Raw genomic sequence first — 80,902 nt, 5'->3', positions numbered from 1 at the left:
GAAGTCCACGGTCACGGTGTCGTCTTCGTCACTCGCTGCGAAGGTCGCTACGATGGCACCCGCTTCGGTGGTTTCTTCCACCAAGGCATCGCCTAGGGTGATCGCCAACTCAGTGGCATCGTCTACAGAAGAAAGGGAAATAGTAGCAAACTGCTCTTCAGAGTCCGCTGTGCCGTCAGAAGCGGTCACGCCCAAGGTGATGTCCGTGTCGGTCAGCGCATCGTTGCCCAGTGCTAACGCACCGGCCGCGGTTAAGGTCACCACACCGGTGTCTTCGTCAATGGTGAAGTAGCCAGCGTCGTTGCCGCTGGTGATGCTGTAGGTCACAGTATCGCCATCTAGGTCAGAAGCGGTGAAGGTCGCTACGGTGTCACCTTCGCTTGCTAGGTTCTCGGTTAACGTCGAACCCGTTGCTGTATCAATGGTTGGAGCGTCGTTGACGCCATCTAGGGTGATGGTCACGGTCGCTTCATCCGAGGTTGCTGTGCCGTCAGAAGCGGTCACGCCCAGGGTGATGTCCGTGTCGGTCAGCGCATCGTTGCCCAGTGCTAACGCACCGGCTGCGGTTAAGGTCACCACACCAGTGTCTTCGTCGATGGAGAAGTAGCCAGCATCGTTGCCGCTGGTGATGCTGTAGGTCACAGTATCGCCATCTAGGTCAGAAGCGGTGAAGGTCGCCACTGTGTCGCCTTCGCTTGCTAGGTTCTCGGTTAAGGTCGAACCTACTGCTGCGTTTATTACAGGCACATCGTTTGTACCATTGATGGTAATAGTAACTGAGTGTGTATCACCACCATCAGAAGTCACTGTAATAGTATCTGTAAGTGTTGCCCCAACACCTAATCCTTGAATAGTAGGCGTGTCTATTAGATTATAAGTCCACTCACCATTTTCATTAATAGAAAATGTACCGAATGTACTCGAAACATCACTTTGCTCTACAAAGCTTGCTTCTCCTGCGTCAGCGTCGCTTATGGTTAATGTACCCGTAGCAACCGATTGCAAGTCTTCTGCTACACTACCTACATCTGCACCAGCAATGATAGCTCCAACACTAATGCCTATAACATTAAAAGTCAGTACCGCAGTAGCTGATGCTCCTTGCTCGTCTGTCACTGTCAAAGTGGTGCTTAAATTTAGCAATTCACCTGTTTTTAGGTAAGCATAATCCGCAGCGTCGAAGGTATAGCTACCATCATCATGAATCGTTAGACCTGCAATCTCTTCACTTAATGTGTATGTTAATGACTCCCCATCAGGAACATCCACATCTTCTGCGTCTATTTGACCATTAAAGACTGCGGATTCAAGAATAAATTGAGACAGCCCTTCTACTGTTGGCAAATCATTCGTACCAGTCACAGTAAATGTTAGTTGAGCAACGTCTTGGTTCCCCATCGTATCTTCAACAAGGACATCTTGAATCTCTGCTTCAGATAAGTAGTCATAACTGGCGGTATCAAGAGAGTAATTACCAGACTCATCAATACTGAAGCCCGCTGGCGCTGTACCGACAACTGAAAACGTCAAATTACCCTGATCAACAAGGTCTGTATCAGTAACATTAATTGTGCCGGATGCGATTTCATTTTCTATTAAGCTATCAACGGCATCTTCAGCCTCTGGAGCCACGTTAATTTCAAAGGAGTGATTTTCTGTTGCAACACCTTTATCACCGGCTTCATTATATGCAATCGCATTGGCTTCAATAGTCAAGTCACCATCAGAAACCAACACTTCTCTTGGCACATCAATAGTAAACTCGCCATCACTGGTGGTATTAACGCTAAACGTTTGTCCATTAATGTTAAGACTAACAACTGCAAGTGAAAAATCATCTCCCTCTAAACGCCCTGTCACAGCGTAGGTAGCATCATCTTCACTCGCATTTAAAATATTGTCTTCAGTAATATCATCTAAAGATAAAGTAACATTAAGATTACTTTCACCGTCATTATCAAAAATACGTAACGATCCTTGCATATCGCCAAGTACGGCATCACCCGTCACATTTGACAAGGTAACAAACGCCATTTCCATATTTTCGACTTCAATATCATCGACAATTGGAATCTGTACGACAGCGGATGTTTGCCCCGCAGGAATAGTTATTGTTCCTGTGGCATTTTCGTAGTCTTCTCCAGCTGTTGCTCCCACACCAAGCACATCATAATCAATTGTTACATCTGTACTTGAAGGCTCACTCAGTGACACAGTAAACTCAGCGTACTCTTGACCTTCTATAGCATAAACATAATCAATGGATACAACGGGTACAGTGACATCGGCCGTGTCGTTATCTTCAATTTCAATGCTTATCTGCTCATCGTAGAAGTTATCACCTGTAATTACAGCTTCTAAAAATTCCGTACCCTCAACTGCTACGTCATCAAATAGTGGAATACGAACATCAATTGAGCTCGCGTCGGCTGGCAATTCAATACCAAAAGTCGGCCATGCGACATCCCCAATAAACTCAACAGAATTAAGTGTGGCCGACAACCAGGTTTCCCCACCATCCGTTGAGTATTCAAATGGCATGCTAAAGTCATCAGCGTACTCGGCTATTTGCTTACCTAATGCATCACTTAATGTTTCACTGGTAAATGTGATATTGAGAGATTGAGCTTCATCAAAGGTTAGGGAGCTAGACAATGTAAACTGAGCGTAGTCGTCACCTTCATTAACTGCTTCAGAGATGTTTGTTGAGAGGTGTGACTTATTTAGATCCAGAGCGGCCGATGAGCTTTGTGTATATTCGGCCGTCCAGTCATTCACCGTAAAGTCGAAGTTAAGTCCTTCAAGATCATAAGGCGTAAGTCCTTCTAGCTTGTCTTCAGCGATATTAATTGTATAGGTGCCATCACCATTATCCACTAACTCGCCAAGGCCCTGAAAAGCTTCGCCTAAACTAACATTAGAGACCGCTAAATTTTCTGAAAATACTTGATTTACCGTTACACCATTTGCTAGGTCGGATGCACTAAAGGTCAACTGCCCGGTTTCTTTTACATCAAGATAATTATAAGTAACTGTACCCTCATTAAACTCAATAACATCTTGCTCACGAGCATCAAATTCCTCAGGCACTCGATCACCTGCGAATGTTTCAATATTTTCAGCAACGTGCTCCATTGCTATGGTTTCAAAGACGTTATCTCCATCACCATTCACTGCCTCAGAATCACGAGTAAATTCAATGCCTAGAGTCGCTAGCAAATCAGATAAATCTTCTTTATCCATTTGCTCAATATTTAAATTCACATCCGCTAAAGCATCGCGAGTTTCTTGAGAGATACTAATAACATTACTAACTTCATCATAATTCACTAGATCATTAGTTTGTAAGACACCATCATCTTCACTGGTGCCAGTATCACTGTCTGCTAACCCTTCTTGGATGGCTTGCAAAAAAATAGCCATATTCTCAACGTAGTTATCATTAACATCTTTTAAACCAGTGTCAGCGATATCTTGCAGGAAGAGGAATTGGCCGTCGATATCCTCAGAGGTGACGGATCCAACAACCACACCACCTACTGAGAAAGTGACCGTATCTCCATCGCGATAATTGAATGAACCATCATCACCATCAGACCCTGTTATGCCAGACAAACCACTAGTCGTCGTGTATGACAAACCGTTAACTAGCCCGTCAACAAAGTAGCTTGTAAAAACGATAGAAGGGGCATCACCGCTAGTACCGATAGAACCTGAATCAGAACTATCCGTATCGCTTGAGCGATTATTTGACTCACCAGTAAAGGAGAAACTGACTCGGGCAGTATAAAGGCCGCCAGAATCATTATCGGTATCGTAACCAAAGGTCGGTAGGCTCAGCCCTGATGTACCGCCCTCTGTATCAAAACCAAAGCTGGTCGTAACCCCTGTATTGTTACGAGCAACATCCACTCCAACACTGTTGCCATCGTCAAATTCCCCAGCCTCTTCACCTGCCGCTGGCGCTTCTTGAATTTGAGTCGGGTCTTCACCTGCTAAAATGGCATCTTGGAGCGCTTCAGCTTCTGCTACAGAGTCTTCTTGGAGTTGATCAAGACCTTCTGTGTCATATACCTCGCCAGTAATCTCTACAACAGAGTCTTCACCAAATGGCACTTCTTCAATACTGCCATCAAAGAAGATAATTACACCGGTTGCGCCATTTGCATTGATCGTATCACCGTAATAAACCACCCCGCCGTCTTCGACAAATCGGACCGTGCCATCGGCTGATGTGACTTCTACTTGGGCGCCCTCTTCATTAATTTGTACGTAACCAATGGGCTTCTGAGTTGCTTCTACTGATGTTTGATTGTCGCTCATAACGCTCTCCAAGAGATTAAACTGCGAATAAATTTTTTCGATTACACTCAATATATATGGGGTTAGTCAAAGCCGCTATTGTACCTTGGTACAATAAGAACACTTAATAACAAGTATTTAACAAATCCACCCTTTACTTTACCCACCGTTACATATGGTTTTTCATAATCTTCTTATTGGGCTAATGCTTTCCTATGGAATCGTTATTTTTAACGTCATAATTACATGATATAATTTGACAACAAATCTCAATCACCATACGACTGCCTTTCTTCGGTGCAATGTCGGACAAGGCATCTTGGCTTAACGCCAAAAAACAGTAAGTTTGAGCCCTTACCTAGGCCTCAAAATTTTCTCTATTTCAGAAGGTTATGAATGATCGATTCGATAAAAAGAGACTGGTTCTCAAATATTAAAGGGGACTCCTTAGCGGGTACCGTTGTTGCGCTAGCTTTGATTCCAGAAGCCATTGCATTCTCCATTATTGCCGGTGTTGACCCTAAAATTGGGCTATATGCCTCTTTCTGTATCGCTGTAGTGATTTCATTTGTAGGCGGCCGCCCAGGAATGATTTCAGCCGCCACAGGTGCCATGGCCTTATTAATGGTTACCTTAGTAAAAGAGCATGGGTTGCAATACTTATTAGCTGCCACTTTACTTACAGGTGTGATTCAAATTATTGCGGGATATATTAAGCTTGGAGCATTAATGCGCTTTGTTTCCAGATCGGTAGTCACTGGCTTTGTAAATGCCTTAGCGATACTCATTTTCATGGCTCAACTCCCTGAGTTAACTAATGTGACTTGGCATGTCTACGCGATGACCGCTGTAGGCCTAGGTATTATTTACCTTTTCCCTTATGTACCCGTTATTGGTAAGGCTATACCTTCTCCTCTTGTTTGTATTGTATTGCTGACTATTTTTTCCATGAGCTACGGACTCGACATTCGCACCGTGGGCGATATGGGCGAATTGCCAGATACCTTGCCCGTTTTCTTGTGGCCAGATGTGCCAATGAACTTAGAAACCTTGATGATCATTTTGCCTTACGCCATTGGTCTTGCCATGGTGGGGTTACTTGAATCTATGATGACCGCTACTATTGTCGACGAATTCACTGACACATCCAGTGACAAGAACCGTGAATGTAAGGGCCAAGGTATTGCAAACATCGCATCCGGATTATTAGGAGGCATGGCGGGCTGTGCCATGATCGGCCAATCCGTCATAAACGTTAAATCCGGCGGTCGTGGGCGTCTATCTACTTTCATTGCAGGCTTCTTATTGCTAATCATGGTGGTATTCCTAGACGACCTTATCGGACAAATCCCCATGGCCGCCCTAGTCGCGGTTATGATCATGGTATCAATTGGCACCTTCTCTTGGGAATCCGTTATCAACCTGAAAAAACACCCTTTATCAACTAACATTGTTATGTTGGCGACCGTTACTATTGTTGTCTTTACTCATAACTTAGCCTTAGGTGTTTTTGTGGGAGTACTATTGGCATCACTCTTTTTCGCCAACAAAATTGGCCGCTTTATGGTCGTAAAAAGTGATAAAAACCAAACCGATAACCACAGGCACTACAAAGTTGTTGGCCAGGTGTTTTTTGCATCCTCAGATCAATTTTCGGCCTCTTTCGACTTTAAAGAAGCGGTAGAAAAGGTCACTATTGATTTATCTGCTGCGCATTTTTGGGATATCACTTCTGTCTCAGCACTGGATAAAGTCGTCATTAAATTCCGCCGTGAAGGCGCCGACGTTGACGTAGTTGGCATGAATGAAGCCAGCGCCACAGTAGTTGATCGATTTGGCGTTCATAACAAACCAGAGGAAGTGGAAAAGCTTATGAGCGGCCACTAAGCCTCAAAGGAGTATAACAATGAAAAAAGTGATGGCATGCATTGATGGTTCAGCGTTATCAGAGTATATAACTCACGCCTCGACCTGGGCGTCAAAAAGGCTGCAAGCCCCCTTAACCTTGTTACACTCCTTAGAAAAAACACCGCCTAGAAGTCAGGAGGATTTATCTGGCTCTATTGGCTTTGGCTGTCGTGAACACTTGCTGTCAGAACTTATAGAGCTAGATGAAAAACGCGCAAAATTAGCACTTGAACATGGCAAATTAATTCTTGAAAACGCAGAAGCATTTGCCAAGCAAGATGGGGCGCAAGCAATAGAAAAGCTTCAGCGTCATGGAGATTTAGTGGAAACCCTAATCGATTACGAGGAAGAAACTCGCTTGATCGTCTTAGGCAGGCTCGGTAGCCATCACCCCATGAGCGCTCATACCATTGGTTCTCATATCGAGCGCGCTGCACGTGGCCTACATCGTCCTATTTTAATTACCACAGGTAAGTTCACTCCACCAAGCAACTTCATGATTGCTTACGACGGGCGAGAAGCCGCTAACAACGCCATTCGAAAGATTGCGCAAAGCCCTTTATTAACAGGTTTAAAATGCCACTTAGTAATGGCTGCAGAAAATACCCCCGAACGACAACAGCAATTACAAACCGCTCAGCAATTACTGGAAAACGAAGGGTTTCAAGTTGTTTCGTCCATTCAACCTGGGGCTATTTACTCTGCTTTAACCCACTACCGAGACCAAAACAACATTGAGTTAATGGCAATGGGAGCTTACGCTCACTCGAAAGTAAGGCAGTTCTTTGTTGGCAGCAACACAAATAAAATGATCATTGAAAGCACCATTCCACTACTCATATTACGATGATTCAAATAGCCAAGGTGCAATCACCTTGGCTTAACTTTCGTACCTAGCTTTAGCCTTGGTCACTTTTTCAAGATATTTTTGAGATTCAGCACGGGGATGATCGTACCTTAATTTTTGATACACGGTCGGTGCAGGTGTTTCAATCAGAATATTCATGGCTTTTGTTCGATCAGAGCTGAACGTTTTAAGCACATTACCAGTACCACCGTTATAGGCAGAAATCATAGAATACTCTTGGCTTACCTTGTTAGTCACCTTCACAAGGTAACGTGTTTGCAACAAGTACAAATACGCACTACCAATATCGATATTCTGTTCAGGGGTGAAAAGCACTTCTTTGCTAGGCTCACCCGATTTCTTTTTCACCAAGTTGTATACATCTCGCCCAGCCGTTGCAGGCACCACTTGCATTAAACCATAGGCATTAGCTGGGCTCACAGCATAGGGGTTAAACGAGCTTTCTGTTTCGATAATTCCGTAAATTAATGCAGGAGAAAGGCCATATTTATTAGCCGCTGCCAGCACATAATCGCTATACTTTTCCTGGCGTAAGTGCTGATGCTGTTCAACAAGAGGAAACTCAACAGAGTATACGGTTTGTCCATTTTGCTGTGAGGTCTGTACTTTATTCTGGCTCAAATAACTGGCGTAACGTTGCGCTCGCCATTGATACCTAACCACAACACCATCATGATCTAATACTTGAGGATACAAGAAAGGTTCTCCCTGAGTATTTGGCGCTGAGCTTGAGAAAATATCTGTTTTACTCGGGTCTGCTGTTGTTAATAAGGTGGTTTCAACAGCCTCTCTTAAACTAGCCAAGGGATCTGTTTGAGCAATCGTTTCTACTCGCACCACACCTCGGTCAAAATCCACCAAAGTACGCGCCTGATAGTTATTAGTATACTTCACATACTTTTTCTTATCGGGTAATTCTGAGTTTTCCTTCCCCCACTTTTCATTCACCTTCTCATTAAGCTGTGCATATAAAGCTTTAATTGCTTTTATATCTGCGCGTATGAGGTCACGGCTCACCTTCGCTTGTTTCGCGATAGCTTTGATATCTTCAGCGTCATCCGCCTCTTTGATCTGCTCCGTTAATTTCTGCACGGAAGAAACAGAGTCAAAGTTCAATAAAGACTGACACCCCATGAGTAAACCAGCACAAACCAATACAACAGATCGTTGAAACACCTTTAAGGTAAGCTCGGACATTTCATTCCTTACAACAGCACGAGAAATAGTTAAAGTATGTGTAAAGTGTACCCCGATTCTACCCTGCTGTCAGTTTGCAACCACCACAATTAAGGCCTTCAATTAAGACAGTCTTGTTAAATATATATGAAAATTAACATATATGGATTTACATATATAAAATGACTCTTTATCATTTTTCCTATCTAACAAACACTCACTCCAAACAGAGGCAAAAACATGACGATCAAAGTTGGTATTAATGGGTTCGGTAGAATGGGAAGACTGTCTTTTCGCGCAGCCTTCAATTGGCAAGACATCGAGTTCGTACAAATAAATGATGTTGCTGGTAACGCCGAAACTCTTGCTCACTTGGTCAACTTCGACTCAGTCCATGGCCGCTGGGAGCACAACGCAACTAGCCAAGACAACAACATTCTTATTAATGGCAAGACCATCAGATGCAGTCAAAATAAAGCCATTGCCGACACAGACTGGTCTCAGTGCGATGTTGTGATTGAAGCAACCGGAAAAATGAAATCCAAAGAACTCTTGCAAGCCTACCTTGATCAAGGAGTTAAACGTGTCGTCGTAACGGCACCAGTCAAAGAAGAAGGCGTGTTGAATATTGTCATGGGGGTTAACGACCACCTTTACGAGCCAGCCGAGCACCCTATTGTCACAGCAGCCTCCTGCACAACAAACTCCCTAGCACCTATCGTGAAAGTGCTGCATGAAAATATTGGCATTAAACATGGCTCTATCACCACCATTCATGACATTACAAATACACAAACCATTCTTGATGCTCCACACAAGGATCTACGACGCGCAAGAGCCTGCGGGAGCAGCTTAATACCCACGACTACAGGCTCAGCTACTGCCATTACTCATATTTTCCCTGAGCTAAAAGGGAAACTAAATGGACATGCCGTAAGGGTACCACTTGCTAATGCTTCATTAACAGATTGTGTTTTTGAGCTAGATCGACCGGTAAGCCAAGACGAAATAAATACCCTGATGCGCCAAGCCAGCCTTAACGAGCTTAAAGACATTCTTGGCTACGAAGAACGTCCACTGGTCTCTATTGATTACAAAACAGACCCACGTTCTTGCATTGTAGATGCCCCTAGCACCATGGTTATCAATCAAACTCAACTTAAAATGTACGTTTGGTACGATAACGAATGGGGCTACGCGAATCGCACTGCTGAACTTGCTCGTAAAGTTGGTCTACTCGACCTATAGAATCAAAACATTTTAATCATAAGCGGTAACCGAATCATGCTATCTCAGCTTTCCCATAGTGTTCGACAATATTTGATTGTCACTGGAAACTACTGGTGTTTCACTCTCACCGATGGTGCATTACGCATGCTCGTTGTCCTGTATTTCTATGGGTTAGGTTACGGTGCTCTGGATATTGCCCTGTTATTCATTTTTTATGAATTTTTTGGCGTGATAACCAACTTATTTGGTGGTTGGCTAGGAGCCAAGTGGGGGTTAAATCGCACCATGAACATGGGCCTAGGGCTACAAATTGTCGCTCTAGGTATGTTACTGGTTCCAGAGAATTATTTGTCTGTCATTTGGGTGATGGCCGCACAAGCACTGTCAGGAATCGCCAAAGATTTAAACAAAATGAGTGCCAAAAGTGCCATTAAAGTATTGGTTCCTAAAGATCAGAGCTCTAAGCTCTACCGTTGGGTCGCTCTACTGACTGGCTCTAAAAATGCTTTAAAAGGGCTAGGTTTTTTTGCCGGTGGATTATTACTCACTTTGGTAGGCTTCCAAAAAGCCATTCTAATAATGGCCATTGCACTGTTATTTGTTTGGGTTTACAGCCTATGGCAACTTGGCGAGGATATGGGTAAGTCGAAAAACAACCCCAAATTCACGGAAATATTTTCTAAAAGCCGCGAAATCAATATTCTTTCTGGGGCTCGAATGTTTTTGTTCGGAGCTCGAGACGTCTGGTTTGTCGTCGCACTACCGGTTTACCTAAGTAGCCAATTCAATTGGGATCATTGGCGTGTAGGCAGCTTTTTAGCCTGCTGGGTCATTGCTTACGGTTTTGTACAAAGCATCGCACCCTATATTACGGGTAAAAATAAACAACAAATTCCATCTGCAACTCAAATAAGCTTCTGGGCGTTATTATTAACAGCACTGCCAGCCTTTATTGCCATTGGCCTGACTTACAGTGATCATGGGTTATTTATTTTGCTTACTGGGCTAATCTTGTTCGGTGCTGTATTTGCCATCAACTCTTCGTTGCACAGTTACTTGATCGTCGAGTTTGCCAGTAAAGATGGCGTCTCTATGGACGTTGGCTTTTATTATACAGCCAATGCAATGGGGCGCTTAATTGGCACACTTCTTTCGGGCTGGGTCTATCAAGAATATGGGCTCATTCACTGTCTCTGGATTTCTTTCGCCTTCCTACTAACAACCAGTTTGATTTCAATGGCGCTCCCCAAGTCAAAAACAGTCAACAGTTAATCCAGTTAAATTAGTTTTTCGGCCAGAGGGGCCTTCAGCCCCTCTTCACTCTTTAAACTTGTTAGATAAGTGTTATTCCAGTAATCTGACGGTATTTAGTATTGGGTTCTCATGAGGTCGTGCATGCGTCAGCACATTGAATTGATTTCTTATCAAAATACCGCTCCGTGCCACCAGCATGATCACACTCAAATCGTCATTCCGTTAACTGGCCAATTAGAATTAGAAGTGGACGGCAAACAGTCTTTGGTGACACCTGGCAAGGCTTGCCTGATCTCGCGGCACTATGAGCACGCTTACTTTGCTCAACAAGACAACCAGTGCTTAGTGCTAAACAACCTTCCTTACTGGGATGCTAACCTAATCAGCGAACACGCTTTCGTGTCTGTTTCGTCTGCTGCTGAACACTTTTTCCAATTTTTAGGGCAATTATCCCCCCAGCAGAAAACGCTTGAGCCCCATGCTCTTGCCATGCTTGAGCACCTACTCCCTCTACCGAAAGAGAAGCTGACCCTATCAGATCGTCGCTTACAAAAAGCCAAACAACTATTAGATCAAAACATCCAACGTAATTGGCAGATGATTGAACTCGCAGTAAGCGTACATTTAAGCCAAAGTCAACTCACACTTTTGTTTAAGCGCCATCTTGGCCTTACTCCTAAACAATATTTGATCCGTTTAAGGCTTAATAAAGCCAAACAGTTACTTAGTCAGAGCCACATTACCCTAGACAACATTGCTCATCAGGTGGGCATTGCTGATGCCAGCTCATTGATAAAACTCTTTAAACAACATTACGGCCGTACCCCAAGCCAATTCAGAGTCTAATCAAGGCTTTACATGGTCGTTCTCGATCGCGCTTTCCCAGCTTTGGATCAGCCTTTTTTGCTTAGCACTATCACGACCTACCAATAACTGCTGGTCGAGCTCAATGGAACGAGTTGGCCCTAAAGCTTGAGCAAAGTATGGTGAATCCAATTCTCTTAAATCACTTTTAATTGGATACATTAAGCCCATACTCACCATCATTTGTTGAGCAATATCAGACAGCAAAAAGTCGATCAGTAAACCCGCGTCTTGGGCATTAGGAGCGTATTTAGGAATGAGAGCGACTCGCTTTAGCATCAAGGTGTAATCTGTTGGCAAAACCATAACCAAATTATCATCGATGCGAGCCCGCTGGGACACATAAGAAGCCAACAAATTATAGCCAACCATCAGCTTACCGTCAGCGACATCATCCATCATGTCCCGTGAACAACAATAAGTTTGCACATCATGACTACCAAAAGCTTCCAATAGTCGCCCCCAAGTAGCATCAGCTTGGCGCGCATCCTGGCTTACCAACAAATATCCGACACCACTGGTACGAATATCATAGGTGCCAATTTTACTGGTAAAGAGCTCTTCATTTTGACGAATAGTCGTTAACAAAGATTGCCTATCGGACGGTGGTTCCCCGGGGTAAAGACGTTTATTAACCACCATAACAATAGGATCGTAAGAAAAAGCAAACACTTGATTGCGCCATTTTTCGGTGGCTGGAAGACTGTCAGTTCGCTCCGAACGATAGGTTTGCGCTAAGCCATCATTGACCAACTTTAACTGCAAATCCATGGCACTACTCATTACTAAACTGGCAGTGGGGTTTTCATGCTCTATAATAGTCTGACGATACAAGTCGGATGAGTTAAGGTCTCGATAAACAAGGCGAATTTCAGGATGTAGTGCAACAAAAGCTTGTAAAATAGGTGAGAAAGACTCCAAATCCACAGGAGAATGAACAACTAATGTTCGAGGTGCTTCTGGATGACCGAAATATACGGGATTAGCATACAAAGCGTTGCAACAACCAAGAACCAATACGAGTAACCATCTAAGCATCTGAACGCCCTCCTACATATTTTTTAATATCGATTTGAATACTGGTTCCCTTAGGAACTGTGTCTAAAATAACAACACTAGCGGCATGGTAATCGACAATATCTTTGACTAAGGAAAGCCCCACACCACTCCCTGCAATGTCATAACGTCCTCGATAAAACCGCTCGAACACTCTACTCTTATCTACGTCAGAAATACCTTCGCCAAAATCAATCACTGATAAGCGATAGAATCCTGGACCTTCTATTAATCGAATAATTACTTCTGCACTACTACCCTGCTCTACCTTGGTATAGCGAACGGCATTTTCAATTAAGTTTTGTAGCATTTGTGATAAAGCAAAACCCTCTCCTAAAATAAGCGCCTCTTTCAAAGAGGTTTCAAGGGACAAGCGCACGCCTTTGTCTAGAGCGACTAAAGCTTGGTCACGACAAGAGCCAGACACAACCTCCACAAGATCGACTACTGCCAATTTTTGAGTTTGAATTCTATGGGAAACCACAGCTTGATTAAGAAGCAGTGTGACAGTGCGGCTTAGGGTATCGCATTGCTCAACTATGTTTTCTAAGGCCTGATGCTGACTATGAGGAGTCGTTTGATCGCGAGCATTTTCAGCTAATGCTTTCAGGCTGGCTAGTGGTGTTCTTAACTGATGAGCCGCATCCGTCGTATAGTTCTCTAACTGCTGTAGGTTCGTTTGCAGGCGCGCCATAAAGTGATTAATAGCCACTTTTAAGTGATGAGTTTCTTTTGGTGTGTCTATCGCGATTGGGGTTAAATCGCCCAATGACCGTTCTTCAAGATCCCGTTCTATACGATGCAACGGCCTCAGTACCAAGTGACTACCAATGATAATCATAGAAATCGCCACCAGTGCAATTAATACAATAACCTGAACAGCACGTTGAGTCACAGAAGAGGCCATTGCCTCCCGAGACAAACGGGTCTGGCCTAAAATAATTCTAACCGTTTGTTCCGTTTCCGATTCGGTCAGCCTTTTTTCTAACCAAGCAAAACGTACTTTCTCTCCTGAATACAGTTGATCATAAAAAATAACCTCCCCTTCCTGAGCTGGCTTAGGGGGTAGGCTTGGCAAATCGTCATAGCCTGTAATCATGCCTTTTTCAAGGGTTTCTACCTTATAAAAGATACGGTCTTCATTGGCTTGCGCCAAAGTCGCAAAAGCAGACCAAGGAATATCAATGCTTACTTCGTCATGTACCCAGATAATATTTTCATCCAGCTGCAAAATAGCACTGCGCAGTAATCGGTCAAAAGACAGGTCTGCAAGCTTTTGACTGTAATTAAAGACTAAATTTACCGCCAAACCGGCAATGATACCAATGACCACAACCCCTGCCAAAATCAGCCTAAAGCGCAAAGAGGGGGCGCGCTTTAGCGCACGACTTTCTTCAAACAAGGTTTCTGGCGAAATCCCAGTTTGAGATGAATCAGCAGCATCAGTTGCTTTTCTGTATTTGGGCCACATACCCAATCCCTCGTAACGTATTGATATGCAGATCGCTGTCGGTCAGTTTCTTTCTTAGTCTACCCACATATAACTCAATCGCATTCGGACTGGGGTTATCGTCAAAATTAAATAAGTGCTCTGTTATCTCATCTTTACTCAACACTCGCCCAAGGTGCCCTAAAAAAATCTCCAACAAACGAAACTCCCTATTGGTAATTGCCCTAAGGTCTTTATTTACAAAGACCTGGCGACTGTCTCGATCCACTAAAATATTACCATGCTCTGTAATATTGGTGGCATAGCCATGCTGGCGACGTAATAATGCCTTGCAACGCGCCTCCAGTTCACCAAAATCAAAAGGCTTAGTCAGGTAGTCATCAGCCCCTTCATCTAATAACCGAATTCGATCCTCAATTTGATCACGAGCAGTTAAAATTAACACAGGCGTTACATCTTCACGTTGTCGCAGCTTTTGCAGCAATTGCAAACCTGATAAGCCTGGTAAGTTAAGGTCTAAAAGTATTAAATCCACTTCTTGGTATTTTAATAGTTCATCCGCTTTTTTACCGTCACTAATCAGATCTACCCCATGCCCAAGACTCGATAGACGTTCACGAATTGCCTCACCCAGCACCTGAGTATCTTCAACCACTAATATACGCATATCTTCACCATAGATTACTCGTCTTACTAAAGCACGAAGGTTCGAGAGCGACTAACCCTCGAACCTTGATTCACTTATACAACTTAATAAAGTGGATTAATCTGCTTTTTTCGATTGGCGCATTTTCCTTCTCACCAATGGCCCAATAATCATAGGCAACACTAGCCCTGAGATGGCCACTACCCACAACCCAATACTAAGACCACTACTAAACAAGATACTCCAATCGCCTTCAGAAAGCACCAAAGCATGACGCAAGCTTTTCTCCATTTCAGGCCCCAATAGCATGCCCAAAATAATAGGAACAAGTGGTATTTCTACTTTACGGAAGATATAACCCATCACCCCAAAGCCCACCATAAAATACAAATCAAGCGCACTATGACTAACAGAGTAAATACCAACGGAAGCTACTAGTGTCACGATGGGCATAAGGTATTTTGGCGGAATACTCAGCAACTTAACAAAAATACCAACCATTGGGATGTTCAATAACAACAGCACCAAGTTACCAATAAACATGGCTGCAATGACACCCCAAACAAGGTCTGCATTTTGTTGGAACAACATAGGGCCAGGTGTGATATTCAAAGAAATCAACATAGCCAATAAAACGGCTGTTGTTCCACTACCAGGCACACCAAGTGTTAGCATAGGAACAAGTGCACCAGAAGCCGCACCATTGTTACCAGCTTCAGGGGCCGCAACACCACGGGAATCCCCTTTACCAAACTCACCTTTATCTGAAACGCGCTTTTCTAGCGTGTAACTGATAAAGCTGCCCAGTGACGCCCCTGCGCCAGGTAAGACACCCGAGATAAAACCAAGAACCGAGCCTCTCAAGGAAGCGGGCAATACTCTTATAATATCTTTAGGGCTAAGCTTTAGTTTGTTAATGGCAACCTGTTTAAGCCCATCACCTGCGTGTTTTTCTAGGAAAAATAGCAACTCACTAATCGCAAACAAACCCACAATTGCAATAATGAAGTCAATTCCTTCAAACAGCTCCAAGCTATTAAAGGTGTAACGCTGCACCCCTGATAATAAATCGATGCCAACGGTCGCAATCATTAACCCAATAGCGGCAGCCATGAGAGTTTTAAACTGATTTTTACCAGTAATCCCACCTAAGGTGGCAAACGCTAGTGTAAAGAGCGCAAAGTATTCTGCCGGACCAAATTTTAATGCAAAGCGAGCCAGAATAGGTGCCAAGATAACTAAGCCGATAGTTGCAATAAAGCTACCTATAAAAGACGCAATGGCGGAGATAGCAAGAGCTTCAGCGGCCTTACCTTTTACCGCCATAGGATAGCCATCAAGGCACGTCATCATCGCAGGCTCATCACCTGGAATGTTCAGCAAGATAGACGAAATTCGCCCTCCATACATGGCACCTGCATACACCGACGTCAATAGAATTAAAGAAGAAGTTGGTGATAACCCAAAGCTGAAAGCAAGAGGAATTAATATAGCAACACCATTAGAAGGCCCTAAGCCAGGCAATGCACCAATCAGCGTTCCTAGAATCGCCCCTAATACGGCGAACATGATGCTTTCAGGTGTCAAGGCAACAGCAAAGCCTTGTAGCAATAAACTTAACGTGTCCATATTAAAACTCCAACAAGCCAAGTGGTAGAGACAACTCCAACACAGTGTTAAACAAAAAGAAGATAAACACTGAGCTGGCAACACCGGTAATGAGGCTCTTAGTGACTGTCACCCCCATTCTCCAACATAAAAAGCTCACCACTAACGTCGCAGAAATAAGAAAACCTAATGGCTCGATCGCCCAAGCAAACACCATAATAGATAAGGACACTACAGCAAGCTCAATTAGCATAGATACTGGCGCCCATGGTGTGTCCGGATCAGGTCGAACAATCATATACACTGAGCTAACACCCAGCACAATTGATAAAATTATTGGAAATGTATTGGGGCCAACAGTCTCATGACCACCAAACGGAATTGGGAATTGCGTTGCTTCATAGCCATACGCCACGGCTAATAGAAGCATAAGCATACCAAACACACGATCATTTACGCGCATCGTACTGCTCCAATTGAGTTAAATTGAAATATCGGAATGTAGGAGGAGCGAACGCCCCTCCTAATAATCAGCCAAATGTTATTTAATTAAGCCAATTTCTTGTGACAAGATTCGGATGTCTAAGGTTTGCTGGTCTACGAACTCTGTAAGGTCAGCACCCGACTTATGGAATGGCATTAAACCATTCTTCGCCATGATGTCTTTCCACTCTTGCGTTTCGTACAAACCATCCATAGTGTTGACCCACCAGTCATAAGAGGCTGGGTCAGCATTACCTGGCACATAGAAACCACGCCAGTTTGGCGCGACTGCATCAATGCCTTGTTCCATAGCCGTTGGGATAGTATCGTACGGTGCTGGTAAGCGCTGCTCAGCTAATACAGCAAGTACACGAACATCGCCTGAATCCATAAAGCCCGTTACTTCTGATACGTCTCCAGTGAAAGCATCAACATGACCGCCCACTACCTGGACCAATGCATCGCCACCGCCATTAAAAGCAAGGTAACGAATTTGAGGTAATTGAGTTACTTGAGAGTTTTTCGCAGCGATAAGCACTTTAAGGTGATCCCAACCACCAGAACCACTACCACCAGCAAATTTAACAGAAGTAGGATCATCACGAAGAGCCGCCATTAAATCATTTAACGTTGCGTATTTAGAGTCTTTGCTAACCGCAATAACACCGTAATCGGCTCCCAATGTGCCGACCCACTTAACTTGACTTGCATTCATTCCTGGGAATTGGCCTTGAGCAAGGCGAGTCGTTGTAGCAGTACTAGCTGCAACAATGAGATTAGCGTCTTTTTCACGTTTACTAACCGTGTGAGCGAAGGCAACACCACCACCTGCACCCGGCATATTAACCGTCTTAACATTACCTTTAATATAATCTAAATCAACTAGCACCTTACCCACACTACGACAAGTAAAGTCCCAACCACCGCCAGGGTTAGCCGGGGCGATACACTCAGCACTTCGTGCAGGTTCAAATGCATGAGCTTGTCCAGCTAAGGCTAGAACTGCTGCGCCAGATACTAGAGCGGATTTCAAAGATAAAGATTTAAGCATTATGATCTCCTGATTATTATTTTTGTTTTTCATTCTCAAAGCACTTAACCGTTAGTATTGTGATTTGATGCTTACGACCATATCAACCCAAACTGTCATCATCCTGTCAATCGCCTGTCACAAACAAAATAATTGTAAGCGAATGTTCATTCATAGCGATTTTTGACATATCATTCCGCGCTTTTACACCACTTGCGCACATTCAAATAGCGTAATATGAGCCGATTCAGATAATTAAAAAAAGGACCTGTTAATGAACCGTTCATCTGCAACAGCCATAGGCTCTATAGCAATTTTTCTTTGGAGTGTACTAGCATTGTTTACTACCAGAGCAGGCTTGGTGCCCCCCCTTCTTTTGTTATGTTTAACGTTTTCGGTAGCAAGTGTGCTGTTCTTTATAGTCTACTGGCTTAAAGGAGAGCTTAGAGCGTCTTGGGAGCAAACTCCACTGTTCTCCATGCTTTTTTGCGGGGGAGCTTTTTTCCTTTATCACTTTTTTTATTTTTACGCCTTTCAACATGCGCCCGCTGTTGAAGCCGGTTTAATCGCCTACCTATGGCCCTTACTCATCGTCTTATTAGCAGGCTTGACGACGGGTGAAAAATTGCAATGGCCTCACTTAATCGGTGCCGTGGTTGCCTTTATTGGCACAGGCATCATGCTAAGTGATAAAACGAATGGAAATGCGCAACTAGATGGCACGCTCTATGATTGGACTGGGTACGGCGCCGCTTTTGCCTGCGCCATTATTTGGTCAAGCTACTCTGTTCTCAATCGTCGCTTTCAGGCCGTTCCATCAAGCGCCGTGCTTTGGTATTGCTTGATTACTGCTCTATTGGCAGGAGCTACGCATCTTTTATTAGAAGAAACGTATCTAGACGTTTCAATGTGTAGCTGGTTCGCTATTTTAGGATTGGGTCTAGGCCCTGTTGGCATTGCCTTTTTCTGCTGGGACTGGGGGGTGAAACGAGGCAATCTATCTTTGCTTGGCGTGCTGTCTTATACCGCGCCCGCCCTTTCTACGGCATGGCTTGCACTATTCACTGAGGCTAGTTTAACCGGAGGGCAATTATTGGCTTGCGTATTTATCACTTGCGGAGCGTTATTTGCCAGCTTAATGCCCACAAAGAAAACTCCGCATATAACAAATAATAAAGTCGAAATCTAAGCCACTTTATTTTGGCGGCTTGGAGCAGCTTGCAAGTAAGCTTCCATTGCCGCCATTCCATTTGGCTGATCCACTTTCACTCCTAAGTCGCGCATAGTACTGCCCAGGGCATGCAAGGTTCTAAACAGGTTATGCTCTCGACATTGCTCTCCCATTTGGCCTATCCTGACAATAGGCTGGCCAAATGATCCAGCAATTTCTACTCGATAGATCTCTGAAATATGCCGACAAATCTGCTTCGAACTCAAACCATCAGGAATATCAATGCCAACCACAGAATTAAGTCTTGCAGAGGGTGGAATAAACAAGGATAACCCCATTGCCTCAACCCCTGTCTGCAAGGCTTTAGAACAACGTAGATGACGAGCAAACCTCACTTCCAGAGTTTCATCACATACTAGTTTCAAAGCCTCGTGCAACGCCATGATGCCAGAAACAGGGGCGGTATAATGATAGCCATCGTTATGCCAAAAATTTTCAGCTAAACGGACATCAAAACACCACTGAGCCGTTGGTACTGAACGGTCTTTAATTGCTTGCCAAGCCTGATCCGAAAAAACCAATAAAGAAACACCAGGAATCGATGAAAGCCCTTTTTGGCCACCAGTGATAACCACATCTACTTGCCAGTCATCCATCTTTAACGGCATGGTGCTTAAGGTACACACGGCATCCACGACCACAATACAGCCGTAAGACTTGGCTATTTTAGTAATTTCTTCTAAAGAGTGATTAAAGACCGTGTTAGACGTTTCACCTTGCACGAGAGTAACCACTTTTGGTCGGTTATCTTCGATAGCGCGCTTCACCCGTTCAGGGTCTGCAGCTTCATGAGTAGCCACATGTAATTGAGCCACTTCAGCCCCAACGCGCTCTGCCATTTGAGCCATGCGGTGACTAAAAAAGCCATTATTAATACAGAGAATTTTCTCGCCGGGCTGTAATAAATTCGCTACCGCCATTTCCATTGCTGCTGAGGCCGGGCCTGCCACACCTAAAACCCACTCAGAACGTGTTTGAAAAACGTATCGCGCCATTGTTTTCACTTGATCAATAACTTGCGCCATGGCGCCACCTAAATGATTGATCACCACCGAGTTCGCTTTCGCAACACGCTCAGGAATTGGAACAGGCCCTGCTCCCATCATTAATAAAGGTTCTTGAGGTAAAATTTCGTCCAATGTTTTAACGACTGGGCAAGGAATGTTTTGGGGGGTAGAGGTATCCATTTTGCTAACCTTGTACAACTGAATAAAGCTTCTACTTATTTAGATAAGCAGAATAAAATATCGAAAATTCATTTTTAATAAAATATTATCCTGCATTGTTGCAATATCTATTAACAAAATAAAGTCAATATAAAGTAAACAGTGGATTCATCTGGAATTCGAACAAATCACCTTTTTGTTCTACTGGTCAGTGTTTTCACAGTAGTATTATTTACTCTATGCAAAACAAGGCAGTATGCGATAATCACGAGTCATACAATTGTAAGGTAATTAAGATGATCACATGTGGTGTAGACATCAAGAGTAACGAAGCCATTTTATGCTTACTCGATAAACAAGATGGGCTGTTTCAAATTATCGACTGCAGACAGGTCCGTCACACCCTTGGCAAAGAAAGTAGCAGCCAACAACTACTGCGCTTTCAGTCGACACTCAAAAAGCTATTTGAAGATTATCAAGTTGAGCAAGTCGTTATTCGAGAGCGCCCAACCAAAGGAAAGTTCGCTGGCAGTGCTATTGGGTTCAAAATTGAAGCGGCAATCCAATTAATTGACCAGCAAGAAGTTCATTTACTGAGTAGCAAGCAGGCAAAGGAGAACATTAAAGACTCTCCCTTACCCATTAGCTTTAAAGAGTCAGGACTCAAAGCGTTTCAGGAAAACGCCTTCATGACAGCTTATGCAGCCTTGGTAAACGAGTAAAGAGTAAATCATCAGCAGGCAGGGTGCCTCACAGTGGCACCCTAATCGCTTACCAACACTGTGCATCACTACACTATTGCACCAAATAGGGGCGCTCTAGAGTTTCTTTTTCCCTAATATCACCATCAATACCCCTCCTAAGACCCCAACACTTGCAATAATTAAGTGCATGGTGACACTTTCACCTGCAAATACCTGCCCACCGACTGTAGCAATGACAGGTACTAAAAGCTGTAACACAGCGGAACTTGAGGTACTTATGCTAGGCAAAACCGCATACCAAAGGGCGTAACCAAGCCCTGACATGATAGCCCCAGACAATACTGCCCAGAGCACTCCTAAAGCGCTGATTTGAAGGCTAGAGAATGTCACCACTAGCAGCAGTAATAGGAATGGCATTGTCCTTATAAAATGCGCTGCCGTCATCATGAGAGGGTCCTGCACGCCTTTACCAAACCAGGTATAAGCACCCCAAGCTATCCCGGCCATCATCATCAAAAACACAGCGAGTAGAGAGCCCTTTCCTTCCATGCTTGGAGACACCAAATATACAAAACTCGCAAAGGCGATAATCAGCCCTAACCATTCTATCGAACTCAGCTTTTGACCAACATACACCGCTAGAACAATTAAGGTCAGTTGCACCGCTCCAAACAAAACTAAAGCGCCAAGCCCAGTTGCTAGCGAAACGTAGGCATAAGAAAAACCTAGCGCATAGACAAACAATGCCACCGCACCTTTCCAACTGCCTTTGTGCCAAATCAGGCTCAAAACCTGTCGCTTCTGATTACTTAATTGAAAAAGCACTAACAAAACTAGAGTGAGCGCCCCACTAAACAGACGTATTGATGTAAAACTAACAGGGTCAATCAAACCTTCCGCTAAGGCCAATCGACAAAGCACTGAATTTGCTGCAAATGCGATTAACGCAAAAGCAACCATAACCATTAAGCGGGGGCCTTGAACCGGCATAAAAATGTGTTCCAAACAACAAAAGAAGCGGACACTTTCACTTACTGGCACCAGATTTGCAAGTTAATCATTTATCATTAGGCAATCATTTTTGGTAACTTATGAGCAAATTGCTAGTCTTCACAGATCTCGATGGCACATTACTTGATCATCACACTTATAGCTTTGAACCGGCTATCAAAGCCCTAGAGGCGTTAAAGAAGCATCAATTCCCCTGTATTCTAAATACCAGCAAAACGTACGCCGAGCTTCAGGCCCTTCGCGTATCTCTTAACCACCAAGACCCTTTTATTGTGGAAAATGGCTCTGCAGTATACATACCCAAATCCCTTGGACTGCCCCCATTAGAACCACTTATCGAACAGGGCGATTATTGGGTAAAAAGCTTTGGTCCAAATCGTGATGACCTGATCACCTTAAAAGACAGACTACAAGACACTTATCAATTTCTCGCTTTTAGCGATATGACTCCTGCAAAGTTAATCCAACTGACAGGCCTAGATTCAAATTCGGCAGAACTTGCACTACAGCGTGAATTCACTGAGCCTCTTTATTGGCAAGACACCGATGAAGCCCTTACTCAATTGAAAGCTGACGCCAAAGAACTGGGCATTCATGTACAAAAAGGCGGGCGCTTTGCCCACCTCATGGGGGCCCAGTGTGATAAAGCCAACGCCATGCTTTGGCTGTCTGAATGGTATTCATCACACAACAAAACATTGGTCACTACCATGGCATTGGGTGACGGAGAGAACGACATTGGTATGTTAGAAATATCTGATCTACCTGTGATCATCCGTTCTCCTTCCCATCCACCACCTAAAATCCCTAATCGACACGATGCACAAGTCAGTCAGCAGGAAGGCCCTGCTGGCTGGTGTGACGCGGTATTCGAAGTACTGACACGTTTAAAGACCAACAACATAGATTCGTAAAATTAAGATAATAAAGGACTCAAATTATGGGTGATTTTCATCAGAACGGCATTATTACTACTTTCCACAATCTGGCTCAACGCCCCTTAGAGGACATGGAAAAAGAGCTTTGCGCCTTCGCTAAAACGCGGCCAATGTCATTGATTCTGCCCTGCCTGTATTCTGAGCTAGAAACCGATGCCATGCCCAACATCATTAAGCATTTACAACAGGTTCCTTACTTATCTGAAATCATCATAGGATTAGACAGAGCCACTGAAGAACAATATCGTCACGCCTTGGAGTTTTTTAGCGTTTTACCACAAAAGCACCGAGTGCTTTGGAATGACGGTCCACGCTTGAGAGAAATAGACGGCGTACTTAAAGGAGAGCACTTATCCCCTACCAACCCAGGCAAAGGCCGTAATGTTTGGTTCTGCATGGGCTACAATTTAGCAGCAGGTGAAGCCGAGTCTATTGCCATGCATGACTGTGACATTGTCACCTATGATAGAGAACTACTTGCACGGTTAATTTACCCTGTCGCCAACCCCAACTTTAACTATGAATTTGCCAAAGGCTATTACGCACGTACTGCCAATGGCAAAATGAACGGTCGCGTGAGTCGACTGCTGGTCACGCCATTATTAAAGTCCTTGAAGAAAGTGTTTGGTAACTTGGATTTCTTGGACTACCTAGACAGCTATCACTACCCACTTGCTGGTGAGTTTTCCTTCCGTCGCGATGTGATGACAGACATTCGCATTCCAAGCGATTGGGGGCTGGAAATTGGCGTACTGAGTGAAATGCACCGAAACTACTCTACTAACCGACTTTGCCAAGTAGACATTGCCGATGTTTATGACCACAAGCACCAAGATTTGTCGGCCGATAATGACGACGGTGGTCTCTCTAAAATGTCTATCGATATCACTAAAGCTATTTTTAGAAAATTGGCCACTAATGGAATTATTTTTAACCAAGAAACCTTTAGAACCATCAAAGCGACCTATTACCGTGTGGCTTTAGATTTTATCGAAGTGTATCGCAACGATGCGGAAATAAACGGTTTAAAACTGGATGTCCATTCAGAAGAGCAAGCGGTGGAGTTATTTGCTGGCAACATTATGAAGGCAGGTAATCAATACCTTGAAAAGCCAATGGAAGCGCCTTTTATACCAAGCTGGAACCGTGTCCAAAGTGCCTTCCCTGGTGTGATGGAACAGCTCGCTAAAGCGGTCGAACAAGACATGGCGGAATATGGACCGAAATAACTAACAATCATCATACGGTTACTCATTAAGCCGGCTCCCCGGCTTAACTTCATTCATTTAACACACTAGGCAGGCCTATATGGAAAATACAGAACAGTCACAACTCACTCAACGCTTAATTGGCCATTTGCAAACCCTATATCCCAAGTTAGACGCAACGGCCCTTGCGAAATCCTGCCTAGAGACCTTTAACCTTAGCCCTGCCACCGAGTCTCCTCGCCCCCACAGAAATATCTGGGACCAGTCTGACATCATGCTAATCACCTATGCAGACACCTTGCGATCTGGAGAAGAAGCACCACTAGAAACCTTAACCAAGTTTGTTAAAAACAAACTGGCTGAAAGCATTTCTGCCGTTCACCTACTGCCCTTCTTTCCTTACAGCTCAGACGATGGTTTCAGTGTTATGGACTACACTACGGTCAACCCGTCTTGTGGCAACTGGGACCATGTCACCGAGCTCACCAAGGAAGTCAAAGTCATGGGAGACTTGGTCATTAATCATTGTTCAAGCCGCAGTATGTGGTTTGAAAATTACAAAGCAGGCGTGGAACCAGGGGCGAGCTATTTCTACGAAGGTGACCCGAATAGTGACTTATCTGCGGTGGTGAGACCAAGAACATCCCCTTTACTACGAGAAGTACAAACTAAAAATGGCGAGAAGCACGTATGGTGTACCTTTAGCCACGATCAGGTAGATTTAAACTTTGAAAACCCACAAGTGTTATTAGAGTTTTTGAAAATTATTCGACTCTATTTAGAAAAAGGCATTCGCTGGTTTCGATTAGATGCCGTGGCCTTTTTGTGGAAAATTCCAGGCACAAACTGCATCAACCTACCGCAAACTCACGAAATGATTCGTTTACTCAGACTCATGATAGAACATTATGCACCTGAGTCAGTCATCATCACCGAAACCAATATTCCTAACCAGGAAAACCTCACCTATTTTGGTAACGCCAATGAAGCACACTTAATTTATAACTTTTCCCTTCCCCCTTTGCTAATTAACAGCCTAATTACGGGTAACTGCCAACATTTAAAACAATGGCTAATGAGCATGCCACCAGCTCAGCAAGGGACAACCTATCTTAATTTTATTGCTTCTCATGATGGAGTCGGTTTGCGCCCTACCGAAGGGCTATTAACCGATTGGGAGCTACAAACCCTCATTAGCACAATGCAAAGGTTTGGCGGTAAACTAAGCTCGCGCACCACTCCTCAAGGGGAGGCAAAACCTTATGAGATCAATATCAGCTTATGGAATGCCCTAGCGGGCACGGTTCAGGCCGGCCCTGACCAGTGGCAACTGGCTCGCTTTTTATGTGCTGCCGGAGTAATGATGGCTCTTGAAGGGGTACCCGCTTTCTATATTCATAGCTTATTTGGCACGGAAAACGATTTAGAACGCGTTGATAATACCGGTCAATTTCGCTCTATTAACCGACACATTTGGGACATGGAAGACCTAGACCATGTTCTCAATACACCAACTCACCATAAGCAGGTGTTTGAAAACGTCACTCGCCTCACCAAGATACGCAGAGCGCAACCAGCATTTCATCCAAATGCTACGCAATATATATTGCACATGGGAGACGGCTTATTTTCTTTCTGGCGTCAGAGCCTTGATCGCCGCCAAAGCCTGTTTGCGGTGTACAACATAACGGATCAACCCGTGAGCTTTAACTTGTCAGAACTTAATTTAATCGCTACGGACAACTGGGTAGACCTGATCACTGAGCAGGTATACGACGACCATTTAGCAAAAGTGACCTTGTTGCCGTATCAATTTATTTGGTTATCAAACAAGCGCGGAAGACTTAAACAAACTCATGCCTAATTGGACGCCACTCGGCTGAGTTAATACCCCAGCCGAGTGGCTTCTTAGTGACTAACCCTAGTGACTAACGGACTTAGAAAACACGTTAATGACCGCCACCCCCAATATAATAAAAAACAATCCAATTATGGCAGGCCAATCCAGCTTTTCATTGTGGTAAACAAAGGCAATGACCGAAATAAACACCACTCCCAAACCAGACCAAATTGCATAGGTAATGCCTGTTGGTAGCGTTTTCATCACGATGCTTAACAGATAGAATGACACCCCATACCCTACAACTAAAATAGTCACTGGCACTATTTTGGTGAAGGAATCAGAGGACTTTAATGCCGTTGTCGCAATCACCTCAGCCAACACAGCCAAACACAACAGCACGTACGTCATAGTTCACTCCTTAACTTTTTATTTGCCATCAAGGTGTTTCAATGTCTTCCGCTAGGAAACCGCCAGTTTGATGAGCCCATAAGGTAGCGTAAATCCCGCCCTGCTGAACCAGCTCGTCATGGCTACCTTGCTCTACAATACGACCTTGGTCTAGCACTACCAGACGATCCATAGCAGCAATGGTCGACAAGCGGTGCGCAATTGCGATCACCGTTTTGCCTTCCATAAGCTTGTAAAGGCTTTCTTGAATTGCCGCCTCTACTTCTGAATCGAGGGCCGAGGTCGCTTCATCTAATATCAATAAAGGCGCGTCTTTAAGCAAAACTCGTGCGATCGCTATTCGCTGGCGCTGACCGCCAGACAGCTTAATTCCACGCTCACCTACCATAGCGTCGTAGCCAGTGTTTCCATAAGGATCAGTGAGGGTCAAAATAAAGTCATGGGCTTCTGCTTGCTTGGTCGCTGCGATCATTTCTTCTTCTGTGGCCTCTGGTCGACCATAGAGCAAGTTCTCTCTAACGGTTCGATGCAATAAAGAAGTGTCTTGGGTCACCATACCAATATTGGCTCGCAAGGAGTTTTGCGTCACCTGGTTAATTGCTTGACCGTCTACCAAAATTTTACCCGCTTCAACATCATGAAAACGCATTAACAAGTTCACAATGGTAGACTTACCGGCTCCTGAACGCCCTACCAAGCCAACCTTCTCACCGGCCTTCACAGCCAAACTTAATGCTTCAATGATTTTTTGATCTTCTTTTCCGTAGTGGAAATACACATCTTGATATTCAATCGCACCCTGCTTTACTTCAAGCTGCTGAGCGTTTTCTTTATCTTCAATCGCCACCGGCTTAGATAAGGTGTGCATGCCATCTGCCACCATGCCAATGTTTTCAAATAAAGAACTGACTTCCCACATAATCCATTGGGACATGCCATTAAGTCGTAGAGCCAAACTGACGGCAATGGCAATGGCACCGATGCTGATAACACTATCAGCCCATAACCAAATAGACAGGGCCGCAATCACAAAGGTCACCAGGTAATTACAAGACTGAACGCCTACATTTAGCCAAGTCACCAAGCGCATTTGTTTATAAACCGTTTTCAAAAAGCCCGCCATACCCTCTTGGGCATAATCTGCTTCCCTTTGGTTGTGAGAAAACAGTTTAACAGTAGAAATATTGCTGTAGCTGTCTACGACTCGTCCGGTCATTAAAGAGCGAGCATCGGCTTGTTCGGTCGAAATGCGCTTTAGCTTAGGCACGAAGTAAATTTGCAACATTACATAACAAACTAACCAACCTAATAGCGGCAGCATGAGTCGATAGTCTGCGTTTGCAATTAACACCAACATAGAAACAAAATAGACTCCGATGTACACCAACACATCCAGCAGTTTCATGACTGTTTCACGAACAGCCAGCGACGTTTGCATGACTTTCGTGGCCACTCTTCCGGCAAATTCATCTTGGAAGAACGTCATACTTTGACGCAGCAAGGTATGATGCGCCCACCAGCGAATGCGCATGGGAAAGTTCCCCAGTAAGGTCTGGTGAAGCACGGCAGAGTGCAAAAAGGACAACACTGGCAACACCACTAATAACATAACCGACATCCAAATTAAGCGGCTACTTTCTTCTGCGAAAAAGGTGTTTGGGTCTTTATTTACTAGCCAGTCAACCAACTGCCCCATAAAGCTAAACAAGGTCACTTCTAGTATGGCGATACTGGCGGTCAGTAAAGACATCATAAGAAGAGGCAACTCTACGCCTCGAGTGTAATGTCGGCAGAATGCGAACAAGGAGTTAGGGATGGGGCGAGTGTCTAATGGTGGAAAAGCGCTAACCCATTTTTCAAAAAGCTTTAACATAAACATCCTTATGAAGCAGATAAGCCAGCCCTAGTTACTGACTAATATTTAAGGCGAGATTGAAACACGCGGTGCTCATAAACACCAGCTTAGGGAGAAAACTCAGAGTGCTAGAGAAAACAATGTCATAGTGTTTCCCTCATTCAACGCATATTTCTCAACAGAATAAGATTATAATGTGACCAGATTATTTTCTAAATAATATTCATTCAGTTTAAGGACGAAGGTAAATTCATTAAATGAAACTGACGCTTCCCGTAATTCTTGTTCTCGGTATGCTGGCCGGCATGACGCCTTTCGCTATTGACGCTTACCTTCCTAGCATACCCACTATTGCCCGCCAATTAGACACAGACATTAGCTTAATTCAAATGACGTTGAGCATGTATTTGGTCGTTTTCGCTCTGTTGCAAATTGTCTTTGGCCCCATTTCTGATGCGATCGGTCGCCGAAAAGTCATCTCAGGCGGGCTCATCTTATTTGTTATAGGCAGCCTTGTCTGTGCTGTGTCTCAGAATTACGAAATGCTGCTCGTAGGCCGAGCCATACAAGCGATTGGCGGTGCTGGTGTTGCCGTTTGCGTACCGGCATTAGTGAAAGACGGTTTATCAGCAGATCAGTTTGTCAAGGCTATGTCTATGGTCATGCTGGTCATGGCTCTGGCACCTTTAGCCGCACCGATTATTGGCGGTGCCATTTTAACCTTGTTGGACTGGCACTACATTTTTGTCTTTTTGGCGTTAATCGCCTGCCTTGGGCTCATTCTGTTTCGCATAACCATTCCTGAAACACTCAGCCAAGAAAAGCGAATGCCGTTGTCTTTTAAAAGCGCCATTAAAAACTATGGCATTTTATTAAAGACCCCCACGGTCGTTGGTTTTATTGGTGCAGGATCGTTTCACTTTGCTGGCATGATGAGCTTTATTACCGGTTCATCGTTTGTTTACATCGAACTGTATGGGATCGAAGCGTCCCAGTTTGGCTTCGTGTTTGGACTAAATGTGATTTGCATTATGATTGCATCGACTATTAACAGTCGCTTTGTTGAAAGAGTCGGTTCTCCCACCTTAACTAAGTGGGCGGTGCATGCCATGTTTATTGCCGCTTTGGCGATGCTTGCACTGAGCTTTATCGACCAACCTCCTCTTACTTTTATTATTATGTGCGGCATGGCCTTTATGGGCTCTATTGGTATTTTAGGCAGTGGTTTTATGGCCGGGGCCATGAAACATGCGGGCAACAATAATGGTAGCGTTACCGCCCTTGCTGGCGCATCTCGCTTTTCCTTTGGTGCCCTAAGCGGTGTTATTATCAGTATTCTACATAACGGCACTTTCGTCCCCATGGTCGCCACCATGGCCATATGTGGTATTTTATCCTTTACTTGCTATAAATTAGTGACTCACTATAGCGCGACTCAACTTAATCACACACAGGAATAAGCATGTCTGATACACAAACTCTCCTTCAACACGTCCGTACATCACCTGAAGAAATTCAGTTTCAAGACGTTATGAACACCATAGATGCAGACTATACTTTTACCCCAACCGCTTTTAAAAATGGCGAGCAGGAGAACGCAAATAACGAGAATAATGGTTCTTGCAAGATCTTGGCCTTTGCGAAACTCAACCAACTAGATGAAGCAAGTACCCTACACCTCTTTGGCGATTTCTACCGAGTTGACGTTTTACAGTATCCTGACGGTGCAGACCATCAGAATATTCGTCAGTTTATGCAACATGGCTGGCAAGGGGTTTCTTTTCCTACTATGCCGCTACTCAAAAAGTAATAATCCTTTCGGACAATAATGCAGGCTGTTTAGCCTGCATTCGCTAATGAGGTAATTATGGAACTTGTGGCCTTCGATTTAGACGGTACTCTACTTAACAGCCAACAGCGTTTATCTGACTACACCATAGAAACCCTCCAAAAAATGGATGCGGCAGGGATCTTTTATACTATAGCGACCGGCCGTACTCATCAGGCCGCTATGCCTTGTATTGCGAACCACGCCTTTAAGAATACACAAATTTTTAAAAATGGCGTTGAGTGGTGGTCCCCTAACACTCAGAGCTACCAATACCACAGTCTTTTAAAGCCAGAACAACTCACTCAGGTGCTTGGCTACTTTGAAGAACAAAAGGTAACGCCTTTCATTTTTTGCATTGAAAACGACGGTCAGCAAGGAGTGTATCACCCAAAAGTTCAAGGACATCTTTGTGATCATATAGCCAATGAACTGGGTAACCATGACAAGATGGACCTTCGCCCAATAGAAGAAATGCCCAAAACCGCTCGCATTACGAATATTAGCGCCATGGGATTGCCAACGTCTGTTGAACGTATTGTCGCTTACAGTGAACAACATTTACACCTTAGCGCCTATTCTGGTGGTGGTATTTATAACCCTGATGCCTACTGGCTAGACATACATCACAGCGATGCTTGCAAAGGTTCAGCGTTAATTAAATTAAAACAAGAGGTTGGCGCCGACCAATTAGTGGTGTTTGGAGACGGTGATAACGATCTTTCTATGTTTGCATTAGCTGATCAAAGTTATGCTATGGGCAACGCCCTCGATAGAGTGAAAGAGAAAGCCCATGAAGTCATCGGGCACCATGACGACAATGCTGTCGCTAAACTGTTACGAGACAGATATAACTTGTGACTGTTTTGTAAAATTTCGTCCTATTTGCTCATTCTGCAACACATTGGGCTTTACGAAGACAAGGGAATACGTCATTCTTAATGGCACAACAATAATCAGCAGGAGAAACGCCATGTTTGAATTTATGCTTTTTGCTAGTACGTGCGCAGTAATGGCTTTCTTATTAGCCAATATTCATAAGCAGCTCACTCAACCTAAAACAAAGCTACAGCCTATTAGAATCAAACAAGAGAAGAAGCACCCTCTGAGCAAACGTAAGCACCAACAATAATGTTTGGGTGCAGCCAAATTAGCTCACGCAGACTAATTTGGCTCTAATCCAGCGCAATACCAAATTCTTTCAATTTATTAGCGATGGCACTGTGGCTCATACCAACCGCTTTCGCCAACTTTCTCGTACTGGGATATTTTGGGTATAAGCGCTTCAGAAGATCCGCCTCCCACTGTTTAATGGTTTTATCTAAAGAGCCATCAACCAAGGTCATTGCTTGGTTTCCATCGCTGGAGTACAGGGGAATATCATCCGCCTCCCAAGGTATATGAGATAAACTCATTAATAATTGCCGACAGTAGTTTTCTAACTCAATCATGTTGCCAGGCCAAGTATGAAGCGTTAATTTTGCCCATGCGCCTTTGGTCAACTTTGGCAAGGGCTTTTGATACCTTGCCGCTAAGTCCTTAAAACATTGTTGTGCTAAAGCAGGAATGTCTTCTCTTCTATTTTTTAAAGGGGGAACGTCTAAATACAAATTTGCCAAAGCGAAGTAGCAGTTTGAATCCAAATTAGGGTGAGCTAACAACGCTTGTTGGTTCAAACCAGATACACTCACTAAACGCAGACTTGTAGGTGTTCCTGCACCATGGCGACTTCGCTCTTTGAGAAGTTTAGTGAGCAGTTTTTGTACCTGTTTAGACAGTTTTTCAACATTTTCAATAACATACCACCCGGAGAAATCAACAAGAGCTAATATGTCTTCTTCACTAATTTCTTCTGCTGCTTTAATTACACATTCACTTTCATGATGCCACTCTAGCTTCGCTTGCAGATACATGGCTTGAACAAGGTCCTTTTTACCACTCCCCAGCTCCCCGGTTATCAACAAAGGCTGTTGCATATGAATAAATGATTGAGCTTGTTGCAACAGCCTTTGCATAGCAGCACTTTTACACACGCCATTTGAAAAATAACTTTTTAATCGGGTTTCTTTTTGAAACTCTTGCTTAAAGTTTTCTGTCTGGCGCGCCAGACGCGCTTGAGATTTCAAGTGAATCACCGCACCAGCAAGCACCTTAATTTTTTCATCAGAGGCAACCCAAATAGGCTTCATTTCTAGCAAGTAAATCTGGCTAGATATCTTCACCTGCTTGCTGATACCTTGCTGCAATTGATTCCAAGTACTTTTCGTAAAATTAATGCCTTTGATAAACTCTTGTAGCGGGTGCCCAATTAGTTCGTATAAGGGTGTATTTAAATCTTCTGATGCTCGCTTTGTCGCCAGGGTGATGACTCCCTTGGTATCTAGGGCAATAACCCCCTCAGGCAAGGCCTCTAAAACCGTAGCCAGGGTATTCGCTTCTTGTTCTGATGGTGTAAAAGAAACGGTTTTAACATCTTCTACGTCTTTTAAGCGCCGCAGGTCTGCTAAGAGTTTTTGTAGGCGCTGAAAGTTAACATCTGAAAAGCCACAATACACACAGCGACGACTTGAGGATACCTCAATTAAGCGTAAATCAATTTGGTGAGGGATAAACAAATCCAGCACTTCGCGTATCATGCCAATTCTGTCTTCACACTGAATTTCTAAACGCATAAGGACTCTCTCTATTTGCTTAAAGGTAATTCGCTAAGGAGTACCAAGTAATAATTGCTGCCTTTGAGGGGAATAGCTTTCGTATAAAGGCAGAATAGCAGCCCCTAGTACCCCAGTCGACAAACCACTTTGTGCCACCAATAGGGCTGGACATGTGAGAATATCGTGATTAGCAAGTTGCTTTATTAGCTCCTGCTGTAATTGTTCTGCTAAAGGCGTTGGCAAGCGCCCCCCAAGAATCACAGCACCTGGATCATATAGCGCCAACACGGAGAACATAGCTGGCAAAAGCTCTGTGACGATTTCGCTGACCCACTGAGTCGTCAATTTTGAAGCAAACTCGGCCTCCATTTGCTCGTCATAAGATGAGTTGGCTGCTGCCAAGAACCTTTCATAAGAAGACAAAGACAAGGCTTCTAACACCCACTTTCCATGGCGGCCAGTTGCGGTGGGCAATAAGCCAAACCGGCCAGCCTTACCATGGGCTCCTAAATAACACTCACCATCACTGATAAAGCAGCCGCCACCAGCTGTACTCACATACAAATAAAAGAAGTGCTCGTGAACATTGCCTTGAGTTGGAAATAAGACTTCACGTATGCCGGCGGCAACAGCGTCATTTGCTCGGTAACAAGGTATGCAAAAATCACCCTCCAACCATGCTTCAAAGCTATCTGATTGCCAATAACCTAGCTCTTTTTCTAGCTTTGCAAGCTGATTTCTCTGGGAAGAATCCAATACCAAACTTTCTAGCCAATTTGCCATGTTATCAGGACGAGTGAGACCTATCCCCTTGAGTTTATGCCACTCATTTCCAAGGGCACCTTTCACCTTTTCAATTAACTCGCGAGCAATGGTTTTAGCGACCGACTCCGTAGGAAACGATACTTTTTCTTCCAGTAATAAAATCGTATGGCCACAGAAATCCAGTAACGCCGCGCTAATTTGATTACGGTCAATATTAATACCAAGGCTATAAGCTCCCTGAGCATTCAAGCTTAGTTTGATAGACGGCTGCCCTCTTCCGCCAGTGATTTTGCCTGTGACTTGCAGTAGCTCTCGCTCTAATAAGGAGGCAGTAATCACAGAGATCGTTTGTGCACTCAGGCCAGTGCGCTTAGCAATTTGAGCACGAGATATGTCCGGATAGCGCCTTACCAAGTGAAGAATAGTCCGTTCATTGTATAAGCGGCTTTGTTCTGAAGTACTGCCAGATGCTTTCATAAAAATAAACCTTAATGGGAAAAAGCAGTCTAACGATTATAATTAATAAATCTAGTTGATTTAATTATTCCGCAGCCTATATTATAGATAAAACACTCTTTTTTAAGGTAACCAGATGCAACAGCCGAACGACTTCCAGTCTCCTTCTTTTTTGAGCCAACACATTCAGAGCACCATGGCCTTTTACCACCCAATATGCCTTGACCCTGCAGGCGGCTACTTTCAATTTTTTAAAGACAATGGCGATATTTACGATCCTGATACCCGCCACCTAGTGAGTAGCACCCGTTTTGTGTTTAATTACGCCAAGGCCTATATCGCCGAAGGAAAAGAGGAATACTTAGCCGCAACAAAACACGGCCTTGACTATTTACGCACTCGCCATAAAAGTGACAAGGGTGGCTATGTTTGGCTTCTGAGTAAAGATGAAAACCTCGACGAGACTAACCATTGCTACGGCCTCGCGTTTGTATTGTTAGCCTACTCTATTGCCTACCAAGCAGGGGTAACAGAGGCCAAGCCTTGGATTTACGAAACCTTTGAGCTGATGGAAGAACATTTTTGGGACGCAGACTACCAGCTTTATAAAGACGAAATATCAGCAGATTGGACGAAGACTTCCCCTTACCGCGGGCAAAATGCCAACATGCATTCTTGTGAAGCTTTGATCGCTGCTTTCGATGCCACTCAAGATGAACAATTTTTAACACGTGCAACCTTACTCGCTACTAACATCTGTCAGCGTCAGGCAGACCTTTCAGATGGGCAAATTTGGGAGCACTACACAAGCGATTGGCAAATTGACTGGGAATACAACAAAGAGGACCCTAAAAACCTCTTTCGCCCTTGGGGCTTCCAACCAGGCCACCAAACTGAGTGGGCGAAATTACTACTCTTGATTGATCAACGCAAACCGCAAAGCTGGCTACTCGACAAAGCCAAGTTTTTGTTTGATATAGCCTGGCAATATGCTTGGGACGAGGAAAACAAAGGGTTGTGTTACGGCTACGACCCTCAAGGGCAAGTGTGTGATGGGGAAAAGTATTTTTGGGTTCAAGCGGAGTCATTCGCTGCTGCTGCTATGTTAGCACTGCGAACTGGCGAGGAAAGTTATTGGCAAGCCTATGAGGCACTATGGCAATACAGTTGGCAGCATATGATAGATCATCAACATGGTGCTTGGTATCGTATTCTCACCCAAGACAACCAAGCCATCGACGATTGCAAAAGCCCAGCAGGTAAAACAGATTACCACACCATGGGAGCCTGTTATGAGGTGATTGAGCAATTAGCAAAATACCCGAATTAGAAGGAAAATAAGTAGGGGTAAGGTTTCGTGAATGGCTATTTATCCATTCGAACCATTGCCCTTACATTTTTCAAGGATACTCTTCATTTATAAAATACAGTATGATGTAACCTTATCTTCGACCCTCGGCTCACGACTCTATGCAACTAGACAAAATTGATCTCAATTTACTTCGCTATTTAGACTCGCTCTTGCGGGAGCAAAATGTTACCCATGCGGCAAACCAATTAGGTATTACGCAACCTGCAATGAGCAATGGCTTAAGACGTTTACGAGATTTATTTCATGACCCTTTACTAGTTCGCACCAGTGACGGCATGATGCCAACCGCTCTTGCCATTCAGTTACAACCAAGGGTAGAGACTATCTTGCAATCCGTGGATGAAGTTCTACACCTAGGCCAAAGTTTCGAGGCAGAATCTAGCTCCCGTGTGTTTCGTATTATGGCCAGTGACTATGCGGAAGCAACACTCATTCCTCCTGTAATGAAAAAACTACAAAAGGAAGCGCCAAACGTCATCCTAGATGTTATGAACCCCAGTGATGTTAGCTTCCACGATGTAGAGAAAGGCAAAGTCGATCTGGTTATTAATCGGTTTGACACCTTACCCCAATCTTTCCACCAGAAATCGGTGTGGGTAGATACGTTTTCTTGTTTGGTGCCTGCTGACTCCCCTCTGGCACAAGAGTTAACCCTAGAAGATTACCTAGCGGCATCCCATGTATGGGTCAGCAAAACAGGTTTCGGTGTTGGGGTGGGTATTCAGCCAGAAGAAGTTCAAAAGTTAGGATGGGTTGATGGCACACTCGCCGATTTGGGCCATAAACGCAATATTCGCCTGTTCACCCGAAACTATAATGTTGCCATGCGAGCCACTGAGCAACTTGGATTAATTGCAACTTTGCCTTCGTTGGCCACACGTCTTATGGAAGGCAACGATAAAGTCGCCGTAGTCCCAACACCCTTTGATGTCCCCCCCATAGAACTAAAAATGCTTTGGAGCCCTCTGTTACAACACGACCCAGGCCACATTTGGTTAAGGTCGAGCATTGCTGGGTGCTCAAAAGCCATTGCTGAAACGACAATCTAATAGCCCTTCGTCTGTTTCAGACGACTCAGCGCAAACTTAAAAACCCGCAAGTTTTTGTTGCGCTTCCTGATTATTAGAAACGGTTACTTCAAGATCATTAATCTGGCCGTTTTCCAGACTGTAACACCAACCATGCACCTGTAACTCTTGGCCTTTTTTCCACGCATGCTGAACAATACTACTTTGGCAAACATGTAATACCTGTTCAGCAACATTCAATTCGCACATTCGGTCAAAACGTTGCTGGTCATCTTCAATGGCATCAACTTCCGCTTTATGCAAACGATGCACATCCTTAATATGCCGCAACCAATTGTCTATCATGCCATTATCTTCAGTCCCCATGGCGGCCTTAATGCCACCACAGCCGTAATGACCTACTACCATAATGTGTTTTACTTTTAATACATCAACCGCATATTGAATGACAGACAAGCAATTTAGGTCTGTATGAACGACCACATTCGCAATGTTTCTGTGTACAAAAACCTCACCAGGTAGCAAGTCTACAATTTGATTAGCAGGCACACGGCTGTCAGCACAGCCAATCCAAAGGTATTCTGGGTACTGCTGCTCTGAAAGTTTAGAAAAGAAGTCAGGGTCTTCAGCATGTACTTTTTCAGCCCATTCCCTGTTTTTTTCGAACAAGTTACTTAGACTATTCGACATAATACGTTCCTTAAATTCCTTAAGAATTCTTCTGATACCAGCGCAATTTCACGTCTGCGGTCAAACTGATGGCGTTAAGTTTACTCAGAGCTTGCCGCCCTTCATAAGATGACTTATGCATGTGAGGAGTCATGCTTAATAACTGTCGGATTTGCTGTTGTGAACTAAGGTCAAACTGAAAACGAACACTTTGCTCTGTCAGTAAATTAAAGTTTGCAATGCCATCAGCATAAGTTGTCTTATACTGGTTTATTTTGGGGTAGAGAATCTCTCGTAATTCAATTAAATGATCGGCTCCCGACTCAACCAGCAAAAGATAACCTTGTTCAGATAACACACGAGAAAACTCTTCGAACATAGGAAAACCGAATAGACATAATACCGCATCCACTCTTGCCTTTGGCATGGGCAATGCGGCATTACTGGCCACCAACCAAGTCACACCTTTATCTCGCTTACTTGCCGCCATAACAGCCCATTTAGAAATGTCGATCCCCAACCTTTCACTGTCGATCTGTTGGGCTAGGAGAGCTCGGCCTAGTTGTTCTAGGTAATACCCTTCCCCACAACCTGCGTCCAAAATTCGTAGGTTATCGCCCGCTTTAAGGTCACTTGGTAAAGAGCGATGGATTGCCTGAGCAATGGCTTCATAATGTCCTAAAGACAAAAATGCTTGCCTAGAAGCGACCATCTCTTTGCTGTCCCCTGGGTCTTTCGAACGTTTATTTTGCACTGGTAGCAAATTAACATAGCCGGTTTTTGCCAAGTCGTAGCTGTGACCATGCTCACAAATCAAACAGCGCTCGCGCTGTACTAAAGGTGCACCATCAATTGGGCAGAGTAAATTCTCAAATAAAGACACGTTCATCCTAAAAAGTAGGTCATAAGTGGGTTTCTGTATTTGGCTCTTATGGTAAACAAGCTAAGAAAAACCGCAAAGCAAAATATGTTCACGATAAATCGAAACGGACTACCAATCGTCCGGCACTATAAAGCAGTTAAAGGCTGTTGAACTCGCCCCCTCTTTCCACAAGCAAACATTTACGGGCCGATCATCTTGTAAAAATTGTTTTTCCAACCCTTGCTCAAGCTGCTCTAAAGGCATGCCCATTGGGCTACTAGGCAGTGCCAGCCAGTGTGGTTTATTTAGGATTGTTGCTTGCTTAAAACACGGCTTTAAGGAATTAAGATGGCCCTTTTTCAGCCAACCATAGTAACCAAACTCATTCAGATTTGGCCCACACGATTGATGAGCAACATGTTCCACCACACTCCCCATAGCCTTAAATAAACGACCAAAAATCAACAGTTTTGGCTCCACTGTCTGTTCAGGGTAACGGGAGTGAAACCATTCCTGACCGGGCTCAGTCTGTAATATCGCCAGTTGATGTTGTCTTGCATGCCGTTCTTTTTTATACAGGCTGTCTCGTTTATTAGGGCCAATCCAGTGATGAGGACTTAAGTCTGGCCGCTCAAGATAAAACTTAATTGCGATTTCTAATTGCAACATCTGGCCTGAAGGTGTGGCCACTAGCATGTCTAATTCACCAAGGGTTCGGCCCTTTTCACTGATTTGCACATGCTCATGCAGTATTTTCAACACAGACAAATGCTCAATGGCATAAGAAAACAGTGATTCAAAATAACTGCCTAAAAAATGCGATTTATTGTTTCGCATGTAAGCGATTAAACCAGCAGGATCCTGTTTTAGTCGCGCTAGCCTTGCTTCAACATCCTGATGCCAATAAAGAGATAGATCCAAATCTGACACAATCATTGGGCAGGAAATAAGCCAGGCTAAGTCCTCATAAACTTTTTCTGAAGTAAAGGCCATCATTGAGATTGCAGGCTTAAAAACTGATCAATAAGATCAAGCTTAGTAATAATCGTTTGTCGTTCTGGACCCGCTAAACTTTTAAAAGCTTCTTGCGCCATTGGAGAAATGTGACAGCGGCTTGGCAAGGCCAGCTGTTGCTCAATGAGCACAGAGAGTTTGGCAATCAGCACATACCGTAACCACTGAGCAAAGCTCATAGTGTTGATACAAAATGGCTCCTGGCTCGCCATAGCCTGGGGGCTGGGTTGTTCACATTGCCAAACACCAGCTTGATAAAGACTAGCTTGTAACTCAAGCAATAAATCAGCCAGTTGATGATGGGGCGAATCTTTGTGTTTCACCTGATTTCTCCTTCGGAAAACGTTACTATATAGGCATCTTGGCACCTCACAATGCAAGGTGTAATCAACAACAAATTGAGCCAACTAAGCCCATGAGCAAAATTGAATCCTTGTCTGACTTATTTGAGATGGTCGGCTGCGACATCACCTATTACGATTTAGGCAGACATATTACTAAAATTACCCCTCAACAAGCCATCCAGTTTGATCGTAAACAACAAGCATACCCCTACCCTTTTCGCCAGCATGCTTGGTTAGCTTGTTTATTAAGCACTCCTCAAGACAATACTGAAGAAGTCATTTGGTTTATTAAATTGCCCTTAGATGAACAAGGCTGTTTAAACCTAGGAACACGCGATCACTTTATTAAAACGATCGTGGATAAAATTTTACACAAAGGCAAAGAAGCTGGATTATCTGAAGCCCTAGAGGATAGCCCCTATGCTTTCAAGCCTGACCAAGGTCGTATGGCTTGCTTGCACGCCATTTTAGGAAAGCAATTAAACAGGCCCACGTCTGATTACTTCGAGCAAGTTAATCAGTACATAAAGAACCTTCCTTACGATGTAAACGACGAAACTTGGCAACAACTGGGCGTTCAAGGTATTGCCGAACTTGCCGTACGAGCGAACCAAGAGCCTTATTTGAGTTTAACGCTGAAAGCTATAGAAGATGCAGCGCCTGAGGTTATCATTCACTTATGCAACGCTTTGGAACACGAACTCTTACCACCACAGTTACACAACTTGATCATTGCTAAGTTACAACAGGAAAACGCGCCTCTTGTTAAAGCCAGTTACCTAAGAGCCCTATCTAAACAGCCGCTAGATAACGATTTACTGCTTCCTCTGTTTGGACTACTCGGAAGCTTAGTCTCCTGCTCGGACGATGAGATTCATTTAATTGCCGCCCTTGCTGGTAAGTGCCCTCAATGGCTTGCTAAGAACCCTCAGCTATTACGTATCGTTATGGAAAAACTGGCCCATAGAAACGACGGCTACATTGCATTCAAGCAAATTACCGCAGAATTGAGCCAGCACCCAGAGACCCATCAACCTTTGTGGGAGCTGCTGAGAAGCCCTCACATAAGCTCGTCATTAGCGCAGGCGGTCAATCATATTTTCACCCAAACGCCGAGCCAGCTACAATAACTGGCAAAGGGAACAAAAAACGACTTAAATTGTCCTATAAGATAGGGGCTACTCGGCTCATGTGTCGCCCCCTTAAACCGACGAATTGACAGTGTGAGGCAAAAATGAAAACCCAATTAACGCTCTTTGTTTGTATGCTATTTTCTGCGCTCAGTTACGCAGAACCTTTAAGAGTTGAAGTCGATGAACTTTCCCAGGACCTTTCTGCTTATAAAATCATTGACGTTCGTGACCCTGCCAGTTATCAAGAAGGGCATATTAAAGGCGCCGTCAACTTTCCTGCCACCCTCACATTTGATGATCAAACCACCAGTGGTCGTATCACCCCCCCAAATGAAATGCAGCCTTTGATTCAGCAAAGTGGCATTGATATTAATGACGCCATTGCCATTTATGACGACGGCAGTTTTTTTGATGCTGCGCGATTATTTTGGTCATTGGAGGTGTATGGTTTTCGCAAGGTTAAGCTGCTGAACTCGAGCTATTCTGAGTGGCAAAGTTTAGGGCTGCCTATTTCTACCAAGCCAACCATTCCCACCCCTAGCAACTATGTAGCTGCGATTGATAACTCTCGATTAGCAACAAAGTTTGCCACACAAATCGCATCCAGAAGCTCTTCGCAAACAGTGATTGATGCACGTACTGAAGCCGCTTATCAGGGACTAACATCAACAGCCCAGCGTTTTGGACACATTCCGCAAGCCCAGCATATTCCTGCGACTCATAATATTTCATCGAAAAACGATGTCTATAAGTTAAAAAACCTTGCCGAACTGGAAGAAACCTATCAAGGTATAAGCAAGCAGCAAAAAGTTATTATTTATTGTGCGATCGGACGAGTATCGTCCACTAACTATTTTGCTCTGCGTGAGCTAGGTTATGATGTTGCCAATTACGATGCTTCATGGCGAGAGTGGGGCAACGACTTTAACCTACCAATTAACAACCCTTCGGAGCAGTAAGTACAAATTATGTGGAATAAGTTGAGTATTAAATTACAGCTCATTGTCTCTGTTTCTTTCATTATATTTGCCGTGGAAGCCAGCACACTTTATTTAATACTCAACTTACAAAAGAAAGAGACCCAAGAAATGGCCGTTAATGAAGCGAACAGTATAAGCGCTTCATTAAATAATGATTTCCTTAAGTATTTATTTTCACCCAGCGCAGACGCTCTGGCCGATATCAGTTATCGCCTTTCTGCTTTCCAAACCATAGCTGGGGCCATTGTTATCGATGAAAACAACCAGCAAATTTATCAGTTCAAAGATGTCAGCCAAATTCAGTTAGAGAAAAACAGCATCTTGTCTGAAAAAACCATGTTTACCGATACAAACCTGCTCACCCTGTCGGACATAGAGGCAGAAGGCTATCGTTTTGGAAGCGTACTGCTCAAAGTAGATTTAGAAAAGTTTCAAATTAAACAAAAAGAAATCACCTTTACTATTTTAGCGATTTTTCCTTTTGCCTTACTTTTTGGCCTAGCGTTAAGCTTATTATTAAGTAAAAGCTACACCAACCCTTTCTTACGCCTATTATCAGCCATGCGTGAAAGCGACCCCACCAACAACCAAGTCGTTCACTTAGAGACCCAAGCGCAGAATGAAATAAAGGAGCTTTTTAAGGGGTTTAATGCTCAAATGGCGCAAATATCTGACTCTACAAAAGAACTTAAATATCAAGCCAATCACGATCAGCTAACCAAGCTTTACAACCGTTTTTATATAGAAACGGCCATTCAAGCGGCTCTCAATGACGAAGACTGCTGCGGCTATAACTTATATTATTTAGACCTTGATCAATTTAAACTGATTAATGACTCAGCCGGTTATCAAGCTGGTGACCAATTATTAACCATGATAGCGAATCATTACCAAGCCATGCTTCCAGAGCAGGCTATTTTCGCTCGTGTGGATGGCAACGGTTTTATGGTACTGATTAAGGATTGCGGTGCTGAGTTTGGTACTGAGTTTTTAACGGCAAGTTTAGAGCGCCTCTCAGACTTTCGCTTTTGCCATAAAAATGAGACTTACAGTGTTTCGGCTTCTATTTCTTATGTCTATTTCAAACCATTTGAATACACCTTAAAAGAAATACTTAAGGTCAGCTCGGCAGCTCTATACACAGCAAAATCCAAAGGTCGCAATAAATCGCATATTTACGACCCCTCCGACGATAAAATCAAACGCGTCGCTATTGAGGCTGAAACGGCCAAACTCATTAAAGAAGCCTTAGGCTCAGGCCCTGCCCGATTTGAGTTATACGCCCAAGACATCATTGCTCTGCAAACCCCCAGTGATATGCTGTCCTATGAAATATTGATTCGTATGTGGGATAAAGATAACAACTTTATTTCTCCTGGTGACTTTCTCCCAGCCGCTGAACGCTATCAGCTTATGGCGGACATCGACGCCCATGTGCTATGGACCTATTTAGAAACAGTAACCGCCAACCCAGAGCACATTCAAAAGCTCCACTCTGCTCATATTAACCTAGCTGGCTCCAGCCTAAACAACCCAGACTTTCAAGCTAAAGTGAAAGAAGCCATCGCACACTTTAACTTTCCATGGCACAAACTCGAACTAGAAATTACCGAGAGCTCGGCCATTGGCAGTTTTAACAGTGCCAATCAGTTTATTGCATGGCTAAAAGACAGGCAGATAGGCCTAGCACTGGACGATTTCGGTACTGGTATGGCCTCCTTTGAATATTTAAAAAGCATGCCTTTCGATGTGGTAAAAATTGATGGCAGCTTTGTAAAAGACATGCACAAAGACCCCACTGACAAAGCGGTCATCAAATACATTCAAGAAATTGCCGATTTAAAAGGCCAAGAAACAGTCGCTGAGTATGTAGAAACACAACAAGACGTGGATGCGTTAACCGCATTAGGGGTCACATATGGACAAGGTTTCTTCCTTGGAAAGCCTCGTCCATTAACAAGTTGGATGGAATAAAGCAGGTTATTGCAAATTTACTTTGCTCGGTTTGCGCATACTTCTACGATGCATCATAAACTCTTCGGTCAGTAAATAATCCCCTTGAGGGGTATGCTCTAACGCTCCTCTATTAACTAAAGCCTCCAACGTTTTAATTAAGACTTTTTGCTTATGCTCCCCTTTAACAAAATAAAATTGCTCATCAATTTGCACTAATCTAAAACCAGATTCTAAAAAGCCGACACAGAGATTTTGAGTTGGCGTTAACTTGAGTTTCATTCCTCCCTCCTAAGCCTTCTCGTGGTTCGTGCTTATAACTATAGTCAAGATTTCCCAGAACAAAAATGTTAGCAGGCAAATAACACCAAAGAGTATCAGATAGCAAAAAAAGGGCTGAAAATTCAGCCCTTTTTCTTTAATTAGTCAGCAAAAACAACCGTTTTATTGCCATGCACTAACACCCTGTCTTCAAGGTGATATCGCAGCCCTCTAGCAAGCACTAGCTTTTCAATGTCTTTACCTAATCGCACCATGTCTTCAGCAGAGTGGCTATGACGAACACGAATCACATCTTGCTCGATAATAGGCCCTGCATCCAAATCGGCTGTCACATAATGACAAGTCGCACCAATTAACTTAACCCCACGAACAGCCGCCTGATGATAAGGCTTCGCACCGATGAAGGAAGGCAAGAAGCTATGGTGAATGTTAATAACTCGATGACGATATTTCTCGCACAGATACTCAGGGAAAATCTGCATATAGCGCGCTAGTACTATGGTATCCGCTTGGGAATCATCGATACATTGCTCAATTTGCTGGAAGGCCGGCATCTTATTTTCTTTGGGAACATTAATGCAGTGGTAAGGAATTTTATACCACTCAACCATAGAGCGAAGCTCTTCATGGTTAGCAATAACCCCAACAATCTCACAATTTAATTCACCAGTGTGCCAACGGTGCAAAATGTCGTTTAAACAATGGGACTCTTTGGTCGCCATTAGCATCACTTTAGGGCGATTTTCACTGTCTTTAACATACCAACGCATGTCAAACTCTTGCGCAATTACCGCAAACTCTTTGCGAAAGGTCTCCACATCTACCGTAAGGCTTTCTGCATCAATATCGTGACGCATGAAAAACCACTTTTGTTCAATATCAGTATGGTGGCTGGCTTCAATAATTGAGCCTTGGCGCTCATTCAAAAACTGACTCACTGCCGCAACAATGCCCACTCGGTCTGGGCAACTAATCACAAGACGAAATGTTTTCTTCATAACAAAAAATTAAAAACCTTTTAAAATCAATATACTAAAAACAGAATCAATGAAATTCTCGGATATTTCGAGAAATTATACTGAATCCGTTTCAGCACTCCCAGCTTTATGTTTGATGACATAGCACTGATGAATCTTGCTGTTTCGTTCAAAGTCAGGGTCTAATGTCTTAGCCGTAATGTTTTCCACTTCAAACTCAGCCTGCAAAGACTCATCTAACACAAAGCGGCGATAATTATTTGAGAATATCAGCTGGCCATTTTGCGAAAGTCTGGCCATTGCTAAACGCACTAAATCACCATGATCTCTTTGAATATCGAGTACGTCGGCCATCTTCTTCGAATTAGAAAAAGTAGGTGGATCCATAAAGATCAAGTCAAACTCGTCCTCATTGTGACGTAACCACTCAAAACAATCAGCGCGCTCAACTTTATGATCTCGCTCAGAGAACTCATTTAACTCAATATTACGACGAGCCCAGTCTGTATAGGTGTTTGACATGTCCACGCTCAGTGTTGTTATAGCGCCACCTTGACCCGCATGCACGGAAGCAGAGGCGGTATAACAGAACAAGTTCAAGAAACGGGTTCCATTAGCACTGTCCTGAATCAACTTCCGCACAGGTCTGTGATCTAGAAATAAGCCAGTGTCTAGATAATCTTTCAGGTTTACAATAAAGTCACAACCATGCTCTTCCACAATCACCTCGTGGCGCTGCTGGTCGAGTTTTTCATATTGAGCTTTACCCGTTTGCCTCTGTCTATGCTTTACAACGACTCGTGACTCTGCAATATCTAAAGCCTTAGGAATGGCGGCAACTACATCAAACAAGCGCTGCTTGGCTTTTTCAGGGTCAACACTTTTTGGCGCTTGATACTCCTGCACATGAGCCCAGTCTTGGTAAATATCGATCGCCACTGCATATTCAGGCATATCCGCATCGTAGAGGCGGTAACATTGCACTTTGCTTTTTTGCACCCATTTACGCAGCTTTTTAGCATTTTTTTGCAGTCTATTAGCGAACATCTGTGCACCAGGACTCAGTACAGACTGAGCTACGACATCTTTTTTAATGTTCTTTTCTTGCAAGACAAAGCGATAAGCTCGACATTCTAAGCCACCGTTAATGACTCGCGTGCTTTTCTCTGGTCGAGCTGGAATCTGACGTGCTAACTGCTCATTGCTCGTCAGCATCATAAACACCCAATCCGGAGCAGTATTAATCACCCATTCACCCAATTGACGATACAAGGCAATCAAAGCCATTTCATCCCCCAATCGCTCCCCGTATGGGGGGTTGGTCATCACCAAGCCTGAACGTGACGAATCCACTTGGAATGAATGGTCTTGGAAGGGAGTCATGTCGACCTTTATAACTCCCACTAAACCTGAACGCTTGATGTTTTCACGAGCCGCTGCAATGGATTTTTGTTCCCTGTCTGTGCCCTGGACACTCAAGCCTATTTGTTCTGGGTCACGTCGGCGGTTACGAGCAAAGTCTTTTAATTGCTGCCACATGCGGTGATCGTGCTGCTTCCAACCTTTAAAGCCCCAATACTGGCGCTGCAAACCTGGTGCTATATCAAGGGCAATCATGGCTCCTTCTACTAAAAAGGTACCTGAACCACACATAGGGTCAATGAGCTGAGTCATTGAGGCATCTTTATGCCAACCTGCACGTAATAAAAGCCCTGCCGCTAGGTTTTCTTTGAGAGGCGCCATAGAACCTTGCTGACGATAACCACGGCGGTGCAAGCTATCGCCAGATAGATCAATACTGACAGTCACTTGATCCCGTTTAATTCTTAAGGCAACTCGCACATCGGGCTGATTTTTTTCGACACTCGGGCGTTCCCCAGCTTTAGCAAGAAAATAGTCGGCTATCGCATCTTTGGCACGCACGGCGCCAAACTGAGTATTTCGAATGTGATGGTTTGTGCCATGGCAATCAATAGCAATACTGGATGTTGGAGACATATGATCTTGCCATTCTATCCCTTTCACCCCCATGTAAAGATCATTGGCGCTCTCCATTTTAAAATGGGCAATGGGTAGCATCACTCTGGTTGCGACCCGAGACCACAAACACGCCTTATAAATTCCGGCAAGGTCAGTGGTCAATTTCACCTGAGCTTCCCCAAGACGAGTTTGCATTAAGCCTTCATCGTGTAACTCTTTTTCGAGTACATTTTCCAAGCCAATTGGACAGGTCAGCTCTAATGCATACTGACTGTTAGTTTGTGATTCGTTGGTCACCGGATCTGTTGTCATTTTTTAATTACTTTCTTTCATCATGACTTTGCTTTTTAGAGCAAAGAGTTTTTAGACAATTTTTAACTTCTGCACTATTAGTTAAGGTTCGATTAAATAAAAGCACTATGAGGAAACGCAATATGAAGAAACAAAAAAGAAACCTTCACCATCGCGCTTACATTCGTGGTTATCGCGCTGGTATGGACGGGCGCTCAAAAGCACTGTCTTCTAGCTACCAAGAACACGCTCGCACAGAATGGCTAGCTGGCTGGCGCGAAGGTCGTGAAGACATGTGGAACGGCCTTTCACCTGTTGCCGCTACCCACAAAACCATTAACCTAAGTTAACCCTTTGTTTTTTCAATTATGTAGTTTACTCATCCCTTAACAACTAAAGAGGCGGGATTCCCCGCCTCTTGTATTTTAGTAAGGTTCTACCTCTTTATGGCTTGGTAGACCTATCACAAAGTTAATTTACTTTTTTTGCTCACGGTAATAGCCATCTGTCGTGGACACCGCCTCTTTTACCAATTCTGGCCCTTTATAAATAAAGCCTGAATACAGCTGAACTAATCTTGCTCCTGCTTGCAGTTTTTCAACGGCATCGGCACCGCTACTGATGCCTCCAACGCCAATGATTGGCAAGGTATCTTTTAGATGCTCAGCAAGCACCTTAACCACATGCGTAGACGCTTCTTTAACGGGTACTCCACTCAAGCCGCCGGCTTCTTGTCCATACTTATGACCAGCAACCGCATCTCGAGACAAGGTGGTGTTGGTTGCAATAATGCCATCAACACCTTGCTGTACAAGTGTATCGGCCACCATTTTTATTTCGTCGTCACTCATATCGGGGGCAATTTTGACGGCTAACGGCACTCGCTTGCCATTCTCTTGCTGGTATTGATCTCGGGCTTGGCATAGAGGCGCAATCAGTTCAGCTAAGCTTTCACCAAATTGTAGGCTTCTTAAACCAGGCGTATTAGGTGAACTAATGTTAGCCGTTACGTAGTCTGCAAATGGCATCACTTGTTGTAAGCAGGTAAGGTAATCTTGACTCGCATCTTCCACACTGGTGGTTAAATTTTTGCCAATATTCACGCCTAATATACCAGGATATCGATGCTGTTTGATTCTCGATACCATATGCTCAACACCTTTATTATTAAACCCCATACGGTTAATAATGGCTTCGTGCTCTGGCAATCTAAACAAACGAGGTTTAGGGTTACCTGACTGACCTTTCGGTGTCACAGTACCCACTTCTACAAAGCCAAAACCCAGCGCGCCTAATGCTTCAAAAGCATCCGCATTCTTATCTAATCCCGCCGCTAAACCAACGGCATTTGGAAACTTTAGCCCCATCACATCAACCGGTTGAGTCACTGGCAAATTATTCAATAATTTGGTCACACCTAGACGGCTACTTGCTGCCAATAAATCCATAGAAAGATCGTGAGATACTTCTGGATCTAACTTAAAGAGTAATGAACGAGCAAGGTTATACATGTGCTAAACTCCTAGTAATTAGAATGTTGAGTCGGACTTAAATCCTGAAGTTGACGAACGTTTACCAACTTATGCTGATCATCAAATTCCACTTCAAAAACACCATAGATTCCTTGATGATTTAGAAATCGCTGAAAAGCCGATAGTGGCAACTGTACTTTACGTCCATCTAAACTATGCGCCACCAAATTTCTTGCCGCCCCAGTATAAAGAGCTTCATATTGGTAAGCTGGCAAGGCGATATTGAGTGATATTTTTGCCATTTAAAACTCCACCCTTACACTTCGTTTACAAGCTTAACTCTGGGCGTAAAGATTTGAATTCGATAATATGATCTCTATTATATTGTGTTGTCACCTTTATTGATAGAAGTATAAGGAAGCTCTGTGTAATGGAACAGGTCATAAACCGACTTAAAGACCATTTGAACCACGCCATTATCGGCCAGTCAGATTTAACCCATGAAATTCTTGTTGCCCTCATTGCCAATGGGCACGTTCTATTAGAAGGGCCTCCAGGCATAGCTAAAACAACCGCAGCGAAAGCACTTGCTCAGGCAATCAGTGGACGCTTTCAACGTATTCAATTTACACCAGATTTACTACCCAGTGATGTCACAGGGAGCGATATTTTTCAGCAAGAGACAGGGCGTTTCCAGTTTGTTGCAGGCCCGATTATGAATGACATCATTCTCGCGGATGAAATAAATCGTGCACCTGCTAAAGTACAATCAGCCTTGCTTGAAGCCATGGGGGAAAAACAAGTTACGGTAGGCAACTCCAGTTACCCATTACCTGATTTATTTTTCGTTATTGCCACCCAAAACCCCATTGAGCAAGAAGGGACCTATCCGTTACCCGAAGCTCAGCTTGATCGCTTCATGCTAAAAATATGTTTGTCTTACCCGGATGCAAAGAGCGAACTTGAAGTTCTGCGCCTTGTGCGCCAACAAGACCTGCACAATGATAGCCAATCTACCGTGCAGCCACTTTGTCAAACACAGGACATTTTAGCCTTACAAAAAGCAGCGCTTTCTCTCTACATGTCTGAATCTGTGGAAGAATACATTGTGCAAATTGTCATGGCGACACGCCACCCAGAACATTACTTAAAAGAGCAAGCTGGTAGCCAATTAATTGAGTATGGAGCAGGCCCTCGTGCCACCTTAGCTCTTGATCGTTGCGCACGCGCTAACGCTTTACTGAAAGGCCGTGACTTTGTCACTCCTGATGATGTTCGGCAAGTCGCATTACCAGTTCTTCGACACCGCATATTGCCAAGCTTTGAAGCTCAAGCATCGGGTTTATCGGTAGATGATTTGCTGAACCGTCTAATTAGCCATATACCTAGCTTATAACACCATGAGTGACTTATTATCGCCACCTTCTCCTGAGCTTGATGAGCAGCATTTGGCAAGCCTAGCTTATTACGCTAAACACCTGGGAAAAGCACCACTCGCGCGCAGATTTACCCAAAAAATAGGGGAACATATTACGCGTCAAAAAGGGCATGGTATGGAGATGCTCGAGTTACGTCAGTATCAATTACATGATGATCCGCGCCATATTGATTGGCGAGTCAGTGCCCGTACAGGGGAGTTACATACGCGCTTATACAGTCAAGAGCACGACCAGCAGAAATGCCTCTTGGTAGACCTTTCCGACTCGGCTTATTTTGGTACCCGACACACTTTTATTGCGACCCGACTCATTCAAGTTGCCGCTCTAATTGCTTGGCGTTGCCAACAGAAGAAGCAAGGCCTGTCTTACCAGCTGCAATTTGGCCAACACAGTAAGCAAGGTTCTGGCAAAACGCCAATGGCGAAACTGCTTATGGAACTGGGTTTGGCCACCTTAATTAAGAACAGAGAAGACTCTAGTCAATCTCAGTGTGTCTGGCGCCTCCCCTTCCACCAGCAACAGATACGTAACCAAGATATTTTCATTTTGACAGACAAACAATCTTGGACACCAGAAGACGACCTTAAACTACAACAACTTGCACAGCATAATCGGGTTTACTGGCTGCAGGTACTCGACACGAACATGTTTAATCTACCCTCTGGGCAATATCAGCTAGCGGATCATAATGGCATTTCCTCATTAAGCATCAACTACCAGAGTCAGACCTTGGCTCGGCAAGCTTACCAACAAGAAAACACCCATATGACACAGCATTTGGCCAAACTTGGGGTTTGCCATCAGGCCTTCGACCTAAGCCAGGCACCTGAAAATATCGCCCGCTCATTGTTGGCAATGGGAGCCTTGCACTAATGTCTAGTACCCAAATGAATCATGCTTCTTCGACTGTGGACCTACCTAACAAAGCTTACTTACTGCCAGACAGCATTGCCATGTGGCCACCAGCATGGTGGACTTGGCCCAGCCTTGCTGTTGCCCTTGCTTTGTTGTTCCTTTGTGTGCTTTTTGGATATCGACACTATCGCAAAAATGCATACCGCCGTGAGGCTATACGCGCCCTTTTAGAACAGGCGAATCAGGCTAGAGATCAACCCTTAATCACACTTTGCCATGAAATGGTTCGCCGTTGTCTTGTCACTCAACATAACTACCATCTTGCTGCACAACCAAGCCATTCACTTTTTACCAAGTTAGATGAAGACATGCCAAAGAAGCTGAGTTTTGAACTGCTTGGAGAAGTCTTTATTCAAGGAGCTTATCAAGCCCAGCTTCACTTAACCGACCAACAACGCCAAAGCATGATAAAAACCACTTGCCACTGGATAAGGAAACATCATGTTTGATTTGGCTTGGCCTTGGGCATTGGTACTCTTACCTCTACCTCAGCTCGTCTATTTCCTGCCTAGCCAGGCTACTAAAAAGGGCCCCGCTCTTTGGTGGCCGAGTAAAGCACAGCTAACCCAACACCAATCTTCGATAAGCCTTCCATCTCAAAGCCGATGGCGTATCGTCAGTTTAAGCTTAGCTTGGCTATGCCTTGTTTGTGCTTTGGCTCGGCCTGTATGGGTAGGAGAGCCCACTCAAGTGACTCCTTCAGGTCGTGACCTGCTGATAGCATTAGACTTATCAGGCAGTATGCAAGTGACCGACATGACGATCGATGAGCACAGTGCTGACCGCCTACAAGCAGCAAAATTGGTATTAGCTCAGTTTATTGAGCAGCGTCGTGGAGACCGTTTAGGTGTCATTGTCTTTGGCTCTAAGGCTTACCTTCAGTCACCATTAAGCTTTGATACCAAAAGCGTTAACCAATTGATTCAGGAAACTCAAATCGGCTTTGCAGGCGAGAAAACCGCCATTGGTGATGCGATTGGCTTAGGCATTAAACAATTAGAAGACAAACAAGCCGATCAAAAAGTGCTTATTTTAATGACAGATGGTGCCAACACAGCAGGTCGTGTCCAACCATTACAAGCCGCCGAGTTTGCGAAAAACCAAGGTTTAAAAGTGCACACCATAGGAATAGGTGCAGACAGCATGCTGGTTCAAGGTTTCTTTGGCCCGAAAGCGGTTAACCCATCAGCTGATCTAGACGAAGCTCTTCTCAAGAACATTGCGGCGCAAACAGGCGGCCAATATTTCCGAGCCCGTAGCACTGAACAGCTCAGCGACATATATCAGATACTTGATCAATTAGAGCCGACTCCATCTAGCGAGCAATGGCAGCGCCCAAAAACCAGCCTTTTTAGACCCTTCACACTGGCTGCATTAGGTTTCTTAGCTTTGACTCTCATACTCAGCAACCCGACGATAACACGGTTGAAACGCACCCTATGACCTTTTTTGATCTTATCCATTTTGAACAGGTGTATTGGTTGGCACTCATTCCGCTGACCATTTTGGTTAGCTATTATTACCGGCGGCAGGGTGTGACTAAAGGCAATCTGCAAGAAGTAATCGACGAAAAACTATTGCCACATTTGCAGATTGAACCGCCGGCTAAGAGTCACAAGCGCAATCTATTACCCCTTACACTTTGTTTCTTATGGGTAGCTTTAGCAGGGATCAGCTGGTCTAAACAAACAACGACTATGTTCAACAGCAGCGCTAAAACCATTTTTATCGTGGATCAATCTTTGTCTATGTACAGCACAGATATTGCGCCAAATAGACAAACACAGCTAAAACAATCCGTGCGCGATATTCTGCAACAGATCCAAGGTAGAGAAATGGCCATGGTTGCTTTTGCAGGTGAGGCTTATGTGATTAGCCCTTTCACCCAAGATAAAAACACTCTCACGCATTTCTTACTGGCATTAGAGCCTTTAATCATGCCCGTCTACGGCAGCCAGCTAATGCAAGGCATTGATACCGCTCTTACGTTAGAACCCAACCTAGACCAGCCTCTGCATTTTGTCATTCTTACCGATGATATTAGCCAAATGGAAAAAGCCGCCTTACACGAACGCTTAGCGGGCAGATCCATCAAGCTGGACCTCATTGCCATAGGTACGCCGCAAGGGGGAACCGTCGCGTTGCCGAACGGGCAAATATTACGAGACAAAGGCCAAGTAATTAAACCGCCCACGCCACTTGCTGAGCTTAAAGACGTCACTGAGCAATTAGGTGGCCATTACTACCACGGGCGTTTATCTGTACAACAAACCCAACAAATTGCTGTAGCCAATGCAAGCCAAGATAGTCAGCAAGAAGCAGACAACCAAAGCCTTTACTGGCAATCCCAAGCTCATTGGTTTGCTATTCCTTTTTTAATTTGGCTTGCGTTAGCGTTTCGTAAAGGAGCACTACTTTCACTCGCTTTTATTCTGTTTTTCCCTTTTCAACCTCTCCAAGCCTCCCCTTTAGAATGGTTTTTAACACCAGACCAACGGGGCCAAAAGCTCGTTGATGAAGGTAACTGGCAAGAGGCACAAAAACTATTCCAAGATCCACAATGGCAAGCCGCTTCTTCTTATGCATTAGAAGACTATGATGCGGCAGCAAGCACTTTATCTTCCCTTCCTAGCACCGCCAAACAGGCCTATAATTTAGGCAACTCCTTGGCTTTAAATGGCCAATTTGAGGAAGCAATTAACGCTTATGAAGAAGCATTAAAACTGGACCCAGAGCTGTCTGTCGCCAAACAAAATCTAGCCTATTTAAAGCAACTTCAACAAAACCAACAACAAGACCCTTCTTCCCAAGACTCACAGCAATCAAGCTCAGCTAACGCTGAGAATAAACAAGACCAAGAACAAGCCTCTGATAACCAGCAAAGCGAAGAAAAATCAGAAAATTCGCAAAATAATGAGGAAAAACAAGACAAGCCAGCCAGCTCTGAGGATAATAAGGAAGCGGAGCAAGAACAACCAGCAGCCAATCAGCAAGAGCAACAAGCAAAGCTGAGCCAAGAGGAATCCCAAGCCCTAAAGCAATGGTTAAGACAGATTCAAGATGACCCTGGCACTTTACTGCAACGCAAGCTTTGGCATTTACACCAAGAAAAGCAAAGAGAACGCCCTTACGGCCAACAACATGGACAACAACCGTGGTAATTAATCGCCTTTTAACTTTTTTGTTTTCCTCTTTTACGACAACCCCAAAAGGTTTGTTACTGACTCTACTGTGGGCGAGCTCTTTCCCTGTCTTGGCAGACCAAGTAAGCGCGACTCTAGACAAAAATGTCAGTGTCGAAAACGAAGTTGTTCAACTCACCCTAAGAGCGGATTTTACTGACATAGGCGATGGGCCAGATTTAACCCCACTAAAGCGGGATTTTGATATTTTAGGTCAAAGTCAAAACAGCCAATTCAGTTTTAACTTAGGCACCAGTAAAGCACTAAGCTTTTGGGTTGTTTCTTTGATGCCAAAATCCGTTGGTACGTTCGAGATCCCCCCTATTCAAATTGGTGATCAGTCATCGAATAGCGTTAGGTTAACCGTTAAAAACTCGCCTCAATTACTCGATAGCAACGGCAATCCACCCGCTTTCATCCGCACTGAAGTGTCGGAAATTGAACCCTACCTTCAACAAGAAGTCATTCTCAGCGTTAAGCTGTTCAGCTCAGTTGCTCTCCAAAACGCCAACATTTCGGTGCCAAGCCATCCCGACCTTATTATTGAGCGCTTAGTAGATGACCAGATGCACACTGAAACCATAAATGGCACACAGTATCAGGTATTAACTCGCGAATATTTGGCATTTCCTCAACGCAGCGGCACGTTAACCCTAGCGCCGCAGAGTATCCAAGCCATGATCAACACTCGGACAGGCCGACGTATGATCAAAGTACAGAGCGAACCACTCGGTATGCAAGTTTTACCGATTCCAGCCAGCTACCCTTCCGACAATTGGTTACCTAGCGAAAACCTGATTATTAATACCTCTTTAAGCCAGTCTAATGACCAGCCAAGAATTGGCGACACCCTCATTTGGACAATCAATATTCAAGCTGACGGCGCTTTACCGGAACAGATTCCGCCACTCTCTTTTAACAGTACCAAAGCCTATAAGCTCTACCCAAAAGCTCCGCGCTTTAGTAGCCGCAAAACCGACCAAGGAATTGTTGGCCTTGTTTCTATGGAAATTGAAGTCGTACCAACCGCCGAAGGAGAACTCAACTTACCTGAACTGGAAGTAATGTACTGGGATACTGAGCAACGTACGTTAAAAACAGCCACTGCGACAACACAATCTATCAACATCCAAGCGTTACCAGAGGCCATAACAGAAGCACCCAAGACCCAGCTCAGCACAACACCATTAGCACCTCAAAGCCGTTCTGTTGCCCCTATATCGTTAGCTAAAGAGAAACAAGCCTCAGTCCCCGTGGATATAAAGGACGCTAAAGTTGAACCGCTGAAAGAGCGCTCTCAATGGGGTCTAAAACAGTACAGCATTGTTGGTCTACTCGTTCTTACCAGCCTACTGATCTTACTCAGTTTATTCACTTGGCGTCGCAACAAGAACAAAAAAGACAACCAAGACAGCGTACCTACCTTACAAGAGTTTGCGCCACTGGCGACTCACAATGAAGAGAGTGCCTTTCAAAACCTGATTGACTGCTGCCATCAGAATAACCTGCCTGAACTGCGCTCTCACCTATTAGAGTGGGCCAGACATCGTTGGGGGGATGCCCAAATTCAAACCATTGAAGACATCAAACGACTCAGTTCGTCGGTCACCTTTACCCAACTGCTGATGGAAGCCGACTTGATGATGTATTCAAATAACCAAGACACACAATGGCAAGGTGCTCCATTAGCCCAAGCATTAACAGAACTGATGACGGGTGAAGAAAAGCCTTCTCAGGCCAGCCAGCTAAAAACTCTTTATCCTAACTTCTAAAAGGGTTAGGGTTTATCTAACATTGGATAAAACACGAGGCCATCAAACCAATATGACTGCCCCTTATCAGACAGGCATTCTTGCTGACGCATCCAGCGACGCCCTATTTATTACTTTAAATGTAAAACAACAACACCTAGCTGAATTTAAATCTTCTCTATCTAAGAGCCCTACCTTAATCAGCCAGCTTCAAGCCCAGTACCCTGACTCCCAATTACATGCAAGCTTAGGGTTTAGCCATAAAATTTGGCGCAAACTTGATAGCCAACAACCTAAAGAGTTAGCGGCATTCCCGCATCTAAAAGGGGCAGAGTTTGAAGCAGTGTCTACTGATGTGGACATGGTCATTCATGTGCGTTCAATGCGCCATGATGTGACCTATGAGCTAGCCAACGTGTTATTTTCTTCTCTAAGTGGCAGTGTTGATCTTGTTGAAGAGGTAAGTTGCTTTAAATACTTAGACAATAGAGATTTAACCGGATTTGTTGATGGCACGGAAAACCCTGCTGGAGACCATAAAGCTGAGGTGGCTTTAGTTGGTGACGAAGACAGCCATTACACTAATGGCTCTTACCTCAATTTAATGAAGTTTGTGCACGATTTAGATACTTGGCAAAAGCTGGATATCAAAACTCAGGAAGACACCTATGGGCGAACCAAAGCTGACAACATAGAGTACCCTGGGGGTAAGAAGTCATTACACGCTCATACCAAACGCACTTCCTTAAAAGACGAACACGGTCAGTCTATTGAAATACTGCGCCACAGCATGCCTTTTGCCAGCCTAACCGAAAAAGGCCTTATGTTTGCAAGCTATAGCCGCACCCCTAATGCCTTTAACAGCATGCTTCGTAGTATGATCATAGGCGACAAAGACGGCCATACCGACCACCTGATGAGATACACCCAGGCAAAGACAGGCCAAGCCTTTTTTGTTCCTGCGCTTGCTTGGTTTAACACTCTTTAAAGCTCAAGCATGTTCATTTTACAAACTCTTTAGCGCTCATAAAAAAACCACTTCAATTGAAGTGGTTTTTTTGTAGATCAAGCTGCATCTATCGTTCGATATCAGCTGTACTTTCCAGTAAAGACTGCTGAGCCTGAGTGCTTAAAGTAATTTGCGTTTGTTTCAAATAACCTTCATAAGCCTGTTTCTGCTCATCTTCAATGGCTTCTACTGGTGTTGTCACATCAGTAAGCTTAATCAAAGCGATATCACCACTTTGCAGTGATTCCACTTGAGTCACAGGACCATCCACTGGGTGCGCTAGGCCAAACGCTAATGAAGAAAGCTCATCTTGACCACGCGATGCTTTAGTAACGCTAGTCCAAACCGTATCAGGAGCGTCTGCAGCAGCCTGCGCTCTCGCTTCTAATTCAGCCAAGGCCTTTTGCTCTACCAATGCTTGAGTCACTTTAGTCAGAGCCTGCTCATAGCTTTCTACCGATTCCGGTTGATGATCATTAACACGCAAAACTAGCACCTGATCATCACTTAACTCGATCAAGTCACTATTCTGACCGTCTTCAAGAACAGCAGGACTGTATGCAGCTGCAATGACTTGAGGATTATTGGTAACTTCATCAATACCTTGTGAACGAGTAAAGTAATCACTTTCTTGCACTTGCAAACCGTACTCTTTCGCTAAAGGCGCTAACTCATCACTCGCGTAGGCAAGGTCAATGATGTCTTCGTGAGCACTCAATAGTGCATCACGCGCTTTAGCTGCCTTCACTTGCTCTGTAAGCTCAGCTTGCAAGTCAGCAAAGCTTGGTGCATCAGCTGCAACAACCTCGTTCAGTTTAATCAAATGTAAGCCGTATTCCGTTTCAACCGCTTCAACATCCCCTTCAGACATAGAGAAAAGCTTATTCTCAAAAGCATCTCCCATTGACCCTTTAGTGACATAACCTAGGTTACCACCATCATTTTTAGACCCGATGTCATCGGAATATTGCGCTGCTAGGTCCTCAAAACTTTCACCTGAGGCTAATTTAGCTTCGATCTCAGCCAAACGCTGCTGCGCTTCATCTGAGGAAGGGTCAGAGGTTTCTATAAGGATATGAGCTGCTGAACGCTCTTCTTGAACTTCACCCGAGATAGCCACATTGTAGGCCTGCTGAAGCTCAGCATCTGTGACTGTAACCGTATCGGCAAAATCATCAGAACTTAGCAGTACATAGTCTATTTTTACTTGCTCAGGGGTTTTGAAGTCGTTCTTATGTTCTTCATAAAACGCCAATAATTCATCTTCGCTAACCGCAGTTTGTTCAGCTTCATCAGCCAATGAGAAAGTCACATAATCATAGCTTCGTTGTTGAGCTTGCAATGATGCAACCGCATTGACCTGATACGGCAAAACAAAGTCAGACCCTGCTATTGCATTACGAGCTTGCTGGATGACTACATCTTCTTTGATACGCTCTTTAAATGCCAAAGGCGTAAAACCTAATGACTGAATGAAGTTCAAGTAGCGATTTTGATCAAACTGACCATTCGTCTGAAACTGCTCTGATTGCACGATGTAACGGTCTACTTGCGCATCAGAAACCCCCAAACCAAGCTCAGCAGCTTGATTATTTAGCACCGCACGCTGAATAAGTTCATCTAAAGCACGACGCTGTAATAAATTCTCTTCCAATAAATCAGGGTTAATCTGACCGTTCATCATAGAAATAAGCTGACGACGTTGTGTCTCAGCACCCTGTAGCATCTGTGTACGGGTAATGTCTTCGCCATTAACACTGGCAACCGTATCAGATGAAGTAAAGCTATTGACCAAGGCATCTACGCCAAATAGAGCAAAAGTCACAACAATAAAACCAACGATGATCTTGACCACAATGCCTTGTGACTTATCTCTTATATCTTGGAGCATTACTGCCTCCATAAAATAAACATGAATTACAAATAAAAAAGGTGTATCCCGCTCGGCATACACCTTTTGTATCTAATGGCGGAACAGACGGGACTCGAACCCGCGACCCCCTGCGTGACAGGCAGGTATTCTAACCAACTGAACTACTGCTCCAAAAACATTAATTTACAGCGTCTTTAAGACCTTTACCCGCTTTAAAACCAGGAACCTTAGCTGCTTTAATTTGAATTTCCTCACCAGTTTGAGGATTACGGCCAGTACGTGCCGCACGTTCTTTAACTGCAAAAGTACCAAAACCCACTAGTGTAACTTGGTCGCCTTTTGCCAAAGCAGATTCAATTGCTTTTAGAGTAGCGTCAAGAGCATTGCTCGCAGAAGCTTTTGATAGATCTGCAGACGCTGCAATAGCATCAATCAATTCAGATTTGTTCACGTTGTACCCCTTCAGTATTTTTGTGGTTCCTTAATATTATTGTTTCGGCGCTGTAAGAACACTACCGATAAAGCCGAGCTAGATGTTATACAAGCCCTAGCTATTCCCTGTCAATACAGAGTTTCCCTAATGATGACTTACAGTTTCTTGTTCATCAACAGTTTTTTCCTTAGAAGCCAATGTTTCTAGCTTTTTTGGTGAAGGAATGTACTCTAGGGCAATGTCAAGCACATCATCGATCCATTTTACTGGCACAACTTCGATATCCGCCTTGATATTGTCAGGAATTTCTTTCAGATCACGAGCATTTTCCTGTGGAATTATGACCGTTTTAATGCCGCCACGGTGAGCCGCTAGGAGCTTCTCTTTAAGACCACCAATAGGTAATACCTCACCACGCAGCGTAATCTCACCAGTCATGGCGACAGAGGCTTTCACAGGGACTTTAGCAAGCACCGAGACGATTGCGGTACACATAGCGACACCGGCGCTCGGCCCATCTTTTGGTGTTGCCCCCTCTGGCACGTGTAAATGCAGGTCTGTTTTTTCATGAAAATCATCATCAATGCCCAACCCAGCAGCACGGCTTCGTACAACTGTCAGAGCCGCTTGAATCGACTCTTGCATCACATCACCAAGGGAACCGGTTTTCACATGACGCCCTTTACCTGCCACACCAGCCGCTTCAATAGTCAATAACTCACCACCGACGGAGGTCCAAGCCAAACCTGTCACCTGACCGATCTGGTTTTTGTCTTCTGCTTTACCGTAATTAAATTTACGCACACCAGAATAATCTTCTAGGTTTTCCACCGTCACGGCCACCGCTTTAGGCTTCTTAGCCTTGCTTAAAGCTTGCTGTTTCACCACTCGGCGACACACCTTACTCAGCTCTCTTTCAAGACCACGCACACCCGCTTCTTTGGTGTAATAACGAATAATGTCCATCAAGGTGTCATCAGACACTTGAATTTCTGCCTCTTTCAAACCTGCTAGCTTAATCTGTTTAGGCAGCAAATAACGCTTAGCGATATTGAGTTTTTCATCTTCCGTATAGCCAGGAATCCGTATTACTTCCATACGGTCTAACAGAGGCCCAGGAATGTTCATGCTATTTGAAGTACAAACAAACATCACGTCAGATAAGTCGTAATCAACCTCTAAGTAGTGGTCATTGAATGTGTGATTCTGTTCAGGGTCCAATACTTCCAATAGTGCTGATGCTGGGTCACCACGTTGATCCATGCCCATTTTGTCAATTTCATCAAGCAAAAACAGTGGATTTTTCACCTTCACTTTAGACAATTTCTGTAAAAGCTTACCCGGCATAGAGCCTATGTAAGTACGTCTGTGACCACGAATTTCCGCTTCATCACGGACACCACCTAGAGCCATACGAACGTATTTACGGTTTACCGCTTTTGCAATGGATTGGCCTAGAGAGGTTTTACCCACACCAGGAGGCCCAACCAAACACAACACAGGGCCTTTCACTTTTTTCACCCTTTGTTGAACCGCTAAGAACTCTAAAATTCGTTCTTTTACATCTTGCAGGCCGTAGTGATCTTGGTTAAGCACTTTTTCTGCATAGGCTAAATCATTACGCACTTTACTGCGCTTTTTCCAAGGCAGTGAGATCAACCAATCAATATAACCACGAACAACGGCTGCTTCTGCGGACATTGGAGACATCATTTTGAGCTTCTTCAGCTCAGCTTCCGCTTTTTCCGTTGCTTCTTGAGACATACCAGCTTCGGTAATTTTTTCTTGCAGCATATCCAGTTCATTGCTGCCATCTTCCATATCACCAAGTTCTTTTTGAATGGCCTTCATCTGCTCATTCAAATAGTACTCGCGCTGGCTTTTTTCCATTTGCTTTTTCACACGGCTGCGAATGTTCTTTTCCAAATGCGCAATATCCAACTCCCCTTCCATTAAGGAAATTAGATACTCACCACGCTCAACCAAACCATCCAGCTCTAAGATTTGCTGCTTATCTTCAAGCTTCAAACTCATGTGCCCTGAGATGTTGTCAATTAGCTTAGACAATTCATCAATCGACTTAACCGTGGTAACCACTTCAGATGGTATACGCTTACTGCCAGCAACGTATTCATCTAATTGCTTTAGCAAAGCTCCGCGAATAGGACCATATTCACTTTGATCTTCTTCAACAAAAGGCAATTCACTCACCTGACCAAGCACTAAATCGTCTTGCTCTTCCATAGATTCTAGGCGAGCGCGCCTCACCCCTTCTACCAACACTTTCACCGTGCCATCAGGCAAACGAAGCAATTGCATTACTTTGGCAATCGTGCCGATTTGATATAAGTCTTCTAACTGTGGGTCGTCCTTGCTGGCGTCTTGCTGAGCAACAAGAAAAACTTGTTTATCAGCATCCATCGCAGCCTCTAGAGCAGCAATGGAGCGAGCGCGCCCAACAAACAAAGGTAGTACCATATGAGGGTAAACCACAACATCTCGCAGTGGCAGCATTGGAATGCGTAAAGCTTCTGACATATTTTTTATCCAATCTGGGCGCATGATTTAAAGCGCACTTTATTTTCTTTTGGGATTAATAAAGAGATAGGGACAAACTGTAAAAAAACAAGCACATAAATAAGAATAACTTACATTAAGGTGTTTTTTTTCACCCAAAACAAAAAAAGCCGATATGAGGACAAGAAATGACCACACATCGGCTTCTGGAGGCATTAGCGAAAGCTAGCCATTTTCAGCTACATCTTCTTTTTCTAATACCATAAGAGGTGTTGATTCACCACGAATAGAAGGACCATCCATAACGACTTTCACGACATCATTTCTTGTCGGCAACTCATACATAGAATCCAGCAAAGCCGTTTCTAAAATACTGCGCAAGCCACGGGCACCGGTTTTACGCTCTAACGCCAAACCCGCCGCCTCACGAAGAGACTCTGTCGTAAACTCAAGCTCAACACCTTCTAACTCAAACAAGTGTTGATACTGCTTAGTTAAAGCATTCTTTGGTTCACTCAAAATGGTCATCAAGGCTTCTTCGTCTAATTCTGACAATGTTGCCACGACAGGCAGACGTCCAACAAATTCAGGTATTAACCCGAACTTCACAAGATCCTCTGTTTCTACCTGATGTACAGCTTCAGAGAAAGACTTACCTTCTTCTTTACTTTTCACTTTCGCAGAGAAACCGATACTGCTTTTCTCGGTACGTTCGCTAATGACGCGCTCTAAACCAGCAAAGGCACCACCACAAACAAACAGTATATTCGATGTGTCAACCTGCAAAAACTCTTGTTGAGGATGCTTACGTCCACCTTGTGGAGGCACGGAAGCGACCGTTCCTTCAATTAATTTCAACAGCGCTTGCTGCACCCCTTCACCAGACACATCACGGGTAATAGAAGGGTTGTCAGATTTACGAGAAATCTTATCAATTTCATCAATGTATACTATGCCACGTTGCGCTTTTTCAACGTCGTAGTCGCAACTTTGCAGCAGCTTCTGAATAATGTTTTCTACATCTTCACCCACATAACCTGCTTCTGTTAGTGTCGTCGCATCTGCAATAGTGAACGGCACATCTAGAACACGAGCAAGGGTTTGTGCAAGCAGAGTCTTACCACTACCAGTAGGGCCGATCAGCAAGATATTACTCTTACCAAGCTCGACGCCATCATCGGTTTTACCCTTATGGCGTAAGCGTTTATAGTGGTTGTATACCGCGACCGCAAGCACCTTCTTGGCCTTATCTTGGCCAATAACGTATTCATCCAACGCAGCGCTTAACTTAGCTGGTGTTGGCAGCTCATCGTCGGCAGTAGCCTCTACTGTAGTTTGGGATAACTCTTGCGTAATAATGTTATTACACAGGTCAACACATTCGTTACAGATGTATACTGAAGGACCCGCAATCAGCTTCTTTACTTCGTCTTGGCTCTTTCCGCAGAAAGAGCAATATAATAGCCGATCAGAGTGGTCGCCTTGGCTAAAATTATCGTCAGACATTTAATCCACCCTTTTTAAACTGTACGTTTTTGTAAAATATCATCAATCAGGCCGTATTCTTTTGCCGTCTCTGGATTCATAAAGTTATCACGATCTGTATCAATGGCAACTTGTTCAATGTCTTTTCCTGTGTGGAAAGAAATAATTTCATTCAACTTATGCTTGATACTCAAAATTTCTCGTGTGTGTATTTCAATATCAGACGCTTGCCCTTGGTAACCGCCTAACGGTTGGTGAATCATGACACGAGAATTAGGCAAACAATAACGCTTACCTTCTGCACCAGCTGTCAATAAAAGCGCACCCATACTAGCAGCCTGACCAATACACATGGTACTAACGTCGGGCTTAATAAACTGCATAGTATCGTAAATAGACATCCCTGCCGTTACAGAACCACCTGGAGAGTTAATGTAAAGGTGGATATCTTTATCAGGATTTTCTGATTCCAAAAACAATAATTGAGCAACCACTAGGTTGGCCATATGGTCTTCAACTTGACCAACCAAGAAGATCACTCGTTCCTTTAGCAAGCGGGAATATATATCAAAAGATCGCTCACCGCGGGCTGTTTGTTCAATTACCATAGGAACAAGGCCATTACTTGTAATAGCAACTGGGCCTGTCGTTGGGTTCGTCAAATTCATATCTTATTCCTTAAAAGCGAAAAGGCCGACATAGCATGTGCTATGTCGGCCTTTATTAAAAAGATAAGCTAACGCTTATGCTTCTTCCCCAGCTTCTTCAGCTTGGGCTGTTGGCTTGATAGCATCTTCATAACCCAAAGTTACTTCAGTAACTTGAGCAGATTCTAACAGTTTATCAACAACTTGCTCTTCAAGTACAGCAGATTGAACCTGTGCAAGTTGCTCTTTATTCTTCAAGTAGAACTCAACCACTTGTTGAGGCTCTTGGTAAGCCTGAGCCATGTCTTCTAGGAAGGCACGGACACGCTCTTCGTCTACTTCTAATTCGTTTTGCTTGATTACTTCAGAAATCAAAAGACCAAGTTTACCACGTTTTGCCGCTTCATCTTGGAACAATTCTGCAGGTAATTGGGAAGCATCAAAACCTTCACCACCAAACTGCTGAGCAGCTTGTTTACGTAGTGCATCAACTTCTTGATCAACAACAGACGCAGGCACTTCTACTTCGTTGATAGAAATTAGGCCATCAAACAACGCTGTTTTTAGCTTAGCTTTAACCGCTTGGTTCAATTCACGCTCCATGTTCTTACGCACTTCTGCACGAAGACCATCAACGGTAGCTTCAGCCAAACCGAATTTTTCAACGAAAGCATCATCGATTTCAGGAAGCACTTGTTCAGCAACTTCAGAAACCGTAATTTTGAATGTCGCTTCTTGACCTTTCAAGTTTTCTGCTTGGTAGTCTTCAGGGAAGGTAACGTTAATTGAACGTTCTTCACCTGCTTTAGCACCTAAGATACCCGCTTCAAAACCTGGAATCATAGTGTTTGAACCCAAAACTAGCTTATGACCTTCAGCAGCACCACCATCAAACGCTTCATCACCTAGGTAGCCAACGAAATCGATTGTTACTTGGTCGCCGTCAGCTGCTTCACGCTCTACCGCATTCCAGTCAGCATTTTGCTTACGCAATGTTTCTAGCATAGTGTCCACGTCAGCGTCTGTTACTTCTGAAACAACACGCTCAACACTAATAGCAGAAGAATCCGCTAACGTAATCTCTGGGTAAACTTCAACTTTCGCAGTAAATTCAAGGTCAGCGCCTTCTGCAAAGTTCTTAGGCTCAATATTTGGCATACCAGCTGGTTGAATTGACTCAGCTTGTAGGGCTTCCATGTAAGCGTCACGCATGATTTGCTCAACAGCTTCTAGACGAATGCTTTGCCCGTAGCGTTTTTTCACTAGGCTAACTGGCACTTTACCTTTACGGAAACCGTCAATACGAACTGTTTTTGCAGTTTTAGCCACTTCAGAACTTACTTTTTCTTCGATTCGAGCAGCAGGAACGCTGATGGTTAAAACGCGCTCAATTGGAGATGTTGTTTCTACAGAAACTTGCATAAAACTTCCTCACGGGAACTAGCTTTATTTGCTGGCGCATCTTAATCAAATGATTAAGGAATCTTAACCAACAAAACCTTAATGTATTTTCATAAAGTAATGGGCTGAAATGGCGCTCCGTACTGGATTCGAACCAGTGACCTACCGCTTAGAAGGCGGTTGCTCTATCCAGCTGAGCTAACGGAGCAGAACTCATTACATTTCGTGTGGTGGGCTATTATAGGGATGGAATATCAATCGTCAACCAATTGACATAAAAAAGCCGATTAAAAGAGAAATTTACGAGAATCTTTAGTGTAAAAACAACCTTGAGAACAAACTTTCACCAATTGTAAAAGCTATACGCTCCCTACCATCTACTTTATGATATACGGACTCGAACCGTTAACACAGACATCGACTTATGAATCGCGCGACTATTAAAGAGTACATCACTTTAACCTACCAAAGGTTTTTACAAAGTAACCTATCACAAAAAGCCGCCCAACTTACTCTCTCAAGCTTACTGGCCGCCGTACCTATTATTACGATTATTCTGGGCATTTTGAGTTTCACCCCCGCTTTAGAAAAAATGCAGACGCAGTTTTTTTCCTTGATGGAAAACAACTTGGTGCCAGGCTCTAGCGAGGTCGTTCTACCTTATTTAATACAATTTTCTGAACAAGCGAAGAATCTACCTATTGCTGGGCTGATGGTGTTGTTTATCACTGCTCTATTATTACTCAACAATTTTGAGAACAGCGTACAGTCCATTTGGCAAATTTATACGCCCAGAAAAATCCGCGAACGACTACTCACTTACTGGGCAATATTGACTCTTGGACCCATTTTATTCGCAGGCTTAATCAGCCTTTATGGCGCCCTTATTTCTTTTCAGATTCAAGACAATGACATCAGCACATTAATTAACAACTTAGTGGACATAGGTAGCATCATTCTTTATTTCTTGATGCTATTGACGCTAAATTTTTTAACACCTAATGCGGAAGTCTCGCTCAAGTGGGCAGCCCTTAGCGCACTTCTTGGAAGCATTGCTCTGTTTATTTTGAACAATATTTTTTCTTCCTTTGCACAATTATTTGCTAACTACCAAGTGATCTATGGTGCTTTTGCCGCCATACCGATTTTTCTTGTTTGGCTACAATCCACTTGGCTGATCATCCTGACATCCATTTGCGTGTGCGCAACGATACACTCGAAAAAGGCTTAGCAAGCAATTCAGTTTTAGGTAGAATACCGCAATTAATTAGCAAGGTTCCCCATGAAAGATACAATTAACGAGCTCAATACCATTCTGTCCGAAGCGGATTGCCTTATTAACGAGGCGCAAATTGATCAGGCCTTAGATAAAATGGCCACGCAAATCACAGCAGATTTAAGTGACAAGCTACCTTTAGTGTTATGCGTCATGAATGGTGGATTAATTCCTACTTCTGACTTAATAAGCCGACTCGCTTTTCCGTTAGAGCTTGATTACCTTCATGCCACTCGCTATGGCATGGAGATGGAAGGTTCCGCGCAACTCAATTGGATCAATTACCCGCAAGTCGAAGTAAAAGGCCGACACGTTTTAGTGGTTGATGATATTTTCGACCAAGGCCATACCCTCCAAGCCATTATTCAATGGTTGGAAGAACAAGGCGCAGAACAAGTACATAGCGCGACTGTGATTAACAAATTGCACGACCGTAAAGTAGACCTTTCTCCAACTTATGTAGGAGCTGACGCTGAAGATCGCTTTTTATTTGGTTACGGCATGGACTTCAAAGGATACTTCCGCAATATACGTGGCATTTACGCAGTCAAAGGAAGTTAAACAAGTCCCACCTTACTCGCCTTCTAGACAAACCTCAGCTTCGCTGGGGTTTTGTTTTTTTAGAGCCCCTCTTATCCCTTAGACCGCAGACTGTCAAAGAATGTGTCGACAATTCATCACTAAAAATTAGAAACACACTCAATAAACGCATATATTGTTGACAATTTTACTTGATAAAAGCCTTTATTAGATTTATAACTATCATATTGTAGACAATCAGACAGGATTTAACTGTGAGCAAAGTGGCCGAATTAAAACCTATTACGTTATCCGACGACTTAACTCAGCGCTTAACGTCTGAAATCATTGAAGGCACTCTCCCCTTGGGAAGCAAGATATCTGAGCCGGAGCTAGCCAAACGCCACGGCGTTTCTCGCGGTCCCTTGCGAGAAGCTTTGGTCAAATTAGAAGCGCTTGGCTTGATTACGCGCACGGCAAATATAGGCGCACGAGTCATTGAACTTGATATTGAAGATTTATTAGAAACCTTCACATTGCGCGAAGCAATGGAAGGCATGGCCGCTAGGCTTGCCTCTCAACTTATTAGTGAAAATGAAATTGCCGATCTTTATAAGCTACTTGATGAACATCAAGCCTTTTTAGATGCTAATCAAGATGAACATTACGCCAACCAATACGGGAATGAAGACTTTCACCTACGCATCATCAAAGCAAGTCAGAACAAACGATTAGTGCGCGTCCTTACCCAAGACCTTTACGCGACCATTCGGATTTTTCGACGCCATACAGCAGACTCACGACCAGACCCAAGACAGGCTTTGCGTGAGCATAAAGCCATTTTAGACGCCATTGCTAACCGCGAAGGCGACTTAGCAGAGTTATTAATGCGCCGCCACATTAGCCGTGCGGCCAACTTATTAAAAAAAGCGATGTTGAAAAACACAAGGTCGCATGAAATTACTGGCTAACCACAGCCAATAACAACAAAAAAGTGAGGAAAGTATGACATTAGCATCACCGGGGGCACGTTTTCGTAAAGCGATTCAAGACCAATCACCATTGCAGATCGTTGGTACTGTCAACGCCTATTGCGCCATGATGGCTGAACAAACCGGTCATCATGCCATTTACCTTTCCGGCGGCGGCGTGGCGAATGCCTCCTACGGCCTACCTGATCTTGGTATGACTGGGCTGAACGACGTACTCGAAGACGTGCGCCGCATCACAACAGCGAGCCAATTACCTTTATTAGTAGACATTGATACCGGGTTTGGTGGCGCTTTCAACATTACTCGCACAATTCAACAAATGGAAAGAGCTGGCGCAGCTGCCGTTCACATTGAAGACCAAGTTCAACAAAAGCGCTGCGGCCACAGACCCAACAAAGCCATTGTTAGCCAAGCCGAAATGGTTGACCGTATCAAAGCCTGTGTGGATGCACGTGTAGATGAAAATTTTGTCATTATGGCACGTACTGACGCCCTCGCCGTTGAAGGTATGAATTCCGCTATTGACCGGGCGGTTGCTTGCGTTGAAGCCGGTGCGGACATGATTTTCCCTGAAGCTATGCTGACCCTAGAACAATATCAAGAATTTGTTAATGCCGTTAAAGTACCTGTGCTTGCCAATATTACCGAATTCGGCGCAACACCTCTATTTAGTCGAGAAGAGCTTGCCGGTGCAGGCGTCGATATGGTGCTTTACCCTTTAAGTGCTTTTCGTGCAATGAATCAAGCCGCGTTGAACGTATACCAACATTTATTAAATGACGGCCACCAACGCAATGTGGTCGATACAATGCAAACGCGCATGGACTTATATGATTTCCTTAACTACCACGATTATGAGCAAAAGCTCGACGCACTTTTCTCTCAAGAAAAGTAATAGGAATAAGTAACCCCAGTGGCCAATGCATACTGGCCACTTACTATCTCACTAACAATAAAAATGGAGATATCGAATGGTTAGCAAAACATTATCAGGAGCCGGTTTGCGGGGACAAAGCGCTGGGCAGACCGCACTTTGTACTGTTGGCAAAACAGGATCAGGATTGACCTATCGAGGCTATGACATTGAAGAGCTGTCTGAAAAAGCTTGCTTTGAGGAAGTGGCCTATTTATTACTCTATAACAAGCTACCGAATCAGCAAGAGTTAACAGATTATAAAGCCCGTTTAATGAGGTTACGCTCACTTCCAGCCGCTCTCAAAGCTGCCTTGGAACTGATTCCTCAAGACACTCACCCCATGGACGTGATGCGTACAGGTTGCTCATTTTTAGGCAACTTGGAACCAGAAATCGATTTCGATGGCCAGTTTGATGCAGCCGACCGATTAGTGGCCAGCTTGCCTGCCATTATTTTGTACTGGTATCGATTCAGCCATGAGGGCGTTCGAATTGATACCACCAACTCACAAGTTGATAGTTTAGCCGCCCACTTTTTAACCATGTTACACGACGAAGCGCCTTCGCCTTTACATGAAAAAGTCATGAATGCTTCACTGATTTTATACGCCGAGCACGAGTTCAACGCCTCAACTTTTACTGCCAGAGTTTGTGCTTCTACCTTATCGGATATGCATTCGTGCATCACTGGAGGCATTGGCAGTTTACGGGGGCCGCTACATGGTGGCGCCAATGAAGCTGCCATGGATATGATTGACCCTTGGCAATCTGCCGACGAAGCAGAAGAAGCCATTCTCAAAAAGCTCGCAAATAAAGAAAAAATAATGGGCTTTGGACATGCCATTTACCGAGAACGTGATCCACGTAACGACATCATTAAAAAGTGGTCTAAAAAACTGTCCGAAGAAGTTGGTGACTCTCACTTATACGCAGTTTCTGAACGCTGCGAAAGTGTCATGTGGCGCGAAAAGAAACTTTTCTGTAACGCAGATTTTTTTCATGCCAGTGCTTATCGTTTTATGGGCATTCCAACAAAGCTATTTACGCCTATTTTTGTCTGCTCTCGCGTTACAGGTTGGGCTGCCCACGTCATGGAGCAAAGAGCCAACAACCGCATTATTCGACCAAGTGCGGATTATACCGGACCGGAAACAGCCCAATGGCAAGCCATAGAAAAAAGAGCCTAATGGCGGCATAAATTTTTAAACATTTAAATTTTTAGGGTTTTCCCCTATTCAAATCCCCATTCATGGGATATGACTAATTAAAGGAACCATCATGAGTGCAAACGTTGATTTAAACAATCGCCCTGAATACGACAAAGTCATCCAAGATATTGCTGACTATGTAATGAATTATAAAATTAGTAGCCAAGAAGCGTTAGATACCGCTCGCAACTGCTTAATGGACACGTTAGGTTGTGGCTTATTAGCACTGCGCTTCCCTGAATGTACTAAACATTTAGGTCCCATGGTTCAAGGCACCAGCGTACCTAACGGTGCCCGTGTTCCCGGCACCTCTTTCACTCTTGACCCAGTGAAAGCAGCTTGGGATATCGGCTGTATTATTCGTTGGTTGGATTACAATGACACTTGGCTTGCCGCAGAATGGGGACACCCTTCCGATAACCTAGGTGGCATCTTGGCAGTCGCTGACCATTTATCGCAAGTGAGAGTTTCCCATGGGGAAGCACCACTGACAATGCGCGAGGTTCTGGAAGCCATGGTTATGGCCCATGAGATTCAAGGCGTTATTGCGTTAGAGAACTCCTTCAACCGTGTTGGCCTTTGTCACGTACTATTAGTTCGCATTGCTTCTACCGCTGTCGTTGCCAAAATGATGGGCGGGGATCGCGAACAAATTATGGCCGCTATTTCTCAAGCTTGGGTAGACGGTTCTGCTCTTCGCACTTACCGCCACGCTCCCAATGCAGGTTCACGTAAATCCTGGGCAGCTGGCGATGCAACTTCCCGCGCTGTTCGCTTAGCAGATATGTCTCTACGTGGCGAGATGGGCATTCCTGGAGTATTAACAGCACCTCAATGGGGCTTTTATGATGTATCCTTCTCGAAAACAAATAAAGACCAAGCCTTAAAAGCACCTGAAGACCGTCAATTTAAATTCAGCCAAGATTATGGCTCCTATGTCATGGAAAACGTGCTCTTTAAGATTTCGTTCCCAGCTGAGTTTCATTCACAAACAGCAGCCGAAGCCGCTGTAACTCTTCACCCACAAGTGAAAGATCGTTTAAATGAAATTGAAAAAATTGTCATTCGCACTCACGAGTCGGCTATCCGTATCATCTCTAAAGTGGGTCCATTAGCAAACGCAGCTGACCGTGACCACTGCTTGCAATATATGACCGCTGTCCCACTGGCTTTTGGTAACCTTGTAGCTGAACATTATGAAGACGACTTCCATGCAGCCAACCCAATTATTGACGAGCTAAGAGACAAAATGGAGATTGTTGAAGACGAACGCTTCACTCGAGAATACTTAGAGGCCGACAAACGCTCTATTGCCAATGCCATTCAAGTGTTCTTTAAAGATGGTTCTTCAACAGAGGAAGTGGTCGTTGAATACCCTGTAGGGCATCGCCGCCGTCGTGCTGAAGGCATCCCACTGCTGGAGCAAAAATTCCAAGCTAACTTAGCCACTCGCTTCCCTAGTGGTCGTAGCCAACAGATATTTAATCTTTGCAAGAACCAACCTGAGCTGGAGCAAACACCAGTCCATAAATTCATGGATCTGTTTGTCATATAAAGAAAATAGGCTCTTAATAGCTAATAAGAGCCTGTTACTTTAAAAAATGATACAAAAAAAGCGCCTCAGGCGCTTTTTTTAGATCATGAGGAAGGATTAAAAAACTCGGTTAAAGCCGTTTAATGCCGCTACACGATAAGCTTCAGCCATAGTCGGGTAGTTAAATGTGGTATTTAAGAAGTACTTTAAGGTGTTTTGCTCACCTGGTTGCTTCATAATTGCTTGACCGATATGAACGATCTCGGAGGCTTGGTCACCGAAACAGTGAATACCTAAAATCTCCAACGTTTCTCTATGGAAAAGAATTTTCAGCATACCAACGGCTTCGCCTGTGATCTGGGCGCGAGCAGTGTTTTTAAAGAAGGCACGGCCTACTTCGTAAGGCACTTTCTCTGCGGTCAATTCCGCCTCATTTTTACCGACTGAGCTGATTTCAGGAATCGTGTAGATACCTGTTGGCACTTCGCTAATAAACTCCCCACCTTCTGCACCAAACATGTTTGCAGCAGCAGCACGGCCTTGATCATAAGCAGCGCTAGCAAGGCTAGGCCAACCAATCACATCCCCCACTGCATAAACATTTTCAACCTGAGTCTGGTAAGTATCATTTACAGCTAATTGACCACGGCTGTTCACCTCAAGGCCGATTTCTTCAAGCCCTAAGTTGTTAGTATTACCAGAACGGCCATTACAGAACAATAAAGCATCAGCACGTAGCTTTTTACCTGATACCATGTTCACTACGACACCACGCTCATTGGTTTCAACTGACTCATAAGTTTCGTTATCACGAATCAGTACGCCGTTATCACGTAAGTGGTAACTTAAGGCATCGGTAATTTCATCGTCTAGGAAACTCAAAAGCTTCTTAGCAGGGTTAATAAGCTCAACTCGAACACCTAAACCACAGAAGATCGAAGCATACTCACAACCAATGACACCGGCACCGTAGATAATCAAAGAGCGCGGCGTATGACTTAGACTCAAGATTGTATCTGAGCAGTAAATTCGCGGATGATTAAAATCGATATTTGTTGGGCGATAAGGACGAGACCCCGTGGCAACAACCACTTTATCGGCAACCAGAAGCTCAGGACCGCGCTCATAAGTATTTACTTCAATGGTCTTTTCATCTTTGAACTTACCGCGACCAAAAAATACATCAATACGGTTACGAGCATAGTATTCAGTGCGCCCCATGACTTGCTTATCGATCACTTTATTTGCGCGATCAAGCACTTTAGGGAAAGAGAACCAGCGTGGCTCACCAATATCACGGAACATAGGGTTAGTGTTAAACGCGATGATCTCTTTTACGGCGTGACGCAAGGCCTTGGACGGGATAGTACCAAGATGAGTACAGCTACCACCAACCTTAGGGTTTGCTTCAACTACCGCAACTCTTTTGCCAGCCTTGGCTGCGTTCATTGCAGCACCTTCACCACCAGGCCCTGTGCCTAGTACTACGACATCGTAATGTCTAGTCGTCATAATTGCCCCTTAAAAAATCAAATTATTTAGATGCGTCGTAAAAATCTGCGCTAACCTTAGCATCATGCTTTGCTTTCTTAGTCTCTTTTTCGCATTTTCCTTTGTCGCCACCGCAAATATCGCAGGCAACTTCCATACCCAGAGCACTCATGCCACCACAAGAACCCGAAATAGGTTTTCTACCCATCAAAACACCTACTGCCATGGCAGCCACTAACGCGAGCATTAATGCGAAAGCTAAAACAATTGTTAACATGTATCACCTCAAAACGTTTAATTAATCTATATAAGCTTGAAAAGCCGTGGCGACCCGCTCTTCATAGCCAAAATCTGTCTTAACCAGTAGATACGCAGCAACCCCATTTTGTTCCGCAAATGCCAAACCTTTTTCTGGGCCCAATACGGTAATGGCTGTTGCCAAGCCATCTGCCATGGTTGCTGTTTTATCAATGACCGTTACCGACACTAATCGATGGGTTACGGGTTTTCCTGTAATAGGGTTTATGGTGTGCGAATAACGCACCCCATTTTTTTCAAAGTAATTTCTGTAGTCCCCAGATGTTGCTATGGCAACATCGTTCGCCGCAACAATTCTTTCGGCAATAGAATGACCACCTGCAGGACTCTCGATCGCAACTTTCCAAGGGGTATCGTCTTCTTTTTTGCCCTTGGAGCGAATTTCACCACCCACCTCAACGAGATAACTGGTGACACCATGAGATTCTAAAACACTAGCAACTTGGTCAACCCCATAGCCTTTTGCAATGGAGGACAAATCAATGTAAACATTTTTCTCTTTGGTTAAGCTCAGACCATCTAATTTAATAGACTGGTACCCAACTCGCTGTTTTGCTTGAGCAATTTCAGCGCCAGTAGGAACCTTATCTTCACGCTTACCAGGACCAAAGCCCCATAAATTCACTAATGGACCAACGGTAACATCGTATTCACCTTGACTCATTTGACTGATTAGAAGCGCTTTGTCGACCACATAGGCCAAACTCTCACTAACGCTCATGCTTTCACCTGGCGCGGATTTATTTAGCAAAGATAACTCAGAGCTAGGGTCATAAGTAGACATTTGTTTGTTTACTAACAATAAGGCATTGTCTACATCAGCTTTCAAATCCCAAGGATTATCCAACCCTTCAATCGTATAAAACTTAACGGTGTACGTGGTCCCCATTGTGGGGCCAGAGAAGCTCACCAATTCAGGTGTAAAACCCGCCAGCCGATAAACGACTAATAAAGCAAGCAGTAAAATACCTGGTAATAATATTTTTTTACGCATATCGCCTATCTTTCAAAACAAAATAAAGACCCACCAGAGGTGGGCCTTTATTTTCACACATTAACCACCGAAATCGTCCAGTAGAATGTTTTCTTTTTCTACACCAAGGTCTTCAAGCATCTTAATAACCGATGCGTTCATCATTGGAGGCCCACACATATAGAACTCACAATCTTCTGGTGCTGGGTGATCTTTTAGGTAATTTTCATACAACACATTGTGGATGAAACCTGTTTTACCTTCCCAATTATCTTCTGGCTGAGGATCAGACAAGGCTAGGTGCCATTCAAAGTTGTCGTTTTCTTCTTGTAGCATATCGTACTCATCCATGTAGAAAGCTTCACGCATACTACGAGCACCATACCAGAAAGACATTTTACGCTTCGACTTAAGACGCTTAAGCTGGTCGAAGATGTGAGAACGCATTGGCGCCATACCTGCACCACCGCCCACAAATACCATTTCCGCGTCAGTATCTTTAGCAAAAAACTCACCGAATGGACCGTATACTTTGATCTTATCGCCTGGCTTCAAGCTGAATACGTAAGAAGACATTTGTCCTGGTGGTAGATCGTCTTTACCCGGTGGTGGCGAAGCAATACGAATATTAAACTTAACCAAGCCTTTCTCTTCTGGATAGTTCGCCATTGAGTACGCACGGATAACCGTTTCATCAACCTTAGAAGTAAACTTCCATAGGTTAAATTTATCCCAATCACCACGGTATTCTTCTTCAATATCAAAGTCTTTGTAGTGAACCGTATGAGCAGGCGCTTCAAGCTGTACATAACCACCAGCACGGAAGTCTACGTTCTCCCCTTCTGGAAGTTTCAGCGTCAGCTCTTTGATGAAAGTGGCTACGTTTGGATTAGACTCAACAGTACAATCCCAAGCTTTTACACCAAATACTTCTTCAGGAACTTCTACGTCCATATCCTGCTTAACTGCAACCTGACAAGAAAGGCGGTAACCTTCTTTCTCATCACGACGAGTGAAGTGAGATTGCTCAGTCGACAGCATAGAGCCGCCACCGTTCATTACTTTACATTTACACTGGGCACAAGTACCACCGCCACCACAAGCAGACGACAAGAAGATGCCGCTGTTTGCTAGGGTTTGTAATAGTTTACCGCCAGCTGGGGCTGTGATTTCTTTTTCACCATTGATGCGGATAGTCACGTCACCAGTACTTACTAAGCGTGCACGGGCAGCAAGAATGATTGCTACCAATGCTAGTACAATGGCTGTGAACATCACGACACCTAGAATAATTTCTAAGTTGACCATGTTAGTTAAACCTTATTCTTGATTGTCCAACTGAACAGCTTATTAAAGCTGAACACCAGAAAATGACATAAAGCCCAAGCTCATTAGACCAACAGTGATAAATGTGATACCAAGACCACGTAACCCTGCAGGTACATCTGAGTATTTAAGCTTTTCACGAATACCAGCCAGCGCCGCAATCGCTAACGCCCAACCAACACCGGCACCGACACCATATACAATACTTTCACTGAAGTTGTAATCACGCTCTACCATGAACAAAGACGCACCCATGATGGCACAGTTCACAGTGATAAGAGGTAAGAATACACCCAAAGCGTTGTAAAGCGCAGGCATGTATTTATCTAATGTCATTTCCAAAATCTGAACCACTGCGGCAATTACACCAATGTAGCTTAACAAACCTAGGAAACTTAGATCGACGCCAGGTAGACCGGCCCATTCTAAAGCACCATCGACTAAAAGATTTTGGTACAAGAGGTTGTTCAAAGGTACGGTAATAGCCAGTACTACGACAACAGCAATACCTAGACCAATTGCCGTTTCAACCTTTTTAGATAAAGCCAAAAAGGTACACATACCCAAGAAGAAGGCCAAAGCCATGTTTTCAACGAAAACAGCTTTGATGAATAGGCTAATAAAATGTTCCATTTACAGCGCCTCCTGAGCACGTGAGTTAGGTGCAATCTTAAATTCAGGCTCTTCAACTTGCTCTTTCTTATAAGCACGTAGAGCCCAAATAACCAAACCGATTACAAAGAATGCACTTGGTGGAAGAAGCATCAAGCCATTTGGTTGATACCAGCCACCGTTTTGAACTGTAGCAAATATTTCCACACCAAATAATTTACCTGCACCCAATAGCTCTCTGAAGAAAGCCACGATGATCAGCATAGCACTGTAGCCTAAACCGTTACCGATACCGTCTAGGAAACTCATTGCAGGGCCATTCTTCATTGCGAAGGCTTCTGCACGCCCCATTACGATACAGTTCGTGATGATCAAACCAACGAATACAGACAACTGCTTAGAAATTTCGTAGGCAAAAGCTTTCAGCACTTGGTCAACCACAATTACCAAAGAGGCAATAATGATCATTTGTACAATGATACGAATACTGTTTGGTATGTGGCTACGAATGACCGCAATGAACAAGTTAGAAAAAGCCGTTACCATGGTTAAAGCTATCGCCATAACCAAGCTCACACTCAAACTACTTGTAACCGCCAAGGCGGAACAAATACCCAAAATTTGTAGGGCAATTGGGTTATTCGAAAGAATAGGTCCAAATAGGACGTCTTTTACATTCGACATTATTGAACTCCTTCGCTACGTAGTGTTGATAAGAAAGGACCAAAACCTTCTTCACCTAACCAGTATTGAACAAGGTTAGTGACACCACGACTCGTCAGTGTGGCACCGGACAATCCGTCTACTTTATGCATGGCTTGAGGGTCTGCACTGTCTACACCGCCTTTAGCCAAAGCAATAACTGCTTCACCTTGGTCGTTGTATACTTTTTTGCCTTCCCACAATGCTTTCCAGTTCGGGTTATCAACTTCACCACCTAGCCCTGGAGTTTCGGCTTGATCATAGAAACCAAAACCAATGACTGTATCGAAGTCGTTTTCTAATGCGATGAAACCGTACATAGTAGACCAAAGTCCGTAACCATGTACCGGAAGAATGATACGCTCGATATCACCTTGCTCTGTTTTCACCATGTAAACCGTAGCAAATTTAGCACGACGCTTAATGCTTGCCGGATCGTTTTCCAACGCTACAGATAAAGCAGGATCTTTCGCAGCAGCTTGCTGATTGTAAGTCGCAACATCAATACCCGCAGCATCTAGCTCTTGCTCAGTAGCAAAAGAGCCAGTCGCCATGTTCACTAAGCGCGTATCTACGGTGGAGAAAATCTCGTCAATAGACTTATTAGCTTCTAGCATGCCTGCGGCAGACAGAATGTTACGCTTACGGTCTAAATCTTTGTTGGTGTTCTGAATTGGCTTCAGGCCAACAGCCGCTGCCGCAACAAAAATGGAACAAACCAAACATAGAGAAAGAGCAACTATAATGGTCTTTTTAATACTATCGTTACTGCTAGCCATTGCGTGCAATCCTCCGTTTAATGTTCGCTTGAACAATGAAGTGATCAATAAAAGGTGAGAACAAGTTAGCAAATAAGATTGCCAACATCATACCTTCTGGGTAAGCCGGGTTGATCACTCGGATTAAGACAACCATGATACCGATCAAAGCACCGTAGAACCATTTACCACGGTTCGTCATGGATGCTGATACAGGGTCTGTCGCCATGTACATCATACCGAAGGCAAATCCACCTAATACAAGGTGCCAGTACCAAGGCGTTGAAAACATTGGGTTAGTATCTGAGCCTATTGCATTAAACAACATAGACGTCAGTACCATACCTAGCATCACACCAGCCACTATGCGCCAAGCAGCAATTCGCATGATCAACAGTGCGCCACCGCCAATCAAAATTGCCAGTGTCGAAGTTTCACCCATTGACCCCTGAATGAAGCCAAAGAAAGCATCAGACCAAGCCATTGTTAGACCAGCAACACCGTCTGCTGCTAGTTGGCTAAGGGCCGTAGCACCAGAGAAGCCGTCTACTGCAGTCCATACCGCATCACCAGACATAGACGCTGGGTAAGCAAAGAATAGGAACGCACGGCCAGCCAATGCAGGGTTAAGGAAGTTTTTACCCGTACCACCGAACACTTCTTTCGCCAATACCACACCGAAAGTGATACCTAACGCCACCTGCCATAAAGGCACTGTTGCAGGCAAGGAAAGAGAGAACAAGATAGAGGTTACAAAGAAGCCTTCGTTTACTTCGTGCTTACGCACAGCAGCAAACAATACTTCCCAGAAGCCACCAACAACGAAAGTGACAAGATAAACAGGCAAGAAGTAACTTGCACCATAGATCATGTTATCCCAAACACTTGAGACATCGTAGTTAGTCAAAGCTCCGATAATACCATGACGCCAAGAGTCAGCAGGTGCTACCCCCATTGCATCGATAGCCATGTTTGCTTGGTAACCGATGTTGTACATACCAAAGAACATTGCCGGGAAGGTACACATCCATACCAAGATCATGATGCGTTTCATGTCTACCGCATCACGTACATGAGAGCCGTTTTTCGTTACAGCGCTTGGACGGTAAAAGATTGTATCTACCGCTTCAAAAAGTGCATACCACTTTTCGTATTTACCACCTGTATGAAATTCAGGTTCGATTTTGTCGAGTACTTTTCTAAGCCCCATGGATTAACCCTCTTTCTCGATTAGAGTCAGACAATCACGAAGAATCGGGCCATATTCGAACTTACCAGAACAGCTGTAAGTACATAACGCTAAATCTTCTTCGTCTAATTCAAGCGCACCCAGTTTCTGAGCTTGCTCGGTATCATTCACTACCAATGAACGTAACAGTTGTGTTGGTAGGATATCCAATGGCATTAGTCCTTCAAAGTTACCAAGTGGCAACATAGTACGATCACTACCATTTGTTGTGGTGGACATGGCGAACGATTTTTTACCTAGTAGTTTTGAGATAAATACATTCAATACTGAGTGTTTCTCAAAACCTGCACGCAGGTAATGCATCATTTGACGCTCACGACCTTCTTCAAGAACAGATACCTGATTATGGTAACGCCCAAGGAAGGCAAAAGGACCAAAAGCGTTGCGACCAGACAAAACAGAACCTGAAATCACACGTTTTTCACCTTCAGCTGCAACTTCATTGGCAACTAGGTCTGTCAAGCTGGCACCTAACTGAGTGCGAACAAGGCGAGGCTTGTTCACTTTTGGACCAGCAAGAGCAACGACACGCTCAACACTAAGCTCACCAGTAACAAACAATTTACCAATAGCCACAACATCTTGGTAATTAATAGACCAAACTGTTTTGCTGTCGCTTACAGGGTCTAAAAAGTGAATATGTGTACCAGCCAAACCTGCAGGATGCACGCCAGAGAATTCCTCTACTTGCACATCAGAAGTGGTTGGAATTTTAGCGCCCGCTTCTTTACACAAGAAAACTTTACCTTGTGTTAAACGAGTTAATACCGTTAAACCATCAGCAAAAGCTTCTGCCTGATCCTCTAGTACCACTTCAGGAGAAGCTGCAAGAGGGTTCGTATCAATCGCAGTTACAAAAATAGAATTAGGTACACTGTCGACTTCTGGCACTTTAGAGAACGGACGAGTACGCAATGCAGTCCATAAACCAGAGTCTACCAAATTGTTTACAACTTGATCGCGCTCTAGGCCTTTTAACTCAGAGCCTGCAAAGCTAGCAAACGTTTCAGCGTCAGAACCTTCAACTTTAATGACGACAGATTGAAGCACGCGCTTAGCACCACGATTAACCGCAACAACCGTTCCGGCAGCTGGGGCTGTGTACTTAACACCGGCCGTTTTCTTATCTGTAAAGATAACCTGGCCTTTTTTAACTTTATCGCCTTCCTGCACTTGCATGGTCGGTTTCATACCATGGTAGTCAGGACCGATCACTGCAACAGTTTTCGTTACTGCAGCATCTTCAATCACTTGATTGGGGGCGCCAGAGATCGGAAGATCCAGGCCTTTTGTAATTTTATACATATGTTCTGCCCAACAATAAATTGAACACAAAAGCGTAATGTGCCTGCTTATTACCCCCCTCCGGGAAAACATGCATAAGCTTTCGGCCTGATTTTGACCGACAACACAAACTCACTTCACCAAAAAACCGAGGTATTATAGAGGTCATTAAGTGTCTTGACTACTCTATGACAAAGTCTTTGCAGCGCTCCTTGCAAATTGTTTGAGGTGTTTTTGTTTTTTTCTTACTTTTTAGTGCAAAAAACGCACAAAAACACTTAAGCAACACACAACAACAAAAACACATCAAATCCCCCCTAACCAAGACACCCACCTTTACTCACTTTCAAACATCCTCAAACAAGACCATCCTCAAACAAGACAGCCATACTTAAAATCAACCCTCCCAAGCAAGACAGCCATTCTTAAAATCAGCCATACTTAAAATCACTCAAATTACTAACCCTAGAGCCAAAACTACTTTCTAATTTATATTCAGAGAGGGGTATACGAGAAAGAAATAGGAAATTTATGGGGTGCGCAGCGTAAAATTAAGAGAGAACGACGAAGTATCGCCTTCTTCTTTATTCTGGGGCAGAAAGGTTCGGCATTTGATACTAGAAAATATTGCTGAACTGCTTTTAAGCAAGCAATTTCACCTGTTCTTTGTTAGGTTTTCGGCGTCGATGATGCTGTTGGCAATAGTAATCTATGGCATATTCATGCCCCACTATGCGGCCAGTTTTAATCTCAAACTGCGTCGCAATACACAGCCAATTTTCTGAAGCAATGTT

Annotated in this window: 71 protein-coding genes and 2 tRNA genes; 33 read left to right on the top strand and 40 right to left on the bottom strand. The window is 44.0% G+C overall.

Features of this window, described 5'->3' with window-relative positions:
* Positions 1-4,323: retention module-containing protein (locus ACYVGZ_RS03235; protein WP_460751134.1), on the bottom strand; the 4,323-nt coding region annotated here is incomplete at its 3' end.
* A gap of 375 nt (positions 4,324-4,698) precedes the next feature.
* Here ACYVGZ_RS03235 and ACYVGZ_RS03230 point away from each other — a divergent pair.
* The gene (locus ACYVGZ_RS03230) at positions 4,699-6,189 is read left to right on the top strand and encodes a SulP family inorganic anion transporter (protein ID WP_460751133.1); all 1,491 of its coding nucleotides are present in this window, start codon (positions 4,699-4,701) and stop codon (positions 6,187-6,189) included.
* Between the two features lie 19 nt (positions 6,190-6,208).
* Positions 6,209-7,060, top strand: coding sequence for a universal stress protein (locus tag ACYVGZ_RS03225; protein ID WP_460751130.1), 852 nt, complete (start codon positions 6,209-6,211; stop codon positions 7,058-7,060).
* Positions 7,061-7,090: 30 nt separating this feature from the next.
* Here the strand turns inward: ACYVGZ_RS03225 and ACYVGZ_RS03220 are convergent, their stop codons facing one another.
* Positions 7,091-8,275: a murein transglycosylase domain-containing protein gene (locus tag ACYVGZ_RS03220; RefSeq protein WP_460751127.1), complete on the bottom strand. Its 1,185-nt coding sequence runs from the start codon at positions 8,273-8,275 to the stop codon at positions 7,091-7,093.
* Positions 8,276-8,494: 219 nt separating this feature from the next.
* On the opposite strand from ACYVGZ_RS03220, the gene ACYVGZ_RS03215 reads away from it, so the two are divergent.
* The 3 genes from ACYVGZ_RS03215 (at position 8,495) to ACYVGZ_RS03205 (ending at position 11,584) form a co-directional block, all read left to right on the top strand.
* Positions 8,495-9,502 (top strand): ArsJ-associated glyceraldehyde-3-phosphate dehydrogenase, encoded by a 1,008-nt coding sequence (locus ACYVGZ_RS03215; RefSeq protein WP_460751124.1) that lies wholly within the window; start codon positions 8,495-8,497, stop codon positions 9,500-9,502.
* Between the two features lie 36 nt (positions 9,503-9,538).
* Positions 9,539-10,756, top strand: a complete 1,218-nt coding sequence (arsJ, locus tag ACYVGZ_RS03210) for an organoarsenical effux MFS transporter ArsJ (protein WP_460751121.1) — start codon at positions 9,539-9,541, stop codon at positions 10,754-10,756.
* A 123-nt stretch (positions 10,757-10,879) separates the two neighbouring features.
* On the top strand, positions 10,880-11,584 hold the full coding sequence (locus tag ACYVGZ_RS03205; RefSeq protein WP_460751119.1) for a helix-turn-helix domain-containing protein: 705 nt from the start codon (positions 10,880-10,882) through the stop codon (positions 11,582-11,584).
* On the opposite strand, the gene ACYVGZ_RS03200 is transcribed toward ACYVGZ_RS03205, so the two are convergent.
* The 6 genes from ACYVGZ_RS03200 to ACYVGZ_RS03175 all read right to left on the bottom strand — a co-directional run bounded on the left by ACYVGZ_RS03200 (position 11,585) and on the right by ACYVGZ_RS03175 (position 17,896).
* On the bottom strand, positions 11,585-12,640 hold the full coding sequence (locus ACYVGZ_RS03200; RefSeq protein WP_460751116.1) for an ABC transporter substrate-binding protein: 1,056 nt from the start codon (positions 12,638-12,640) through the stop codon (positions 11,585-11,587). It abuts the gene before it with no gap.
* Positions 12,633-14,129 (bottom strand): sensor histidine kinase N-terminal domain-containing protein, encoded by a 1,497-nt coding sequence (locus tag ACYVGZ_RS03195; protein WP_460751112.1) that lies wholly within the window; start codon positions 14,127-14,129, stop codon positions 12,633-12,635. The genes ACYVGZ_RS03200 and ACYVGZ_RS03195 overlap by 8 nt, the downstream gene beginning before the upstream one ends.
* Complete coding sequence (locus ACYVGZ_RS03190; RefSeq protein ID WP_460751110.1) at positions 14,101-14,775, bottom strand: response regulator transcription factor; 675 nt, start codon at positions 14,773-14,775, stop codon at positions 14,101-14,103. Before ACYVGZ_RS03190 ends, ACYVGZ_RS03195 begins: the two co-directional genes overlap by 29 nt.
* Positions 14,776-14,871: 96 nt before the next feature.
* The gene (locus ACYVGZ_RS03185; RefSeq protein WP_460751107.1) at positions 14,872-16,383 is read right to left on the bottom strand and encodes a tripartite tricarboxylate transporter permease; all 1,512 of its coding nucleotides are present in this window, start codon (positions 16,381-16,383) and stop codon (positions 14,872-14,874) included.
* Position 16,384: 1 nt separating this feature from the next.
* Positions 16,385-16,825, bottom strand: a complete 441-nt coding sequence (locus ACYVGZ_RS03180; RefSeq protein ID WP_460751105.1) for a tripartite tricarboxylate transporter TctB family protein — start codon at positions 16,823-16,825, stop codon at positions 16,385-16,387.
* A gap of 78 nt (positions 16,826-16,903) precedes the next feature.
* Positions 16,904-17,896 carry a Bug family tripartite tricarboxylate transporter substrate binding protein gene (locus tag ACYVGZ_RS03175; protein ID WP_460751102.1) on the bottom strand — a complete coding sequence of 331 codons (993 nt, stop codon included), beginning with the start codon at positions 17,894-17,896 and terminating at the stop codon, positions 16,904-16,906.
* A 253-nt stretch (positions 17,897-18,149) separates the two neighbouring features.
* Here ACYVGZ_RS03175 and yddG point away from each other — a divergent pair, with 253 nt between their 5' ends.
* The gene (yddG, locus tag ACYVGZ_RS03170) at positions 18,150-19,064 is read left to right on the top strand and encodes an aromatic amino acid exporter YddG (protein WP_460751099.1); all 915 of its coding nucleotides are present in this window, start codon (positions 18,150-18,152) and stop codon (positions 19,062-19,064) included.
* On the opposite strand, the gene ACYVGZ_RS03165 is transcribed toward yddG, so the two are convergent.
* On the bottom strand, positions 19,061-20,293 hold the full coding sequence (locus tag ACYVGZ_RS03165; RefSeq protein ID WP_460751096.1) for a pyridoxal-phosphate-dependent aminotransferase family protein: 1,233 nt from the start codon (positions 20,291-20,293) through the stop codon (positions 19,061-19,063). The genes yddG and ACYVGZ_RS03165 overlap by 4 nt on opposite strands.
* 275 nt (positions 20,294-20,568) lie before the next feature.
* Here ACYVGZ_RS03165 and ACYVGZ_RS03160 point away from each other — a divergent pair, with 275 nt between their 5' ends.
* Positions 20,569-20,994, top strand: a complete 426-nt coding sequence (locus ACYVGZ_RS03160; protein ID WP_460751093.1) for a DUF3010 family protein — start codon at positions 20,569-20,571, stop codon at positions 20,992-20,994.
* A 96-nt stretch (positions 20,995-21,090) separates the two neighbouring features.
* Here the strand turns inward: ACYVGZ_RS03160 and ACYVGZ_RS03155 are convergent, their stop codons facing one another.
* Positions 21,091-21,966, bottom strand: coding sequence for a DMT family transporter (locus ACYVGZ_RS03155; RefSeq protein ID WP_460751090.1), 876 nt, complete (start codon positions 21,964-21,966; stop codon positions 21,091-21,093).
* Positions 21,967-22,067: 101 nt separating this feature from the next.
* Between ACYVGZ_RS03155 and ACYVGZ_RS03150 the strand changes: the two genes are divergently transcribed.
* The 3 genes from ACYVGZ_RS03150 to ACYVGZ_RS03140 all read left to right on the top strand — a co-directional run bounded on the left by ACYVGZ_RS03150 (position 22,068) and on the right by ACYVGZ_RS03140 (position 25,997).
* Positions 22,068-22,901, top strand: coding sequence for an HAD-IIB family hydrolase (locus ACYVGZ_RS03150; protein WP_460751086.1), 834 nt, complete (start codon positions 22,068-22,070; stop codon positions 22,899-22,901).
* A 26-nt stretch (positions 22,902-22,927) separates the two neighbouring features.
* Positions 22,928-24,154, top strand: coding sequence for a glycosyltransferase family protein (locus ACYVGZ_RS03145; RefSeq protein ID WP_460751083.1), 1,227 nt, complete (start codon positions 22,928-22,930; stop codon positions 24,152-24,154).
* A 79-nt stretch (positions 24,155-24,233) separates the two neighbouring features.
* Positions 24,234-25,997: an alpha-amylase family glycosyl hydrolase gene (locus tag ACYVGZ_RS03140; RefSeq protein ID WP_460751080.1), complete on the top strand. Its 1,764-nt coding sequence runs from the start codon at positions 24,234-24,236 to the stop codon at positions 25,995-25,997.
* A gap of 57 nt (positions 25,998-26,054) precedes the next feature.
* On the opposite strand, the gene ACYVGZ_RS03135 is transcribed toward ACYVGZ_RS03140, so the two are convergent.
* Together ACYVGZ_RS03135 and ACYVGZ_RS03130 are read right to left on the bottom strand one after the other, a co-directional pair.
* Positions 26,055-26,384 carry a DMT family transporter gene (locus ACYVGZ_RS03135; protein ID WP_460751078.1) on the bottom strand — a complete coding sequence of 110 codons (330 nt, stop codon included), beginning with the start codon at positions 26,382-26,384 and terminating at the stop codon, positions 26,055-26,057.
* A 28-nt stretch (positions 26,385-26,412) separates the two neighbouring features.
* Positions 26,413-28,257, bottom strand: a complete 1,845-nt coding sequence (locus tag ACYVGZ_RS03130; protein WP_460751075.1) for an ABC transporter ATP-binding protein — start codon at positions 28,255-28,257, stop codon at positions 26,413-26,415.
* Positions 28,258-28,496: 239 nt separating this feature from the next.
* Between ACYVGZ_RS03130 and ACYVGZ_RS03125 the strand changes: the two genes are divergently transcribed.
* The 4 genes from ACYVGZ_RS03125 (at position 28,497) to ACYVGZ_RS03110 (ending at position 31,199) form a co-directional block, all read left to right on the top strand.
* Positions 28,497-29,699 carry a Bcr/CflA family multidrug efflux MFS transporter gene (locus tag ACYVGZ_RS03125; protein WP_460751072.1) on the top strand — a complete coding sequence of 401 codons (1,203 nt, stop codon included), beginning with the start codon at positions 28,497-28,499 and terminating at the stop codon, positions 29,697-29,699.
* A gap of 2 nt (positions 29,700-29,701) precedes the next feature.
* Positions 29,702-30,049, top strand: a complete 348-nt coding sequence (locus tag ACYVGZ_RS03120; RefSeq protein WP_460751069.1) for a HopJ type III effector protein — start codon at positions 29,702-29,704, stop codon at positions 30,047-30,049.
* A 57-nt stretch (positions 30,050-30,106) separates the two neighbouring features.
* Positions 30,107-30,928 (top strand): HAD family hydrolase, encoded by an 822-nt coding sequence (locus tag ACYVGZ_RS03115; RefSeq protein ID WP_460751066.1) that lies wholly within the window; start codon positions 30,107-30,109, stop codon positions 30,926-30,928.
* Positions 30,929-31,040: 112 nt separating this feature from the next.
* Positions 31,041-31,199: a hypothetical protein gene (locus ACYVGZ_RS03110; RefSeq protein WP_460751063.1), complete on the top strand. Its 159-nt coding sequence runs from the start codon at positions 31,041-31,043 to the stop codon at positions 31,197-31,199.
* A gap of 43 nt (positions 31,200-31,242) precedes the next feature.
* On the opposite strand, the gene ACYVGZ_RS03105 is transcribed toward ACYVGZ_RS03110, so the two are convergent.
* Positions 31,243-32,739, bottom strand: a complete 1,497-nt coding sequence (locus tag ACYVGZ_RS03105) for a TyrR/PhhR family helix-turn-helix DNA-binding protein (protein ID WP_460751061.1) — start codon at positions 32,737-32,739, stop codon at positions 31,243-31,245.
* 33 nt (positions 32,740-32,772) lie between these two features.
* Positions 32,773-33,963 carry an ROK family transcriptional regulator gene (locus ACYVGZ_RS03100; protein WP_460751058.1) on the bottom strand — a complete coding sequence of 397 codons (1,191 nt, stop codon included), beginning with the start codon at positions 33,961-33,963 and terminating at the stop codon, positions 32,773-32,775.
* 115 nt (positions 33,964-34,078) lie between these two features.
* Here ACYVGZ_RS03100 and ACYVGZ_RS03095 point away from each other — a divergent pair, with 115 nt between their 5' ends.
* Positions 34,079-35,272: an AGE family epimerase/isomerase gene (locus tag ACYVGZ_RS03095; RefSeq protein ID WP_460751055.1), complete on the top strand. Its 1,194-nt coding sequence runs from the start codon at positions 34,079-34,081 to the stop codon at positions 35,270-35,272.
* A gap of 140 nt (positions 35,273-35,412) precedes the next feature.
* Positions 35,413-36,363: a LysR family transcriptional regulator gene (locus ACYVGZ_RS03090; RefSeq protein ID WP_460751051.1), complete on the top strand. Its 951-nt coding sequence runs from the start codon at positions 35,413-35,415 to the stop codon at positions 36,361-36,363.
* A 36-nt stretch (positions 36,364-36,399) separates the two neighbouring features.
* Here the strand turns inward: ACYVGZ_RS03090 and can are convergent, their stop codons facing one another.
* The 4 genes from can to ACYVGZ_RS03070 all read right to left on the bottom strand — a co-directional run bounded on the left by can (position 36,400) and on the right by ACYVGZ_RS03070 (position 39,210).
* Positions 36,400-37,032 carry a carbonate dehydratase gene (gene can / locus ACYVGZ_RS03085; RefSeq protein ID WP_460751048.1) on the bottom strand — a complete coding sequence of 211 codons (633 nt, stop codon included), beginning with the start codon at positions 37,030-37,032 and terminating at the stop codon, positions 36,400-36,402.
* A 19-nt stretch (positions 37,033-37,051) separates the two neighbouring features.
* Complete coding sequence (locus ACYVGZ_RS03080; RefSeq protein ID WP_460751046.1) at positions 37,052-37,900, bottom strand: putative RNA methyltransferase; 849 nt, start codon at positions 37,898-37,900, stop codon at positions 37,052-37,054.
* Positions 37,901-38,002: 102 nt separating this feature from the next.
* Positions 38,003-38,869, bottom strand: a complete 867-nt coding sequence (locus ACYVGZ_RS03075; protein ID WP_460751043.1) for a DUF1853 family protein — start codon at positions 38,867-38,869, stop codon at positions 38,003-38,005.
* Positions 38,866-39,210 (bottom strand): YqcC family protein, encoded by a 345-nt coding sequence (locus tag ACYVGZ_RS03070; RefSeq protein ID WP_460751040.1) that lies wholly within the window; start codon positions 39,208-39,210, stop codon positions 38,866-38,868. Before ACYVGZ_RS03070 ends, ACYVGZ_RS03075 begins: the two co-directional genes overlap by 4 nt.
* Before the next feature lie 92 nt (positions 39,211-39,302).
* Here ACYVGZ_RS03070 and ACYVGZ_RS03065 point away from each other — a divergent pair, with 92 nt between their 5' ends.
* The 3 genes from ACYVGZ_RS03065 (at position 39,303) to ACYVGZ_RS03055 (ending at position 43,318) form a co-directional block, all read left to right on the top strand.
* Positions 39,303-40,361 carry a DUF3549 family protein gene (locus tag ACYVGZ_RS03065; protein ID WP_460751037.1) on the top strand — a complete coding sequence of 353 codons (1,059 nt, stop codon included), beginning with the start codon at positions 39,303-39,305 and terminating at the stop codon, positions 40,359-40,361.
* A 104-nt stretch (positions 40,362-40,465) separates the two neighbouring features.
* Positions 40,466-41,323: a sulfurtransferase gene (locus ACYVGZ_RS03060; RefSeq protein ID WP_460751034.1), complete on the top strand. Its 858-nt coding sequence runs from the start codon at positions 40,466-40,468 to the stop codon at positions 41,321-41,323.
* A 9-nt stretch (positions 41,324-41,332) separates the two neighbouring features.
* Positions 41,333-43,318: an EAL domain-containing protein gene (locus tag ACYVGZ_RS03055; RefSeq protein WP_460751031.1), complete on the top strand. Its 1,986-nt coding sequence runs from the start codon at positions 41,333-41,335 to the stop codon at positions 43,316-43,318.
* A gap of 6 nt (positions 43,319-43,324) precedes the next feature.
* Here the strand turns inward: ACYVGZ_RS03055 and ACYVGZ_RS03050 are convergent, their stop codons facing one another.
* From ACYVGZ_RS03050 to rlmKL, 3 genes are all read right to left on the bottom strand, one after another.
* Positions 43,325-43,579, bottom strand: a complete 255-nt coding sequence (locus ACYVGZ_RS03050; protein ID WP_460751028.1) for a formyltetrahydrofolate deformylase — start codon at positions 43,577-43,579, stop codon at positions 43,325-43,327.
* A gap of 140 nt (positions 43,580-43,719) precedes the next feature.
* Positions 43,720-44,577, bottom strand: a complete 858-nt coding sequence (gene purU, locus ACYVGZ_RS03045) for a formyltetrahydrofolate deformylase (RefSeq protein ID WP_460751025.1) — start codon at positions 44,575-44,577, stop codon at positions 43,720-43,722.
* Positions 44,578-44,652: 75 nt separating this feature from the next.
* Positions 44,653-46,848, bottom strand: coding sequence for a bifunctional 23S rRNA (guanine(2069)-N(7))-methyltransferase RlmK/23S rRNA (guanine(2445)-N(2))-methyltransferase RlmL (gene rlmKL / locus ACYVGZ_RS03040; RefSeq protein WP_460751022.1), 2,196 nt, complete (start codon positions 46,846-46,848; stop codon positions 44,653-44,655).
* Between the two features lie 122 nt (positions 46,849-46,970).
* Between rlmKL and rmf the strand changes: the two genes are divergently transcribed.
* The gene (gene rmf, locus ACYVGZ_RS03035; protein WP_460751020.1) at positions 46,971-47,177 is read left to right on the top strand and encodes a ribosome modulation factor; all 207 of its coding nucleotides are present in this window, start codon (positions 46,971-46,973) and stop codon (positions 47,175-47,177) included.
* 126 nt (positions 47,178-47,303) lie between these two features.
* Here rmf and ACYVGZ_RS03030 read toward each other — a convergent pair whose 3' ends face one another.
* Positions 47,304-48,338: a quinone-dependent dihydroorotate dehydrogenase gene (locus tag ACYVGZ_RS03030; protein ID WP_460751018.1), complete on the bottom strand. Its 1,035-nt coding sequence runs from the start codon at positions 48,336-48,338 to the stop codon at positions 47,304-47,306.
* An 11-nt stretch (positions 48,339-48,349) separates the two neighbouring features.
* Complete coding sequence (locus ACYVGZ_RS03025; RefSeq protein WP_460751015.1) at positions 48,350-48,601, bottom strand: DUF2835 family protein; 252 nt, start codon at positions 48,599-48,601, stop codon at positions 48,350-48,352.
* Positions 48,602-48,729: 128 nt separating this feature from the next.
* On the opposite strand from ACYVGZ_RS03025, the gene ACYVGZ_RS03020 reads away from it, so the two are divergent.
* From ACYVGZ_RS03020 to ACYVGZ_RS02990, 7 genes are read left to right on the top strand one after another with little or no spacing between them, the layout of a single operon-like run.
* Complete coding sequence (locus ACYVGZ_RS03020) at positions 48,730-49,695, top strand: AAA family ATPase (RefSeq protein ID WP_460751013.1); 966 nt, start codon at positions 48,730-48,732, stop codon at positions 49,693-49,695.
* Positions 49,696-49,699: 4 nt separating this feature from the next.
* On the top strand, positions 49,700-50,611 hold the full coding sequence (locus ACYVGZ_RS03015) for a DUF58 domain-containing protein (RefSeq protein WP_460751010.1): 912 nt from the start codon (positions 49,700-49,702) through the stop codon (positions 50,609-50,611).
* Positions 50,611-51,102 carry a DUF4381 domain-containing protein gene (locus ACYVGZ_RS03010; protein ID WP_460751007.1) on the top strand — a complete coding sequence of 164 codons (492 nt, stop codon included), beginning with the start codon at positions 50,611-50,613 and terminating at the stop codon, positions 51,100-51,102. Before ACYVGZ_RS03015 ends, ACYVGZ_RS03010 begins: the two co-directional genes overlap by 1 nt.
* Positions 51,095-52,096, top strand: a complete 1,002-nt coding sequence (locus ACYVGZ_RS03005; RefSeq protein WP_460751005.1) for a vWA domain-containing protein — start codon at positions 51,095-51,097, stop codon at positions 52,094-52,096. Before ACYVGZ_RS03010 ends, ACYVGZ_RS03005 begins: the two co-directional genes overlap by 8 nt.
* On the top strand, positions 52,093-53,814 hold the full coding sequence (locus tag ACYVGZ_RS03000; protein WP_460751003.1) for a vWA domain-containing protein: 1,722 nt from the start codon (positions 52,093-52,095) through the stop codon (positions 53,812-53,814). Before ACYVGZ_RS03005 ends, ACYVGZ_RS03000 begins: the two co-directional genes overlap by 4 nt.
* Positions 53,808-55,607, top strand: coding sequence for a BatD family protein (locus ACYVGZ_RS02995; RefSeq protein ID WP_460751000.1), 1,800 nt, complete (start codon positions 53,808-53,810; stop codon positions 55,605-55,607). Before ACYVGZ_RS03000 ends, ACYVGZ_RS02995 begins: the two co-directional genes overlap by 7 nt.
* Before the next feature lie 22 nt (positions 55,608-55,629).
* Positions 55,630-56,574, top strand: coding sequence for a Dyp-type peroxidase (locus ACYVGZ_RS02990; protein WP_460750998.1), 945 nt, complete (start codon positions 55,630-55,632; stop codon positions 56,572-56,574).
* Between the two features lie 88 nt (positions 56,575-56,662).
* Here the strand turns inward: ACYVGZ_RS02990 and ACYVGZ_RS02985 are convergent, their stop codons facing one another.
* The 8 genes from ACYVGZ_RS02985 to ACYVGZ_RS02950 all read right to left on the bottom strand — a co-directional run bounded on the left by ACYVGZ_RS02985 (position 56,663) and on the right by ACYVGZ_RS02950 (position 65,159).
* Entirely contained in the window at positions 56,663-58,486 is a 1,824-nt protein-coding gene (locus ACYVGZ_RS02985; protein ID WP_460750995.1) for a SurA N-terminal domain-containing protein, read from the bottom strand.
* 76 nt (positions 58,487-58,562) lie between these two features.
* A tRNA-Asp gene (locus ACYVGZ_RS02980) sits at positions 58,563-58,639 on the bottom strand.
* Between the two features lie 7 nt (positions 58,640-58,646).
* A complete protein-coding gene (locus ACYVGZ_RS02975) occupies positions 58,647-58,919 on the bottom strand; it encodes an HU family DNA-binding protein (RefSeq protein ID WP_460750992.1) in 273 nt (90 codons plus the stop codon).
* A gap of 126 nt (positions 58,920-59,045) precedes the next feature.
* Entirely contained in the window at positions 59,046-61,439 is a 2,394-nt protein-coding gene (gene lon / locus ACYVGZ_RS02970; RefSeq protein WP_460750989.1) for an endopeptidase La, read from the bottom strand.
* 204 nt (positions 61,440-61,643) lie between these two features.
* On the bottom strand, positions 61,644-62,924 hold the full coding sequence (gene clpX / locus ACYVGZ_RS02965; RefSeq protein WP_460750986.1) for an ATP-dependent protease ATP-binding subunit ClpX: 1,281 nt from the start codon (positions 62,922-62,924) through the stop codon (positions 61,644-61,646).
* Between the two features lie 14 nt (positions 62,925-62,938).
* Positions 62,939-63,571 carry an ATP-dependent Clp endopeptidase proteolytic subunit ClpP gene (gene clpP, locus ACYVGZ_RS02960; RefSeq protein ID WP_347982335.1) on the bottom strand — a complete coding sequence of 211 codons (633 nt, stop codon included), beginning with the start codon at positions 63,569-63,571 and terminating at the stop codon, positions 62,939-62,941.
* Positions 63,572-63,646: 75 nt separating this feature from the next.
* Positions 63,647-64,972, bottom strand: a complete 1,326-nt coding sequence (gene tig, locus ACYVGZ_RS02955) for a trigger factor (protein ID WP_460750982.1) — start codon at positions 64,970-64,972, stop codon at positions 63,647-63,649.
* A gap of 110 nt (positions 64,973-65,082) precedes the next feature.
* Positions 65,083-65,159: transfer RNA gene (locus tag ACYVGZ_RS02950), tRNA-Arg, on the bottom strand.
* 216 nt (positions 65,160-65,375) lie between these two features.
* Here ACYVGZ_RS02950 and ACYVGZ_RS02945 point away from each other — a divergent pair.
* From ACYVGZ_RS02945 to prpD, 6 genes are all read left to right on the top strand, one after another.
* Positions 65,376-66,182 (top strand): YihY family inner membrane protein, encoded by an 807-nt coding sequence (locus ACYVGZ_RS02945; RefSeq protein WP_460750979.1) that lies wholly within the window; start codon positions 65,376-65,378, stop codon positions 66,180-66,182.
* A 51-nt stretch (positions 66,183-66,233) separates the two neighbouring features.
* Positions 66,234-66,788: a hypoxanthine-guanine phosphoribosyltransferase gene (locus tag ACYVGZ_RS02940; RefSeq protein WP_460750977.1), complete on the top strand. Its 555-nt coding sequence runs from the start codon at positions 66,234-66,236 to the stop codon at positions 66,786-66,788.
* Between the two features lie 233 nt (positions 66,789-67,021).
* A complete protein-coding gene (locus ACYVGZ_RS02935; RefSeq protein ID WP_460750974.1) occupies positions 67,022-67,717 on the top strand; it encodes a GntR family transcriptional regulator in 696 nt (231 codons plus the stop codon).
* A gap of 34 nt (positions 67,718-67,751) precedes the next feature.
* Positions 67,752-68,633 (top strand): methylisocitrate lyase, encoded by an 882-nt coding sequence (gene prpB, locus ACYVGZ_RS02930; RefSeq protein ID WP_460750971.1) that lies wholly within the window; start codon positions 67,752-67,754, stop codon positions 68,631-68,633.
* Positions 68,634-68,709: 76 nt separating this feature from the next.
* A complete protein-coding gene (gene prpC / locus ACYVGZ_RS02925; protein WP_460750968.1) occupies positions 68,710-69,840 on the top strand; it encodes a bifunctional 2-methylcitrate synthase/citrate synthase in 1,131 nt (376 codons plus the stop codon).
* Positions 69,841-69,931: 91 nt separating this feature from the next.
* Entirely contained in the window at positions 69,932-71,416 is a 1,485-nt protein-coding gene (gene prpD, locus ACYVGZ_RS02920) for a 2-methylcitrate dehydratase (protein ID WP_460750966.1), read from the top strand.
* A 96-nt stretch (positions 71,417-71,512) separates the two neighbouring features.
* Here prpD and sthA read toward each other — a convergent pair whose 3' ends face one another.
* Genes sthA through ACYVGZ_RS02875 form a run of 9 tightly spaced genes read right to left on the bottom strand, consistent with a single transcriptional unit; the run spans position 71,513 to position 80,129 of the window.
* On the bottom strand, positions 71,513-72,907 hold the full coding sequence (sthA, locus tag ACYVGZ_RS02915) for a Si-specific NAD(P)(+) transhydrogenase (protein WP_460750963.1): 1,395 nt from the start codon (positions 72,905-72,907) through the stop codon (positions 71,513-71,515).
* A 22-nt stretch (positions 72,908-72,929) separates the two neighbouring features.
* On the bottom strand, positions 72,930-73,163 hold the full coding sequence (gene nqrM, locus ACYVGZ_RS02910) for a (Na+)-NQR maturation NqrM (RefSeq protein ID WP_460750961.1): 234 nt from the start codon (positions 73,161-73,163) through the stop codon (positions 72,930-72,932).
* A 21-nt stretch (positions 73,164-73,184) separates the two neighbouring features.
* Entirely contained in the window at positions 73,185-74,198 is a 1,014-nt protein-coding gene (locus ACYVGZ_RS02905; protein ID WP_460750958.1) for an FAD:protein FMN transferase, read from the bottom strand.
* Positions 74,199-74,258: 60 nt separating this feature from the next.
* Positions 74,259-75,485, bottom strand: coding sequence for an NADH:ubiquinone reductase (Na(+)-transporting) subunit F (gene nqrF, locus ACYVGZ_RS02900; RefSeq protein ID WP_460750956.1), 1,227 nt, complete (start codon positions 75,483-75,485; stop codon positions 74,259-74,261).
* A gap of 42 nt (positions 75,486-75,527) precedes the next feature.
* On the bottom strand, positions 75,528-76,136 hold the full coding sequence (gene nqrE, locus ACYVGZ_RS02895) for an NADH:ubiquinone reductase (Na(+)-transporting) subunit E (RefSeq protein ID WP_460750953.1): 609 nt from the start codon (positions 76,134-76,136) through the stop codon (positions 75,528-75,530).
* Positions 76,137-76,799, bottom strand: coding sequence for an NADH:ubiquinone reductase (Na(+)-transporting) subunit D (locus tag ACYVGZ_RS02890; RefSeq protein ID WP_460750951.1), 663 nt, complete (start codon positions 76,797-76,799; stop codon positions 76,137-76,139). It abuts the gene before it with no gap.
* Complete coding sequence (locus ACYVGZ_RS02885; protein WP_460750948.1) at positions 76,799-77,596, bottom strand: Na(+)-translocating NADH-quinone reductase subunit C; 798 nt, start codon at positions 77,594-77,596, stop codon at positions 76,799-76,801. The genes ACYVGZ_RS02890 and ACYVGZ_RS02885 overlap by 1 nt, the downstream gene beginning before the upstream one ends.
* Complete coding sequence (locus tag ACYVGZ_RS02880) at positions 77,589-78,785, bottom strand: NADH:ubiquinone reductase (Na(+)-transporting) subunit B (RefSeq protein ID WP_460750946.1); 1,197 nt, start codon at positions 78,783-78,785, stop codon at positions 77,589-77,591. Before ACYVGZ_RS02880 ends, ACYVGZ_RS02885 begins: the two co-directional genes overlap by 8 nt.
* A 3-nt stretch (positions 78,786-78,788) precedes the next feature.
* The gene (locus ACYVGZ_RS02875) at positions 78,789-80,129 is read right to left on the bottom strand and encodes a Na(+)-translocating NADH-quinone reductase subunit A (protein ID WP_460750943.1); all 1,341 of its coding nucleotides are present in this window, start codon (positions 80,127-80,129) and stop codon (positions 78,789-78,791) included.
* Between the last annotated feature and the right edge of the window lie 773 nt (positions 80,130-80,902).

This window comes from Marinomonas epiphytica (assembly GCF_054780655.1).
This window is presented reverse-complemented; position numbering and strand designations above follow the sequence as displayed.

Excerpts from the sequence above, each read along its gene's own strand:
- clpP (WP_347982335.1), bottom strand. The coding sequence starts at position 63,571 with ATGAATTTGACGAACCCAACGACAGGCCCAGTTGCTATTACAAGTAAT.
- ACYVGZ_RS03010 (WP_460751007.1), top strand. The coding sequence starts at position 50,611 with ATGTCTAGTACCCAAATGAATCATGCTTCTTCGACTGTGGACCTACCT.
- ACYVGZ_RS03075 (WP_460751043.1), bottom strand. The coding sequence starts at position 38,869 with ATGATGGCCTTTACTTCAGAAAAAGTTTATGAGGACTTAGCCTGGCTT.
- ACYVGZ_RS03230 (WP_460751133.1), top strand. The coding sequence starts at position 4,699 with ATGATCGATTCGATAAAAAGAGACTGGTTCTCAAATATTAAAGGGGAC.
- ACYVGZ_RS03220 (WP_460751127.1), bottom strand. The coding sequence starts at position 8,275 with ATGTCCGAGCTTACCTTAAAGGTGTTTCAACGATCTGTTGTATTGGTT.
- lon (WP_460750989.1), bottom strand. The coding sequence starts at position 61,439 with ATGTCAGAAGCTTTACGCATTCCAATGCTGCCACTGCGAGATGTTGTG.
- ACYVGZ_RS03050 (WP_460751028.1), bottom strand. The coding sequence starts at position 43,579 with ATGAAACTCAAGTTAACGCCAACTCAAAATCTCTGTGTCGGCTTTTTA.
- ACYVGZ_RS03005 (WP_460751005.1), top strand. The coding sequence starts at position 51,095 with ATGTTTGATTTGGCTTGGCCTTGGGCATTGGTACTCTTACCTCTACCT.
- ACYVGZ_RS03215 (WP_460751124.1), top strand. The coding sequence starts at position 8,495 with ATGACGATCAAAGTTGGTATTAATGGGTTCGGTAGAATGGGAAGACTG.
- ACYVGZ_RS03165 (WP_460751096.1), bottom strand. The coding sequence starts at position 20,293 with ATGGATACCTCTACCCCCCAAAACATTCCTTGCCCAGTCGTTAAAACA.
- ACYVGZ_RS03130 (WP_460751075.1), bottom strand. The coding sequence starts at position 28,257 with ATGTTAAAGCTTTTTGAAAAATGGGTTAGCGCTTTTCCACCATTAGAC.
- ACYVGZ_RS02885 (WP_460750948.1), bottom strand. The coding sequence starts at position 77,596 with ATGGCTAGCAGTAACGATAGTATTAAAAAGACCATTATAGTTGCTCTT.
- ACYVGZ_RS02945 (WP_460750979.1), top strand. The coding sequence starts at position 65,376 with ATGAATCGCGCGACTATTAAAGAGTACATCACTTTAACCTACCAAAGG.
- ACYVGZ_RS03090 (WP_460751051.1), top strand. The coding sequence starts at position 35,413 with ATGCAACTAGACAAAATTGATCTCAATTTACTTCGCTATTTAGACTCG.
- sthA (WP_460750963.1), bottom strand. The coding sequence starts at position 72,907 with ATGACGACTAGACATTACGATGTCGTAGTACTAGGCACAGGGCCTGGT.
- ACYVGZ_RS03175 (WP_460751102.1), bottom strand. The coding sequence starts at position 17,896 with ATGCTTAAATCTTTATCTTTGAAATCCGCTCTAGTATCTGGCGCAGCA.
- prpD (WP_460750966.1), top strand. The coding sequence starts at position 69,932 with ATGAGTGCAAACGTTGATTTAAACAATCGCCCTGAATACGACAAAGTC.
- ACYVGZ_RS03185 (WP_460751107.1), bottom strand. The coding sequence starts at position 16,383 with ATGGACACGTTAAGTTTATTGCTACAAGGCTTTGCTGTTGCCTTGACA.
- ACYVGZ_RS02890 (WP_460750951.1), bottom strand. The coding sequence starts at position 76,799 with ATGTCGAATGTAAAAGACGTCCTATTTGGACCTATTCTTTCGAATAAC.
- prpB (WP_460750971.1), top strand. The coding sequence starts at position 67,752 with ATGACATTAGCATCACCGGGGGCACGTTTTCGTAAAGCGATTCAAGAC.
- ACYVGZ_RS03080 (WP_460751046.1), bottom strand. The coding sequence starts at position 37,900 with ATGAACGTGTCTTTATTTGAGAATTTACTCTGCCCAATTGATGGTGCA.
- nqrE (WP_460750953.1), bottom strand. The coding sequence starts at position 76,136 with ATGGAACATTTTATTAGCCTATTCATCAAAGCTGTTTTCGTTGAAAAC.
- rmf (WP_460751020.1), top strand. The coding sequence starts at position 46,971 with ATGAAGAAACAAAAAAGAAACCTTCACCATCGCGCTTACATTCGTGGT.
- ACYVGZ_RS03020 (WP_460751013.1), top strand. The coding sequence starts at position 48,730 with ATGGAACAGGTCATAAACCGACTTAAAGACCATTTGAACCACGCCATT.
- ACYVGZ_RS03065 (WP_460751037.1), top strand. The coding sequence starts at position 39,303 with ATGAGCAAAATTGAATCCTTGTCTGACTTATTTGAGATGGTCGGCTGC.
- arsJ (WP_460751121.1), top strand. The coding sequence starts at position 9,539 with ATGCTATCTCAGCTTTCCCATAGTGTTCGACAATATTTGATTGTCACT.
- ACYVGZ_RS02985 (WP_460750995.1), bottom strand. The coding sequence starts at position 58,486 with ATGCTCCAAGATATAAGAGATAAGTCACAAGGCATTGTGGTCAAGATC.
- ACYVGZ_RS03055 (WP_460751031.1), top strand. The coding sequence starts at position 41,333 with ATGTGGAATAAGTTGAGTATTAAATTACAGCTCATTGTCTCTGTTTCT.
- ACYVGZ_RS03205 (WP_460751119.1), top strand. The coding sequence starts at position 10,880 with ATGCGTCAGCACATTGAATTGATTTCTTATCAAAATACCGCTCCGTGC.
- ACYVGZ_RS03160 (WP_460751093.1), top strand. The coding sequence starts at position 20,569 with ATGATCACATGTGGTGTAGACATCAAGAGTAACGAAGCCATTTTATGC.
- clpX (WP_460750986.1), bottom strand. The coding sequence starts at position 62,924 with ATGTCTGACGATAATTTTAGCCAAGGCGACCACTCTGATCGGCTATTA.
- ACYVGZ_RS03015 (WP_460751010.1), top strand. The coding sequence starts at position 49,700 with ATGAGTGACTTATTATCGCCACCTTCTCCTGAGCTTGATGAGCAGCAT.
- ACYVGZ_RS03030 (WP_460751018.1), bottom strand. The coding sequence starts at position 48,338 with ATGTATAACCTTGCTCGTTCATTACTCTTTAAGTTAGATCCAGAAGTA.
- ACYVGZ_RS02880 (WP_460750946.1), bottom strand. The coding sequence starts at position 78,785 with ATGGGGCTTAGAAAAGTACTCGACAAAATCGAACCTGAATTTCATACA.
- ACYVGZ_RS03195 (WP_460751112.1), bottom strand. The coding sequence starts at position 14,129 with ATGTGGCCCAAATACAGAAAAGCAACTGATGCTGCTGATTCATCTCAA.
- ACYVGZ_RS03180 (WP_460751105.1), bottom strand. The coding sequence starts at position 16,825 with ATGCGCGTAAATGATCGTGTGTTTGGTATGCTTATGCTTCTATTAGCC.
- ACYVGZ_RS03190 (WP_460751110.1), bottom strand. The coding sequence starts at position 14,775 with ATGCGTATATTAGTGGTTGAAGATACTCAGGTGCTGGGTGAGGCAATT.
- ACYVGZ_RS03115 (WP_460751066.1), top strand. The coding sequence starts at position 30,107 with ATGGAACTTGTGGCCTTCGATTTAGACGGTACTCTACTTAACAGCCAA.
- ACYVGZ_RS03155 (WP_460751090.1), bottom strand. The coding sequence starts at position 21,966 with ATGCCGGTTCAAGGCCCCCGCTTAATGGTTATGGTTGCTTTTGCGTTA.
- ACYVGZ_RS03120 (WP_460751069.1), top strand. The coding sequence starts at position 29,702 with ATGTCTGATACACAAACTCTCCTTCAACACGTCCGTACATCACCTGAA.
- ACYVGZ_RS03145 (WP_460751083.1), top strand. The coding sequence starts at position 22,928 with ATGGGTGATTTTCATCAGAACGGCATTATTACTACTTTCCACAATCTG.
- nqrF (WP_460750956.1), bottom strand. The coding sequence starts at position 75,485 with ATGGTCAACTTAGAAATTATTCTAGGTGTCGTGATGTTCACAGCCATT.
- nqrM (WP_460750961.1), bottom strand. The coding sequence starts at position 73,163 with ATGTTAACAATTGTTTTAGCTTTCGCATTAATGCTCGCGTTAGTGGCT.
- ACYVGZ_RS03110 (WP_460751063.1), top strand. The coding sequence starts at position 31,041 with ATGTTTGAATTTATGCTTTTTGCTAGTACGTGCGCAGTAATGGCTTTC.
- ACYVGZ_RS03225 (WP_460751130.1), top strand. The coding sequence starts at position 6,209 with ATGAAAAAAGTGATGGCATGCATTGATGGTTCAGCGTTATCAGAGTAT.
- ACYVGZ_RS03000 (WP_460751003.1), top strand. The coding sequence starts at position 52,093 with ATGACCTTTTTTGATCTTATCCATTTTGAACAGGTGTATTGGTTGGCA.
- ACYVGZ_RS03105 (WP_460751061.1), bottom strand. The coding sequence starts at position 32,739 with ATGCGTTTAGAAATTCAGTGTGAAGACAGAATTGGCATGATACGCGAA.
- ACYVGZ_RS02905 (WP_460750958.1), bottom strand. The coding sequence starts at position 74,198 with ATGCGTAAAAAAATATTATTACCAGGTATTTTACTGCTTGCTTTATTA.
- ACYVGZ_RS03095 (WP_460751055.1), top strand. The coding sequence starts at position 34,079 with ATGCAACAGCCGAACGACTTCCAGTCTCCTTCTTTTTTGAGCCAACAC.
- ACYVGZ_RS03060 (WP_460751034.1), top strand. The coding sequence starts at position 40,466 with ATGAAAACCCAATTAACGCTCTTTGTTTGTATGCTATTTTCTGCGCTC.
- purU (WP_460751025.1), bottom strand. The coding sequence starts at position 44,577 with ATGAAGAAAACATTTCGTCTTGTGATTAGTTGCCCAGACCGAGTGGGC.
- rlmKL (WP_460751022.1), bottom strand. The coding sequence starts at position 46,848 with ATGACAACAGATCCGGTGACCAACGAATCACAAACTAACAGTCAGTAT.
- ACYVGZ_RS03135 (WP_460751078.1), bottom strand. The coding sequence starts at position 26,384 with ATGACGTACGTGCTGTTGTGTTTGGCTGTGTTGGCTGAGGTGATTGCG.
- prpC (WP_460750968.1), top strand. The coding sequence starts at position 68,710 with ATGGTTAGCAAAACATTATCAGGAGCCGGTTTGCGGGGACAAAGCGCT.
- ACYVGZ_RS03140 (WP_460751080.1), top strand. The coding sequence starts at position 24,234 with ATGGAAAATACAGAACAGTCACAACTCACTCAACGCTTAATTGGCCAT.
- ACYVGZ_RS03150 (WP_460751086.1), top strand. The coding sequence starts at position 22,068 with ATGAGCAAATTGCTAGTCTTCACAGATCTCGATGGCACATTACTTGAT.
- ACYVGZ_RS02940 (WP_460750977.1), top strand. The coding sequence starts at position 66,234 with ATGAAAGATACAATTAACGAGCTCAATACCATTCTGTCCGAAGCGGAT.
- yddG (WP_460751099.1), top strand. The coding sequence starts at position 18,150 with ATGAACCGTTCATCTGCAACAGCCATAGGCTCTATAGCAATTTTTCTT.
- ACYVGZ_RS03200 (WP_460751116.1), bottom strand. The coding sequence starts at position 12,640 with ATGCTTAGATGGTTACTCGTATTGGTTCTTGGTTGTTGCAACGCTTTG.
- tig (WP_460750982.1), bottom strand. The coding sequence starts at position 64,972 with ATGCAAGTTTCTGTAGAAACAACATCTCCAATTGAGCGCGTTTTAACC.
- ACYVGZ_RS02875 (WP_460750943.1), bottom strand. The coding sequence starts at position 80,129 with ATGTATAAAATTACAAAAGGCCTGGATCTTCCGATCTCTGGCGCCCCC.
- ACYVGZ_RS03100 (WP_460751058.1), bottom strand. The coding sequence starts at position 33,963 with ATGAAAGCATCTGGCAGTACTTCAGAACAAAGCCGCTTATACAATGAA.
- ACYVGZ_RS03025 (WP_460751015.1), bottom strand. The coding sequence starts at position 48,601 with ATGGCAAAAATATCACTCAATATCGCCTTGCCAGCTTACCAATATGAA.
- ACYVGZ_RS03125 (WP_460751072.1), top strand. The coding sequence starts at position 28,497 with ATGAAACTGACGCTTCCCGTAATTCTTGTTCTCGGTATGCTGGCCGGC.
- can (WP_460751048.1), bottom strand. The coding sequence starts at position 37,032 with ATGTCGAATAGTCTAAGTAACTTGTTCGAAAAAAACAGGGAATGGGCT.